This window comes from Microlunatus sp. GCM10028923 (genome assembly GCF_042666975.1).
Taxonomy (GTDB): Bacteria; Actinomycetota; Actinomycetes; order Propionibacteriales; family Propionibacteriaceae; genus Microlunatus.
Genome location: NZ_JBHTFF010000017.1, coordinates 54,967 through 167,792 on the forward strand (window position 1 = coordinate 54,967; position 112,826 = coordinate 167,792).

103 protein-coding genes and 1 pseudogene (2 of these 104 only partly in view) are annotated in these 112,826 nt (G+C 69.8%); 49 read left to right on the forward strand and 55 right to left on the reverse strand.

All coding sequences use genetic code 11. From position 1 onward, the window contains the following. A protein-coding gene (locus ACFQU4_RS31485) for a hypothetical protein (protein WP_377499809.1) crosses the window boundary here: on the reverse strand, window positions 1–314 show its start. The gene continues 358 nt to the left of window position 1, outside the view; the window shows 314 of its 672 coding nt (coding positions 1–314); the start codon lies at window positions 312–314; its stop codon lies off the left edge, out of view. A gap of 138 nt (window positions 315–452) precedes the next feature. Between ACFQU4_RS31485 and ybaK the strand changes: the two genes are divergently transcribed. Beyond that, window positions 453–929: a Cys-tRNA(Pro) deacylase gene (ybaK, locus tag ACFQU4_RS31490; protein WP_377499811.1), complete on the forward strand. Its 477-nt coding sequence runs from the start codon at window positions 453–455 to the stop codon at window positions 927–929. 47 nt (window positions 930–976) lie between these two features. Further along, a complete protein-coding gene (locus ACFQU4_RS31495; RefSeq protein ID WP_377499813.1) occupies window positions 977–3,415 on the forward strand; it encodes an ATP-dependent DNA ligase in 2,439 nt (812 codons plus the stop codon). Window positions 3,416–3,423: 8 nt separating this feature from the next. Here ACFQU4_RS31495 and ACFQU4_RS31500 read toward each other — a convergent pair whose 3' ends face one another. Together ACFQU4_RS31500 and ACFQU4_RS31505 are read right to left on the reverse strand one after the other, a co-directional pair. Then, window positions 3,424–3,990: a hypothetical protein gene (locus tag ACFQU4_RS31500; RefSeq protein WP_377499815.1), complete on the reverse strand. Its 567-nt coding sequence runs from the start codon at window positions 3,988–3,990 to the stop codon at window positions 3,424–3,426. A gap of 78 nt (window positions 3,991–4,068) precedes the next feature. Continuing rightward, a complete protein-coding gene (locus ACFQU4_RS31505; protein ID WP_377499817.1) occupies window positions 4,069–5,853 on the reverse strand; it encodes a glycoside hydrolase family 3 protein in 1,785 nt (594 codons plus the stop codon). 203 nt (window positions 5,854–6,056) lie between these two features. On the opposite strand from ACFQU4_RS31505, the gene ACFQU4_RS31510 reads away from it, so the two are divergent. Together ACFQU4_RS31510 and ACFQU4_RS31515 are read left to right on the forward strand one after the other, a co-directional pair. Next, complete coding sequence (locus ACFQU4_RS31510) at window positions 6,057–6,629, forward strand: TetR/AcrR family transcriptional regulator (protein ID WP_377499819.1); 573 nt, start codon at window positions 6,057–6,059, stop codon at window positions 6,627–6,629. Between the two features lie 63 nt (window positions 6,630–6,692). Next, window positions 6,693–7,190, forward strand: coding sequence for a hypothetical protein (locus ACFQU4_RS31515; protein ID WP_377499821.1), 498 nt, complete (start codon window positions 6,693–6,695; stop codon window positions 7,188–7,190). A 7-nt stretch (window positions 7,191–7,197) separates the two neighbouring features. On the opposite strand, the gene dnaE is transcribed toward ACFQU4_RS31515, so the two are convergent. The 5 genes from dnaE to ACFQU4_RS31540 form a co-directional block, all read right to left on the reverse strand. Beyond that, entirely contained in the window at window positions 7,198–10,734 is a 3,537-nt protein-coding gene (dnaE, locus tag ACFQU4_RS31520; RefSeq protein ID WP_377499823.1) for a DNA polymerase III subunit alpha, read from the reverse strand. Window positions 10,735–10,986: 252 nt separating this feature from the next. Further along, window positions 10,987–11,844, reverse strand: a complete 858-nt coding sequence (locus ACFQU4_RS31525) for an SDR family oxidoreductase (protein WP_377499825.1) — start codon at window positions 11,842–11,844, stop codon at window positions 10,987–10,989. Between the two features lie 69 nt (window positions 11,845–11,913). Beyond that, the gene (locus ACFQU4_RS31530) at window positions 11,914–12,207 is read right to left on the reverse strand and encodes a SelT/SelW/SelH family protein (RefSeq protein WP_377499827.1); all 294 of its coding nucleotides are present in this window, start codon (window positions 12,205–12,207) and stop codon (window positions 11,914–11,916) included. Window positions 12,208–12,314: 107 nt separating this feature from the next. Beyond that, complete coding sequence (locus ACFQU4_RS31535) at window positions 12,315–13,328, reverse strand: TAXI family TRAP transporter solute-binding subunit (RefSeq protein ID WP_377499829.1); 1,014 nt, start codon at window positions 13,326–13,328, stop codon at window positions 12,315–12,317. Beyond that, window positions 13,321–15,435 carry a TRAP transporter permease gene (locus tag ACFQU4_RS31540; protein WP_377499830.1) on the reverse strand — a complete coding sequence of 705 codons (2,115 nt, stop codon included), beginning with the start codon at window positions 15,433–15,435 and terminating at the stop codon, window positions 13,321–13,323. Before ACFQU4_RS31540 ends, ACFQU4_RS31535 begins: the two co-directional genes overlap by 8 nt. A 49-nt stretch (window positions 15,436–15,484) precedes the next feature. On the opposite strand from ACFQU4_RS31540, the gene ACFQU4_RS31545 reads away from it, so the two are divergent. Beyond that, on the forward strand, window positions 15,485–16,057 hold the full coding sequence (locus tag ACFQU4_RS31545; RefSeq protein WP_377499832.1) for a TetR/AcrR family transcriptional regulator: 573 nt from the start codon (window positions 15,485–15,487) through the stop codon (window positions 16,055–16,057). A 10-nt stretch (window positions 16,058–16,067) separates the two neighbouring features. Here the strand turns inward: ACFQU4_RS31545 and ACFQU4_RS31550 are convergent, their stop codons facing one another. Then, window positions 16,068–17,234: a cytochrome P450 gene (locus ACFQU4_RS31550; RefSeq protein ID WP_377499834.1), complete on the reverse strand. Its 1,167-nt coding sequence runs from the start codon at window positions 17,232–17,234 to the stop codon at window positions 16,068–16,070. Window positions 17,235–17,291: 57 nt separating this feature from the next. Here ACFQU4_RS31550 and ACFQU4_RS31555 point away from each other — a divergent pair, with 57 nt between their 5' ends. Then, complete coding sequence (locus ACFQU4_RS31555; RefSeq protein WP_377499836.1) at window positions 17,292–17,513, forward strand: ferredoxin; 222 nt, start codon at window positions 17,292–17,294, stop codon at window positions 17,511–17,513. 3 nt (window positions 17,514–17,516) lie between these two features. Here ACFQU4_RS31555 and ACFQU4_RS31560 read toward each other — a convergent pair whose 3' ends face one another. Beyond that, window positions 17,517–18,296, reverse strand: a complete 780-nt coding sequence (locus tag ACFQU4_RS31560) for a helix-turn-helix transcriptional regulator (protein ID WP_377499838.1) — start codon at window positions 18,294–18,296, stop codon at window positions 17,517–17,519. Window positions 18,297–18,423: 127 nt separating this feature from the next. On the opposite strand from ACFQU4_RS31560, the gene ACFQU4_RS31565 reads away from it, so the two are divergent. The 3 genes from ACFQU4_RS31565 to ACFQU4_RS31575 all read left to right on the forward strand — a co-directional run bounded on the left by ACFQU4_RS31565 (window position 18,424) and on the right by ACFQU4_RS31575 (window position 21,410). Continuing rightward, window positions 18,424–19,206, forward strand: coding sequence for a phytanoyl-CoA dioxygenase family protein (locus ACFQU4_RS31565; protein ID WP_377499840.1), 783 nt, complete (start codon window positions 18,424–18,426; stop codon window positions 19,204–19,206). A gap of 81 nt (window positions 19,207–19,287) precedes the next feature. Next, entirely contained in the window at window positions 19,288–20,121 is an 834-nt protein-coding gene (locus ACFQU4_RS31570; protein WP_377499842.1) for a MarR family transcriptional regulator, read from the forward strand. 143 nt (window positions 20,122–20,264) lie between these two features. Continuing rightward, entirely contained in the window at window positions 20,265–21,410 is a 1,146-nt protein-coding gene (locus tag ACFQU4_RS31575) for a winged helix DNA-binding domain-containing protein (RefSeq protein WP_377499843.1), read from the forward strand. 146 nt (window positions 21,411–21,556) lie between these two features. Here the strand turns inward: ACFQU4_RS31575 and ACFQU4_RS31580 are convergent, their stop codons facing one another. Next, window positions 21,557–23,017 (reverse strand): glutamate synthase subunit beta, encoded by a 1,461-nt coding sequence (locus ACFQU4_RS31580; RefSeq protein WP_377499845.1) that lies wholly within the window; start codon window positions 23,015–23,017, stop codon window positions 21,557–21,559. Then, a complete protein-coding gene (gene gltB / locus ACFQU4_RS31585; protein ID WP_377499847.1) occupies window positions 23,010–27,578 on the reverse strand; it encodes a glutamate synthase large subunit in 4,569 nt (1,522 codons plus the stop codon). Before gltB ends, ACFQU4_RS31580 begins: the two co-directional genes overlap by 8 nt. A 492-nt stretch (window positions 27,579–28,070) precedes the next feature. Between gltB and ACFQU4_RS31590 the strand changes: the two genes are divergently transcribed. The 3 genes from ACFQU4_RS31590 to ACFQU4_RS31600 are packed head-to-tail and all read left to right on the forward strand — an operon-like array spanning window position 28,071 to window position 30,607. After that, entirely contained in the window at window positions 28,071–29,219 is a 1,149-nt protein-coding gene (locus tag ACFQU4_RS31590; RefSeq protein WP_377499849.1) for a VOC family protein, read from the forward strand. Between the two features lie 24 nt (window positions 29,220–29,243). Continuing rightward, entirely contained in the window at window positions 29,244–30,053 is an 810-nt protein-coding gene (locus ACFQU4_RS31595; RefSeq protein ID WP_377499850.1) for an MBL fold metallo-hydrolase, read from the forward strand. A gap of 35 nt (window positions 30,054–30,088) precedes the next feature. Then, complete coding sequence (locus ACFQU4_RS31600; protein ID WP_377499852.1) at window positions 30,089–30,607, forward strand: hypothetical protein; 519 nt, start codon at window positions 30,089–30,091, stop codon at window positions 30,605–30,607. Between the two features lie 22 nt (window positions 30,608–30,629). Here the strand turns inward: ACFQU4_RS31600 and ACFQU4_RS31605 are convergent, their stop codons facing one another. Further along, window positions 30,630–31,271 (reverse strand): LysE family translocator, encoded by a 642-nt coding sequence (locus tag ACFQU4_RS31605; RefSeq protein ID WP_377499853.1) that lies wholly within the window; start codon window positions 31,269–31,271, stop codon window positions 30,630–30,632. 26 nt (window positions 31,272–31,297) lie between these two features. Next, complete coding sequence (locus ACFQU4_RS31610) at window positions 31,298–31,693, reverse strand: hypothetical protein (protein ID WP_377499855.1); 396 nt, start codon at window positions 31,691–31,693, stop codon at window positions 31,298–31,300. 400 nt (window positions 31,694–32,093) lie between these two features. Here ACFQU4_RS31610 and ACFQU4_RS31615 point away from each other — a divergent pair, with 400 nt between their 5' ends. The 5 genes from ACFQU4_RS31615 to ACFQU4_RS31635 are packed head-to-tail and all read left to right on the forward strand — an operon-like array spanning window position 32,094 to window position 37,381. Next, window positions 32,094–32,762, forward strand: coding sequence for an RraA family protein (locus tag ACFQU4_RS31615; RefSeq protein WP_377499856.1), 669 nt, complete (start codon window positions 32,094–32,096; stop codon window positions 32,760–32,762). Further along, on the forward strand, window positions 32,746–33,813 hold the full coding sequence (locus tag ACFQU4_RS31620) for a glycoside hydrolase family 88 protein (RefSeq protein WP_377499858.1): 1,068 nt from the start codon (window positions 32,746–32,748) through the stop codon (window positions 33,811–33,813). The genes ACFQU4_RS31615 and ACFQU4_RS31620 overlap by 17 nt, the downstream gene beginning before the upstream one ends. Next, window positions 33,810–34,805, forward strand: coding sequence for an ABC transporter permease (locus ACFQU4_RS31625; RefSeq protein WP_377499859.1), 996 nt, complete (start codon window positions 33,810–33,812; stop codon window positions 34,803–34,805). The genes ACFQU4_RS31620 and ACFQU4_RS31625 overlap by 4 nt, the downstream gene beginning before the upstream one ends. Then, window positions 34,802–35,722 carry a carbohydrate ABC transporter permease gene (locus ACFQU4_RS31630; protein ID WP_377499861.1) on the forward strand — a complete coding sequence of 307 codons (921 nt, stop codon included), beginning with the start codon at window positions 34,802–34,804 and terminating at the stop codon, window positions 35,720–35,722. Before ACFQU4_RS31625 ends, ACFQU4_RS31630 begins: the two co-directional genes overlap by 4 nt. 36 nt (window positions 35,723–35,758) lie before the next feature. After that, window positions 35,759–37,381, forward strand: coding sequence for an extracellular solute-binding protein (locus ACFQU4_RS31635; RefSeq protein ID WP_377499863.1), 1,623 nt, complete (start codon window positions 35,759–35,761; stop codon window positions 37,379–37,381). Here ACFQU4_RS31635 and ACFQU4_RS31640 read toward each other — a convergent pair. Next, window positions 37,367–39,268 (reverse strand): heparinase II/III family protein, encoded by a 1,902-nt coding sequence (locus ACFQU4_RS31640; RefSeq protein ID WP_377499864.1) that lies wholly within the window; start codon window positions 39,266–39,268, stop codon window positions 37,367–37,369. The two genes, ACFQU4_RS31635 and ACFQU4_RS31640, sit on opposite strands and share 15 nt — an antisense overlap. A gap of 182 nt (window positions 39,269–39,450) precedes the next feature. Here ACFQU4_RS31640 and ACFQU4_RS31645 point away from each other — a divergent pair, with 182 nt between their 5' ends. Continuing rightward, entirely contained in the window at window positions 39,451–40,146 is a 696-nt protein-coding gene (locus tag ACFQU4_RS31645; protein ID WP_377499866.1) for an SDR family oxidoreductase, read from the forward strand. A gap of 20 nt (window positions 40,147–40,166) precedes the next feature. Here the strand turns inward: ACFQU4_RS31645 and ACFQU4_RS31650 are convergent, their stop codons facing one another. Then, window positions 40,167–40,952, reverse strand: a complete 786-nt coding sequence (locus ACFQU4_RS31650) for a helix-turn-helix domain-containing protein (RefSeq protein WP_377499868.1) — start codon at window positions 40,950–40,952, stop codon at window positions 40,167–40,169. 29 nt (window positions 40,953–40,981) lie between these two features. On the opposite strand from ACFQU4_RS31650, the gene ACFQU4_RS31655 reads away from it, so the two are divergent. Continuing rightward, window positions 40,982–42,172, forward strand: a complete 1,191-nt coding sequence (locus ACFQU4_RS31655) for a hypothetical protein (RefSeq protein ID WP_377499870.1) — start codon at window positions 40,982–40,984, stop codon at window positions 42,170–42,172. Next, on the forward strand, window positions 42,169–42,741 hold the full coding sequence (locus ACFQU4_RS31660; RefSeq protein ID WP_377499872.1) for an acyltransferase: 573 nt from the start codon (window positions 42,169–42,171) through the stop codon (window positions 42,739–42,741). Before ACFQU4_RS31655 ends, ACFQU4_RS31660 begins: the two co-directional genes overlap by 4 nt. Here ACFQU4_RS31660 and ACFQU4_RS31665 read toward each other — a convergent pair. Beyond that, window positions 42,728–43,375: a TetR/AcrR family transcriptional regulator gene (locus tag ACFQU4_RS31665; protein WP_377499874.1), complete on the reverse strand. Its 648-nt coding sequence runs from the start codon at window positions 43,373–43,375 to the stop codon at window positions 42,728–42,730. The genes ACFQU4_RS31660 and ACFQU4_RS31665 overlap by 14 nt on opposite strands. Window positions 43,376–43,517: 142 nt before the next feature. Here ACFQU4_RS31665 and ACFQU4_RS31670 point away from each other — a divergent pair, with 142 nt between their 5' ends. Beyond that, complete coding sequence (locus tag ACFQU4_RS31670) at window positions 43,518–44,297, forward strand: SDR family oxidoreductase (RefSeq protein ID WP_377499876.1); 780 nt, start codon at window positions 43,518–43,520, stop codon at window positions 44,295–44,297. Then, window positions 44,294–44,761 (forward strand): nitroreductase/quinone reductase family protein, encoded by a 468-nt coding sequence (locus ACFQU4_RS31675; protein ID WP_377499878.1) that lies wholly within the window; start codon window positions 44,294–44,296, stop codon window positions 44,759–44,761. The genes ACFQU4_RS31670 and ACFQU4_RS31675 overlap by 4 nt, the downstream gene beginning before the upstream one ends. 69 nt (window positions 44,762–44,830) lie before the next feature. On the opposite strand, the gene ACFQU4_RS31680 is transcribed toward ACFQU4_RS31675, so the two are convergent. The 11 genes and pseudogenes from ACFQU4_RS31680 to hisI form a co-directional block, all read right to left on the reverse strand. Continuing rightward, a complete protein-coding gene (locus tag ACFQU4_RS31680) occupies window positions 44,831–45,763 on the reverse strand; it encodes a phosphotransferase enzyme family protein (protein ID WP_377499880.1) in 933 nt (310 codons plus the stop codon). Between the two features lie 20 nt (window positions 45,764–45,783). Further along, complete coding sequence (gene lgt / locus ACFQU4_RS31685) at window positions 45,784–46,788, reverse strand: prolipoprotein diacylglyceryl transferase (RefSeq protein WP_377499882.1); 1,005 nt, start codon at window positions 46,786–46,788, stop codon at window positions 45,784–45,786. Beyond that, entirely contained in the window at window positions 46,785–47,519 is a 735-nt protein-coding gene (locus ACFQU4_RS31690; protein WP_377499884.1) for a thioredoxin domain-containing protein, read from the reverse strand. The genes lgt and ACFQU4_RS31690 overlap by 4 nt, the downstream gene beginning before the upstream one ends. Continuing rightward, window positions 47,516–48,019 carry a MauE/DoxX family redox-associated membrane protein gene (locus tag ACFQU4_RS31695; protein WP_377499887.1) on the reverse strand — a complete coding sequence of 168 codons (504 nt, stop codon included), beginning with the start codon at window positions 48,017–48,019 and terminating at the stop codon, window positions 47,516–47,518. The genes ACFQU4_RS31690 and ACFQU4_RS31695 overlap by 4 nt, the downstream gene beginning before the upstream one ends. Window positions 48,020–48,051: 32 nt before the next feature. Continuing rightward, window positions 48,052–48,927, reverse strand: a complete 876-nt coding sequence (gene trpA, locus ACFQU4_RS31700; RefSeq protein WP_377500014.1) for a tryptophan synthase subunit alpha — start codon at window positions 48,925–48,927, stop codon at window positions 48,052–48,054. 19 nt (window positions 48,928–48,946) lie between these two features. Next, window positions 48,947–50,200 (reverse strand): tryptophan synthase subunit beta, encoded by a 1,254-nt coding sequence (gene trpB / locus ACFQU4_RS31705; RefSeq protein ID WP_377499889.1) that lies wholly within the window; start codon window positions 50,198–50,200, stop codon window positions 48,947–48,949. Window positions 50,201–50,271: 71 nt separating this feature from the next. Further along, a complete protein-coding gene (trpC, locus tag ACFQU4_RS31710; protein WP_377499892.1) occupies window positions 50,272–51,075 on the reverse strand; it encodes an indole-3-glycerol phosphate synthase TrpC in 804 nt (267 codons plus the stop codon). Window positions 51,076–51,109: 34 nt separating this feature from the next. Then, window positions 51,110–51,352, reverse strand: coding sequence for an HGxxPAAW family protein (locus tag ACFQU4_RS31715; protein ID WP_377499894.1), 243 nt, complete (start codon window positions 51,350–51,352; stop codon window positions 51,110–51,112). Between the two features lie 89 nt (window positions 51,353–51,441). After that, on the reverse strand, window positions 51,442–52,062 hold the full coding sequence (locus tag ACFQU4_RS31720; RefSeq protein WP_377499896.1) for a Trp biosynthesis-associated membrane protein: 621 nt from the start codon (window positions 52,060–52,062) through the stop codon (window positions 51,442–51,444). 10 nt (window positions 52,063–52,072) lie between these two features. Beyond that, window positions 52,073–53,611 carry an anthranilate synthase component I gene (locus ACFQU4_RS31725; protein WP_377500016.1) on the reverse strand — a complete coding sequence of 513 codons (1,539 nt, stop codon included), beginning with the start codon at window positions 53,609–53,611 and terminating at the stop codon, window positions 52,073–52,075. Between the two features lie 18 nt (window positions 53,612–53,629). Beyond that, window positions 53,630–53,986: pseudogene (hisI, locus tag ACFQU4_RS31730) on the reverse strand (phosphoribosyl-AMP cyclohydrolase); the annotation flags it as partial. 73 nt (window positions 53,987–54,059) lie between these two features. Between hisI and ACFQU4_RS31735 the strand changes: the two are divergent. Together ACFQU4_RS31735 and ACFQU4_RS31740 are read left to right on the forward strand one after the other, a co-directional pair. Further along, complete coding sequence (locus ACFQU4_RS31735) at window positions 54,060–54,716, forward strand: TIGR03085 family metal-binding protein (RefSeq protein WP_377499898.1); 657 nt, start codon at window positions 54,060–54,062, stop codon at window positions 54,714–54,716. A 2-nt stretch (window positions 54,717–54,718) separates the two neighbouring features. After that, entirely contained in the window at window positions 54,719–55,675 is a 957-nt protein-coding gene (locus ACFQU4_RS31740) for a GNAT family N-acetyltransferase (RefSeq protein ID WP_377499900.1), read from the forward strand. On the opposite strand, the gene ACFQU4_RS31745 is transcribed toward ACFQU4_RS31740, so the two are convergent. Further along, window positions 55,663–56,760 (reverse strand): winged helix DNA-binding domain-containing protein, encoded by a 1,098-nt coding sequence (locus tag ACFQU4_RS31745; RefSeq protein WP_377499902.1) that lies wholly within the window; start codon window positions 56,758–56,760, stop codon window positions 55,663–55,665. The genes ACFQU4_RS31740 and ACFQU4_RS31745 overlap by 13 nt on opposite strands. 88 nt (window positions 56,761–56,848) lie before the next feature. Between ACFQU4_RS31745 and ACFQU4_RS31750 the strand changes: the two genes are divergently transcribed. From ACFQU4_RS31750 to ACFQU4_RS31760, 3 genes are read left to right on the forward strand one after another with little or no spacing between them, the layout of a single operon-like run. Next, window positions 56,849–57,982: a PQQ-dependent sugar dehydrogenase gene (locus tag ACFQU4_RS31750; protein WP_377499904.1), complete on the forward strand. Its 1,134-nt coding sequence runs from the start codon at window positions 56,849–56,851 to the stop codon at window positions 57,980–57,982. Window positions 57,983–57,998: 16 nt separating this feature from the next. Then, entirely contained in the window at window positions 57,999–58,226 is a 228-nt protein-coding gene (locus ACFQU4_RS31755; RefSeq protein ID WP_377499906.1) for a hypothetical protein, read from the forward strand. Continuing rightward, entirely contained in the window at window positions 58,226–58,726 is a 501-nt protein-coding gene (locus tag ACFQU4_RS31760) for a hypothetical protein (RefSeq protein WP_377499908.1), read from the forward strand. Before ACFQU4_RS31755 ends, ACFQU4_RS31760 begins: the two co-directional genes overlap by 1 nt. A 641-nt stretch (window positions 58,727–59,367) precedes the next feature. On the opposite strand, the gene gatB is transcribed toward ACFQU4_RS31760, so the two are convergent. From gatB to gatC, 3 genes are read right to left on the reverse strand one after another with little or no spacing between them, the layout of a single operon-like run. Continuing rightward, window positions 59,368–60,855: an Asp-tRNA(Asn)/Glu-tRNA(Gln) amidotransferase subunit GatB gene (gatB, locus tag ACFQU4_RS31765; RefSeq protein ID WP_377499910.1), complete on the reverse strand. Its 1,488-nt coding sequence runs from the start codon at window positions 60,853–60,855 to the stop codon at window positions 59,368–59,370. Beyond that, on the reverse strand, window positions 60,852–62,360 hold the full coding sequence (gene gatA, locus ACFQU4_RS31770; protein WP_377499912.1) for an Asp-tRNA(Asn)/Glu-tRNA(Gln) amidotransferase subunit GatA: 1,509 nt from the start codon (window positions 62,358–62,360) through the stop codon (window positions 60,852–60,854). Before gatA ends, gatB begins: the two co-directional genes overlap by 4 nt. Further along, on the reverse strand, window positions 62,360–62,656 hold the full coding sequence (gene gatC / locus ACFQU4_RS31775; RefSeq protein ID WP_377499914.1) for an Asp-tRNA(Asn)/Glu-tRNA(Gln) amidotransferase subunit GatC: 297 nt from the start codon (window positions 62,654–62,656) through the stop codon (window positions 62,360–62,362). The genes gatA and gatC overlap by 1 nt, the downstream gene beginning before the upstream one ends. A 154-nt stretch (window positions 62,657–62,810) precedes the next feature. On the opposite strand from gatC, the gene ACFQU4_RS31780 reads away from it, so the two are divergent. The 3 genes from ACFQU4_RS31780 to ACFQU4_RS31790 all read left to right on the forward strand — a co-directional run bounded on the left by ACFQU4_RS31780 (window position 62,811) and on the right by ACFQU4_RS31790 (window position 64,803). Beyond that, window positions 62,811–63,140 carry a hypothetical protein gene (locus tag ACFQU4_RS31780; RefSeq protein ID WP_377499916.1) on the forward strand — a complete coding sequence of 110 codons (330 nt, stop codon included), beginning with the start codon at window positions 62,811–62,813 and terminating at the stop codon, window positions 63,138–63,140. Between the two features lie 95 nt (window positions 63,141–63,235). After that, on the forward strand, window positions 63,236–64,150 hold the full coding sequence (locus ACFQU4_RS31785) for a CPBP family intramembrane glutamic endopeptidase (protein WP_377499918.1): 915 nt from the start codon (window positions 63,236–63,238) through the stop codon (window positions 64,148–64,150). Window positions 64,151–64,221: 71 nt separating this feature from the next. Continuing rightward, on the forward strand, window positions 64,222–64,803 hold the full coding sequence (locus tag ACFQU4_RS31790; RefSeq protein WP_377499920.1) for a hypothetical protein: 582 nt from the start codon (window positions 64,222–64,224) through the stop codon (window positions 64,801–64,803). A 36-nt stretch (window positions 64,804–64,839) separates the two neighbouring features. Here ACFQU4_RS31790 and ACFQU4_RS31795 read toward each other — a convergent pair whose 3' ends face one another. Further along, a complete protein-coding gene (locus tag ACFQU4_RS31795; protein ID WP_377499922.1) occupies window positions 64,840–65,739 on the reverse strand; it encodes a cation diffusion facilitator family transporter in 900 nt (299 codons plus the stop codon). 1 nt (window position 65,740) lies between these two features. Continuing rightward, entirely contained in the window at window positions 65,741–66,118 is a 378-nt protein-coding gene (locus ACFQU4_RS31800; protein WP_377499924.1) for an ArsR/SmtB family transcription factor, read from the reverse strand. A 743-nt stretch (window positions 66,119–66,861) separates the two neighbouring features. On the opposite strand from ACFQU4_RS31800, the gene dgoD reads away from it, so the two are divergent. Continuing rightward, window positions 66,862–68,064 carry a galactonate dehydratase gene (gene dgoD / locus ACFQU4_RS31805; protein ID WP_377499927.1) on the forward strand — a complete coding sequence of 401 codons (1,203 nt, stop codon included), beginning with the start codon at window positions 66,862–66,864 and terminating at the stop codon, window positions 68,062–68,064. A 128-nt stretch (window positions 68,065–68,192) separates the two neighbouring features. Here dgoD and ACFQU4_RS31810 read toward each other — a convergent pair whose 3' ends face one another. Further along, window positions 68,193–69,365, reverse strand: coding sequence for a DUF1015 family protein (locus ACFQU4_RS31810; RefSeq protein ID WP_377499929.1), 1,173 nt, complete (start codon window positions 69,363–69,365; stop codon window positions 68,193–68,195). Window positions 69,366–69,438: 73 nt separating this feature from the next. Between ACFQU4_RS31810 and ACFQU4_RS31815 the strand changes: the two genes are divergently transcribed. From ACFQU4_RS31815 to ACFQU4_RS31845, 7 genes are all read left to right on the forward strand, one after another. Then, on the forward strand, window positions 69,439–70,056 hold the full coding sequence (locus tag ACFQU4_RS31815; protein WP_377500018.1) for an amino acid-binding protein: 618 nt from the start codon (window positions 69,439–69,441) through the stop codon (window positions 70,054–70,056). Window positions 70,057–70,084: 28 nt separating this feature from the next. Next, a complete protein-coding gene (locus tag ACFQU4_RS31820) occupies window positions 70,085–70,585 on the forward strand; it encodes a hypothetical protein (RefSeq protein ID WP_377499931.1) in 501 nt (166 codons plus the stop codon). Between the two features lie 2 nt (window positions 70,586–70,587). Then, complete coding sequence (locus tag ACFQU4_RS31825) at window positions 70,588–71,058, forward strand: helix-turn-helix transcriptional regulator (protein ID WP_377500020.1); 471 nt, start codon at window positions 70,588–70,590, stop codon at window positions 71,056–71,058. Window positions 71,059–71,085: 27 nt separating this feature from the next. Continuing rightward, window positions 71,086–71,553: a VOC family protein gene (locus tag ACFQU4_RS31830; protein ID WP_377499933.1), complete on the forward strand. Its 468-nt coding sequence runs from the start codon at window positions 71,086–71,088 to the stop codon at window positions 71,551–71,553. Between the two features lie 325 nt (window positions 71,554–71,878). Further along, window positions 71,879–72,814, forward strand: a complete 936-nt coding sequence (locus ACFQU4_RS31835) for a carbohydrate ABC transporter permease (RefSeq protein ID WP_377499935.1) — start codon at window positions 71,879–71,881, stop codon at window positions 72,812–72,814. Window positions 72,815–72,821: 7 nt separating this feature from the next. Beyond that, a complete protein-coding gene (locus ACFQU4_RS31840; RefSeq protein ID WP_377499937.1) occupies window positions 72,822–73,790 on the forward strand; it encodes an ABC transporter permease in 969 nt (322 codons plus the stop codon). 35 nt (window positions 73,791–73,825) lie between these two features. After that, on the forward strand, window positions 73,826–75,586 hold the full coding sequence (locus ACFQU4_RS31845) for a hypothetical protein (protein ID WP_377499939.1): 1,761 nt from the start codon (window positions 73,826–73,828) through the stop codon (window positions 75,584–75,586). A gap of 37 nt (window positions 75,587–75,623) precedes the next feature. On the opposite strand, the gene ACFQU4_RS31850 is transcribed toward ACFQU4_RS31845, so the two are convergent. From ACFQU4_RS31850 to ligA, 5 genes are all read right to left on the reverse strand, one after another. Further along, on the reverse strand, window positions 75,624–75,863 hold the full coding sequence (locus tag ACFQU4_RS31850) for a hypothetical protein (protein ID WP_377499941.1): 240 nt from the start codon (window positions 75,861–75,863) through the stop codon (window positions 75,624–75,626). A 245-nt stretch (window positions 75,864–76,108) separates the two neighbouring features. Next, the gene (locus ACFQU4_RS31855; protein ID WP_377499943.1) at window positions 76,109–76,771 is read right to left on the reverse strand and encodes an Ltp family lipoprotein; all 663 of its coding nucleotides are present in this window, start codon (window positions 76,769–76,771) and stop codon (window positions 76,109–76,111) included. Window positions 76,772–77,181: 410 nt separating this feature from the next. Continuing rightward, on the reverse strand, window positions 77,182–77,865 hold the full coding sequence (locus tag ACFQU4_RS31860; RefSeq protein WP_377499945.1) for a potassium channel family protein: 684 nt from the start codon (window positions 77,863–77,865) through the stop codon (window positions 77,182–77,184). Between the two features lie 182 nt (window positions 77,866–78,047). Beyond that, entirely contained in the window at window positions 78,048–78,671 is a 624-nt protein-coding gene (locus ACFQU4_RS31865) for a class I SAM-dependent methyltransferase (RefSeq protein WP_377499947.1), read from the reverse strand. A gap of 4 nt (window positions 78,672–78,675) precedes the next feature. Next, window positions 78,676–80,808 carry an NAD-dependent DNA ligase LigA gene (ligA, locus tag ACFQU4_RS31870; RefSeq protein WP_377500022.1) on the reverse strand — a complete coding sequence of 711 codons (2,133 nt, stop codon included), beginning with the start codon at window positions 80,806–80,808 and terminating at the stop codon, window positions 78,676–78,678. A 109-nt stretch (window positions 80,809–80,917) separates the two neighbouring features. Between ligA and ACFQU4_RS31875 the strand changes: the two genes are divergently transcribed. Genes ACFQU4_RS31875 through ACFQU4_RS31885 form a run of 3 tightly spaced genes read left to right on the forward strand, consistent with a single transcriptional unit; the run spans window position 80,918 to window position 84,464 of the window. After that, window positions 80,918–82,429 carry a hypothetical protein gene (locus ACFQU4_RS31875; RefSeq protein WP_377499949.1) on the forward strand — a complete coding sequence of 504 codons (1,512 nt, stop codon included), beginning with the start codon at window positions 80,918–80,920 and terminating at the stop codon, window positions 82,427–82,429. A 46-nt stretch (window positions 82,430–82,475) separates the two neighbouring features. Next, window positions 82,476–83,996, forward strand: a complete 1,521-nt coding sequence (locus ACFQU4_RS31880) for a hypothetical protein (RefSeq protein ID WP_377499951.1) — start codon at window positions 82,476–82,478, stop codon at window positions 83,994–83,996. 21 nt (window positions 83,997–84,017) lie between these two features. Beyond that, entirely contained in the window at window positions 84,018–84,464 is a 447-nt protein-coding gene (locus ACFQU4_RS31885) for an AAA family ATPase (protein WP_377499953.1), read from the forward strand. Here ACFQU4_RS31885 and ACFQU4_RS31890 read toward each other — a convergent pair whose 3' ends face one another. The 7 genes from ACFQU4_RS31890 to ACFQU4_RS31920 form a co-directional block, all read right to left on the reverse strand. Next, complete coding sequence (locus tag ACFQU4_RS31890) at window positions 84,465–85,454, reverse strand: methionine synthase (protein WP_377499955.1); 990 nt, start codon at window positions 85,452–85,454, stop codon at window positions 84,465–84,467. It abuts the gene before it with no gap. Beyond that, window positions 85,451–86,569: a tRNA 2-thiouridine(34) synthase MnmA gene (mnmA, locus tag ACFQU4_RS31895; protein ID WP_377499957.1), complete on the reverse strand. Its 1,119-nt coding sequence runs from the start codon at window positions 86,567–86,569 to the stop codon at window positions 85,451–85,453. Before mnmA ends, ACFQU4_RS31890 begins: the two co-directional genes overlap by 4 nt. Window positions 86,570–86,623: 54 nt before the next feature. Next, window positions 86,624–87,784 (reverse strand): cysteine desulfurase family protein, encoded by a 1,161-nt coding sequence (locus ACFQU4_RS31900; RefSeq protein WP_377500024.1) that lies wholly within the window; start codon window positions 87,782–87,784, stop codon window positions 86,624–86,626. Between the two features lie 191 nt (window positions 87,785–87,975). Beyond that, entirely contained in the window at window positions 87,976–88,929 is a 954-nt protein-coding gene (locus tag ACFQU4_RS31905; protein ID WP_377499959.1) for an electron transfer flavoprotein subunit alpha/FixB family protein, read from the reverse strand. Window positions 88,930–88,942: 13 nt separating this feature from the next. After that, window positions 88,943–89,722, reverse strand: a complete 780-nt coding sequence (locus tag ACFQU4_RS31910) for an electron transfer flavoprotein subunit beta/FixA family protein (protein ID WP_377499961.1) — start codon at window positions 89,720–89,722, stop codon at window positions 88,943–88,945. Window positions 89,723–89,772: 50 nt separating this feature from the next. Beyond that, entirely contained in the window at window positions 89,773–90,453 is a 681-nt protein-coding gene (locus tag ACFQU4_RS31915) for an acyltransferase (protein WP_377499963.1), read from the reverse strand. Then, on the reverse strand, window positions 90,450–91,388 hold the full coding sequence (locus tag ACFQU4_RS31920; RefSeq protein ID WP_377499965.1) for a class I SAM-dependent methyltransferase: 939 nt from the start codon (window positions 91,386–91,388) through the stop codon (window positions 90,450–90,452). The genes ACFQU4_RS31915 and ACFQU4_RS31920 overlap by 4 nt, the downstream gene beginning before the upstream one ends. Before the next feature lie 119 nt (window positions 91,389–91,507). On the opposite strand from ACFQU4_RS31920, the gene glgX reads away from it, so the two are divergent. The 3 genes from glgX (at window position 91,508) to ACFQU4_RS31935 (ending at window position 95,546) form a co-directional block, all read left to right on the forward strand. Further along, complete coding sequence (glgX, locus tag ACFQU4_RS31925) at window positions 91,508–93,610, forward strand: glycogen debranching protein GlgX (protein WP_377499967.1); 2,103 nt, start codon at window positions 91,508–91,510, stop codon at window positions 93,608–93,610. 12 nt (window positions 93,611–93,622) lie between these two features. Then, window positions 93,623–94,579, forward strand: a complete 957-nt coding sequence (locus ACFQU4_RS31930) for an alpha/beta hydrolase (protein ID WP_377499969.1) — start codon at window positions 93,623–93,625, stop codon at window positions 94,577–94,579. A 79-nt stretch (window positions 94,580–94,658) separates the two neighbouring features. After that, the gene (locus ACFQU4_RS31935; protein WP_377499971.1) at window positions 94,659–95,546 is read left to right on the forward strand and encodes an endonuclease domain-containing protein; all 888 of its coding nucleotides are present in this window, start codon (window positions 94,659–94,661) and stop codon (window positions 95,544–95,546) included. A 50-nt stretch (window positions 95,547–95,596) separates the two neighbouring features. Here the strand turns inward: ACFQU4_RS31935 and ACFQU4_RS31940 are convergent, their stop codons facing one another. The 4 genes from ACFQU4_RS31940 to glgP form a co-directional block, all read right to left on the reverse strand. Beyond that, on the reverse strand, window positions 95,597–96,487 hold the full coding sequence (locus ACFQU4_RS31940; RefSeq protein ID WP_377499973.1) for a carbohydrate ABC transporter permease: 891 nt from the start codon (window positions 96,485–96,487) through the stop codon (window positions 95,597–95,599). Next, window positions 96,484–97,452, reverse strand: coding sequence for a carbohydrate ABC transporter permease (locus ACFQU4_RS31945; protein WP_377499975.1), 969 nt, complete (start codon window positions 97,450–97,452; stop codon window positions 96,484–96,486). The genes ACFQU4_RS31940 and ACFQU4_RS31945 overlap by 4 nt, the downstream gene beginning before the upstream one ends. Further along, entirely contained in the window at window positions 97,449–98,777 is a 1,329-nt protein-coding gene (locus tag ACFQU4_RS31950; RefSeq protein ID WP_377499977.1) for an ABC transporter substrate-binding protein, read from the reverse strand. Before ACFQU4_RS31950 ends, ACFQU4_RS31945 begins: the two co-directional genes overlap by 4 nt. A 138-nt stretch (window positions 98,778–98,915) precedes the next feature. After that, window positions 98,916–101,453 carry an alpha-glucan family phosphorylase gene (gene glgP, locus ACFQU4_RS31955; RefSeq protein WP_377499979.1) on the reverse strand — a complete coding sequence of 846 codons (2,538 nt, stop codon included), beginning with the start codon at window positions 101,451–101,453 and terminating at the stop codon, window positions 98,916–98,918. A 252-nt stretch (window positions 101,454–101,705) separates the two neighbouring features. Here glgP and ACFQU4_RS31960 point away from each other — a divergent pair, with 252 nt between their 5' ends. The 5 genes from ACFQU4_RS31960 to ACFQU4_RS31980 all read left to right on the forward strand — a co-directional run bounded on the left by ACFQU4_RS31960 (window position 101,706) and on the right by ACFQU4_RS31980 (window position 108,758). Beyond that, window positions 101,706–103,688, forward strand: a complete 1,983-nt coding sequence (locus ACFQU4_RS31960) for a maltotransferase domain-containing protein (RefSeq protein WP_377499981.1) — start codon at window positions 101,706–101,708, stop codon at window positions 103,686–103,688. Then, window positions 103,685–105,052 carry a phosphotransferase gene (locus tag ACFQU4_RS31965; RefSeq protein ID WP_377499983.1) on the forward strand — a complete coding sequence of 456 codons (1,368 nt, stop codon included), beginning with the start codon at window positions 103,685–103,687 and terminating at the stop codon, window positions 105,050–105,052. The genes ACFQU4_RS31960 and ACFQU4_RS31965 overlap by 4 nt, the downstream gene beginning before the upstream one ends. Beyond that, window positions 105,045–107,012: a 1,4-alpha-glucan branching protein GlgB gene (glgB, locus tag ACFQU4_RS31970; RefSeq protein ID WP_377499985.1), complete on the forward strand. Its 1,968-nt coding sequence runs from the start codon at window positions 105,045–105,047 to the stop codon at window positions 107,010–107,012. The genes ACFQU4_RS31965 and glgB overlap by 8 nt, the downstream gene beginning before the upstream one ends. A gap of 11 nt (window positions 107,013–107,023) precedes the next feature. Further along, window positions 107,024–107,800 carry an NUDIX domain-containing protein gene (locus ACFQU4_RS31975; RefSeq protein ID WP_377499987.1) on the forward strand — a complete coding sequence of 259 codons (777 nt, stop codon included), beginning with the start codon at window positions 107,024–107,026 and terminating at the stop codon, window positions 107,798–107,800. Window positions 107,801–107,924: 124 nt separating this feature from the next. After that, a complete protein-coding gene (locus tag ACFQU4_RS31980) occupies window positions 107,925–108,758 on the forward strand; it encodes a PT domain-containing protein (RefSeq protein WP_377499989.1) in 834 nt (277 codons plus the stop codon). 15 nt (window positions 108,759–108,773) lie between these two features. Here ACFQU4_RS31980 and ACFQU4_RS31985 read toward each other — a convergent pair whose 3' ends face one another. The 4 genes in view from ACFQU4_RS31985 to ACFQU4_RS32000 are tightly spaced (at most 34 nt apart) and all read right to left on the reverse strand, a layout consistent with a single transcriptional unit that may run on beyond the window. Beyond that, window positions 108,774–109,421, reverse strand: coding sequence for a hypothetical protein (locus ACFQU4_RS31985; protein WP_377499991.1), 648 nt, complete (start codon window positions 109,419–109,421; stop codon window positions 108,774–108,776). Then, window positions 109,418–111,178, reverse strand: coding sequence for a heparinase II/III family protein (locus tag ACFQU4_RS31990; protein ID WP_377499993.1), 1,761 nt, complete (start codon window positions 111,176–111,178; stop codon window positions 109,418–109,420). Before ACFQU4_RS31990 ends, ACFQU4_RS31985 begins: the two co-directional genes overlap by 4 nt. Then, on the reverse strand, window positions 111,175–111,936 hold the full coding sequence (locus ACFQU4_RS31995; RefSeq protein ID WP_377499995.1) for an SDR family NAD(P)-dependent oxidoreductase: 762 nt from the start codon (window positions 111,934–111,936) through the stop codon (window positions 111,175–111,177). The genes ACFQU4_RS31990 and ACFQU4_RS31995 overlap by 4 nt, the downstream gene beginning before the upstream one ends. Before the next feature lie 34 nt (window positions 111,937–111,970). After that, window positions 111,971–112,826: the 3' portion of a carbohydrate ABC transporter permease gene (locus ACFQU4_RS32000; RefSeq protein ID WP_377499998.1), read on the reverse strand. Its footprint extends 47 nt past the window's final position; only the last 856 of its 903 coding nucleotides appear in the window; its start codon lies beyond the right edge, outside the window — the gene reads right to left on this strand; the stop codon is at window positions 111,971–111,973.

Sequence of the window (112,826 nt, forward strand, 5' to 3'; positions counted from 1 at the left end):
GGCGACGGGGAGGCACTCGGCGACCGGCAGCCCTCGGGCAACGGCTCGCGACCGCCGGGTTCCGTCACCACCGGCCCGGGCCGGGTCGAGGCCGTGGCCGACGCCGGCGGAACCGTCTCCTCGGCACCGTCAGAGCTGGTCAGATCCCGGACCACGACGAAGCCGCCGACCGCGATCAGGACCGCCGCGACCAGGCCGAGTACCAGTGCCACCTGCCCGCGCGGCGGGTCCGGGTCGGCCTCCGGATCGAGGTCCGGCTCGGCGGTCCGGCCCGGGCCGATGCTGAGGCCTGGTTCGGGGTCGGAGTCGGACACCCGCCGAGGCTACCCGGACCGGGGCCCGCCGATGCGAGACCCGGCGACGGCAGCGAACACGCCGCCGGATTTGGCTTCGGCCGACCGGGTGGACAAAGGTGTGGTCGGCGAACCCGGTGTCGGAACGAGGAGGCGCGGATGGCGAGCGGCGGCACCCCGGCGACCGCCCTGCTGACCAGGGCCAAGATCAACTTCACGCTGCACCCGTACGACCACGACCCGGCCACGACCGGGTACGGCGACGAGGCCGCGGCCGCGCTCGGCGTCGACCCGCAGCGGATCTTCAAGACGCTGGTCGCCGACGTGGCCGGCACCTCGGTGATGGCCGTGGTCCCGGTCGCGCGGCAGCTGGACCTGAAGGCGCTGGCCGCGGCCCGGGGCGCGAAGAAGGCCATGATGGCCGATCCCGAGGCCGCGGCCCGGCTGACCGGGTCGGTGGTCGGCGGCATCTCGCCGCTCGGGTCCCGCCGGCCGCTGCCGGTGGTGATCGACGCCTCCGCGGAGACGTACCCGACGATCTTCGTGTCGGCCGGCAAGCGCGGCCTGCAGCTGGAACTCGCCCCGGGCGACCTCCGGACCGCCGCGAAGGGCGCCTTCGCGGCCATCGCTCACTGACCGCTTCATCTTCGACCCGGGCCGGGCCCGTCGGCAAGAATGGCGGGATGGTGGTGATCGACGGGCAGCAGGTCCGGCTGACCAACCTCGACAAGGTGCTGTATCCCGAGACCGGGACGACCAAGGGCGAGGTGCTGCTCTATTACACCGAGATCGCCGACCGGATCCTGCCCCAGCTGGCCGGCCGGCCGGCCACCCGGAAGCGCTGGCCCAACGGCGTCGGCACCGAGCGGGATCCCGAGATCGTCTTCTTCACCAAGAATCTCGACTCCGGCACGCCGGACTGGATCACCCGCCAGGGCATCACCCACAGCGACGGCGTGAACAACTATCCGATCATCGACTCGCTCGCCTCGCTGACCCAGATGGCGCAGTACGCGGCGCTGGAGCTGCACGTCCCGCAGTGGCGGTTCGACGCCGACGGGAACCCCGGGCATCCCGACCGGCTGGTCCTCGACCTCGACCCCGGACCCGGCGTCGGGCTGGCCGAGTGCGCCGAGGTGGCCCGGCAGCTCCGGGACCTGCTGACCGGCATCGGCCTCACCGCTGTGCCGGTGACCAGCGGCAGCAAGGGCCTCCACCTGTACGCAACCCTGGCCGGCGACGTCACCTCGGACGGCGCCAGCACGCTGGCCCGCGAGCTCGCCCGGGCCCTGGAGTCGGCCAACCCCGACCTGGTCACCAGCCAGATGAAGAAGTCGCTCCGGCCGGGCAAGGTGTTCGTCGACTGGAGCCAGAACAACGCGGCCAAGACGACCATCTGCCCGTACTCGCTGCGCGGGCGTTCCCGGCCGATGGTCGCGGCACCCCGTACCTGGGCCGAGCTGGACGATCCGGACCTTGATCATCTCGACTATCACGAGGTGCTGGCCCGGCTTGATCAACCCGACCCGCTGGCCGAGCTGGTCCCGGCCGAAGAACGGACGGACCGGCTCAGCACCTACCGCAGCATGCGAGACGCCGCCAAGACGCCGGAGCCGGTGCCCGCCACTCCCCCGGCCGAGTCCGACGGCCGCTCCTTCGTGATCCAGGAGCACCACGCCCGGCGGCTGCACTGGGACTTCCGGCTGGAGCACGACGGCGTCCTGGTCAGCTGGGCCCTGCCCAAGGGGGTGCCGACCGACCCGGACACCAACCACCTCGCCGTCCAGACCGAAGATCATCCGTTGGAGTACGGCAGCTTCGAGGGCTCCATCCCGGCCGGCGAGTACGGCGGCGGCAACGTGACGATCTGGGACTCCGGCAGCTACGTCGAGCACAAGTGGCGCGACGGCAAGGAGGTGATCGCGACGCTGACCGGGCGGGACGACGGCGGGCTGGACGGTCCGCGGACGTACGCGCTGATCCACACCGGCGGCGGCAACCGGCCGGACAACCAGTGGCTGATCCACCTGATGAAGCCCGAGTCGGCGGCCAAGCTGCAGGACGAACCGGCAGAGACAGCGCGTGTCCGTCCGCGGAGCGGGGCGGGGGATCTGAAGGGGGTCGCCCCCCTTCACCCGTCTAGCAGCCCGGTGCCCGAACCGGTGATCCCGATGACGGCCGGGCTGGCCGCGGTCGGCGACTTCGGCAGCGCCGATGACTGGTCGTTCGAGATGAAGTGGGACGGGGTACGGGTGATCGCCTGCCTGGGCGGCGGCCAGGTGAAGCTGTACAGCCGGCGCGGGCTCGAGGTCACCGCGACGTACCCGGAGATCGCCGAGGCCTGCGCCAAGCTCGACACCGACCAGACCATCCTGGACGGCGAGATCGTCGCGCTGGACGCCGATGGCCGGCCGAGCTTCAGCCGGCTGCAGCACCGGATCAACGTGAGCAAGCCCGGCGACGTGGCCCGGTTGCGGTCCAGCATCCCGGTCCAGCTGGTCGCCTTCGATCTGATCATGGTCGGTGACCGGTCCCTGCTGCGCACCCCGTACACGGAACGGCGGGAACAGCTCACCGAACTGCTCGACGGAGCGGACCCGCGGATCCAGGTGCCGCCGGCGTTCGATGGTGATCTTGAAACGGCGCTCGAGGTGAGCGAGGCGATGGGCCTGGAGGGCGTCGTCGCGAAGCGCCGTACCTCGATGTATCTCAAGGGCCGCCGGGCCAGCACCTGGCTCAAGATCAAACACCGCCGGCACCAGGAAGTGATCGTCATCGGCTGGCGGGAAGGACAGGGCCGCCGGGACGGCAGCATCGGCGCCCTGGTGCTCGCCGTGCCGGACGGCGACGGGCTGCGGTACGTCGGCGCCGCCGGCAGCGGCCTCGGCGACGCCGATCTTGATCTTGCGATGGAACTGCTCACCCCGCTCGAACTGGCCAAGACCCCGTTGCCCGCGGTGCCGGCCGAGGAACCGCGCAGCGTGCACTGGGTGGAACCGGTGCTGGTCGGCGAGGTGGAGTACGCCGGCTGGACCGAACCCGGCCTGCTCTGGCACCCGGTCTGGCGGGGCTGGCGGCCGGACAAGACCCCCGACGACGTCGTGGTCGAGGACCCTTCCTGACCTGCGACCTAACGGCCTGACCGGGCCGCCCGGCGCGGCAGCAGCGGCCTCGGCTCCTCCGGGTCCCGGACCAGCGAGGACGCCAGCAGCAGCGGGATGACGCCCCCGAACGCCCAGGCCAGGAACGCCATCGGGGTCCGCAGGGTGAGGTCGATCGGCACCCGGTCACCGGGACGGGCCGAGGCGAGCCGGCCCTCGAAGTCGTGCGGCCCGAGGATCCCACCGACCACGAAGCACATCAGGGCGGTCAGCGAGACCCCGACCACCGTGATCAGGACCGAGGACCAGCCGAGGCGGCCCAGCCAGCGCCAGGCGATCACCCCGAGCCCGAGGCCGACCACGAAGCCGATCATGACGAAGTACGCATCGCCGGCGACGATCTCCACCAGCTGCCGCTCCGGCATCGTGGCCGAAGCGTCCGACGCCACCTGGTAGGTCGCCAGCGGCGTGATCCGGGCCCACAGCACTCCGGTCAACAGTCCCAGGGCAACACAAAGCGCGGCGTAACCGAGGATCCAGCGCAGGGCCCGGCGCCGTCGATCCCGCCGCGTTTCCATCGCCCGACGTGCTGGCACGCGGGAGAGTCTATGCCGCCGACCCGGCCCGGCCGCCCAGCACCCGCCGGAGCGCCGCGCCAGGCTGCCCCGTGCAGTTCAGCGGTAGCCCAGGCCGTGGCCGAACCGGAAGATCGGGTCCTTCGTGTCGAAGGGCGCGTCCGCGGCACTCGCCTCGACGGCAGCCATCGATCGGGGCAGGTCGAAGGGCAGCCGGCCCTTCGGTTCGGATCCGCCGAAGATCACGTCGAGCACGGCCTCGTCGGAGGCCCCGAAGTCGGCCAGGACCGCGGCCGCGGCGTCGATGATCTCCGGGAACACCGCCGGCCGTTCCAGGTAGATGTCGATCACCGTCGGCATGGCGTCGCAGAGCGCGACGATCCGGTCCCGCTCGGCGTCGGGAAACGTCAGCGACCCGGCATGGAACATCGCCTCGAAGCCGCTGGTCCGCGGTTCGTACGGGGTGCGCAGGCGGACCAAAGCAAGATCGGCTTCGGCCGGATCGTCCACGACGGTGCCGAAGGCGGCGGCCGCCGACGGATCGATGCCCTCGAGATAGAGGCGAAGCGCCAACGGGGCCGGCAGCGTCGGCTCCCCGCTCGGCTCCGTGTTGGTCACCAGGGTCATCGCATCCCGCTGCGCCTGTTCCCCGGCGGCGCGGAAGTCGGACCGGCCGACGATCTCGCCCGCCGCGACCGCGTCGACGTAACGGGCGTCGTCGAACAGACCCAGCACGAACTTCTCGGTCAGCAGGCGGCGCACCGACTCGTCGATCCGCCGTTCCGGCACCCGTCCGGCCTTGACCAGATCGATGATCAACTGCGGGCATGCCTCGCCGCCGAACTGGTCGACGCCCGCCTCGATGATCTTGATCGCGCGCTCCTCCCGGGACAGCTCCTCCACGCCCCAGGCCCGGGCCGGCATCCATTGGCCGAGGACCTCGACGTCGGTCAGCAGTCCCCAGTCGGTGCAGACGATGCCCTGGAACCCGAGTTGATCACGGAGCAGTCCGCTGATGATCTGTTGGCTGAACGCGAAGCCGACCTCCTCGTACTCGGTGCCGACCGGCATCCCGTAGTACGGCATGATCTGCGACCCGCCGGCCTCGATCGCCGCACGGAACGGAGCCAGATGGTGATCGAAGCGGCCCGCCGGATACACCTGTTCACGCCCGTACTCGAAGTGCGGATCCTCGCCGTCGAGCTGCGGGCCGCCGCCCGGGAAGTGCTTGACCATCGCGGCGACCGACGTGGTGCCGAGCTCGGCGCCCTGGAACCCGCGCAGGTACGCCACGACGAGCCTGGCGGTCAGGTCGGCATCCTCACCGAAGGTTCCCGAGATCCGGGACCAGCGAGGTTCGGTCGCCAGGTCGATCTGCGGGTGCAGCGCGACCCGGAGACCGACCGCGACGTACTCCTGGCGGGCGATGTCGGCGAACCGCTCGACCGTCGCCGGGTCGCCGATCGCGGCGAGCCCGAGCGGTTCCGGCCACTGGCTGAACAGGCCGCTCATCATCGCCGTGCCCGGGTTGTCGGTGAACGCGTGCCGGGGATCGGTCGAGAAGGTGATCGGGATCCCGAGGCCGGTGCCGGCCGCGAGCTGCTGGGCGGCGTTGTGCCACTGGGCCAGTTCGCGGACCGTGGCTGCCGCACCGAGCAGGTTGAAGTGGTTCATCCGCCGCTTGGTGACCATCGTCTGCAACGACGGCAGGCCGAAACGCTGATCCGAGTCGGCCACTCCCCCGTCCCGGCCGACCGTCACCATCGTGTGGAACATCAGGCCCGCCTTGTCGGCGAGCGGCAGCCGCTCGGTCAGGTCGGCCACCCGCTGCGAGATCGGCAACGAGCGATCGGTGTACGGGTAGCCGCTGGTTGTCATGCTCATCGATACCCCTTGGTCAGCCACGTCCCCGATGTCGCGGCGATCGTTCGGATCCTAACATCGATACCGACCAGGTGGTAACCATGACGATTGCCACCCAGAGCCGGAGATCATCGTTAACTGACAGCGGTCACTGAAGATCGAAATAATTCATCCGATAGAATTACCAACCACACGGTAACCACGAAACAGCCAAGGGGGCCAGCTTGCCGGCGCGCACGAACAAACGGGAGCAGATCCTCCAGGCCGCCGTCCTCAGCTTCGGCGAGGTCGGCTTCAACTCCTCCTCGCTGCGCGAGATCGCGGCCCGCTGCGGCGTCTCCCATCCCGGGCTCCTGCATCACTTCCCCAGCAAGGAGGCGCTGCTCACCGCGGTGCTGGAGCATCGTGACACCGACGAGCGCCGCTGGTTCCCGCGGTCGGAGTCCGGGCTCGACGTGCTGCGGAACCTGATCAAGCTCGTCGAGCACAACGTGACCGTGCCCGGCCTGATCGGCCTCTACGTCCTCACCGCCGCCGAGGCCACCAACCCGGCCCATCCGGCGCACGACTACTTCCAGCGCCGCTACGCCCGGCTGCGGAGAGACACCCGGCGCGCCCTGCACCGGATCCGTGACGAGGGCGACCTGCATGCCGGCGTCGACGTGGAGGACGCCGCGACCATGATCAACGCCCTGGTCGACGGGCTTCAGGTGCAATGGCTGCTCGCGCCAGCGGAGGTGGACATGCCGACGATCCTGCGCCGGCACCTCCAGTCACTGGTCACTCGGAAGCTCTGAACCGCGGGCCGAACGGGCTCAGCGCGGGCGCGGAATCGGCGCCGATCCGTCAGAATGATGATCATGGCCGACAGCTACGAACTCCTGCTCGATGTCGATCTCGGACCGGGGCTGACCTCCGACGAGCTGGCGGAGCTGCGGTGGCACCTCGGCCAGACACCACTGCCGGAGCGGCTGGTACTGGGCACCGACGCGTTCCGGGCCGCCTACCCGCTCGGCGACCCGAGCGATCCCGACTGCGAGTGGGACATCGCCGACCCCGATCCACTGTTCGCCGGCCGCGGCGCCGCGCACAGCATCGGCGGCGAGCTGTCGGCCGGCCTGGTGGCGCGGGAACCCGCCGGTTGGACCCTGACCGCCCGGCAGGAGCTGCACCCGGATCTCTTCGATCCGCTGCGCGCGTTTCTCGGCTGGCTCGGTCCGCGAGCGATCGGCGCGGACGAGGCCGTCGGATCCCTGCGCTGGTACGAGGACACCGCCGCAGAGCCCCTGGTGATCAACGGAGGAGTGATCACCATCCCGCCGTCGATCGCCGAGCACACCGAAGATCAGGAAGGCTGACGGCGGCTCAGGAGGCCAGGCAGGAGGGCCCGAGGAGGGCCTTCAGGTCCGCCATCAGCGGACCGGACGGGTTCACCCGGAGCTGTTGATCAAGCCGCATCAGCGTCGTCTTGCCCGATGACACCAGCTTGAGCCGTACCTCTGTGCCGCCCGGATGCGAGGAGAGCACCGCTCGGAGCTGCTCGACCACCGGCGGCGTGCAGCGCACGGCGGGCAGCGAGATCACCACCGGGCCGGACGGCGCGTCGGTGACGTCGGGCAGCGACAGCTCCTGCCCGGTCAGGGCGATGCTGTCGTCGTCCACCTTCATCCGGCCCTTGACCTTGACCACCGTGTCGGTGGCCAGGACCGTCGACACCAGGTCGTACGCCTTCGGGAAGAGCAGCACCTCGATCGAGGCTTCCAGGTCCTCGACCGTGATCACGGCCCAGATGTCGCCCCGCTTGGTCGTCTTCCGGGTGATGTTCGTGATCATGCCGCAGATCGTGATCATGCCCTCCCGCGGGCCGTCGTCGGCCAGCAGGCCGGCGATGCTGAGATCACGTTCGGCGGACAGGATGTGTTCCAGTCCCTGCAGCGGATGGTCGCTGACGTACAACCCGAGCATCTCGCGCTCGAACGCCAGCTTGGTGGTCTTGTCCCAGTCCTCCAGCTCCGGCACCGTGCCGCCAAGGACCGGGTCGTCGCCGCCGAGATCGCCGAACAGGTCGTCCTGCCCGTGCGCCGAGTTCCGCTTGATGTCGATCACGCTGTCGACCGCGTTCTCGTAGATCGACATCAGCGCCCGCCGGCTGTGCCCCATCGAGTCGAACGCCCCGGCCTTGATCAACGACTCGGTGACCCGCTTGTTGCAGGCGATCTGGCCGATGTGGTCCAGGTAGTCGTAGAAGGTGGCAGCCTTCCCCTTGCCGTCCCGCGAGGCCACGATGTCGTCGACCACGTTCGAGCCGACGTTGCGGATGGCGGTCAGGCCGAAGCGGATGTCGGATCCGACCGGGGTGAAGTTGTGCTCCGACTCGTTCACGTCCGGCGGCAGCACCTTGATCCCCATCCGCCGGCACTCGGCCAGGTAGATGGCCATCTTGTCCTTGTCGTCCTTGACCGAGGTCAGCACGGCGGCCATGTATTCGGCCGGATAGTTGGCCTTCAGGTACGCGGTCCAGTAGGACACCTGGCCGTACGCGGCGGCGTGCGCCTTGCCGAAGCCGTAGTCGGCGAACGGCATCAGCGCGTCCCAGACCGCCTTGACCGCGTCGTCGGAGAAGCCGCGCTCCTTCATGCCGGCGGCGAACGGCGCGTACTCCGCGTCGAGGACTTCCTTCTTCTTCTTGCCCATCGCGCGCCGCAGCATGTCGGCGCGGCCCAGCGTGTACCCGGCCAGCTGCCGGGCGACCTCGATCACGTCCTCCTGATAGACGATCAGGCCGAAGTTGTCCGCGATCACCGGCTCCAGGGCCTGGATCACTTCCGGGTGCGGATAGACGACCTCCTGCTGTCCGCTGCGCCGCAGGGCGTAGTTGACGTGGGAGTTGATGCCCATCGGACCAGGCCGATACAGGGCGATCGTCGCCATGATGTCCTGGATCCGCTTCGGCCGCATCAGCCGCAGCAGCGACCGGGTGCCACCACTGTCCAACTGGAACACGCCGAGCGTGTCGCCCCGGCTGAGCAGTTCGTACGCGGCCTCGTCGGTCGGCTCGGCCCCGAGCGCGTCGAGGTCGAGGGTGACCCCGCGGTTGAGCTTCACGTTCTCCACCGCGTCGCCCAGCACGGTCAGGTTCCGCAGGCCCAGGAAGTCCATCTTGACCAGGCCGAGCGCCTCGCAGGACGGGTAGTCGAACTGGGTGATGATCGCCCCGTCGGCGTCCCGCTTCATGATCGGGATGATGTCCAGCAGCGGATCCGAGGACATGATCACGCCGGCCGCGTGCACGCCGGACTGCCGGATCAGGCCCTCCAGCCCCTGGGCCGTGTCGACCACCCGCTGGATGTCGTTGTCCTGCTGGTAGAGCTGGCGGAACTCGCCGCCCTCCGCGTACCGCGGGTGCGTGTCGTCGAACAGCTTCGTCAGCGGCACGTCCTTGCCCATCACGGGCGGCGGCATCGCCTTGGTGATCCGGTCACCCATCGCGAACGGGTAGCCGAGCACCCGGGACGCGTCCTTGACCGCCTGCTTCGCCTTGATCGTGCCGTAGGTGGCGATCTGGGCCACCCGGTCGTCGCCGTACTTCTCGGTGACGTACCGGATCACCTCGCCCCGCCGACGCTCGTCGAAGTCCACGTCGAAGTCGGGCGGCGAGTCGCGCTCCGGGTTCAGGAAGCGCTCGAAGGTCAGCTTGTACTCCAGCGGATCCAGGTCGGTGATCCGCATCGCATAGGCCGTCAGCGATCCCGCACCCGACCCGCGCACACCGGTCCGGATGCCCCGGTCCTTGGCCCACTGCATGAAGTCGGCGACCACCAGGTAGTAGCCCGGGTAGCCCTTCTGGATGATCACCTCGTTCTCGTAGTCCGCGCGCTTGCGGATCTCGTCGGTGATCCCGCCCGGGTAGCGGTACGCCAGGCCCTTCTCGACCTCCTTGAGATACCAGGAGATCTCGTCCTCGCCGGGCGGGCAGGGGTAGCGCGGCATGAACCGGCCCTCGCCCTCGGTGAAGGCGATCTCGCACCGCTCGGCGATCGCCAGCGTGTTGTCGCAGGCCTCCGGCAGTTCCTTGAACACCTGGCGCATCTCGGCCGGCGACTTCAGGTAGTAGCCGTTGCCGTCCAGCTTGAACCGGTTCGCGTCGGCCATGGTGGCGCCGGTCTGGACGCAGAGCAGCACCTCGTGCGCGGCGGCGGCGTCCGGCGTCGAGTAGTGCAGGTCGTTGGTCGCGACCAGCGGCAGGTTCAGGTCCCGGGAGATCTTGAGCAGGTCCTCCCGGACCCGCTTCTCCAGGTTCAGACCGTGGTCCATGATCTCGACGAAGTAGTTGCCGGCGCCGAAGATGTCGCGGAACTCGGCGGCGCTGGCGACCGCCTCGTCGTACTTGCCCAGCCGGAGGTACGTCTGCACCTCGCCGGACGGGCAGCCGGTGGTGGCGATCAGGCCCTTGGAGTACTGGGAGAGCAGCTCGCGGTCCATCCGCGGCTTGTAGAAGAAGCCCTCCAGCGAGGCCCGGGAGCCCAGCCGGAACAGGTTGTGCATGCCCTCGTTGGTCTCGGACAGGATCGTCATGTGGGTGAACGCGCCACCGCCGGAGACGTCGTCCCCGCCGCCGTCGCCCCAGCGGACCCGCTTGCGTTCACTGCGGTGGGTCTTCGGCGTCACGTACGCCTCGATGCCGATGATCGGCTTCACCGGGTACTTCTTCGACTGCTTGTAGAACTCGTACGCCCCGTGCAGGAATCCGTGGTCGGTGACCGCCAGCGCCGGCATCCCCATCCGCTCCGCACCGGCGAACAGATCGCCGATCCGGGCGGCCCCGTCCAGCATCGAGAACTCGGTGTGTACGTGGAGGTGAACGAAGCTGTCCTGACCCGCTGCCGCCGTGGTTCCCGCCATGACCTGAAACCTTCCTCCAATACTCGAAGTACGCGGCGCCGGCCGTGGGGAAGTTCGGCTCGGACACACACCTTATGCCCTCTCGGAACGCCCCATCATTAGGCACGCCGCCGACAGTCCACAGCACGCCACTGACAGTCCACTGCGAGGCGTCCCCCAGCCCCACTTCCCCACACTTCTTGGCACTTCCCGCGAGATACATCTCGCGGGAAGCGACAGTTTTTCACGTACCGTGAAAACCGACGGCCCGGGTCAGGACAGCGCGCGGAGGCCCTCCAGGAGCGGCGTGGTGGGGCGGCCGAGGAGGCGGCTCAGGGTGCGGTCGCCGGTGTCGTCGAGGGCGCCGGCGGCGATGTTGGCGTCGAGCGCCGCGACGAACCCGGCGGTGGGCTCGTCGAGTCCGGCGGTGATCAACTTCTGGGTCAGGTCGGCCGGCGCGACGGGCCGGTAGACCACCTCGCGGCCGACCACCTCGCCGAGGGCGGCGGCCAGGTCGGCGTAGGTCCAGGCGGTGTCGCCGGCGAGCTCGTACACCTTGCCGGCATGATCATCACCGGTCAGTACGGCGGCCGCCGCGGCGGCGAAGTCGGCCCGGGACGCCGAGGCCACCCGGCCCTCCCCCGCGGCCGCCGTGATCGCCCCGGTGTTGCGCGCCTCGTCCAGCTGGGCGGCGTAGTTCTCGGTGTACCAGTTGTTCCGCAGGATGGTCGCCGGCAACCCCGATTCCTTGATCAACTCCTCGGTCGCCTTGTGGTCGGGCGCCAGCACCAGGTCCGAACTGTCGGCGTGCGGCGCACTGGTGTAGACGAGGTGACCGACGCCGGCCGCGACGGCTGCTTCGACGACGTTGCGGTGCTGCTCCAGCCGCCGACCTGGTTCGCTGGCGGACACGAAGAGCAGCCGCTCGACGCCCTGGAACGCCTTCAGCAGGGCGTCCGGATCGTCGTAGTCGGCGGTCCGCACCTCGATCCCCCGCTCGGCGAGCGCCGTCGCCCGGGCCGGATCGCGGACCACCGCGACCAGATCTGCGGGCCGCTGCCCGCTCGCCGTCAGCGCCTCGAGCGCCAGCCCACCCAGTTGTCCGGTCGCACCGGTCACCGCGATCGCCATCTGTCCGTCTCCTCAGTTCGTCGGGTACTTGACGTCTCAACAAACCTTGGGAGGCGGTCCACTATTCCGTCAATCGCCGGCCCGATCGACATGACCCAGCGCGCGCCCGGGGGCGACCAGGTCGCGAACGCGGCGTTTGAGCTCCGCGATCTCCGGAAAGCCACCGTCGGCGGCGCGGTCCCAGACCCGCACGTCGTCGACCTCGATGACGAAGGCACCGCCGGTGGTCGGCACCAGCGCAACCTCGCCGAGTTCCCGCGGGAACGTGCTCAGCAACTCCTGCGCGATCCAGCCGGCCCGGAGCAGCCAGCGGCATTGCGTGCAGTAACTGATCGCGACGCGCGGTCGCCGTGTCTCGGACATCGGCCCATTGTCCGCGATCCGCCCCGGACCGGCCGGATCTCCGACGGCGGCCCCATCTCCAACGGGTCCCTGGGCCCCGAAGGCAACACGTCCTGAGCTGCTGAGCGTCAGCCCCCGGCGAGTTCGGTGAGCGCCTCCTTCGACCCCGCGGCCAGCTCGATCGGCGCGGTCTCCTGACCGAGCTTCGGGTCCAGTTCCTTGGCCGACGGGTGCACCTGGGCCAGCTTGTCCTTGCTGCTCCAGAGCAGCTTGGTGATCGCGCAGGCGTTGTTGGCCGGGAAGTCGTCGCGGACCAGCAGGACGTTCGGCACCACGATCGTCTTCACGTCGCTCTTCAGGTTGTACGTCGCCGCCGGGATGGTGCCCTCCGCGTAGACGGGGTTGATCTCCTGCAGCTTCGCCAGCTGTGGGGTGATGTCGACGAACGCGGCCAGGTCGGGCTGCGAGGTGAACAGGTCGGTCAGGTTCGGCGTCGGCAGGCCGCCGGACCAGAAGAACGCGTCGATCGAGCCGTCCTTGAGGCCGTCCACGGTCTTGGCCAGATCCAGTCGCTGCGCCTTCACGTCCTTCGCCGGGTCCAGGCCGCCGGCCTGCAGCAGCCGGTTCGCGATCACCTCGGTGCCGGACTTCGGCGAGCCGGTGGAGACGGTCTTGCCGCGCAGGTCCTCGATCGAGTCGATCCCGGCGTCCTTGCGGGCCACCACCTGGGTGTAGTTGGAATGGATCCGGCCCAGCGCCCGGATCGCCTGCGGCTGGTCGAACGCGCTCTTCCCGGCCACGGCATCGGCCGCCGTGTCGGCCAGCGAGAACGCGATGTCGTAGGTGCCGTCGACCAACTGCTGGATGTTCTGCACCGAGGCGCCGGTCTCCGCCGCCGTGGTACGGATCGGCGTCTCGGAGCTGATCAGGCCGGCCATCCCGCCGCCGAGCACGTAGTAGACGCCGGTGCTGTTGCCGGTGGCCATGGTCAGCTGGGCCGCGGTCGGTTCGCAGGCGCCGGCCGACCCGCCGCCGGTCGGTTCGCTGCTGCGGTCCTGGCGGCCGCCGCAGCCGCTCAACACCAGCGCCAGTACGGACAGCGTCGCGACGATCATGGTCGCCGGACGGAGCTGATCACGCATCGGAAACTCCTTGCATCGTTGGAGATTGTCGTCGGGAGGAGAGCAGGTTCAAGATCACCGCGACCGCGGCGCAGGCCAGGCCGATCGCGATCGAGACCGGGTGCAGGTAGAGCAACAGCAGGGCCGCGGGCAGGCAGAGCAGCCGCTGCAGCCAGTTCGCCTCACGGACGATCCAGCCGCCGGTCAGCGCGGCCAGCGCCGCGATCGCGATCATGCTCACCACGGTCGTCCAGAGGACGTCGAACGGCGACCCCTGCAGCAGCAGGTGCGACCCGTTGTCGGTGATCACGAACGCCAGCGGGGCCAGGAAGGCCGGCAGCGCGTACTTGGTCGCCTGCCACATGGTCGGGATCGTCATGCCGCCGGTGATCGCCGAGGACGCGACCGCGGCCAGCGCGGTCGGCGGCGACACCTCCGACAGCACGGCGTAGTAGAAGATGAACATGGCCGCCTCGGGCGGGCTCACCCCGAGCGCCTGCAGCGCCGGCCCGATCACCACCCAGGCGATGATGAACGAGGCCGTCACCGGCACCGCGAGGCCGAGCAGCAGCACCGCGACCGCGGCCAGCACCGCGGTCAAGATCAACACGACGGTCGGGTTGTCGGTCAGGGCCCGGGCCGCCGCGACCAGGATGTCGGCCAGGTTCTGGCCCAGGCCGGTCTTGACGATCACCGACGTGATCACGCCGGCGGACGCGCAGACGGTGACCACGCCGAGCGCGGACCGGATGCCGCTGCTCAGGGCGCGGGCCACGTCCTTGCCGTACGTGATCATGGCCTGGCCGCGCTGCTGCGGCTCGGTGTCCGGGTCGAGCGGGTCGTGCCGGGAGACCAGGCGCTCCACCAGTCCGAACAGGGCCGCGACGGCGGTGGCGTACACGACGGCGCGGAACGGCGGGATGCCGACGGCCAGGAAGACGACGATGATCGCCAGCGACAGCAGGTGGTAGCCGTACCGGAGCAGCAGCCGGACCGGGTTGCGCCGCGGCAGCTCGACCGCCTGCGCCCCGAACCGCCGCGAGTCGATCTCGACCGCCAGGATGATGCCGAGGTAGAACAAGATCGTCGGCACCACGGCCCAGAGCAACACCTGCAGGTACGGGACGCGCAGATACTCCGCGATGATGAACGCGGCCGCACCCAACGTCGGTGGCGACAGGATCGCCCCGATCCCGGCCGCGGCCAGCATCCCGCCCGCGTTCTCCCGCGGGTAGCCGGCCCGGCGCAGGATCGGCCAGGTCACCGCACCCAGGCTGACCGCCGTCGCGGTACCCGAGCCGGACACGGTGCCGAGCAGGAACCCGGACAGCGTCACGGTCCGGCCGGGCGCCGAGCGGGACTTGCGGAACAGGGCGAAGGACAGCTCGATGAAGAACCGGCCGGCCCCGGTCGCGTCCAGTACGGCGCCGTAGATCGTGAACAGCACGATGTAGGAGGCGGCGACATCGAGTGGCGTGCCGTAGAAGCCGGACTGGTCGTTGTAGAAGCCGTTGATGATCTGGTCGAAGTCGACGCCGGCGTGGCTGATCGGCCAGGAGATCGGCAGGAAGCCGCCGTAGTAGGCGTACAGGAAGAAGATCACGCAGACGATCGGCAGCACCAGCCCGGTGGTCCGCCGGCACGCCTCCAACAGCAGGACGGTGAGCAGCGCGCCGGCGATCACGTCGAGCGTGCTCAACTGCCCTTGTCGATCAAGGAACGCGTTGAAGCCGCCGCCCGGCGCCGGCAGGACCGGATAGAGACAGACCAGCAGCGCGGCCACGGCGAGCAGCCAGTCGATCACTCCCGGGTTGTCGCCGCGGGCGCCGGCCCGGCGTCGCTTGCGGAACCGGAAGGTGAGGAAGACCAGCGGCAGCGTCGCGCCGAGGAAGATGATCAAGGAGTACTGGTTGCCCTGCGGCAGCGGGAAGAACACCTGCCAGAGCACCCAGACCGCGATCACGAAGCAGAGCGCACCGAGGACCAGGTCGAGCCGCGGGCCGAGCCGACGAGCCGGGCGTTCCTCGTCGTAGGTGGCGATCAGTTCGTCGACCTGCTCCTTGCCGACCGGCCGGGTCATCTCGCGACGTTGATCAGCTGCCTGAGCATCCACCGCGTCGGGACCCATGCGGTGACTATACGGCGCAAGCCCCGGCGTTCGGCATAGGCTTCCCACCATGACCCGAGGCAGCGCACCGCGCGGCGAGCGGGTCCTGCTCGGCCGGGCCGAACGCCGCGACCAGATCATCGCCGCGGCGGCGCGCGCCTTCCTGCGGCGTGGGTTCGCCGGCACGACGGTGGACGAGATCGCCGAGGCGGCCGGGGTGACCAAGGTGTTGATCTACCGGCACTTCTCGACCAAGCGCGAGATCTACCTGGCCGTGCTGGGCCAGGCCTGGGACCGGCTGTCCGCCTCGTCGACAGGCCCCGAGGCGGATCGCCTGTCCCGGCTGGTGCAGGCCGCCGACCAGGATCCGGACGGGTTCCGGATCCTGTTCCGGCACGTCCGCCGGGAGCCCGAGTTCGCCGATTACGTACGTGAGCTGGACGCGACCCAGCGGGCCACCTCGAACGACCTGCTGGCCGTCCGGGTCCGGGATCGCCGGCGGCGGACCTGGCTCGCCGCGATGGTGCCGGAGCTGGCGATCCAGTCGATCCTGGCCTGGCTGGACACGGACCGGCCGATCGCCGCGAACGACCTGACCGAAGCAATCCGGTCGATGGCGGCCGCGGCGATCGCCGGTCGCTGAACCCGCGCCGCTACCAGGCCACCGGCAGGGCCGCGAGTCCCCCACCGATCGCGTCGTCGCGGAGTTCCAGCCGGTCGGTCGCCAGCCGGAGCTCCGGATAGCGCTCGAACAGCCGCGCGAACACGGCCCGCAGCTCGATCCGGGCCAGGCTGTTGCCGATGCAGTAGTGCGGGCCGTGGCCGAAGGCGACGTGCGGGTTGGGATCGCGACCGATGTCGAAGGCGTCCGGCCGGTCGAACACGCCGGGATCCCGGTTGGCCACGCCGAAGCCGAGCAGTACCGCGTCACCGATGTTGATCACGGTCGAGTCGATCTTGAGCTCCGTACCCGCATAGCGGAGCAGGGTGCCCGCGGACTCGCCGGTCCCGATGGTGAGCCGGAGGATCTCCTCCACCGCGCCGTTGATCAAGGACGGGTCCTCGTGCAGCCGGCGACGCTGGTCGGGATGACGGAGGAACAGCAGGGTGCCCAGGTCGATCCGGGTCATCGTCGTCTCGTGGCCGGCGAACAGCAGGCCCTTGGCCAGCCGGGCCGCCTCGGCCGCCGCCAGCCCGTCCACCGTGGCCAGGTCCGAGAAGACGTCCTCGCCCGGCTCGGCCCGCTTGCGGTCCAGCAGCCCGGCCGCGTACTCGTTGAACTCCTGGTCGGCGGCGTGCGAGTCCGCGGCGTCGGTGATCTTGGCCAGCCGGTTCGAGAAGGTACGGAGCAGGTCGGCGTCCTCGACCGGCGCGCCGAGCAGATCGCAGATCACCATCACGGGAAGCGGCGCCGACAGGGCCTCGTGAAGATCAATCGGAGGAGGGCCGAAGGCCTCCAGCAGTGCGTCCACCTGCTGCTCGATCGACGCCTGCAGCAGCCGCATCCGGCGGGCCGAGAACGCGGAGCCGAGCAGCCGGCGCATCTGGACGTGGTTCTCCTGCTCGGTCTCGAAGTCGCCGCTCGGCCCGCCGAGCAGGGCGGCCTTGTGGCTCCGCGCGGCACGTTCCGGCTCGGGATGGCCGCGGCCCAGGGTCGGCTCCGAGGCGAGCTGCCGGACCACCTCGTAGCCGGTGGCCAGCCAGGCCTCGTCGCCGACCGAGGTCAGCACCCGGGTCAGCGGTTCGGTCCGCTGCAGCTCGGCGTACCGCGGCGCGATCGCGAGCGGATCGCCGGTGGACGGGAAGGGAAGTTGATCCATCAGACCCCCTGGGGCACGGTGATTGACGGGAGAGTGTTTACTCTCAAGTTAACAGTCGTGACCAAGGCGAACAAGGAGGCTGCCGTGCAGGTGGAGATCGATCAGGACCGGTGCATCGGCTCCGGCCAGTGCGTGTTGATCACCGAGGAGGTGTTCGACCAGCGCGAGGAGGACGACAAGGGGTACGTGCTCGACGCCGAGCCGGCGGCCGCCCTGGAGTCGGCGGTGCACCGGGCCGCGCTCGGCTGCCCCGGCCAGGCGATCACGATCCTGGACTGAGCGTCAGCCCTGGCGGCTGCGGCGGTAGGCGGCCGGCGACGTGCCGGCCAGCTGCCGGAACTGGCGACTGAAGTAGAAGACGTCGCGGTAGCCGAGTCGCTGGGCGATCAGCTTGATCGGCTCGTCGGAGTCGCTCAGCCGTCGCTTGGCCTCGGTGACCCGGCAGGCCAGGTGGTGCTGGTGCAGCGTCTGCCCGGTGGCCTCACGGAACCGGCGGCGCAACGTGGTCAGCGACATCCCGACGGCGGCGGCCAGCCGGGCATAGTCCGGCGGCTGGTCCGCCCCGGCCAGCTCCCGGAGCACCCGGTCCAGCCAGGCCGGCCGGCCGAGACTCGGCCGGGCGGTGCCCTCGGCCAGTTCCAGCAGCAGCCGCTCGAGCAGGTTCACGGCGCGGCGCTGGGACCAGGAGTCGGACCGGTGGGCGAGCTCGGTCGCGGCGTCCAGCAGGCCGGAGGCGGAAGCGGCGTGCTCCGGCGACAGGGCGACCGGGTGCCGCGGCCACAACCCGTCGGCCTGCCAGGAGACCGCCCGCGGGCCGGTGAACGAGAGATAGCGGTGATTCCAGGGCCGGCCGCGCGGCCATTCGTGGAAGCGGATCCACGGTCCGGGGTGGCAGGGCCAGACCCAGGCGCCACCGGCGAGCTCGTACCGCTGGTCGTCGTAGAACAGCTCGACCGCACCGCCGGTCAGCAACTGCACCGTGTGGTAATCGAAGTGCTTGTCCACCGTCGCGATGCAGGACGGCGTGTGCTTGCCGTGCAGGAAGATCAGATCGTCCAGCACCCGACCACCTCAATCCTCGGTCGAAAAATGCAAATCATCGACGTCAACCTCCATGGCCTGATGATCATGAACCGGCCAGGATGGATCACATCCATCCGGCGTTCGCGATCAACAAAGGGACATCTCCATGATCGAATCGGTCCAGAGCGGCATCGTCACACCGATCTCACTCACCGACAGCGAGGTCGAATTCTACAAGCGGGAAGGCTATCTGAGCCTGCCCGGACTGGTCGACAGCCGGGCCGTCGAACGGTTGCGGAACGAGGTGTTCGCCGTCCTGGAGGCCAACGGGGTGCCGCGGGCCGGGCTGAACCGGGCCACCGAGACCGCGGACAAGCTGCGCCAGTGCCCGCAGTACCTGGCCGGGTCGGCGCTGGACGAGTTGATCAACGGCGACGCGACGCTGGCCGTCGCGGCCCGGCTGATCGGCGGTACGGCGCACCGCTATCTGCCCTTCACGGCGGTGAAGGCCGGCGGCGGTGGCGGCACCATGCACTTCCACCAGGACAACAACTACACCCGGCACGACCCGGCGCTCGGCTCGATCAACCTCTGGGTGGCGCTCGGCGACATGACGCCGGAGAACGGCTGTCTGCAGATCGTGCCGCGGTCGCACCGCGCACAACTCGACTCCCGGTCCAGCGATGACGGCGACACCCATCGCCAGGTGGACGTCGACCCGTTGCAGTGCCTGCCGATCCGGATGCGGCCGGGCGATGCCGTCGCGTTCAGCCGGTGGACCGTGCATGGCTCCGGGCCGAACGTCACCGAGGAACCGCGGGTCGCGTACGCGCTGCAATATCATCGCGACGACGTCCGCTGGCTGGACACCGAGACCGACAGCTGGCGGCTGCTGATCGAGACGCCTCGGATGGCCACGCCGCCGGTGACCACCCTCGGCCCCGGTTAGGCCACGCAGCCCGGTGTCCGATCCGGCGCATCCCGTTCGTGGCAGGAGTGCAGGGACCGCATCGCGACGCAGGAGTTGATCATGACCGGACAGCCGGAGCCCGTGACCCGCCGGATGAAGCGGCTGGTGGACCCGATCCACCTCGTCGCGTACGAGAGCCACGAGCCGACCGAGGCGCTGGAGGCGCTCGGGCTCCGGCACAACTACTGGGACGGGTACTTCGCCGGCCGGGCAGCCCCGCTCGGCCTGGCCCCGGCCGAGGTGGTGCACGCCGTCTTCTACAACTTCGCCGAGGGCGAGGTCGCCCGGCACATTCCGCGGGTCTGGGACGTCACGACGCCCGAGGCCGCCCTGGCCGCGCGGGAACGTGGTTGTGCCGCGGCGCTGCGGCGGCGCCTGGGCGACCTCGCCGACCATCCCTGCGTCGGCCGGGCCGCCGAGCTCCTGGTCCGGGCGGCGGCCGGTGCGCCGACCGAATCCCGGCCCCTGTTCGCCGGGCTCCGTTCGCTGCCCGTACCGGAGGAACCGGTGGCCCGGCTCTGGCACGGCGCCACCCTGCTCCGCGAGTACCGCGGCGACTGCCACAACCTCGCCCTGGCCGTCGCCGGCATCGGCGGCACCGAGTCCCACGTGCTGCGCGCCCTCGCGGACGGCGCCCCTCCGCTGGCCGACGGCCGGGTCAGTCACCTCCCCGCCGAGAAGCTCGCCGCGGTCCTGGACGGCCTCCGCGCCCGCGGCCTGGTCGATGCCGACGACCGGTTCACCGACGCCGGCCGGGCGCTGCGGGAACGGATCGAGCAGCTGACCGACGACCTGGACGCTCCCGCGTACGCCCACCTGGAGCCGGCCGACCTCGACGAACTGATCACCGCCCTCGAACCCCTCGCCACCGCCCTCACCAACCACCGCCACTGACCGCCCGCCGGCTCCGCTCACGGATCCGCGACCGTTGCACCGATCCGCGACCGTTGCAGCGGTCGCGGTTGCGACGAACGGTCGCGGATCCGAACTCGGGGGCGAGGCGCGCGACGCCGGGTTGTGATTGGCAGACTCGGGGCATGAGCTCTCGGCCCAGGCTGGCGCTGCAGGATCTGAACCGCGCCACGTTGCACCGCCAGCAGTTGCTCGAGCGGGCCGACGGTGCCGTGGCGGACGTCGTCGGGCGGGTCGCCGGGCTCCAGGCGCAGCATGCGACCTGGCCCTACGTCGCGCTCTGGACCCGCCGGCACACCGCCGACGTGACCGAACTCGAGGACGCGCTGGCCGAGGCACGCGTGGTCAAGGCGACGGTGATGCGGACGACGCTGCATCTGGTCGACGCCGCGGACGTCCGGGCCTTCGATCTGTTGTCGGCCCAGCCGCGGCTGGCGACCTGGCAGCCGAGCGCGACCCGGGCCGGCCTCGACCTGACCGAGCTCAACGCCGAGGTACGGGACTTCTGCCGCGAGCCGCGCACCGTCGCCGAGATCGAGCGACGGCTGAGCTCGCTCCACCCGGGGATCGACCCGGCCGACCACATTCCGGGCGGCGTCCGCAACGGCTGGTTCCGGCTGGGTACGGCCGGCGGCGGACTGGTGCACGTACCGCCGAGCGGCTTCTGGAACGAACACGGCAAACCCAGCTACGTCGCGGCCACCGGCTGGCTGCCCGCGACCGTGGCGGATCCGACGCCCGAGGAGGCGTTGCGGACCGGCATCGAGCGGTTCCTCGCCGCGTACGGGCCGGCCACGGCGGGCGACTTCATGCCGTGGTCAGGGCAGCGCCGGGTCGGGATCGTCCGCAGCGCACTGCGGGCCCTCGGCGACCGGATCGTCGAGTTCGACGGCCCGGGCGGCGAGCCGTGGCTCGACCTGGCCGACCTCGACCAGGTGCCGGCCGACGTACCCGCCCCGCCGCGCTTCCTGGCCCGCTGGGACAGCGCCCTGATCGCGTACGCCCCGAAGGCCCGGGCCCGCCTGGTCGACCCGGCTCACGTCGCCGCGGTCTACAAGAAGAACGGCGACGTCCTGCCGACCTTCCTGATCGACGGCACGGTCGCCGGCCTCTGGTCCTGGGAGGCAACGGCCGACCTGGCCACCCTGACCCTGGACCCGTTCGCGCCGCTTCGCCGCCAGGACCGGACTGCCCTCACCGACGAGGCCGAGCGACTGCTGCGGTACGTCGCCCCCGACAGCCGCGACCACCGGGTCGGCTGGGCCGACTGACCACCCCCGTACCGACAAGCTGCCGAGATGGGCCGCACCCGGAGCCCACCCGCCCCTGATCGACCGGGCAGTTCAGCAGCGACACGCCGCCAGAACGCCTGCTTTTGTGCCCGGTCAGCGAAGGATTTTGGGGGCCGGTGGGTTGGTCAGACGGCCATCTGGCGGGCGGTGGAGGGAATGGGTCTCGGCAGTTTGGTGGAGCCGGAGAGGAACTCGTCGACGGTGGCGGCGCAGGCGCGACCCTCGGCGATCGCCCAGACGACCAGCGACTGTCCGCGGCCCGCGTCGCCGCAGACGAAGACGCCCGGTGCCTGGGTGCTGTAGTCCTCGCCGCGCACGGCCAGGCCGCGCTCGGTCGTCACGCCGAGTTGATCAAGGACGTCCGGCTCCGGGCCGGTGTAGCCCATCGACAGCAGGACCAGGTCGGCAGGGAACTCCCGGTCGGTCCCCTCGACCGGCGTGTTGACCCGGTTCTCCCGGACCACCTCGACGATCCGCAGCGCCGTCAGGTTGCCGTTCTCGTCACCGACGAGTTCGGTGGTGGCGGCCTTGAACAGCCGCTCGCCGCCCTCCTCGTTGGCCGCCGACGACCGGAAGATCCGCGGATAGGTCGGCCAGGGCTCGTGGGCTTCCCGCTGCTCGGGCGGGATGATGTTGTGCTCCAGCTGCAAGATCGACTTCGCGCCCTGCCGGATCGCCGTACCGAGACAGTCGGCACCGGTGTCGCCGCCACCGATGATGATCACGTTCTTGCCCTCGGCGGTGATCTGGCCCGGCACCTCCTCGCCGAGCGAGGAACGGTTCGCCTGGGTCAGGTAGTCCATCGCGTAGTGGACACCGTTCAGCTCCGGGTTCTTCGCCTCGAGCTCACGCGGTACGGTCGCGCCGGTGGCCACGATCACTGCGTCGTAGCGCTGCCGCAACTGCTGCCCGGTGACGTCGACACCGACCCGGACGTTGCAGCGGAAGTTGGTGCCTTCATCGCGCATCTGCCGGATCCGCCGGTCGACGACCTTCTTCTCCATCTTGAACTCGGGGATGCCGTACCGGAGCAGGCCGCCCGGCTTGTCGTCCCGCTCGAACACGGCGACCGTGTGCCCGGCCCGGGTCAGCTGCTGCGCGGCGGCCAGCCCGGCCGGCCCGGAGCCGATCACGGCGACCGTGCTGCCGGTGTGCCACTCGGGCGGCTGCGGCTCGACCCGGCGCTCGTCCCACGCCTTGTCGATGATCGCGACCTCGACGTTCTTGATCGTCACCGGCTCGTCGGCGATCGCCACCACGCAGGCGTCCTCGCACGGTGCCGGGCAGACCCGGCCGGTGAACTCCGGGAAGTTATTGGTCGCGTGCAGCCGCTCCAGGGCCTCGGCCCAGTCGTCGCGCCAGACCAGGTCGTTCCACTCCGGGATCAGGTTGCCCAGCGGGCAACCCGTGTGACAGAAGGGGATGCCGCAGTCCATGCAGCGGCCGGCCTGGTCGCTGATGATCGGCAGCAGGGCCCGGCCGGGCGAGCCCGGATAGACCTCGTTCCAGTCCTTCACACGTTCGGCGACCGGGCGGCGCTCCGCCACCCGGCGGGGGTGCTTGAGGAATCCACGCGGATCAGCCATGAGCGGCCTCCATCATTCTCGTCGTGGTCGTCGCGTCGTCGAGTCCGTCCCGTTCCGCCTGCTCCCGGGCGGCGACCACCCGGGCGTAGTCGCGCGGCAGCACCTTGGTGAACCGCGCACCGGTGGCGGACCAGTCGACCAGCAGGCCCTCGGCCACCGTGGACCCGGTGTTCTCGGCGTGCTTGGCGATCAGCCCGCGCAGCACCTCGAGGTCGGCCTCGGTCGGTGCGCCGGCGTCGACCAGCTCGGCGTTCAGCCGACCAAGATCAAGATCGAGGAAGTACCCGATCCCGCCGGACATGCCCGCGGCGACGTTGCGGCCGGTCGGGCCGAGGACCACGACGATGCCGCCGGTCATGTACTCCAGCGCATGATCACCGACGCCCTCGACGACGGCGGTCGCGCCGGAGTTGCGGACGCAGAACCGTTCGCCGACCACGCCGCGCAGGAACAACTCGCCGGACGTCGCGCCGTAGGCGATCACGTTGCCGGCGATGATGTTCTCCTCGGCGGTGAGCACGGCGTCCCGGTCCGGCCGGACCACGATCCGGCCGCCGGACAGTCCCTTGCCCAGGTAGTCGTTGCTGTCCCCCTCCAGCCGCAGCGTGACGCCGGCCGGCAGGAACGCACCGAAGCTCTGCCCGCCGCTGCCGGTCAGGGTGATGTCGATCGTGCCGTCGGGCAGCCCCACCCCGTCGGTCGCCTTGGTCACCTCGTGGCCGAGCCGGGTGCCGACGGTCCGGTTGATGTTGCGTACGTCGACCTGGGCGCGGACCGGCGCACCATGATCAAGAGCCGGTCGGCAGATCTCGATCAACTCGGTGTCCAGCGAGGCCTCCAGCGCGTGGTCCTGAGTGATCACCTGGCGCCGGTGCGCGTCGGCCGGCAGCTCCGGCAGGTGCAGGATCGGCGACAGGTCGAGGCCGTGTGCCTTCCAGTGATCGACGGCCTGGGTCGAGTCCAGCAGTTCGACGTGGCCGATCGCCTCGTCCAACGTACGGAATCCCAGCTCGGCCAGGTATTCCCGGACCTCCTCGGCGATGTACTCGAAGAAGTTGATCACGAACTCGGGCTTGCCGGTGTAGCGCTTGCGCAGCGTCTCGTTCTGGGTCGCCACGCCGACCGGGCAGGTGTCCAGGTGACACACCCGCATCAGCACACAGCCGCTGACCACCAGCGGCGCCGTGGCGAAGCCGAACTCCTCGGCGCCGAGCAGCGCGCCGATGATCACGTCCCGGCCGGTCTTCAGCTGGCCGTCGACCTGGACCACGATCCGGTCCCGCAGCCCGTTGATCAACAACGTCTGCTGGGTCTCGGCCAGGCCGAGCTCCCACGGGCCGCCGGCATGCTTCAGCGAGGTCAGCGGCGCCGCTCCGGTGCCGCCGTCATGGCCGGAGATCAGCACCACGTCGGCCTTGGCCTTGCTGACGCCGGCCGCGACCGTACCGACGCCGACCTCGGCGACCAGCTTGACGTGGATCCGGGCCGCCGGGTTGGCGCACTTCAGATCGTGGATCAGCTGCTTCAGGTCCTCGATCGAATAGATGTCGTGGTGCGGCGGCGGCGAGATCAGCCCGACGCCCGGCGTCGAGTGCCGGGTCTTCGCGACCCACGGATAGACCTTGGGGCCGGGCAGCTGACCACCCTCCCCCGGCTTGGCGCCCTGGGCCACCTTGATCTGGATGTCGTCGGCGTTGGTCAGGTAGTCCGACGTGACGCCGAACCGGCCGGACGCGACCTGCTTGATCGCGCTGCGCCGGACCGGGTCGTGCAGGCGGTCCGTGTCCTCGCCGCCCTCGCCCGTGTTGGACTTGCCGCCGAGCCGGTTCATCGCGATCGCCAGCGTCTCGTGCGCTTCCTTGGAGATCGAGCCGTACGACATCGCCCCGGTGGAGAACCGCTTGACGATCTCGGAGACGGGCTCGACCTCGTCGATCGGGATCGACGGCCGATCGGACTTGAATCTGAGCAGCCCGCGCAGCGTCATCAGCCGCTCGGACTGGTCGTCGACCTGCCGGGTGTAGGTCTTGAAGATGTCGTACCGACCGGCCCGGGTCGAGTGCTGCAGCCGGAACACGGTCTCGGGGTCGAACAGGTGCGGCTCACCCTCACGGCGCCACTGGTACTCGCCGCCGACCTCGAGCCGCCGGTGCGCCAGCGGAATGCCATCGGACGGGTAGGCACCCAGGTGCCGCTGCCGTACCTCCTCGCTGAGCTCGCCCAGCCCGATCCCGCCCAGCTTCGAGGTGGTGCCGGTGAAGTAGCGGTCCACCAGGTCCTGGGACAGGCCGAGCGCCTCGAAGATCTGCGCGCCGGTGTACGAGGCGACGGTGGAGACGCCCATCTTGCTCATCACCTTGAGCACGCCCTTGCCGAGCGCCTTGATCACGTTCTTGACCGCGTCCTCGGGCTCGAGGTCGACGAAGTCGCCCTGCCGGGCCAGGTCCTCCACCGACTCGATCGCCAGGTACGGGTTCACCGCGGCGGCGCCGTACCCGATCAGCAGCGCGACATGGTGCACCTCGCGCACGTCGCCGGCCTCGACCACCAGCCCGACCTGGGTCCGGGTCTTCTCCCGGACCAGGTGGTGGTGGATCGCCGAGGTCAGCAGCAGCGACGGGATCGGCGCCAGCTCAGCGGTCGAGTGCCGGTCGGACAGCACGATGATCCGAGCCCCGTCGGCGATCGCCGCGGACGTCTCGGCGCAGAGTTCCTCCAGCTTGGCCGCCAGCGCCTCGGCCCCGCCCGGCCCGCCGGAGGTGCCGTGCACGTCGTACAGGCCGCGGATCACGTGCGTCGCATAGCCCGGCATGTCGCCGTCGCGGTTGATGTGCCTGACCTTGACCAGGTCGTCGGAGTCGATCACCGGGAACGGCAGCACCACCCGTCGGCAGGACCGCGGACCCGGCTCGAGCAGATTGTGCTCCGGTCCGATCGTGTTGTAGAGCGAGGTGACCAGTTCCTCGCGGATCGCGTCCAGCGGCGGGTTGGTCACCTGGGCGAACAGCTGGGAGAAGTAGTCGAACAGCAGCCGCGGCCGCTCGCTGAGCACGGCCACCGGCGTGTCCGTACCCATCGATCCGATCGGCTCGGTGCCCGAGTTCGCCATCGGGGCGAGGATCCGGCGCAGCTCCTCCTCGGTATAGCCGAAGATCTGCTGGCGCCGGGTGACCGATGCATGGCTGTGCCGGACGTGCTCGCGCTCGGGCAGGTCGGACAGGGCGATCCGGCCGCCGACCAGCCACTCGCCGTACGGCGCGGCCGTGGCCAGCGAACCCTTCACCTCGTCGTCGGAGATGATCCGGTGCTCGGCCAGATCGGCCAGGAACATCTTGCCCGGCTGCAACCGGCCCTTCTTGATCACCTTCTCGGCCGGCAGGTCGAGCACGCCCGACTCCGACGCGAGCACGACCAGGCCGTCGTCGGTGACCCAGAACCGCCCCGGCCGCAGCCCGTTGCGGTCCAGTACGGCGCCGACCTGGGTGCCGTCGGTGAAGACGACGCAGGCCGGGCCGTCCCACGGCTCCATCAGGCAGGAGTGGAAGGCGTAGAAGTCCTTCTGGGCCCGGTCCATCTCGGCGTTGTTCTCCCACGCCTCCGGGATCATCATCAGCACGGCGTGCGGCAGCGACCGGCCGCCGAGGTGGAGCAGCTCGACCACCTGGTCGAACGACGCCGAGTCGGACTCGCCCGGGGTGATGATCGGGAACAGCCGCTCCAGGTCGCCGGGCAGCAGGTTGCTCCGCAGCAGTGCCTCGCGGGCCCGCATCCAGTTCCGGTTGCCCATCACGGTGTTGATCTCGCCGTTGTGCGCGATCATCCGGAACGGGTGGGCCAGCTCCCAGGCCGGGAAGGTGTTGGTGGAGAACCGGGAGTGCACGATCGCCAGCGCGCTGGCCAGCCGCTCGTCGTGCAGCTCGGGGAACACCAGCTCCAGCTGCTCGGTGGTCAGCATTCCCTTGTAGACAAGGGTTCGGCAGGACAGCGACGACATGTAGACGCCGACCTCGTTCTGCACCCGGCGGCGCAGGCAGTACGCGAGCCGCTCCAGCGCGATGCCCATCAGCGGGGTCGGCCGGGCCGCCACGAACAGCTGCTCGAACCGCGGCATCGCATCCCGGGAGACGTTGCTCAGCGAGGTCGTGTCGGTCGGCACCACGCGCCAGCCGAGGACCGCGAGACTCTCCTCCTCGGCCAGCCGCTCGATCTGGGCGCGCGCCTTGGCCGCGTCCTCCTCGTCGGTCGGCAGGAAGGCGTGGCCGACCGCGTACCCGCCGGGCCTCGGCAGCTCGAACCCCGCCTCGGCGCGGAGGAACTCGTCCGGGACCTGGATCAGGATGCCGGCGCCGTCGCCGGTGCCCGGGTCGGCGCCGGTCGCGCCGCGGTGATCGAGATTACGGAGCGCCTCCAGGCCCTGCTCGACGATCGTGTGGTTCGCCTCGCCGGACAGCGTGGCGACGAACGCGACACCGCAGGCGTCGTGCTCGTACGCGGGGTCGTAGAGGCCCTCCGCCGGGCGACCCGGAAGGGCTCGGGACAGCCGTACAGGCGCATTCTTCATCGTCGGTACTCCCGTCGTCGAGGCCGGTGGCGGAGCCCAGGAGACGGGGGCTCTGCCGAGCGAAGCGAGCGAACCCCCTTCGTATCCCCCGTCGTTGCGCTTCGCGAACGGACCGGTTGCCTTGCGGCTCTTGCCTTGCGGCGTCGGTGCACCCCGGAGGCAGCGCTGGCCAGGAGTGGTCCGGGCGATGCTAACCCAGCCCCTTGGGCATCCTGGAACGGTATTGCCCCGTGATCAGTGCGCTCACACCGCATCACGTGCAACAACCTCGCGCCCAGGTCGGCACGCCCCCGAAGATTCCCGACCCGATCAGGTCCGGTTGCAGCACATCTTTCACGCTGGGACGCCCTGGTGTGACACCCCTCACCCGCCCGCGGGATGCTGCGAACGGCACCCACGATCCTATCGCGCGGTACCTGGGCCACTTCTTACCTCAAGGCCGACTGGTACGGCCCGCCGGGTGCTGTCGGCGCTCGTCAGTAGCGTGCAGCCATGCATCGAAGTCGAGTCGGCGTCATCCTGATCGATCATCCGCGGCCAGGGTCCGAGGCGGCGCAGCGGTTCTGGGCGGCGGCGGTCGGGGTGCCGGGCGATGATCCCGCGAAGACGTACGGGAGCCTCGGCTGGTTGGACGGGGTCGAGTTCGCGTTCCAGCATCTCAACGACGGCGCGCCGGGGATGCACCTGGACGTGGAGTCCGACGACGTACCGGCCGAGGTCGGGCGGCTGGTCGGGCTCGGCGCCTCGGTCCGGGTCGATCACGGGGAGTACGTGGAGCTCGCGGATCCGGACGGGCTGGTGTTCTGCGTGGTGCCGGTGCAGACCGGTCCGGCGCGGTTCCGTTCCGGCGCCGTCGGCCGGTCCGGCCCGGGCGAGGACGGCGTGGACTGGTGGACCTGGCAGCGGAGCTGGGACCGGCAGCAGGAGGCGTTCCTGCCGGACCGGGAGGAACGCCTCGGCGCCCTGTTCGACGCGGTGGAAGCGACGGTCGGCCCGGAGCCGCGGGTGCTCGATCTGGCCGGCGGCACCGGGTCGATCACGATCCGGCTGCTGGAGCGGTTCGCCGGCGCCACCGCCGTCCTGGTGGATGCCGATCCGGCGCTGCTGCGGATCGCCGAGCACACGATCGGCCGCGACGACCGGGTCCGGATCGTGCGTACCGATCTGCGCGAACCCGGGTGGATCGCCGTTCTGCCCGACGCCGCGGCGCCGTTCGACGCCGTCCTGACCGCGACGGCGCTGCACTGGTTCACCCGGGAGCGGATCGTCGGGCTGTACGCCGAGTTGGCCGGGCTGCTCCGGCCCGGCGGCCTGTTCGGCAACGCGGACCACATGCCCGACCCCGGGCTGCCCGCACTGTCGGCACGGCTGGCCGAGCTCGCCGAACGGCGCCGCGAGCAGGCCTACCGGGACGGGACCGCGGAGACCTGGCCCGGCTGGTGGCAACGGGCCCGGGAGTCGGCCGAACTGGGCGATGCGGTCGCCGAACGGGACGTGATCTTCCCCGCACCGGACCAGGATCGCTGGCAGCCCAGCCATGATCACCAGGTCGAGGTGCTGCGCACCGCCGGATTCGGCGAGGCCGGGTTAGTCTGGCGCGGCGGATCGGACGCGGCCTTCGTCGCCGTCCGGCCGGAGTGATCGTCACCACGAGGGGAAACGCCGATGTTGATCTGTGCCACCTGCGCCGTCGAGTACGACGAGCCGACGCCCGAGGTCTGCCCGATCTGCGCCGACGAGCGGCAGTGGGTTCCGGCCGACGGGCAGCACTGGACCGACCTGGCGAAGCTGGCCGGTGAGGGCCGCACGATCAGCTGGACCGAACGTGAGCCCGACCTGGTCGCGCTGGCCGCGGACCCCGGCGTCGGCATCGGGCAGACCGCCGAGTTGATCACCACACCCGCCGGTTCGCTGCTCTGGGATCCGCTCGGCTTCATCGACGACGAGACCGTGGCGAAGGTCCGCGCCAACGGCCCGGTGCTGGCGATCGCCGCCAGCCACCCGCACATGTTCGGCGTCCAGCTCGAATGGGCCGCCGCCCTCGACGCGCCGGTGCTCGTCTGCGAGGCCGACCGGGAGTGGCTCGGCCGGACCGGGTCCGCGGTCGAGTTCTGGTCCGACCGGCACGACCTCACCGACGGGCTGTCCCTGCACCAGGTCGGCGGCCACTTCCCGGGCAGCTGCGTCGCGGTCTGGGCGGCCGGAGCCGAGGGCCGCGGCATCCTGTTCGCCGGCGACACCGTCTTCCCGAACCCGGACCGGACCTCGCTCGGCTTCCTGCGCAGCTACCCGAACAAGATCCCGCTCTCCGCCGCAGTCGTCGACCGCGTCGCCACCCGGCTGGGCGGGTTCACCTTCGACCGGATCATCGGCAACTTCGGCAACACCGTCACCACCGGCGGCCAGGAGATCCTGCGCCGCTCCGCCGACCGCCACATCGGCTGGGTCCGCGGCGACTTCGATCACCTGACCTGACGTACCTTCGTCGGCCGCCGTGCGAGACTGCCGCCGTGACCGGCCACACCATCAGCGCGCCGCTGGAGGTCGCGATCGGCGGATGGGCTCGAGCCGAGCTGATCGAAGCGCTGACCGCAGCCGGGGTCGCCCTGAATCCCTCCGCCGAGACGCTGCTCGGCGGGCCGGAATTCGACCGACCGCACCCTCACACCGTGCGAGTGGTCGAACGATCGGTGGCCGAGCTGGGGCTCGCGGACGGCGCGACGCTGCCGATGATCTTGACTGCGGCAGCCGAGGACGGGCTGCTGGTCTGCCCGGCCGTCACCGGCCCGTACCTCAGACTCGCGGTCCTGGACCAGCCCAATGCCCCCGACACGATCATGTCCAAACAGGCGCCCCCATCGGCCGCGCTGACCGTAGCGACGGCTCGGACCAGCGCCGAGTTCGACCACCCGCGGGGCTTTTACCTGCGGGTCGTCGACTCGCAACCGTGGCTACGCGGGTATCGCTGCACCGACGATGCGCCGTGGCAGGCCCAGGACCGCTTCGTCTTCCGGGTTGGCCAGCCGTAGGGTCCGGCCAGAGTCCCGGAGGTCAGGCGCGTTCCACGGCGAGGCGCACGCCGAGCGCGACCAGGACGGTCCCCGTGACGGCGTCCAGGATCCGCTTCACCTTCGGGGTGCGCAGCAGCCGCCCGGCCCGGCCGACCACGACCGCGTACAGGCTGAGCCAGCCGAACGTCAGCGCACAGGACACGGCCCCGAGCAGCACCGACCAGGCGAAGGCCCCGCCGCCGGTCGGGACGAACTGCGGCAGCAGTGCCATGAAGTAGACCGCCATCTTCGGGTTGGCCAGGTTCGACAGCAGACCCTGGCGGAAGCCCTTCCGCGAAGGCAGCCGAGGCCCGGCCGGAGCCGACTCCCCCGGCTCTCCAGTGGCGCTGCGCGACCGCCACGCGGTGAGCAGCGCATGCAGGCCGAGCAAGATCAAATAGGCCGCGCCGACCAGCCGTACCGCAAGGAAGACCGGCTCGGACGCCACCAGGATCGCCGCGATCCCGGCACTCGCCGCCAGCGTCCAGACGAGTTGCCCCATCGACACCCCGAACCCGGTCGCGATCCCGGCCTGCCGCCCGCCGAGCAACGTGTTCCGGATCGTGATGGCGGTGTCCGGGCCGGGCGTCGCGATCACGACCGCGGCCACCCCGAGAAACGCGACGAACGCCGTCAGCTCCATGACCCCTCCTGCCCTTGACCCTCCGGTCACCCCGAGTGTGACACCTCCCCGCCAGTCGGCGGCTCTTCGGTCCTGGTGGCAACCACACCGGCGCACAAACAGATCCGGGCGATGATGGACCGCAGGGGATCAGTGGCCGCGTCGTTCGCTGCAGCCCATGAGTCGCCGCGCCAAGCGGCGACGACTTCGGCAGCGACCGCTCCGATCTCGTCACCGAAGCGGGATCTGGTCCAGTCCAGCGCCGGACCAAGATCGACTTCGGACTGTTCGGCTTTCAGCAGCCGCCCGGCGAGTTCGATGCACATCATGACAGTGAGGAACAGTCGGACCCGGTCGGACGCCTTCCCGGTCTGGCGGACCAGTTCGTCGAGCAATCCGTACGCGGGGCCGGAGTCACCGCCCGAGACCAGGCCGGCGATCACCCGGTCCAGGGCCGCTGCGCCGCCCGCCGCACGACCGCGGCCCTGCCCTCCCGGCCGCGAACGGCACGTGCCCTAGCGATCTCTCGGCGACTCCGGTTCTTCGTCCGTCTGGATCGACTCCGTGTGTCATGCTTCCTCCTTCGCCAATCTGAATTCGAACACTAGTGCGAATGTCTGACACTCTGTCGCCGCGGCCGAGGCGGCTAGGTCAGGCCTGGTCCGACAGCCCGACAGATCGGCCAACCAGCGGGTAGGGATCCGCCGATTGCACACCGGCCGACGCCGTCGGATCGTGCAAACAATCGACACTCAGCCGATGGGATCCGTGGTGATCAACTTCCTAGACTCACGCTCGGCGGGCCGTACCGGAGTCCGCACAACGACGTGAGGATGACCCGACGTGGACGAACCGTGGCCGATCAGCGCGACCGAGTTGTGTGATCGTTTCGCAGCCGTGCCGACAGCGGCCGTCAACGATGTGCTGCGCGCCGACGGCTTGATCAGTCAGGTGCTGCCGCCAACGCTGGCACCGCTCGACCCGGCCATGCGCACGGCAGGGCTGGCCTTCACGATCAAGGGCAGCAAAAGTCTGGAGTTATCCGGCGAGATGGCCGAGCGCGCCGCCATGTTGGAGGCCATTCAGCCGGACACGGTCTGCATCTGGGACACCTCGGGCGACGACGAGTCGGCCCAGTGGGGCGAGGTGATGACCATGGCGGCACAACGACGAGGCAGCCGCGGCGCGGTCGTCGACGGTGGAGTCCGCGACACCAAGGCTGTGCTCGGCCTCGGCTTCCCCCTGTTCTGCCGCTACCGCACCTCCAACGGCATGCTCGGCCGCTTCCGGATGACCGCCTTCCAGGTGCCCATCCGCGTAGGCGGGGTGATCATCAGGCCCGGTGACCTCGTCGTCGGCGACCTGGACGGGGTGATCATCGTGCCCCAGGAACGCGCCTACGCGGTCCTGCTGGCCGCCGAGAAAATCAAGGATGCCGAGGTCGAACTCAAACAGATGATCATCGACGGCGTGCCCCCGAAGGAGGTGATCGATCGTGGCGGCTACTTCTGATCCGCAGACTCCGTTCGAGGTGGCGGTGCGGCTCTACGATCATTACGAGAGCATCACCGAGGTCAAGCACTACTACGGGGTGCTGGCCGTGTATGCCCTGGCGCGGACCGCCGAAGCGGCCGGCGACGAGGAGCTCTGGCGACGGGTCGAGGCCATTCTGCGCCGCTTCCCGGAGGAGATCGAGCACCCGCGGTACAACTTCCCCAGCTACCGGATCGGCGGCATCGCCCAGGCGTTTGCCGTGGCCGCGGGCCGGATGAACGATCGCCGGGAGCTCGTACGGACGTACGCCGAGGAGCTGATGACCGCGCCCCGCGATGCCGCAGGCATCCTTACCATGATCAACCAGCCGGGCGACAAGATCTGGATCGATGTGGCGATGGCCGCGACGCCGTATCTGATCTTCGCGGGGCTGGCGTTGAACGAGGAGCGCTACGTGGCCGAGGCCGTCCATCAGGCCGTCGCCATGCATGACGCCTTCCTCGATCCCGAGAACGGTCTGCTTCATCAGTGCCGAAACTTCGTAGGCCCTGGCCTGTTGTCCCAAGATCATTGGAGCCGCGGGAACGGCTGGGGATTTCTCGCGCTGACCGAGCTCGTCCGCCACCTGCCGGCGGAGTCCCCGCACCGCCCGGGGGTCGAGCAGCGGTTCACTGCTCTGGCCGAGGCACTGCTGCCCCACCAGACCGAACGCGGGCTGTGGCGGCAGGAGATCCCCCAGGCCGACGCCTGGGAGGAGTCTTCCGGCTCGGGCCTGATCGGGTACGGCTTCGGGGTCGGGGTGGCGGCCGGCCTGCTGGACGCCGAACGTTTCCTGGCCAGCACCCGGCGCGCCATAGCCGGGCTGACCTGCTGGGCGATCAACCCGGATTTCTCGACCGAACTGAGCTGCCCCGGCACTCTCTGTCCCGGCGACGGTGCGGCCAAGGGAACGGTGGCTGCCTACGTGGCACGGGTGCCAGTAACCGACGAACCGCACAGCTTCGCCCCGATCATGCTCGCGCTCAGCCAGTCTCCGGCGGCCGACGTCACCACGATCCCGCAGCCATGAGTGCGTTGACTCGCGCCCGTACCGTCGAAGCTGCGGCGAGCGCACAGCCGGCACCTTCCGCGCGGCCATCGCGCCGGCAGGAAGCCCGCCGTGACCGCCGGCGGCGGTTCCGGCGCGACTGGACGTTGTTGCTCCTACTGCTGCCCGGGTTGCTGTACTTCCTGATCTTCCACTACGGGGCACTGGCCGGCTACCTGATCGCGTTCCAGGACTACGTCCCGTTCCTCGGCGTCGACGGCTCGGAGTGGGTCGGATTGGCCAACTTCGCCAAGATCTTCGCCGATCCGGCGATCTGGCAGGCCTTCGCGAACACGCTGCAGATCTCCGCCCTGCAGTTGACCTTCTTCTTCCCGGCACCGATCGCGCTGGCGATCTTCCTGCACAGCATCCAGTTCGAGTTCATCCGCAAGTTCGTGCAGAACGTCGTCTACCTGCCGCACTTCATCTCCTGGGTCATCGTCGTGGCCCTGTTCCAGCAGGTGCTGGGCGCGACCGGCATCCTGAACAACTGGCTGGCCGACGGCGGCCTGGGAATCATCGATGTGATCGGCAACCCGGCGGCTTTCAAACCGCTGGTCGTGGCCCAGATCATCTGGAAGGACTGCGGCTGGGGGACGATCATCTTCCTGGCCGCTCTGGCCCGCGTGGATGAGCAACTTCTGGAGGCCTCCGCGATCGACGGAGCCGGGTGGTGGCGGCGCCTGTGGCACGTCACACTGCCTTCGCTGCGGCCGATCATCCTGTTGCTGTTCATCCTGAAGCTCGGCGACATCCTGACCGTCGGGTTCGAACAGCTCTTCCTGCAACGGGATTCGGTCGGGCCGGAAACGGCCGAGGTGCTGGATACCTTCGTCTACTTCTCCGGAGTGATCGGCGGCAACTGGGGTTACGCGACGGCGGTCGGTCTGATCAAGGGCCTGTTGGCCGCGATCTTGGTCTACGCCGCCAACAAGACCGCCCACCGGCTGGGCGAGCAAGGACTCTTCCGATGACCGACCTGATCCAGCGCACGATCTTGAGGCGTACACCGCGGCCGGCCTGGATGCCCGCGCCAAGTCCCTTCGTGGTGGCGTTGAAGGCCGTCTCGTTGGTGATCATCCTGGCGCTGGTGATCTTCCCCTTCCTGGTCGTGGTCGGCACCAGCCTGGCCAGCCAGCAGGAGGTAATCGACAGCGGCGGCTGGGTGCTGTGGCCCTCAGTGATCGACCTCTCTGCCTACCAGCAGATCCTCAGCGGAGGCGTGGTGACCCGGGCCAGCCTGGTCAGCGCCGGCGTCACCGTCACCGGCACGGTCTGCTCACTGGTCACGACCGTCGCGATGGCGTACGCGCTGGCCCGGCCGGGGTTGTTCGGCGGGAGACCCATCCTGGTCCTGGTGCTGCTGACATTCCTGTTCTCGCCGGGCATGATCCCGACCTACCTTGTGGTCCAATCGCTGGGCCTGCTCGGCTCGTACGCGGCCTTGATCTTGCCGGTGCTGGTCAGCGGGTTCAACCTGCTGGTCCTCCGCGGCTTCTTCCAGGGCATCCCGGAGGAACTGTACGAAGCCGCCCGGATCGACGGGGCCAGCGAATGGCGGATCATGATCAAGATCGCCCTGCCGCTGTCCAAGGCCGCCATCGCCGTGGTCGGACTGTTCTATGCCGTCGCGTACTGGAACTCGTTCTTCTCCGCGATCCTCTACCTCCAGGACTCCACGATGTGGCCACTGCAGGTCGTGCTGCGGCAGTACGTCCTCGAAGGCTCGCCCCTGGCCGGATCCATCGCCACTGCCGAGTCCCGGCTCAGCGCCCCGACCTCCATCCAGATGGCCGTTGTGGTGCTGGCCATGATCCCGATCGTCTGTGTCTATCCCTTCGTCCAACGGCATTTCGCCAAGGGCGTCCTGACCGGCGCCATCAAGTCCTGATCATCGTTGGACCCAGTCCTCAAGGAAGAGTGAATCATGAACGAGGTATCCCGTCGTTCCGTTCTGCGCCTGCTTGGTGCCGGCACGGCCACGGCCACGCTCGGTCCGTACCTGGCCGGGTGTTCTGCCGCCGGTGGAGCGGCCGGCACCGGAAACAGCGGCCGGGAGGCCGCACCCTGGCCGACCTTCGTCAAGGCGGTTGGCCCGACGCCGGACCTGCCGGCCACTCTGGCTGACAGCGCGGTCAACGGTTACTACACGTACCCGTCGGAGCTAATGCAGTCGGTCGCGGAGCCTCCCGGCGACGGGTCCAAGATCAGCGCTCAGATCCTGACCTACAGCCCGCCACCGAATCCCGCCTCGGCGAACAAGCTGTGGGCGGCGATCAACCAGGCGCTCAACGTCGATCTTCAGTTGAACCTCGTACCAGCTGCCGAATACGCCCAGAAACTAGCAGCGGTGACCGCGACGAACGATCTTCCCGACACGATGTTGATCACTTCGATGCCGCGGGCCAAGCAGTTCGTCGCTGCGAAGTGTGCCGACCTGACCGAGTACCTGAGCGGTGACGCGATCAAGGAATACCCCAACCTGGCCGCGATCCCCCAGTACGCCTGGGAGGCGATGGGGCACGTCGACGGCGGCATATACGGCATCCCCCTGCCCCGCGCCCGCGCCGCCAGCGTGTTCCATGTCAATCGTGATCAACTCGACGGTGTCGGCGCCACCGACGACTGGACTCGTGATCAGTTCGTGGCGGCAATGAAGGCCTGCAGCGCCGGCGGCAGGTACGGACTCGGTACCTGGGCCGGCGGCGGCTATGCCGTCGAAGTATTCGCCGGAGCCTTCGGTGCCCCGAACGGCTGGCGGGTCGACGGCGGCACGTTCACCCCGGCCTACGCGGCACCGGAATACAAGGAGGCCATCGCCTTCGCCCGAGACCTGGTCAAGTCCGGGACGTTCCATCCGAACTCGAACACGGCATCGCAGAACGACATCATGACCCAGTACTACGCGGCCACCCTGGCCGCCGTGCCGGGCAACTTCATGAACTACGCCAACGGCGTCTACTTCGACCGGGTCGGCGGCCGGTTCACCACCGACGTTTCGCTGCCGATCGGCGGACAGCACTCGTACCTCGGTTCCGGCATCTTCGGCTACACCGTCTTCAAGAAGGCCGATCCGGAACGTATCAAGATGTTGCTCCGGATCTGCAATTATCTCGCCGCACCCTACGGAACGGTCGAGTACGAGACCGTCTCCCTCGGCCTCGAGGGAGAGCACTTCACCCGGACCTCGGACGGACTGACCAAGACCGCGCTCGCCGAGACCGAGAACGAGAACACGGTGCCGGTGAAGTACATCGCCGACGCGATGGAGTTCATCCAGGTGCCCGGCAACCGAAAGGCGACCCAGCGCGGTTTCGAGGTGTACGAGAAGGTCGTTGCCCTGGGCACCCCGAACCCCAGTCTGGGCCTGGATTCCGAGACGGCGGACAAGGACAGCGTCGCCCTCGGTCAGAAGCTCAGTGATCTTGCCAATGGCATCATCGCCGGGCGGAACGACCTCGCGGAATGGGACGCCGCCGTACAGACCTATCTGCGCGACGGCGGACAGAAGATGGCCGACGAGTTCGCGGCGGCCTCAGCCGCGCGCTGAGGCCGGCGGGAGCTTGATCAACTCCTTCAGGCCGTCTGGGTGGCCGAGCACGATCCCGTCGCCGACCCAGGCCACGTGCCAGGACCGGATCCTCGGCTCGATGTCGAGGACCACCGAGTACACGGCCCGGTGCCGGCGGCCTGCCGGGGCCTCGAAGACGAGATCCGCGCCGCTTCCCTCCTGGCCCTGGCCGGGCGCGTCCGGATGAGGGTCGTAGACATCGTGCAGGGTCGAGTGATGCTGCTCCAGCGGCCAGTCGGCCGGGCAATCGTCGGTGCGGGCATCCAGCAGGAAGAACTTGGCCGCAGCACCGTTCCGTCGCAGCACGGTGCGCCGATCGGTCGCCCGGTTGATCGACAACAGCCCGTCCCGGTTGTTGATCACGAACCGGCTGGCGAGCCGCACCGGCTCGTCGGCGACGACCTCGTCCATGATCAGCAACAGGTGCGGTGGACGGAACAGCCAGGTACGGCGGGCCGTGCGGAGCGGCGGTCCGTAGGCCGCGGCGACATCGGTGCCGACCAGCCAGCCCGGGTTCACCAGGTCGGTGTCCCACGGGGCCGGACCAGTGAGGCTGCCGGTCCGGCGGCCGTCGGTTCGCTGTGGCAGCACGACGCCGTCCGCGCCGGTGACGGTCCAGGTGCTGTGGGCGGTCTCGGCGACGGCGGCCCGGTAGGCAGGCAGCCGGTAGCAGCAGTGCCCGGGGTCGCTGAAGATCACTTCGCCGCCGTGTCCCAGGACGAAGCTGCCGGCGTCCCCGTGCCGGTGGCTGTTGACCCGCAGGGCGTCGTGGCCGCCCTGGATCGCCAGCACGGTCTTCTCTCGTTCGGGTCCGCGCAAGATGACGGTGCCGACCGCGAACCGTTGCGCAGCGTCGAGTCCGGCTGCAGCAGGGTCGAGCGGTTCCGCGCATCCGGGGAGGTTGCGCAGGCTACGCCAGGTTGGCTGGTGGAAGAATCCGAAGGTCGACAGGTCGGTGGGCGCCAGCTCGGCCTCGGCGTATCCGAGGTCGTACAACCATCGGGCCAGCCCGGCCTCACGACCTGTGGCCTCTCGGGCCAGGAAGAGCAGGACGTCGGCCGGCGGCCGAGCGGTCACCGCCGAGTCGCCGAAGTTGATCATGCTCAGGTAGCCACCGCCACCCCACCGGCTGGCGACGTCCGCGAACATGATCGACTGAGCCACCCACGGCAGGCAGCGGCTCAACGACTCCACCAATCGCCCGTGCAGCTCGGCCGGCCAGACCAGCCCGTGGTCCGCCGCCAACTCGGCGACATGGGACAGGTGGACGGCCGCGTAGCTCCAGTACTGGACCGACTCCCCGTAGCTGTCGCCCTCAGTCAGTGCGACCGCCCGGTCCACCCGCTCGGCCAGGCTCGCAACCCGGCGTTCGTCGCCGATGATCAACGCACAGGCGGAGTAGCCGTCGAGCAGCACGTGATACCAATTGTTCATCGCGACTCCGCCGGACTCGCGGAGTTCGAGAGCTCGCTCGCACGGCTCCAGGCAACGCAGAGTGAGCGCCTCGGCCACCTCCGCCCGATCGATCAGGGTCGGGCACAACCGGAGCACGGTGGCGACGGCCAGTCCCAGATGGGCCGTCTCCAGGCTCCCGATCGACGGCAGGGTGCGCGATCGGAATTCCGGCCCGATCCACAGATCCGGATCGAGCCCGCACAACCGCCTCACCTCCGAGCGGAGCCAAGCCGCCCGTACGGCGGACGGCTCGATCGACTGCAGATAGGCGACATCACCCAGGCGTTCCCAGGCCACGTGCCACCAGTCGGCCCGGTCGTTCGGATCGTCCAGGGTCGGCAGCCGGACCCATCGGTCAGCCCGGCGCCGGATCACGTCGAGCAGGCGTTCCTGGACCACGTTGTCGGTCATGAGCGCCGATTCTGCCCACCGCCACTGATGGCACGCCATGAGCAGACCGGCGACTCCTTGCACGATCCGCTGTTCCTGGATACCAGCGCATCGTGCAAATCTTCGACGGCACGACAATGGCGCTGACCGCGAAGTCCAGCCAGGGTTGACGTCATCACACACTCGACCCGAGGGGCACCACCTTGATCGACTTGGCCGGCCGCCGGATCGCCGTGACCGGAGCCACCGGCGGCATCGGATCGTCACTGTCCGAAGCGTTGTCGGCGACCGGGGCGCGCCTGGCGATCACGGGGCGATCACCCGGCGCGCTCGGCCAGCTGACCCGCCTGCCCGGCGTGGAGGTCGCCCGGACCGCCTCGATCACCGACGAGCCGGCTGTGGCTTCCTTCCTCGCCTCGGCCGCCGATGCCTTCGGCGGCCTGGACGCTCTGATCACCCTCGCCGGGCGTTCCATCCCGGGCCAAGTCGCCGAGACGACGATCGACCAGTTCACCGAGATCATGGACAGCAACCTGCTGGGTACCTTCTTGGCCTGCAAACACGCCGTCGACAAGATCGTTCCAGGTGGCTTGATCATCTCCGTCGGCTCGATGGCGGCCCTGCGGCCGAATGCGACCGCGCCGCTCTACTGCACGGCCAAGGCCGCAGTCGCAATGTTCGGTCAGGCCCTGAACCTGCAACTCGCGGACCGGCGGATCAGGGTCACCACAATCAACCCTGGCGGCGTCGACACGGGCTTCTGGGGTGACCGGCCGGTCGATCGCAGCACCTTGCTGAGCCCGGGCGATGTGGCGGAATCGATCATGTTCACGCTGCGGCTACCCAGCCACGTCGCGGTCCGAGAGCTCACCCTCGAGTCGACCGGCCGGCGCGGGTGATCATGACGCCGACCCGGCGATCAGCGCTTCGTCAAGGCGGACGGCGGTGTCCCGGTGACCTTCTTGAACAGTCGGCTGAAGTAGTACACGTCGCGAAAGCCGGACAGCCGGGCGGTCTCGGTGACATTGAACTCGCCGCTGGTCAGGAACTCGATCGCCTTGGTGATCTTGACGTGCTGCTGGTACGCGGTCGCCGTCATCCCGGTGACCTCTTTGAATGTCAGCCGGAAGTGAGAGGGGCTCAGTCCGCAGCCGTCCGCCAACTCGTCGACCGAGTACGTGTGCGCGAAGTTCTCCCGGAGCATGGCGGTGATCTCGGAGATCCGCCGGGTGTGCGGACGCCGCAACTCGGGAAGGAGGTGTTCGTGGATGATCTGGTTCAGCACGATCGAGGTCTGCCCCCTGATGTTGAGCTGGAATCCCGGCGACCGTGCCGACCAGGAGCCGTACATGCCGTGGAAAATCCCGGAGAGATCCTGCGGCACGTCGTAGCTCACGGCCGGCAATTCCGTGAGCGCGGCCAGGTCGTCCGCACCGCCGGAGAGATCGAAAGCCACCGACATGAAGTGCCAGGGGTCGCCCGGATCACTGGCCGCGGTGTGATCGACGCCCTTCGGCATGAAGATCAACGCCCCCGTCCGGATCGAATGGGCGACGCCCGCGATCCGGTAAAAGGCCCGGCCGGAGACCGCGTACGCGAGGATGTGCGAACGACTGTTGACGAAATCCGCGATCCGCCAGCCCGGATTCGGCGGGCGGTCGATGACGTAGTCGATCTCGGTCACCGTCAGATCCCAGTCCTGCATGAGGCACCTTCCCGAAAGCGTCAGTGACGATGATCATCCGAACCCACGCCGTGCCCGGCCGCTGGCTCGTCCACGCCTACTACACGGTGTCACCCTTCGCTCCCGACGGCAGCGGCAGAATCCTCACCGGCGGGGCCGACCTCCAGCACAACGTCGGGGAAGTCCTTATCCTATCCGCCGACGGTGAGGTCCTTGATCGTTTCGGCGATGGACCGTCCGAGGCCTCCTTCTTCCACACCGGCCGATGGCAGACCTGGTCGCCGAGCGCCGAATTCGCCTACTACACGCAGGGCATGCTGAGCCGCCCACAGGTGGTCCGGCGGGAGGTCGCCACCGGTTCTGAGCTGGTCGTCGACGGCGATCTCGAAGGGGCGCCGCCCGCGGACGCGCCGCTGCTGTCCGGGCTGCTCGGCATGCTCCATGCTGCCGGTGCCGGCGACGGCAGCTACGACGCGGACCGGTCACCGGTGCCGTTCGCCGACCGGTCGGCTCACGGACTGTTCCGATACCGGTTCTCCCCGCCGTCGGCCACCCTGGTCCGCAGCGTCGCCGAGGTCCTGGCTGACCATCCCGCGGTAGATCGACTGCTGGCCGCCGATCGGGAGACACTGGCCCGGTTGGGCACGCCCCTGTCGCTGATGATCTACTGCGTGCGATGGAGCCCCAATGGCCGACGGCTGCTGTTCTACTTCGGCAATCATTTGGCTGCACACAGCCGTGGCGAGCCCAAGATCGGTTATGTGATGACCGCATCCGCCGACCTGACCGACGTACGTCTGGCCGTGGATCTGAGCTTCGGCGTACCGGGCGTGCACTGGTCCTGGCAACCCGACAACGAACGCCTGATCGGCTACGGCCCAGATCCGGAGGCACCGGAGCAGCTGTGCCTGGCCGAAGTGATCTTCGACGGCTCGGGATACCGCAAGCTCAGTGATCACGCCAGCGGCGGCCATCCGTCCGCCAGCCCGACCGATCCGGACCTGCTCGTCAGCGATGCCGTGACCAGCACCGGCGGCGAGGTGATCTTCTTGTCCCGTCGGACCGGAACGGTGATCGCCACGGAGCCGCTGCCGAAGTTCCGCGGCGCCAAGCCCCCGCGCGGCCGGACTCCGCTCAGCACGGACCATCATCCGGTCTTCCATCCCAGTGGTGACCGGGTACTGGCAAACGCGCTGCCGGATGACCACGCCGTGCTGGTCGAGATCGCGGTGCCGCGATGAGCCTGTGGTCGTGGCTGGACGGCGGCCTCAGCCAGCCAGGCCGCGCCGGCCTCGGTCAGCGCCTGGTCAGCCGGGTCGGTCTGTTCAAAGCTCGCCGGCACGCCCGGGTGCACGCACCGGAGGACTGCCTGCTGCATCCAGATGCCTTGATCCACCCCCGCGGTGACGTGATCAGCTTCGGAGCGAGCTGCGTAGTCTCCCCCGGTGCGATCGTGCAGGGCCGCGTGACCTTCGGTGATCACTGTTCGATCCAGTCCTACGCCGTCGTCGTCGGCTACCCGGGGGCCGGCATCATGATCGGCAACGACGTCCGGATCGCACCACACGCCATGCTGATCGGCGCCGACCATGTGTTCGCCGACCCTGGCGTGCCGATCCGTACCCAGGGATTGCGGCCCGGCCCGATCGTGATCGAGGACGACGTCTGGGTGGCCGGCCGGGTCATGATCACCGCCGGAGTCCGGGTCGGTACCGGCAGCGTCATCGCTGCCGGCGCGGTCGTCACCAGGGACGTGCCGCCGATGAGCGTGGTCGCCGGAGTACCCGCGCGGGTCATCAAGTCCCGGTGACCGCCGCATCGGCTGGGTCCGCGGCGTACCGGGCGGCGAGGGTGCGGACGGCCTCGTCGACGACCTGAGCGACGCGTTCGGCGCTCACCTCCCAGCCCGGCACGAGGAGGGTTGGCCAGAAGACGTAGTTGGAGATCATGCCCAGGAACTGGGTGGCGGCGAGGTCGGCGTCCTCGATCCGTACCGTCCCCGCCTCGTGCTCGGCCAGGAGATAGCTGCGGACGGACTCGAAGTAGGGCAGCTTGCCGTGCGAGAACTGCGCCTGGGCCAGCTCCGGGAACCGCGGCAGCTCGGCGATGACGATCCGGAACAGGTCGGTCATCTGGGGCCGGCTCAACAGCTCGGCGTACCGGCGGCCGATGATGCCGAGGCCCTCGACGACGTCGCCGACCTGCGGCGGATCCTCCTCCTCGGCGGTCGACCAGGACTCGGTCACGATCGCGTCGAACAGGGCGGCCTTGGTCGGGAACTGCTTGAACAGGGTGGCCCGCGAGACACCCGAGCGCTCGGCGATCCGCGCCAGCGACGTCCGGTCGTAGCCCAGCTCGAGAAACAGTGCGGTCGCGGCCATCACGATCAGCGCGCGCTTCTCCTGGGCGACGCGCTGGTGGTACGTCGTCACGGCGCGGTTCATGCGCCGAGCATACGAGGTGAGTGGCTTGACTCACCACTAGCGTCGACCTAGCATCCAGGAGTGGTGAGTCGATCGACTCACCACTGGGTGGCCGCTCATCGGTGGCCCCTTTCAGTCACCCACGTCGCGAAGGACCAGCTGAATGAATCGCTTCGACAAGCAAACCGTGCTCGTGACCGGTGGGACCGGCGGCCAGGGCTCGAGTCACGTACATGCCTTCCACGCGGAAGGAGCGAACGTGGTGATCGGCGGCCTCGACGCGGAACGCGGCGTCGCTCTCGCCGACGAGCTCGGGCCCCGCGCCCGCTTCGTCCGCCTTGACGTGACCGACGAGAGCTCGTGGTCCGCCGCCGTGCTCGCCGCCGAGAGCGCCTTCGGTGCCCTGAACGTGCTCGTCAACAACGCGGGCGTGCAGAACCCGCCGGCGACGATCGACAACACGGACCAGGCCACCTGGGCGCACATCCTCGACGTCAACCTCACCGGGACCTTCCTCGGCATCAAGGCCGCAGCCCCGGCGCTGCGCCGCGCGGAAGGCGGAGCCATCGTCAACATCGCCTCGACCATGGGTCTGGGCGGCACGGCCCACTACGCGCCGTACGTCGCCAGCAAGTGGGCGGTGCGCGGCCTGACCCGGACGGCAGCTCTCGAGCTCGGCCGGGACCAGATCCGGGTGAACACCATCCACCCCGGCGTGATCGCGACCCCCTTCATCCAGGAACCAGCGGCCGGCGCCACCGCGGCCATCGCCGACTTCTACTCCCCCGACCCGTTCGCCATCCCCCGGCTCGGAGAGCCGACCGACGTCACCCGGCTGCTCCTGTTCCTCACCTCGTCGGACGCGTCGTTCATCACGGGATCGGAGTACGTCATCGACGGCGGGCTCCTCCTCGGCCCCGCCCTCCAGTCCGAGGCCGCATGATCAGCCCGGGCCCGACCGGCTGGCGCGACTCCGCGCCGTTGTCGCAGCTGCCCGATCAGCTCCGACGAGCCATCGAGATCACCCCGGCCGCGGGCACCCGCGAACGGATCATCGACATCACGACGCTGGGCCGCCGCACCGGCCGGCCACGCCGGATCGAGATCTTCTTCTACCGAGCGGCGGGCCGCACCTACCTGTGCAGCGGCGCCGGCGGTGCGGCCACGGACTGGCATGCGAACCTGCTCGCCCATCCCGAGTTCACCTTCCACCTCAAGAACGGGATCCGTGCCGATCTCCCGGCCCGGGCCACGCCGGTCACCGATCCGGCCGAACGCCAGGCCGTGCTGACGGAGATCGTCGCGGACCTCAATCAGCCGCACGACCCCGGCACCATCCGGCCCACCCGGCTCGAAGACTGGGCCGCCAGCCGCCTGATGCGCATCAGCTTCGACGACCGGCCGTGATCGCGGCGAGTGGACGGAAAGACCCGCTCGTGATCGATTTCAGGCGGTCAAGCAGTCCACTCGATGACGTCAGTCCCAGGGGCCGAAGGGATCGCGTAGGAGTCGGGCGAGCTTGGTTGCAGGCAGGCCGTGGCCGACTTCCGTACCCTCGTGGATCCAGGCCGCCTGACCGAGAGTGGGCAGCAACTCCTGCTCGGCGTCGGTGAGCGGACGCACGGAGGTGTAGCCGCCGATCACCGCCGCGCGGAGCGTTTCGCCCTGCCGGTCGTCGTCGGCACTGGTGTGGCGCAGGCAGTACGCGAGGTCGTAGGCGCGCCAGCCGAAGGCGCAGTGATCGAAGTCGAAGAATCGAACCGAGCCGTCGTCGGTGAAGTGGATGTTCAGGGCCTGCGGATCGCCGTGGATGAGGCCCCAACCGCCCGGCCCCGGTTCGAACGCACCCAACCGTTCGCGGATCCGGACCGCGCAGTCCTCGATGAACCGGACGTCGCGGGGATCCGCCTCCTGCAGGGTCGGGCGCAGCCGCTGCAGTGACCGGTCGAGCAGGGTCGCCAGGTCGAGCGAGTAGCGGCTGTGCTCGGACACGAAGTCGTCGGCAGCCGCGTGAATGAGGGCGAGCGCCGTCCCCAGCCGTTCGGCTTGCGGAAGGGTCAGGTCGTTCGCGCTGACGGGTTGTCCGGGACACCAGGAGAACAGGGCGTAGTGGCGGGTCCCGGTCGGCGCCGGCCGGCTGCCGAGGGTGCCGCCGGAACGCCGTTCGATCGGGTACGAGATCGGTGCCCGCCTGGACTTCAGGTGAGTCAGCAGGTCGAGTTCGCACCGGAGATCACTCGTGTCCCTGATCCAGGACTTACCTTCCCCGTAGACCCGGAACGCGAAGGTCGCACCAGCCGCCTCGACGAGGTAGGTGTCGTTGTGGCCGTTCGCGATCAGGTCGATCCGGGTCGGTTCACGTGCGTAGTCACCTTCGATCAGCCGACGCACTTCCTCGGTGCTCAGCACGTCGGTCCCCCGCCGGAAGATCAGCGGGTCTTCGCCTCGTCCGACTCAGCCTCGTCCGACTCAACCTCATCCGGCTCGGCCTCAGCTGACTCAGCCCGCGCGGGTTTCTCGTCGGCATCCTCAGCCTGCTCGTCGTCCGCCTTCGCGTCGGTCTGGTCGGCGTCGTCCGAGTGATCATCTTCGGCCGCCGGCGGGTCGCCCTCGACGAGCTCCTCCCGGCCGGGCCGGAACTTGATCAGCAAGATCAAGACGATCACGGCGGCAACGAAGACGATCAAGGACGTGTAGTTGTTCAGCCGGAAGCCGCCGACCTCGTTCACCGGGTCGATCCGGAGTGCCTCGATCCAGAACCGGCCGGCGGTGTAGAGCGCGACGTACAGCGCGAAGACCTTGCCGTGGCCGAGCTTCAGCCGGCGGTCCAGCACGATCAGCACGACGAAGACGCCGAGGTTCCAGAGGAGTTCGTACAGGAAGGTCGGGTGGAAGGTCTCGAACTGCTCGTAGCCGGCCGGGCGGTACTGAGGATCGATGGCGAGGCCCCACGGCAGCGTGGTCGGGGCGCCGAACAGCTCCTGGTTGAACCAGTTGCCGAGCCGGCCGATCGCCTGCGCGACGATGATCCCGGGCGCCATGGCGTCGGCCAGGGCGGCGAACTTGATCTTGCGCTTGCGGGCCACCAGCCAGGCGCCCAGCGCACCGAGCGCGACGCCGCCCCAGATGCCGAGTCCGCCCTGCCAGATCTTGAACGCGTCCAGCGGATCACGGCCCGGGCCGAAGTAGAGCTGGTAGTCGGTGATCACGTGATAGAGCCGGGCACCGACGATGCCGAACGGTACGGCGGCGGCGACCACCAGCTCCATCGAGTCCGCCCGGCCGCCGCGCTCCTTCCAGCGCCGGTTGGCGATGAGGTAGGCGACGACGATGCCGATGATGATGCAGACGGCGTACGCGCGCAGCTGGAAGCCGAAGATGTTCCAGGACGACACGGGCGGGCTCGGAATGGCGAGCACCGTGAATTCGGTCATCGGGCGGCCGGCGCCTTCTCGATCATGGCGACGAGCATCTCAGGTGTCGTGGTGTTGAGGTCAACCGGGTTGCCGTCGAACGCGACGGTCGGGGTCTGCTGCACCCCGGCCCGGTCGGCGGCAGCGTTGATCGAGTCGACCCAGGCGCCATGCTTCCCGTTCGCGACGCAGTCGCCGAAGCCTGCCGGCACCTCGGTCGAGACCTTGCCGGCCAGGTCGGTCAGCTGGGCGGTGCTCCAGTCCAGGTCGCGGTTGGCGAAGAGCGCTCGGTAGTACGCGGTGCCGAAGCCGGCCTCCGCCGCGCAGGCGAAACCGTTCGCGGCGGCGGTCGAGCCGGCGTCGTGGAAGGACATCGGGTAGACATCGATCGCCACCGAGCCCTGCTGGACGGCCGCGAACAGGCCCGGCCCGTAGTCCTGCTCGAAGCCGGCGCAGCCCGGGCAGTGGAAGTCGACCCAGGCGGTCAGCACGTGCGGGGCGTCGGCGGTGCCGAGCCGGATCGGCTTCCCGTCCGCGATCTGCACCGGCGCCAGCGTCTCGACCTGCTCCGGTACGGCGCTCGGCGTCCGGTTCACCCGCCACACCTGGTAGCCGACTCCGGCGCCGATGACGAGGACGAGCAGCACGGCCCCGGCGATGATCAAGGTCCGCAGGTCTTTCCGCCGCTGGGCCCGCTGCCTTTCCTGCTCCGCCGCCTTGCCGCCCGGGCCGCCCTTCTTCGGCGCGCTCACCGGCGCCCGCCGATCAGGGACGTCTCGCGATCGGGGTCGTCGGCGGGATCCTCCTCCGGCACCGCCCGGTCGAAGCTGAACCGGCTCCGCGGCCGGACGATCAGCCAGCCGGCGCAGGCCAGCAGCCCGAGCGTGCGGATCACCTCGATGCCGTACTCCGCCTGGCCCGGCGCCACTTCACCGCCGCCGCCGAAGCAGCCGCAGTCGACGCTCAGCCCGCGGGCCGCCGCCGAGGCGACGACGGCGAGGAACAGGATCATCAGCACCGCCGACACGATCGCCGCGATCCGGGTGACGGCCCCGGCGAGCAGCACCAGGCCGAGCAGGATCGAGAAGAACGGGATCGTCCAGCCGACGGCGCCGGCCATGGCGTCCGGCAGCAGTTGGTACGCCCGCACCCCGGCCGCGGAATCGGCCAGGTTGACCATCTTGATGGCGCCCGCGGCGATCAGCACCCCACCCAGCAGCCACCGGGCCAGCGTGGAGATCCACGAACTCACCGGATGCGCGGCTGCGTAGGGGTGCTGGAGACTCACTGAGGGACTAACCCGACATCTCCCGCAATGGTTCCTGCCGTGTCCGACTTGTGACCCGGACTGTGATCACGAACACCTGCGGCCAGGTCGGCGACCAGGCTGCGCAGCCCGGACAGGTCGTCCGGCCGGCCCGCCTCGTCGGCCTCGATCAGCTTCGACACCAGGGCCGAGCCGACCACCACCGCGTCGGCGTACCCGCCGATGTCCGTGGCCTGCGCTCCGGTGGAGACGCCGAGGCCGACCCCGACGAACGCCTCCGGCACCGCGGTACGGATCCGGCCGACCAGCTCCGGCGCCGCGGAGGACACGGTGGCCCGGGCCCCGGTCACGCCCATCACGGCGGTCGCGTACACCCAGCCGCGGCACTCGTTCACGGTCCGGGCGAGCCGTTCGTCGGTCGACGACGGCGAGACCAGGAAGACCTTGTCCAGCCCGCGCGCGTCCGCGACCTCGATCCACTCGGCGCCCTCGTCGGGGGTCAGGTCGGGCGTGATCAGCCCGGCACCGCCGGCCGCGGCCAGGTCCCGGGCGAAGGCGTCGACGCCGTACCGGTCGACCAGATTCCAGTACGTCATCACGACGGCGGGTGTCCCGGTCGACGCGACGGCCTCGACCGCCGCGAACACGTCCCGGGTCCGGACCCCGCGCTCCAGCGCCGCCGTCCCGGCCCGCTGCACGGTCACGCCGTCCATCACCGGATCGCTGTACGGAATGCCGACCTCGACCAGGTCGACGCCCGGCGAGTCGCCGTCACCGGTCAGCGCGCGCATTGCCGCCAGCGACCCGGGTACGGACGGGAAGCCGACCGGGAGGTAGCCGACCAGCGCGGCCCGCCCGCTCTGCCGGATCCCGGCCAGCGCGGCCCCGGTGATTCCCTGCTCGAACCCCATGTCAGCCCAACTCCTTGCCGGCATCGACGTCGAGCTTGAACCAGTCGATCGCGGTCGCCACGTCCTTGTCGCCGCGCCCGGACAGGCTGACCAGGATCAACGGCGCTTCGCCGTCCTCGCGGCGCAGTCGTTCGCCCAGCTTGAGCGCGCCGGCCAGCGCATGCGCCGACTCGATCGCCGGCATGATCCCCTCGGTCCGGGACAGCCGCCCGAAGGCGTCCATCGCCTCGGCGTCGGTGATCGCCTCGTAGCTGGCCCGGCCGGTGCTGGCCAGCCAGGAGTGCTCGGGCCCGACGCCCGGATAGTCCAGGCCGGCCGAGATCGAGTGTGAGTCCTTGGTCTGGCCGTCCTCGTCCTGGAGCACGTACGTCCGCATCCCGTGCAGCACGCCGACCTCGCCGCCGGTGATCGCCGCCGCGTGCTTCCCGGTCTCGACGCCGTCACCGCCGGCCTCGAACCCGTACAGCGCAACGCCTTCGTCGGGGATGAAGTCGGCGAAGATGCCGAGCGCGTTCGAGCCGCCGCCGACACAGGCGGCGACGGCGTCCGGCAGCCGGCCGTAGCGGTCCAACAGCTGCGCCCGGGCCTCGGTGCTGATCACGCGCTGGAACTCGCGGACGATCATCGGGAACGGGTGCGGGCCGGCCACGGACCCGATCAGGTAATGGGTGCTGTCGACGGAGGCGACCCAGTCGCGCATTGCGTCGTTCATCGCGTCCTTGAGCGTCCGGGTGCCCGACTTCACGGGGACCACGGTGGCGCCGAGCAGCTGCATCCGGGCCACGTTGAGCGCCTGCCGCTCGGTGTCCACCTCGCCCATGTAGACCGTGCAGTCGAGGCCGAAGAGCGCCGCGGCGGTGGCGGTGGCGACGCCGTGCTGGCCGGCCCCGGTCTCGGCGATCACCCGGGTCTTGCCCATCCGGCGGGTCAGCAGCGCCTGGCCGAGCACGTTGTTGATCTTGTGCGAGCCGGTGTGGTTGAGGTCCTCGCGCTTCAGCACGATCCGGGCGCCGGAACCCTCGGCGAACCGGGGCACCTCGGTGATCGGGCTCGGGCGGCCGGTGTAGTCGGCACGCAGCGCGGCCAGTTCGGCCACGAACTCCGGATCCGCGATCGCCTTCTCGAACTCGGCGTTCAGCTGGTCCAGCGCCGCATACAGCGCCTCGGGGACGTACTTGCCGCCGAACGCGTCGAAGTGCCCGCGCTCGTCGGGCAGCCGTCGGTCGGTTGAATTCGGCGTGGATGTGCTCGACACAGTAGGAAGCTTTCCTGGAAACGGCCCCGGCACGAAACCGGGACACGGAAGATCATCGAATTGTTGCCTGATCAGGACTTGTAGAGCGCCGGATGCGCACCGGCGGCGACCAGGTCGGCCACTCCGGCCCGCGGGTCGCGACCGGTGACCAGCGCCTCACCCACCAGCACCACGTCGGCGCCGGCCCGGGCCAGCTCGATCACGTCGTGCGGGCCGCGGACTCCCGACTCGGCGATCCGGATGATCCCGCTCGGGATCGACGGTGCCAGCCGGGCGAAGGTGCTCTGGTCGACCTCGAGGGTCTGCAGGTTCCGCGCGTTGACGCCGATGATCTTGGCTCCGGCGTCGACCGCGCGCTTGATCTCGGTCGCCGTGTGCACCTCGACCAGCGGGGTCAGGCCGATCGACTCGGCCCGCTCGATCAGGCTGACCAGCTCGTTGTCGTCGAGCGCCGCCACGATCAGCAGGGCCAGATCGGCCCCGGCCGCGCGGGCCTCGAACAGCTGGTACGCCGTGACGATGAAGTCCTTGCGCAGCACCGGGATGTCGACCGCGCAGCGGACCTTGACCAGGTCTTCCAGGGAGCCGCCGAACCGGCGCCGCTCGGTCAGCACCGAGATCGCCGCGGCGCCGCCCGCCTCGTACTCACCGGCCAGGGCGGCCGGGTCCGCGATCTCGGCGAGCGCGCCCTTGCTCGGGCTGGACCGCTTCACCTCGGCGATCACGGCCACACCCGGCCCGGACAGCACCGGGCGTGGATCGATGGCCGGGTTGGCGTGCTGGACCCGCTCCTTCAGCCGGTCCAGCGACACCTCCTGCTGGCGTACCTCGAGGTCGGCCCGGACCCCGGCGATGATGTCGTCTAGTGCTCCCATAGCTGGCTCACCCGATCAGCTCGTACGGCCGGCTTCAGTCAGCGCCGAAGCCGAGTTTGCGCAGGATTTGGGTCACGATCATGGCCACGACCAGGATCGCGACCCCGATCCAGAACAGCGGCCAGTTGGGTCCGATGACCATGGCGATGCCGCCCACGACGAAGCCGATCATCGCGATCGTCACGCCGATCCAGGCAGCCGGGGTCCGTCCGTGGTGGACGTGCTTCACCCGGGTAGGAGCGGAGTTCTCCTCCGCCACCTTCGATGTGTCAGTCATGGTTCCCTCGCCTCGCCATGTTTCCCCCATTGTGGCCTCTCAGCACCCCCGAATGCACATCGGGGCCGTGAGCAGGGCCGCGACCCGGCTCAGTTGTCCGTACCAGAGCGGTCCGGGCCGTCCGCCTCGTCGGTCGGGTCGGCGCCGGCGTCCATCGCCTTCCAGAGGTCGATCGGTTCCGCGTCCGCCGTCGCGGCACCGTCGGTGTTCCGGCGGAACCGGTCGGACCGGGTCGGCCAGGACGGCGCGGTGATCATGATCAGGACCGCGGCCGCCAGCAGCAGGACGCCGGCGATCACGTACCCGATCGGCCAGGGGGTGCCGGTCAGCGCGAACTCCTGGCTCAGGCTGACCTGCTGCAGCTTGGCCCGGACAGCGGCGGTGTCCGGCTGGAACCGGAACCCGCCGACCACGACGACCGCGATCCCGACCAGCCCGAGCAGACCGGCCAGCACCTGCCGGCCGCGGCCGCGCAGCGTCAGCGCCAGCAGGAACCCGGCCAGGGCCACCGCACCGAGCGCCTGGCTCAGCCCGGCCGTCACGTCCGACCCGGTGAACGCGACGCCGGCATCGCTCCCCTGCGCCCGCCACCACGGCTGCCCGGACACGATCAGCGCCAGCAGGCCGGCCAGCGCGACCCCGGCCAGCGCGACGAACCGGGCCCGGCCCAGACTCAGCCCGGCCACCTTGTTGATCTTGGTCTCGATCATCGGTCGATGATCAACTCTGGGCGGGCACCGGCTCGGCGAACGACTCCGCCACGGAGATCGCCCGGATCACCGCGGCCGCCTTGTTCTGGCTCTCCTGATCTTCGCTGGCCGGTACCGAGTCGGCGACGATGCCGCCGCCGGCCTGGACGTACGCGACGCCGTCCTTGATCAACGCGGTCCGGATCGCGATCGCGGCGTCCGCGTCGCCGGCGAAGTCGAAGTAGCCGACCACACCGCCGTACAGGGCCCGCCGGGACACCTCCAGCTTGTCGATGATCTCCATCGCGCGCACCTTCGGCGCCCCGGACAGGGTGCCGGCCGGGAACGCCGCCAGCACCACGTCGAGGGCGCTCCGGCCGTCCGCGATGGTCCCGGTGACGGTGGACTCCAGGTGCATGATGTGGCTGTACCGGCGCACCTCGGCGAACTCGATCACCTCGACCGTGCCCGGCTGGCAGACCCGGCCGAGATCGTTGCGGCCGAGGTCGACCAGCATCACGTGCTCGGCCCGCTCCTTCGGATCGGACTCCAGCTCCGCCTCGTACGCGGCGTCCTCGGCCGGTGTCGCTCCGCGCGGCTTGGAGCCGGCGATCGGGTGCGTGATCGCGGTCCCCTCCTTGACCGTGACCAGGGCCTCCGGCGAGCAGCCGACGATGTCGAAGCCGTCCATCCGGAGCAGATACATGTACGGGCTCGGGTTGGTCAGCCGGAGCACCCGGTAGATGTCCAGCGCGTCCGCCGAGGTCTCCACCTCGAACCGCTGGCTCACCACGATCTGGAACGCCTCGCCGGCCTTGATCTCCTCGATCGCGGCCCGTACCGAATCCTGGTACTCGTCGGCGGTCCGCTGCCGCCGGATCGGCAGCTGGTGATCCCGGTCGGCGGCGACCACGGCGGACGGGGTCGGCCGGCGCAGCGCCTCGGTCATCGCGTCGACCCGCGCCACCGCGTCCGCGTAGGCCTCGTCGACCCGCTCGTCGGTCGCGTCGTAGTTGATCGCGTTGGCGATCAGCCACACCTCGCCGGTGTGCTGGTCCAGCACCGCCAGGTCGCTGGCCAGCAGGAACGCCAGTTCGGGGATCGCGATGTCGCCCGGGTTGGTGTCCGGCAGCACCTCGACCCGGCGGACCGCGTCGTAGCTGAGGTAGCCGACCAGGCCCGACGTGAACGGCGGCAGCCCCTCGGCGCGCGGCGTGTGCAGCAGCCGGAGCGTCTCCTGGACGGCCTGGATCGGGTCGCCACCGGTGGGCAGCCCGACCGGCGCGTGGCCGGTCCAGTGGGCCTCGCCGTCCCGCTCGGTCAGGGTGGCGACGGTCTTCACGCCGACGAACGAGTAGCGGGACCAGACGCCCTGCTCGGCGGATTCCAGCAGGTAGCTGCCGGGCAGGCCACGGCTCAGCTTGGCGTACAGGCCGACCGCGGTCTCGGTGTCGGCCAGCAGCCGCCGGTAGACGCTGATCACCCGGCGGTCCTTGGCCTGGACCCGGAACTCGTCCAGCGTCGGCGTGACCGGCGCCGCGTCCCGTACCTCCGGATCGCGGTCGAGCACGACGGCCGGCAGCTCGCGGGCGTCGAAGCAGGTGTGGGTGCCGGTGTGACAGGCCGGGCCCTCCTGGTGGACCTTGATCAACAACGCGTCGCCGTCGCAGTCCAGCCGGACCTCGCGGACCCACTGCCGGTTCCCGCTGGTCTCCCCCTTGACCCAGTGCTCCTGCCGGCTCCGCGACCAGAAGGTGGAGCGGCCGGTGGTCAACGTACGCCGCAGGGCCTCGTCGTCCATCCAACCGAGCATCAGCACGTCGCCGGTGCTCTCCTCCTGGACGACGGCGGCGATCAGGCCGTCGGGGTCGCGTTTCAGCGCTGCGGCGATGTCGGCCGGCAGCGGCTCGGGGTTGGCGGTGGTGGTCTCGGACACGGGGTCCATTGTTGCGGTTGTCACCAGGGAGTCCCGCACCGGATAGCCAGGCAATCGTTCGGGTGTCCTAGCATTTCTGCACATGACCTTCGCGAAGTCGGAACGCGCCGCGTTGTGTGACCTCTTCGACGAGGCCGGCCCGGACGCGCCGACGCTCTGCGAGGGATGGTCCACCCACGACCTGGCGGCCCATCTCTGGATCCGGGAGACCGACCCGCTCGGCGCCCCCGGCATGTTGGCCAAGCCGCTGGCCGGGCTGACCGAACGGCGGATGGCCGAGACCAAGCACCGGTGGGAGTACGGCGAGCTGGTGGACCGGCTCCGGCACGGCCCGGCCCGGTTCTCCGTGTTCGCGCTGCCCGGGGTCGACGACGCCGCGAACACGACCGAGTTCTTCATCCACCACGAGGACGTACGGCGAGCCGGCGCGGTCCCGCAGCCGCACCGGGACCTGGACGCCGAGGTCGAGGAGTGGATGTGGCGCCGGCTCAAGCTGCTCGGCCGGGCCTTCTTCCGCCGGGCTCCGCTCGGTGTGGTGCTGGAACGGGCCGGGTCGGTCGGCGACGACGGCGACCCGGAGGCGATCCGGGCCAGCACCGGCGCCTCGATCGTCACCGTTGTCGGCGTACCGAGCGAGCTGATGCTGTTCGCCAACGGCCGGACCGCGACCGCCGAGGTGAAGCTGGTCGGCGAGCCGGGCGCGATCGACCTGCTCAACTCCACCGACCTGAGCGTCTGACCGTGGAGCTGCGGACGCGGCCGCTGAGCGCCGACGACCTGCCGGCCTGGGTCGAGCTGCTGGCGGCCTGCGCACTGGTCCACCGGACCGGCGAGCACTACGCGGTGGAGGATCTGGCCGAGGATCTCGAGACGCCCGGCCTCGACCTCGACCGGGACACGCTGGCGGTGATCGGCGACGGTCGGCTGGCCGGTTTCGCGACGCTCGCCGTACGGGAGACGACGGAGCCGGTGTTCCGGATCGGACTGGACGCCGCGGTCCACCCGGAACTGCGCGGGCGCGGCATCGGAACGACGCTGCTCACCTGGGCGATCCGTACCGCCGAGGCGCGGCATGCGGCGGACGGGACCGAGCTTCCGCTGAACCTGCGCACCGGGCTGCCCGAGCTCGACCTGTACGGCGAGCGACTGCTGGCGCGGCACGGCTCCGCTGCGGTCCGCTGGTTCACCGAGCTGACCTGGGACCTGGCCGAGAACCCGCCGGGACCGGGGCCCGAGCCGGACGGGCTGACCCTGCGGACGTACCGGGACGAGGACGAGGAGCCGCTCCGGCTGCTCCGCAACGCCGCCTTCGCCGACCACTGGGGCGCCGGCCAGTGGACCCTCGAGCAGTGGCGGCACTACAAGACGCGCAGCCGCAGTTTCCGGCCGGACCTGACCTGGCTCGCCGTCGCGGCCGACGGGACTCCGGTCGGGCTGGCGCTGACCCAGTATTTCGAGGCCGACACGGCGGCGACCGGTGAGCGGGACGCCTGGATCGACACCGTCGGCACGGCCGCGAGCCACCGCAAGCGCGGCGTCGCGTCGGCCCTGATCCGCCGGGTCGCCCGGACGGCCGCCGACCTCGGTTTCCGGACCGCGTCGCTCGGCGTCGATACGGCCAGCCCGACCGGCGCCGACTCGCTGTACCGCTCGCTGGGCTTCGAGCCGCTCCGCGGCTTCGTCAGCTACGACCGCTGAGTCTCGACCCTGGCGCCCGGCAGGAGCCGTTGCAGGCGGCGCTCGATCTCGGGCAGCAGGCTCCGGCTCGGCGACACGAACAGGTCGAGCGTGACGACCCGGCCGGACCCGCTCTTGCGGTCCCGCCAGGTGCCGATCACCTCGCCGCCGCGTAGCACCACCCCGGGGTTGCGAACCGCGCGCCAGACCTGGGATCGCCGGGCCGGGTCGGCGACCAGGAATTTCCGCTCCGCCACCTCCAGGTACGGGTCGTACGGCGGCACCACGCTGATCTCGGGTTCGGCCGGCTCGGGCAGCGCGGCGAGGTCGCCGGCGAGCAGCCAGCAGCGCAGGCCGTCCAGCCGGACCGGCTCCAGCTCGTCGGCCAGTAGGTCCCACCAGGCGCGGGCGGCCGCCGTGCCGAGGCCGAGCCAGGTGCCGAACGCCGCCGGGGTCGCGGGACCGGCCAGGTGCAGGTAGCGGCGCAGCAGTTCGCGCCGGGCCTCGGTCGGCTCGACCACCTCGACCACGCTGTCGTACGGGTGCAGCCGGAAGGATCCGGCCGGCTCCGGGACGACGACCAGCCGGGCCTGCAGGGTGGCCTGCCGGAACAGGCCGTCATTCACATGGTGGGCCTTGCAGCTCGCGCACCACGGCGAGAGGTCCGGGTCGAGCCGGGCCGTCACCGCGCCGCTCAGCTCGCCCTTCGTCCGCGGCTCGCCGTCGCCCGTGATCTTGCTCATCGCGGCGGCGACCTGGGCGACGGCGGCCGCCGGGTCCGGCACCGCCAGGTCGCCGAAGTTGCCCCGGGCGGCCTCGCCGGATCCCTGCCAGCGCAGGGCGGCGATCAGCAGCGGCAGGTCGGCCCGCCGGTGCAGGTGGACCGCACTCCGTACCGAATAGGCGCGGATCAGGCCGTCCTCGGCATCGCCCGTGGGCTCGGTCCGGGCGCGCAACGCCAGCGCCGCCGTGCCGCCGACCGGGTTGTCCCGCACCCCGACTCCGAGGACCGTGCAGTCGGCCGGAGCGGCCGCCGGCCCGGTGAGCTGGTGGGCGCGGCGCCGATGGGCCAGCAGGCGGCTCCGGTCCGGCTCGGTGCTGATCATGAACCCACGCTACGGGCCGATCCCGACAGTCGGGCGCTCGTACGACAAGGCTGTGGTGCTGTTTGGCCGTTCGGTGGAGACTGGCCCGATGATGTTGCCCCGCCGCCGCTTTCTTGGACTCGCGGCCGCGGCCGGCGTCGCCGGTTGCTCGCAGCCGGGACCCGTGGAGCCATCCCCCAGCCCGGCCCCGTCCTCACCCGGCCCGTCGCCCCTGGTCGGGTCGAGGAGCCCGTCCGCGACACCGAGTCCGACCCCGACCGCGACCGAGCTCGGTGAGCCGCAGGCCACCGACCTGATCACCGGGCTCACCTCGCCGTGGGGGCTGATCCCGCTCCAGGACGGCAGCTTCCTGGTGTCCGAGCGGGACACCCGGGAGATCAAGCGGATCGTCGGCAAGGAGGCCGAGGTCGTGGCCACCGTGGCCGAGGCCGAGCCCAATGTCGAGGGCGGGTTGCTCGGGATCGCCGCCAGCGCCGACGAGCGCGTCATCTTCGCCTACTTCACCACCGGTACCGACAACCGGGTGGCCCGGTTCAGCTGGAACGGCAACCAGCTGGGCCAACCCGACGTGATCCTGCAGGGCATTCCGCACGGCGCCCGGCACGATGGCGGCCGGCTCCGCGTAGGCCCCGACGATCTGCTGTACGTCAGCACCGGCGAGACCGGCGATCCCGACCTGGCCCAGGATCGCGACTCGCTGGCCGGGAAGATCCTCCGGATCCGGCTCGACGGTACGCCGGCGCCGGGCAACCCGTTCGACAGCGAGGTGTACAGCTACGGCCACCGCAACGTCCAGGGACTCGCCTTCGACCCCCAGGGCAGGCTCTGGGCCAGCGAGTTCGGCGACCAGACCTGGGACGAGCTGAACCTGATCGAGGCCGGCGGCAACTACGGCTGGCCGCTGGTCGAGGGCGAGGGCGGCGGCACCGATCTGATCGATCCGCAGGCGGTCTGGTCCACCTCGGACGCGTCGCCGTCCGGGCTGACGTACTGGAAGGGATCGCTCTATCTCGCCGCCCTGCGCGGCGAACGGCTCTGGGAGATCCCGCTGAACGGCGACCGGGCCGGCGAGCCGATCGCCCACTTCACCGAGACGTACGGCCGGCTCCGTTCGGTCGAGGTCGCCGCCGACGGCGAGTCGCTGCTGATGCTCACCAACAACACCGACGGCCGGACCCAGCCGCGGGACGGGGACGACCGGCTGCTGCGGATCACGCGGTGACTGCGAGGATGAGCCGGTGACTTCGCGAACTCGGGCCCGGCTGTTCACCGTGGTCGGCGTGCTGGCCCTCGTCATCGGCCTGGTCTGGATCGGTCAGGGGGCGAACCTGATCGGCGGCAGCTCGATGACCGGCCAGTCGATGTGGTTGATCATCGGACTCGTGGTCGCGGCCGGCGGCGCGGTGCTGTTGATCTTGGCGGCCCGTGCCGGGCGGGACCCGAACGGTCCGCCCGGGCAGCACTGATGGCCGAGCAACGGATCGACGTCCTCCGGGTCGAGCGACGACACTGGACGCCGCTGATCATCGTGCTGCTGGTCGCCGGCGTCGGCCTCGGCGTCCTGGGCTTCCTGGTTCAGCCGGGCGTCTCCCTGTTCACCCTGGTCGCGATCACGTCGATCGTCGCGTCACTGACGATCTACGTAGGCGAGGCCAAGCCGACCCCGGTGATCACCGCCGGCCCGGGCGGCATCGCGCAGGGCCACCAGGCCTTCATCCCCTGGGAACGCGTGCGGACGTTGTTGATCAAGGAGGTCGACGAGTCCGACGGCTCGGGAACGTACCTGACCCTGCTCGGCGAACCCTTCGCTGCGGACGACCCGGTGCCGGCCGACGGCGACCCGAGGGTGACCGCGGAGTTCCGGTTGCCGGACCTGATCGGCAACTTCCCGGTCGAGCAGCTCGCCAACCCACTCCGCCGATTCCGCCCCGACCTCGACGTGATCGACCTGCGCCCGCGGCCCTGACCCACCATCCTGTCGCCAGAACTCTTCAGCTCGACCGCTGGAGCCGATTCCAACGTTGAATCATCCGAGTTGAAGAGCTTTCGCGACACCGGACACCCCGGCGCTCCCCGCATCGACCGAGCTAAGCGTCCCGATCGACACCACGGTTCGCCACCCGCAACGCGCGTTGCTCCACGCCGTTCGGCTTCCGCAAACCCGGGCCGCGATCCCCCAGGCCGACAACCGCAGATCCAGCGCGCATCAACTCGACCCGGCCGACTCTCACACCGGCCCCACTCCCGCTCGACCAGGCTCGGCGTTCCCGTAAACCCGGCTCGGAAGACCCGTGCCCTTCAGCCGCGACCGTTCCACCCATCCGCGACCACTGCAACAGTCGCCGATGCGAGTAACGGTCGCGGATCCGATCAAGGAAGCCACAGGGAGGCAGCGGCTAGGGAGGGCACGCCCGCCCGCGGCTCAGCGCCGCGCGCCAGCCTCCCCGCCCAACCCGCCGCGCCGACCGAACACCCGGCCCCGAGCAGCCGCGACCGTTCCACTCATCCGCGACCGATGCAACAGTCGCGGACGCGATTAACGGTCGCGCCTGCGAAGTGGAGCGGGCAGCGCGGCGGCTACTGGCCCGGCAGTGCGGTGGTGCCGGTTCAGCCGAGCTTTTCCAAGATCAACTCGCGGACTCGGCCGGCGTCGGCCTGGCCGCGCATCTCCTTCATCACTGCACCGATCAGGGCACCGGCGGCCTGCACCTTGCCGGACTTGATCTTGTCGGCGACGTCCGGGTTGGCCTGGATCGCGGCGTCGACGGCGGCGCCGAGGGCGCCCTCGTCGGACACCACGGCGAGGCCGCGGGCCTTGACCACCTCGGCCGGCGACCCCTCACCGGCGAAGACGCCGTCGAAGACCTGCCGGGCCAGCTTGTCGTTGATCGTCCTGTCGTCGACCAGGGCCTGGATCTCGGCCACCTGCTCCGGGCTGATGCCCGCGTCGGCGAGCTCGACGCCGGTCTCGTTGGCTCGCCGGGCGACCTCGCTGAGCCACCACTTCCGGGCCGCCTGCGGCGTCGTGCCGGCCGCGACCGTACGGTCGATCAGGTCCACCGCACCGGCCGCGACGACGTCGCGCAGTTCCAGGTCGGTGAAGCCCCACTCGGCGCTGACCCGCTTCAGCCGGGCGGTCGGCGGCTCGGGCAGGGTGGCACGGAGCTCCTCCACCCAGGCGGCGTCAGGGGCGACCGGGACCAGATCCGGCTCGGGGAAGTAGCGGTAGTCCTCCGCCGTCTCCTTGCTCCGGCCCGGCGTGGTCTCGCCGGTGTCCTCGTGCCAGTGCCGGGTCTCCTGCTTGATCGTCCCGCCATCGGTCAGCACGGCGGCCTGCCGGGTGATCTCGTACCGGATCGAACGTTCGACGCTGCGCAGCGAGTTCACGTTCTTGGTCTCGGTCCGGGTCCCGAACTCGGCGTCCGGGGACGGCCGCAGGGAGACGTTGGCGTCGCAGCGGAGCGAGCCCTGCTCCATCCGGACGTCGGACACGTCGAGCGCCCGGAGCAGGTCGCGCAGCATGGTGACGTACGCGCGCGCCACCTCGGGCGCCTTCGCGCCGGTCCCCTCGATCGGCTTGGTGACGATCTCGATCAAGGGCACGCCGGACCGGTTGTAGTCCAGCAGCGAGTAGTCGGCGCCGTGGATCCGGCCGGTGGCGCCGCCGACGTGCAGCGACTTCCCGGTGTCCTCCTCCATGTGCGCCCGCTCGATGTCGATCCGGTACGTCTCGCCGTCGACCTCCACCTCGGTCCAGCCGTCGAACGCGATCGGCTCGTCGTACTGGGAGATCTGGTAGTTCTTCGGCATGTCCGGGTAGAAGTAGTTCTTCCGGGCGAACCGGCACCACGGCGCAATCGAGCAGTTCAGCGCCAGCCCGATCCGGATGGCCGACTCGACGGCCCGTGCGTTGACCACCGGCAGCGAGCCCGGCAGGCCGAGACAGGTCGGGCAGGTCTGCGTGTTGGGCGGCGCACCGAACTCGGTCGAGCAGCCGCAGAACATCTTCGAGGCGGTGTTCAGCTCGACGTGCACCTCGAGCCCCAGTACGGGGTCGAAGGCGGCGAGTGCCTCTTCGTACGGCAGGACGGTCATCGTGCCGCCACCTCCAGTTCCGGAATCCGGTCGAGCAACGGGCCGCCCCAGTCCTTGATCAACGAGCGCTCGAGGGCGGCGCCGACGCGGTACAGCCGATCGTCGGCCAGCGGCGGTGCCATCACCTGCAGGCCGACCGGCAGCCCGTCCTCGGGCGCCAGCCCGATCGGGAACGAGGCGCTGGCGTTGCCGGCCAGGCTGGACGGGATGGTGCACAGATCGTTCGCGTACATGGCGAGCGGGTCGTCGACCTTCTCGCCGATCTTGAACGCGGTCACCGGAGTGGCCGGCGAGACCAGCGCGTCGACCTTCTGGAACGCGGCGTCGAAGTCGCGGATGATCATGGTCCGGACCTTCTGCGCCTGGCCGTAGTAGGCGTCGTAGTACCCGGCCGAGAGGGCGTAGGTGCCGATGATGATCCGGCGCTTCACCTCCGGGCCGAAGCCGGCCTCGCGGGTCGCCGCCATCACCTGCTCGGCCGAGTGCGCGCCGTCGTCGCCGACCCGCAGCCCGAACCGCATCGCGTCGAACTTGGCCAGGTTGGAGCTGCACTCGCTGGGCAGGATCAGGTAGTAGGCGGCGAGGCCGTACTGGAAGTGCGGGCAGGACACCTCGACGATCTCCGCACCAAGATCAGCAAGCTTCGCGACCGCCTCGTCGAACCGCTGCATGACGCCCGGTGCGTAACCCTCGCCGCGCAGGTCGGTGATCACGCCGATCTTCATGCCCTTGACGTCGCCGGACCGGGCCGCCTCGACGACCGGCGGGACCGGCGCGTCGATCGAGGTGGAGTCGCGCGGGTCGTACCCGGCGATCACCTGGTGCAGCAGGGCCGCGTCCTCGACGTTGCGGGCACACGGGCCGGGCTGGTCAAGGCTGGATGCCAGCGCGACCAGGCCGTACCGGGAACTGGCGCCGTAGGTCGGCTTGATGCCCACCGTCCCGGTCACCGAGGCCGGCTGCCGGATCGAGCCGCCGGTGTCGGTGCCGATCGCCAGCGGAGCCTCGTACGCGGCGAGGGCCGCCGCCGATCCGCCACCGGAGCCGCCGGGGATCCGGTCCAGGTCCCACGGGTTGCGGGTCGGGCCGTAGGCCGAGTTCTCGGTCGACGAACCCATCGCGAACTCGTCCATGTTGGTCTTGCCGAGGATCACCACGTCGGCGTCCAGCAGCCGCTGGGTGATCGTCGCGTTGTACGGCGGCAGCCAGCCCTCGAGCACCTTGGACCCGCAGGTGGTCGGCGCGCCGACATAGGTGAGCACGTCCTTCAGGGCCAGCGGGACACCGGCCAGCGGACCGACCGGCTCGCCGGCCGCGACCTTGGCGTCGACCGCGGCAGCTTGCTGCAGCGCCCGCTCGCCGTCGACGTGCAGGAACGCGCCGACCCGCTCGTCGACGGCAGCCACCCGGTCCAGATGGGCCTGGGCGACCTCGACCGCGCTGACCTCCTGGGCCGCAATCTTGCCGGCCAATTCCGCCGCGGTGGCGGTGATCAGGTCGCTCATCACGCCTCCTCGTCGAGAATCCGGGGCACCCGGAACCGGTCCTGCTCGGCGGCCGGGGCACCGGCCAGCACCTGGTCGACCGGAAGCGAATCCCGCACCTCGTCGGCCCGGAACACGTTGGTCAGCGGCAGTGCGTGCGAGGTCGGCGGTACGTCCTCGGCGGCGACCTCGGACACCCGCGCCACGGACTCCAAGATCACGTCAAGCTGCGGAGCCAGCTGCTGCTGCTCGTCCGGGGTCAGGTCGATCCTGGCCAGCCGGGCCAGGGCGGCAACGTCGTCGGCGGTCAGTGCCACGTCTCTCCTCGTCGGGTGGTGCTTCGAGTTTCGGCCCAATCCTAGGGACGCGCCGCCGAAACGTTGAACCGGCGCCCCGAACGGCGTGCAGCGGCGCGGGACACGATCCTCACCGACGGGACTCGAGGTTGAGGCCGACGCTAGGTTGGGCGGCATGAAGCGGATCTTGTCGTTGCTCGTCGCCGGGGTCGCGACGCTGTCCTTCGCCGGCTGCGCCGAGGCCGGAATCTCCGCCAACGATGCGTACGCGATCGGCTGCCCGGCGGTCGACTCGGCCGCCGCGACCGGTTCGGTGGCCAACAAGGCGACCCTGGCCGGGCTGCGCGCACTGCGCGACGCCAAGCAGCTCGACGCCGACGGCCAGGCCTGGGTCGAGGCGACGATCACGCTGCTGGAGAATCCCAAGGAGGTGCCGGCCGAGGCCCGGAAGTTGATCATCGACGGCTGCGCGGAAAACGGTCACCCGATCAGCAACCTCGGCTGACCCGCCCGGTAGTCTCTCCGCGGACCACGCCGGACGAACTGGGCGACGTCCAGGAAGGCGGTCTCGGAGTGCACAGCACCACTTTGCGATGGTCCTTGGCGATCTTCGGTCTGGTCAGCTTCGGCGGCGCCTGGCTGGTCTGCATCCCGCTCTGGGAGAACGGCGGCGGCATCACCTCGCCGCTGCTCGGTGCGACCGCCTCGGCGATGATGTTCACCCCGACGCTGGCGGTGTTGATCACCTGGCTGGTGACCCGGCCACGCGGCCAGCGGAGCCTGCGTGAACTGGCCTGGACCGCCGGCCTCAGCTTCGGCCCGAGCCGGCGCCGGACCTTGGCCGTGAGCGCGGCCGTCTGGATCGGCATTCCGTTGTTCGTGGTGGTCACCACCCTGATCTGCGCCCTGTTCGGCCTGTACCGCCTCGACCTGGAGACCTTCTCGCTGCTCGGCGACGAGTACCGGATGAAGACCGGGAAGGCACCGAACCCGCAGGCGATGTTGATCACGTCGATCGGAGCGGTCGCCCTCACCCCGCTGCTCAACGCGCTGCCGTCCTTCGGCGAGGAGGTCGGCTGGCGCGGCTGGCTGTTCCCGAACCTGCTCCGGTACGGACCCTGGGCGGCGATCCTGATCACCGGCGTGGTGTGGGGCGCCTGGCACGCACCGCTGACGCTGCTCGGCTACAACTACGCGATGCTCGGGCCCTGGTCGGCGCTGATGTTCATCCCGTTCTGCATCGCCTTCGGCGCCGTACTGGCCTGGACCCGCTGGTTCACCGGGAGCGTCTGGCCGGCCGTGGTCGGCCACGGCGTGTTCAACGGGTCGACCGGCCTGGTGCTGCTGCTCGGCGCCTCCGGCCAGCAGGTCAACTTCGCCCTGGTCGGGCCGATCAGCGTCGTCGGCATCGTCCTGTTCGCGATCATCGCCGCGTTGCTCTTCGCGGTCACCCGAACCGGCCCCGAGGATGATCAACCGGCCGAGCCGGTGCAGACCACCGACTCCGCCTCCTGAGAAGGTTCGGCGCACTAGCCGGACCAGGCGAACCGGCCTGGTGCAGATCCGAGGCGCAGGAGGATAGCCCGGTGACCATGATCGAAGAGGCACTTCCGCACGTGGCTGATGATCTTGACGACCTTGGTGCGCCTTGGGCGCTGGTCGGAGGTCTCGCCGTATGCGCCCGGGCGGTGCCGCGACCCACCGCGGATATCGATGTGGCCATCGCGGTGCCCGACGACGCGACGGCGCAGGCTCAGGTCGACGCCTTGCTCGCGGCCGGCTACCGGTGGAGGGAGTCGGTCGTGCACGACGAGACCGGTCGTCTTGCGACCGTAAGGCTGGAATCGACCGCCGTTCGCGAGGGTGTGGCTCTCGACCTGTTCTTCGCGAGTTCCGGCGTCGAGGACGAGGTGGTGGGGGCAGCGGAGCCCTTGGAGGTTCTGCCAGGCCTCACGATCTCCGTCGCTCGCCTCGGGCACCTGATCGCGGTCAAGTTCCTCTGGCGGCCAAGCGAGAAGAGAGACCGCGACCTACGTACCTTGATCGAGCGGGCGGACGCCGAGGATCTGGAGGACGCCCGTCGCCTCATCGGCTCGATCACCCAGCGCGGCTACCACCGTGGACGAGATCTCCGGGCGGCCCTGGAAAGCCGACTGGGCACTGCCTGAAAGGCCACGCGAACCCGCAATCTCCGCGGCCTACTGCTACCAGCCGACTTCGTCGCAGCCGCGATGTTCACGCGGCTCGACCTGCAGGGTGGCGTGCGCGACGCCGTGCCGTTCCCGGAGCAGGGCGCGGGCCCGGTCGAGCACCGCGTGCGGATCCGCCGACTCGGCGGTGACCAGGTGGGCGGTGGCCACGTTCATGCCCGAGGTGAGTGTCCACAGATGCAGGTCGTGCACGTCGCCGACGCCGTCGATGGCAGCAAGATCACCGGCGACCTCCCCCGCATCCATTCCCTCCGGTACGTGCTGGCCGAGCACCGCGAACACCTGCCGGCCCAGCATCACGGCGCGGACCGCGACGAAGATCCCGATCGCGATGGCGATCACCGTGTCCCAGAGCGGGCTGCCGGTCACCATGATCAGGATCCCGGCCGCGATCACGCCGACCGAGCCGGCGGTGTCGGCCAGCACCTCGAGGTACGCACCGCGGACGTTCAGGCTCTCGGCCGATCCGTCCCGCAGCAGCATCAGGGCGATCAGGTTGATCACCAGGCCGATCCCGCCGACCACCAGCATCGGCCCGGTCTGGATCGGCGTAGCCTCGCCGATCCGGGTGATCGCCTCCACGGTGACGTACACCGAGAGACCGAGCATGATCACCACGGCCAGCAGCGAGGCGAACACCTCCGCCCGGTACGAGCCGTAACTGCGCCGCCCCGTCCGGTCGGGCCGGGTCGCGATCCGAGTCGCGACCAGCGCGGCGCCGAGCGTGACCACGTCCGCCGCCATGTGACCGGCATCGGACAGCAGGGCCAGCGAACCGGACAGCAGGCCCGCGACCAGTTCGACGACGAAGAACGTCGCGATCAGGACGAACGACACCGCCAGCCGCCACCGGTGCCGACCGCCCGCGTGCCCGTGATCATGTCCGTGTCCCATCTCAGTGCTCCCGTTCCGGGTGAATGGCCTCGGTGTGCTCGCTGTGCGCGATGGCGACGTCGAGCAGCATCCGTACGTGAGCGTCGGCGAGCCGGTAGTACGCCAGCCGACCCGCCCGCCGGGCCGTCACCACCCGGTGCGCCCGGAGCAGCCGCAGCGCGTGCGACGCCGCCGACTCGCTCTGCCCGGTGACCGCGGCCAGATCGGAGACGCACAGTTCGCCGTCGAGCAGCGCAATCAGCAGCCGCAGCCGGCTCGGGTCCGACAACAGCCCGAAGATCTCGGCGGTGTCCGCAATGTCCTCCGCCTCCGGCATCCGCTCCCGCACCTCCGCGACATGAGCCTCGTCCACCAGATGCACACCTGAAGACTTGTTCATATGTCGAACCCTACCCCAAACCCACGCCGACCACCGATTCCGCCGACCGGGCACAAAAGCAGGCGTTCTGGCGGCGTGTCGCTGCGCAGGTGCCCAGTCGACGGGAGGTGGGGCGGTCCGAGGTGCGGGCCATGCGGGGCAACTCACGAGGGACGACTCAGAGGTCAGGTCACGAGGGGCTGGGACCGTCGGGAGATGCGGACCCTGTCAGGAGATGCCGAGCCCATCACGAGACGCCGAACCTGTCATGAGATGCGCCAGGTAAGAGAAGCGGGACCAGACACGAGAAGCGGACCACTCACGGGGTGCAGGGCGACGACGGGCGCCGTCGTCGGGTTGGCCCGCATCCGGCAGCCAGGAGTCGGCGCTCCGCTGGACCCGGCCTCCCCCACCGCCTCTGCGAAGGCTCGCCGCCCACTGCCACAGCCGCGACCTCTCCTCGCATCCGCGACCGATGCATCAGTCGCGGACGAGAGCAACAGTCGCGGACACCGCCAACCCGGGAGGCCCCGCCACGGCGGCAACTGCGACCGCGCCTCCATCCAGCGCCTGTGACAACGGTCGCGAAGGGTGCGGGGACCCAGGGCCAACCACCGGAACCCGGCGCCCGGATCCACGGGCCGAGGTTTTGCCCCCAGGATCGGGATCGCCCATCCCGTCCCATCGGGTCGACCGACAGGTCCCGGGGTGAGCGATCCGGCCTACGATGTTGATCATTGCGCTGCCCCGGCCGGACCGGGAGGGTGCGTCGCCGTACCGCCAACTCCATCGAACCGCAGAGGACCCGACCGATGAAGATCACCTCCGTCGAGACGTTCGTGATCACCAACCGCCGCATCCTGCTCAAGATCAGTACCGACACCGGGCACTACGGCTGGGGTGAGCCGACGCTCGAGGGCTGGGCCCGCCCGATCGAGGCGATCGTCGAGCAGATGGCCAACTATCTGGTCGGACAGGATCCGCGCCGGATCACCCACCACTGGCAGGTACTGGCCCGGGGCGGCTTCTACCGGGGCGGGCCGCTGTTCGGCTCCGCGCTGGCCGGGATCGACCAGGCACTCTGGGATCTAAAGGGCCGGGCCCTCGGGGTGCCGATCCACGAACTGCTCGGCGGCGCCGTCCGGTCCAAGATCAGGATCTACGCGCACGCCGGTGGTCGGTCCGGTCACACCGGCAGCCCGGAGCGGGCCCGCATGCTGGTCGAGGCCGGCTACACGATGATCAAGGTGGCGCCGGACGGCCAGGTCGGGTTCGTCGACAATGCCGACTACCTGGACCGGTTCGTCGCCGACGTCACCGAACTGAGGGAAGCGATCGGCGGCTCGGTCGATTTCGGGATCGACCTGCACGGCCGGTTCTCGGTCCCGATGTCGCGCCGGGCGCTGCCGCTGATCGAGCACCTGGCACCCGCGTTCGTCGAGGAACCGCTCCGGCCCGAGCATTCGGAGCTGATCGGTTCGGTCGTGGACAGCACGTCGATCCCGATCGCGACCGGTGAACGGCTCTACACCCGGACCGAGTTTCGCGCCGTGCTGGAGGCCGGCGTCGCGGTGGTCCAGCCGGACCTCTCGCACGCCGGCGGGATCTCCGAATCCTTCCGGATCGCCACCCAGGCGGAGATCTACGACGCGCAGCTGGCGCCGCACTGCCCGCTGGGCCCGGTCGCCCTGGCCGCCTGCCTGCAGGTCGACGCCGCGGTGCCGAACTTCCTGGCCCAGGAGACCGTGATCGAACTCCATGATCAACAACCCGGCCGCGGGCTGGAGCTACTGACCAACCCGGAGGTGCTCGCCCCGGTCGACGGCTACCTGCCGGTGCTCACCGGCCCCGGCCTCGGCATCGAGCTCGACGAGGACGTGATCCGTTCCCAGGTCGCCACCGAACCGCTGGCGCCGGGCTCGCCGACCTGGTTCTACCCGGCCGACGACAGCTTCGCCGAGTGGTGAGTTCCACGGCCACCCCTCCGTACGCCGCCGGTCACCACTTCCGCTGACTCGGCAGTCGTGCAGCGACACGCCGTCAAAAGGGCTGCTTTTGTGCCCGGTCGGCGGGGTCTTTGGGGGTGTGGGACGGGTTAGAGGGGGCGGAGGACGAAGCCGGTCTTGAGCTTGGGGGTGAAGAAGGTCGACTTCGGGGGCATCAGCAGGTGCTCGCGGGCGGTGCGCTCGATCTCCGCGACGGAGACCGGGCGGATCAGGACTCCTGCCTCGGCCCGACCGTCCTGGACCGCTGCGGTCACCTCGGCCAGCCCGTGCTGGTACGTCACCTCGTGCGGCACGTCGGCCAGTGCCGCCTCCAGCCAGGCGCCGTCCAGTGCCCGTACGTCCTCGAAGGCACCGGGCAGCGGGTCCAGTCGCCAGGCCGCGTCCCGGGCGACCAGCACCAGGTAGCCGTCGGACTCCATCGCGGCCAGGGTCTCCGGGGTCGGCGCCCCGATCTCGGCGGTACGGAAGCGCCGGCTCAACGCGGCCAGCAGGTCGGCGGCGGCGATCCCCTGGTAGAGCCGGTGGATCGCGGCGACGCTGAGCTGGTCGGCCACCAGCTCGCCCACGTACGCCAGCGTCTGCTCGGCCGCCGTGTCGGTACGCCCCGTCGCCGTCCGTACCTCGTCGCGATAGATCCGGCTCACCCCGTAACGGTGGTGCCCGTCGGCGATCAGCACGTCGTCGGAGCCGACCAGGTCGGCGATCGCGGCCACCCGGGCCGGGTCGGCGACCCGCTCCACGACGTGCTCCACGCCCTCGTCGATCACCCGGCCGACCGGCTCGCCGGGCTCGGCCAGCAGAGCGGTCAGGCCGGAGGCGAGCGCGAGGCCCCAGACCGGGGACAGGTTGGCCCGGGTGGCCCGGGTCAGGTCGAGCCGGTCGGTGGACGCCTTCGGCGTGGTCCGCTCGTGCGGCAGCACCCCACCGGCGCCCTCGTCGACGACCTCGAGGCCGCCGATCACGCCGGCCAGATCGCGCGGCACGCCCGCGGCGTCGGTGAACCGGAGCCGATAGATGGTGAACGTCGGCACGGCATCGGCGACCAGGGTGCCATCGGCCTGCCACTCCTCCAGCAGCCGGCCGGACCGGTCGTAGCCGTCGGGCCCGGTCGGCACGTCCAGGTGCACGATGTTGTGCTCCGAACGCCGCCGAAAGGCCTCGGCATCGGCCTCCGAGAGCACGTCGTACGGCGGCGCGACGAGCGCGTCCAGGGCGTCGGTGGCGGCGTAGCGCAGGGCCGCGAAGGGCACGAATCCGGGCACCGCCCCAGCCTGCCAGACGGGACCGAAACACCACGGTAATCGTGCGTAGTCCATGATGGTGTGCGTGTTCCTGATGCGCGTGTCCCTGCCCGACCGACCCGGTTCGCTGGGTGCCGTCGCGTCGGCGCTGGGCACGGTCGGCGCCGACATCAATGCCGTGGAGATCGTCGAGAAGACCAGTGACGTGGTCATCGACGACTTCATCGTCGACCTGCCGAACGGGCAACTGCCGGAGATCCTGGTGACCGCCTGCGAGGTGCTGGACGGGGTCCGGGTGGAGTGGATCTCCCGCTACCCGGAGGGCGGCGGGCTGCAGTCCGACCTCGAGGCACTGGAGCGGATGACCGCCGACCCGAAGCAGGCCGCCGAGACGCTGGCGTCGATGTGCCCGGTGGTGTTCCGCTCGCACTGGGCCACGCTGCTGGACGTCGCCGCCGACCCGCCGCGGGCCGTCTACTCGACCACGCTGGCCCCGGACTTCGGCGACCGGCCGCCGGATTCGCTGGCGCCGTTCACCGAGACCCGCCGGATCGATCTGCCGGCCGACTGGCTGCCCGGCTGGGGCGAGTCGACGGTCGTGCTCACCCCGGTCGCGGACGATCGGGTGATCATCATCGGCCGCCTCGGCGGGCCGCCGTTCCTGGATTCGGAGATCGCCCGGCTGAATCACCTGGCCGCTCTCGTCAAATAGTCCCGGTTCCGGCGCTACCGTACGCTTCGTGCTCCTCGGCTGGCCGGAACTCCTCGCGCTGCTGACCTCGCTCGCGTTCGGGGTCGTCTCGGCCATCGTCCCGATCGCCAACGCCGAGGCGTACGTGATCGCCTCGCAGGTGGCCGCGGTCGCCGGCCCGATCCCGGTCGCGGTCGGCGTCGGCCTCGGCCAGTCGGCCGGCAAGCTGCTGCTGTTCGTCGCCGTACGGCGCGGTCGCGACTTCTGGTTCGTCCGCCGCCATCACCGGCCGGAGCGTCCGGTGGGGCCGGTCCGGACCAGGATCCGGGCGTTCCTGGCCCGGCTGCTCGAGCTGGTCGGCACCAACCACTGGGGGCTGCCGATCGTCGCACTGGCGGCGGTGATCGGAATTCCGCCGCTCTACGCTGTCGCCCTGGTCGCCGGGGCCAGCCGGATGCGCGCGCTCTGGTTCTGGCTGGTCGTCGCCACCGGCCGGGTGACCCGGTTCGTCCTGGTCGCGCTGGGCGTGGCCTGGCTACCGTTCTGGTGATCATGACCGACGACGATCCGGTACGAGAGCCCTGGCGGCTCCGCGACGCCGCCCAGCTGGCCGCGCTGCGGCGGGCCCGGGACCTGGTGGACCGCTACTACGCGGAACCGCTGAACCTGGACGACCTGGCCGCGGCGGCCGGCTACTCCCGGTTCCATTTCGCCCGGGCCTTCCGCGCGGCGTACGGCGAGACCCCGGCCCGCTATCTCACCCGGCGCCGGATCGAACGCGCCGCCGAGCTGCTCCGCTGGGTGAACCTCACCGTGACCGAGGTGTGCCACCTGGTCGGTTTCAGCAGCCTCGGCTCGTTCAGCAGCGCCTTCTCGGAGTTCGTCGGATCTTCTCCGGCCCGTTTCCAAGCCGACGCCCACCGGACCGGTCGACCGCCCATTCCGGGCTGCTACGTGCTCATGTACGGGCGGCCGCAGCGCAGAGCAAGCTCGGAGAAGCCCGGACCCGGGTCGGCTCAGTAGCGTCGGGCACAACCCGAGAGGAGCACCATGATCACGAAACTGGGTGTCGCGAGCATCTACGTCACCGACTACGACCAGGCCAAGGAATTCTTCGTCGACAAGCTCGGCTTCACCGAGCGGTTCGACGTCAAGCTGGAGAACGGCTACCGCTGGTGCACCGTGGCGCCGCCCGGAGCACCCGATTTCCAGCTCAACCTGACCGTGCCCGGGGCGCCGATGCACGACGAGGAGACGACCGCCGCGATCCGGATGCTGCTGGCCAAGGGCGCGTTGAGCGGTGGCGCCTGGAACACCGACGACTGCCGGGCCACCCACCGGGCGTACACCGCCCGCGGCGTCGAATTCCTGCAGGAACCGCAGGACCGCCCGTACGGCGTCGAGGCGGTGTTCCGGGACCCGTTCGGCAACTGGTACAGCCTCAACGAGACGAACGACATCGCCGGCGACAGCGATGAGATCAGCCGGCACTACGAGCCGGGTGACAGCACCGATTGACCTGCTCCCCTGTGAACCCGCCACGGCGCGGATCCGCGAGAAAGCGGATTCGCGCCGTTTCGCTGTCCACGTAGCGAAACGACGACCGCGCACGGTCGCTGCGATTTCGCATCGATCCGGTGTCGCCGTTGACAAACATCAGATCATTTGCCCATGATGAGCCCAGCCACCGCAGGCTTGCTGGGAGGAATGACCTGGTTCATCGGATGCATCGTCGCTCACCGAACGAAGCGACGGCCCAACCACAGACACAGATCCCTCCACCGACCTCGAGGGACGCGAGCCGTCGACCGAAATCAATCAGGACGCAGGAGGGGGAAATCCGATGAGTGTCCTCGCGACCCGCCGGCCCAGGGAACGCATTCAGTCGCGACGGATCAAGGAGCCCAAGTCCGACCACGCGTTCCTGATCATCAACTACGGGGTGCTGGCGCTGTTCTGCCTCACCGTGCTCTACCCGTTGATCTTCGTACTGAGCGCGTCGGTCAGCTCGGCGACGGCGATCAACTCGGGCCAGGTCGTGCTCTGGCCGGTCGGCTTCAACGTGGACGCGTACGTCGACATCTTCCGCTCCCCAGAACTGTTCGGTGGTCTGCTGAACTCGCTGTTCTACGCTGTCGCCGGCGCCCTGATCGGCACCGCGATCACGATCTTGGCGGCGTATCCCTTGTCCCGCGAGGATCTGCCGTTCCGCCGGCCGCTGACGTTCTTCTTCCTGATCCCCACGATGTTCAGCGCCGGGATCATCCCGAACTACATCGTGGTCCGGCAGCTCGGGCTGCTGGACACCCGGTGGGCGATCATCCTCCCGGGCGCGATGGCGATCTTCAACATGATCGTCACCCGCACCTTCTACCAGATCAACATCCCGAAGGAACTGCTCGAAGCCTCTCGGGTCGACGGCGCCAGCGACTTCCGGTTCTTCTTCCGGGTGGCGCTGCCGCTGAGCAAGCCGATCATCGCGGTGAACCTCTTGTTCTACGGCGTGACCCAGTGGAACAGCTGGTTCAGCGCGTTCCTCTACCTGACCAACTCCGATCTCTATCCATTGCAGTTGGTGTTGCGCAACATCCTGGCCAAGAGCGCACCGGACCCGGCCCAGCTGTCCGGCGTGGATGTCCAGGAGCTGATCCGGAACCGGGAGCTGTTCGACAAGCTCAAGTACGCGGTGATCGTGGTCGCCATGCTGCCGCCGCTGATCATCTATCCGTTCGTCCAGAAGCACTTCGTCAAGGGTGCCCTCATCGGATCGCTGAAGTGAGGCCGCGATGACCGCAACGACGACCCCCACCACCCGGGCGGCCTCGAGCCAGGAACGGACCGAGAAGCCGAAGACCAAGCTGTCGCTCCGGCTCCGCCGGTCCTGGCAGCTGTACGTCCTGCTGATCCCGCCGACGATCTATGCGCTGGTGTTCCTCTGGTGGCCGTTGTACGGCCTGCAGATGGCGTTCAAGAACTTCAGCGTGGTCAAGGGCATCGAAGGCAGCCCGTGGGTCGGGCTGAAATACATCGAGCAGTTCGTCACCTCGTACCAGTTCTGGCCGATCCTCGGCAACACGTTGATCTTGAACTTCTACCAGCTGATCGCCTTGTTCCCGCTGCCGGTGATCTTGGCCCTGCTGGTGAACACGGTGCGCAGCGTCAAGTACCAGCGGGTCGTGCAGATGATCACGTACGCACCGCACTTCATCTCCACCGTCGTCGTGGTCGGCATCATCATCATGCTGTTCGACCCGTCCGGCGGTGTGGTCAACCAGGCCATCGCGACCTTCGGCGGCCAGCCGGTCGACTTCCTCAGCTCGGGCGCGTTCCGGCACACCTACGTCTGGTCCGACGCCTGGCAGACACTCGGCTTCTCGGCGATCATCTACCTCGCCGCACTGACCGGGGTCGACCCGGAGCTGCACGAGGCGGCCAAGGTGGACGGGGCCAACCTGCTCCGACGGATCTGGCACATCGATCTGCCGGCCGTCGTGCCGGTCATGATCACCTTGCTGATCCTCAACATGGGCAACATGCTCAACACCGGATTCGAGAAGGTGCTGCTGATGCAGAACCCCTTGAACCAGTCGGTCTCGGAGGTGATCGACACCTATTCGTACCGGATCGGTTTCGCGACCATTCCGCAGTTCTCGTACGCGACCGCGATCGGACTGTTCAAGTCCGTGATCGGCGTGATCTTGCTCGTCCTCGCCAACTGGCTCGCCCGACGGGTCGCGAAGCAGAGCCTCTTCTAGTCCGTCCGCACATCGTCAACACAGGGGTGTCGATCATGCAATCCAAGGAATTCAAGCCACTTCAGCTGGATCGGCGCGCGTTCGTCCGAGCCGCCGGGATCGGCGCCGCCGGGCTCGCCGTGCCGGGGGCGCTGGCCGCCTGCTCCACCGAGGGCAGCGGACCGGAGAAGCCCGGCGGGATCGAGAACGTCGAGCAGAAGCAGCTCGGCGCCGACACGCCAGGAGTCGTCTACCCGGACGGCTACGTCGGGCCGAAGGCCAGCCAGAAGGAGCCGTTCTCCGACGGCTCAAAGACGTTCAAGGTGGTAGTCCAGGTCGACGCCGAGGACGTCGGCGACTGGTCCACCAACAAGTTCTCCGCCTGGTTGGAGAAGCGGACCGGGGTCAAGATCGAGTACGTCCAGGTGCTGGTCACCGGAAGCGACGGCTCGGTCGATATGACCAAGATCAACGCCATGCTCGCCTCGAACGAGCTGCCGGACGCGTTCCTCAACATCCCGTTCACCAGTGATCAGGTTTCGCTGTACGGCCAGCAGGGGCTGTTCGTGGCGCTGCAGGACTACATCGAGACCTACGCGCCCGAGGCCCGCCGGATGCGCGATGAGTATCCGGACTTCCCTGCGCTGAACCTGGCCCAGGACGGCAACACGTACTGGTTCCGCGGGATCAACGACTGCTTCCACTGCCGGGTGTCCCCCGGCCGGGCCTTCGTCAACCAGAAGTACCTCGACGCCGTCGGCGCCAAGATCCCGACGACGACCGAAGAGCTCCGGACGGTGCTGAAGGCGTTGAAGGACAACGACCCGTCGCCGGGCAAGAACATCATCCCGTTCGGCGCCTCGCTGACCAACCCGCTCGACCGGTTCGTCATGAACGCGTTCCTCTACAACCCCGGCGGCGACCGCAACGGCGGCTGGCTGCGGCTGAACGAGGGCAAGGTCGAGTTCGTCGCGGACAAGCCGGAGTGGCGCGAGGGCCTGCGCTTCCTGCGCACCCTGTTCGACGACGGCACCCTGCCGAAGACGTCCTTCACGATGCCCCAGGAAGCGCTGCTCAAGGCGGGCAACACGGGCCGGTTCGGCGTCATGCGCGGCTACTGGTGGGGCTCCTTCATGGACCTCGAGTACAAGGAGGACGCGCTCTGGCATGACTACGTCCCGGTGCCGCCGCTGAAGGGACCGGGCGGCGTCCAGTACGCGGCCTGGGACCACTACGGCTACGCGGCCGGCAACCTCGTGATCACCAGCAAGTGCAGCAACCCGGAGTTGCTGGTCCAGTGGGCCGACGCCCAGATGGAGCTGGAGGCGGTCATGGGCGGCTACGGCGGCATCAAGGACGACAACTGGGGCTGGGCCAAGGAGGGCGACGAGGCGATCAACGGCAAGCAGGCCACCTGGTACTCCGTCGAGTTCCCGGCGCCGCAGGGCACCTCGTGGGACCAGCACTCGGTGATGTACCGCTCGAACGACTTCCGGCTCGGCCAGTGGGTGGACCCGAAGCAGCCGACGTTCGAGAAGGACCTCTACGAGGCGAGCCTGGTCTACGAGCCGCACCAGCAGCCGAAGGACTTCCAGCTGCCGCCGCTGCTGTTCGACGAGTCCAGCGCCGCGCAGAAGGCCGAGACGGCGGCCGCGATCGAGCTGGCCGTCAAGGAGGCCCTGGCCAAGTTCAGCACCGGTGAGCTGGACGTCAACGACGACGCCGCCTGGGACACGTACGTGAAGAAGTTCGAGACGATGGGGATGCCCGCCTACCTCGAGCTCTACCAGCAGGCGTACGACAACCGCCCGAAGTAAGCCGATCCGTCCCTGACCGGCGGCCTGGGGCCGAAGGCTATTCGCCCTCGCGGCGACCGAGCCCGAAGCCCAGGTCGCCGGTCATCACGTAGTAGACGTACCAACCCAGCAGGAAGCAGGCCAGCATCGCGCCGAACAGGGCGAGGCTGACCCAGATCCGCATCCGCTTCTTCGACTTCGTGCTGGGTACCTTCTCCGGCCCCCACTCGCCGACACTCGGCTGCACCCGGGGCGGAGCCTGTCCGTTGAGGTTCAGGTTGGAGAAGATCTTCGGCACGACGCCACTCTAGCCAACGGTGGTTCGGAAGAGGCCGGCACGCCGGGAACCCTGATGTTGCGTCTGGCGGGGTCGCCAGACATCTGCACAACCAGACTCCGCATCCTTCAGCGACGAATCCACCGCCAGTCTCGAGCACGGTGATCTTGACGCCGTTGGGCGCGAAGGACACGAACTCGTTCGACCTGACATTGCCGCGATCATCCACCGGACACTTCCCGGACCGCCCGCCGGGATTCTCGCCGTCACCGCTTGTAGGCCTCGCGGGCACCGTGCCGAGCCTGCTTCGCCGTGAAGCCCTCGAACTCCAACTGCTCGGCCAACTCCGACTCAGAGAACGCCGAATACTCCATGTAGTTGATCGCCTTCTTGACGGCCTGCTCCATCCAGTCAACGGTCACGTGCTCCGCTGCCCACTCGGCGTCCGAGTTGCTGAACCCCTCATACTCCAGCTGCTCGATCAAGCCCTTCTTGCTGAACGCTGAGTAGTCGAGGTACGACTCGGCCTGTCGTAGTGCCTGCTCCTGCCCCTGCGTCGCGTCGGGCTTCTCGGTGTCCTCGGGTTCCTCGGTCTCCCTGGGTTCCTCGGTCTCCTTCGGCTCCTCGGTCTCCCTGGGTTCCTCGGTCTCCTTCGGCTCCTCGGTCTCCTTCGGCTCCTCGGGGTCAGCCGTCACCGTCACGGTCACGGTCGGCGCCGGGGCCGGCTTCCCGCCCTTCGCCGCCTCGGTCATGGTGACTGTGGGCGCCGGAACGGCCGCCGTGCTGCCACCGCCACGGGCCATCGCTCCGGAGCACGACCCGACGACCAGCGCCGACGCAATCGCGATCGTCAGCGCGAGCCACCCGAACCGCTTACTTTTCGGCGGGGCGGGCTGCTCGTGTTGCGGGAACTGTTGTGCGGTTGACATCTTTGTCCTCTCAGAATGTGGTGTTGATCATGATCACCACGCGTAGCGGTCGGCAGGTTCAAACATGTGAAGCAGAAGACGAATGAACACTGGCCATCAAGAAATCGGCCCGGATCGACCTACGCCGCGAGGTCCCGGAGTCAGCGATACGGTTGCACCGGCCTCGATCTTGGTCGGTATGCAGTCGGCAATCGGACTGGCCGACAGCGCGAACCTGAACTCGCCGACGGCTTTGGCCGGTCCGCAAAGGAGGGCACGCCCGGGGATCGACGTCAACATCCGTCTCCCACGAACACGCAAGAGGTGATCGGAATGAGACTATTCATGATCGTCTTCCCGGGCCGGCCGAAGCGGGTTCAGATCCGCGCGGGCTGCCAGCACCAAGGCGAACAACACGAATCCCAGATAGATCAGTTCGGCCATGACGCGTCCTCGCGACGCTCAATCAGCAGTCGGTCGAGCTTCTCGTTCAGCGCTGAGATCTCCGCCCGAAGTTCAATGGTCTGCTTGTGATCCGTCAGGGTGATCTTCTCCACCAACCAGGAAGCCAGAGTTGCCGTTACGACACCCAGCAGCGTTATTCCGCCGATCATGATTGCAGCCGCGGCCAAGCGTCCCGTGCCCGTCGTCGGATACCGGTCGCCGTAACCGACTGTGGACATGGTTGTGAGTGCCCACCACATCGCGTCCGCGAATGTGGTGATGTTGGCATCGACGCTCTCCCGTTCAGCGTCCAGGACTGCCAGCGCCCCACAGAACGCCATCAACGCCGACCCACCGGCGACATACAACCCGACGCGACCACGCAGACCAGTGGATGCCCTGCGGTTGAGGATCTCCAGAAGTGAAACCAGCCGGAGAAGACGGAGCGGACGGAGCAGCGGCAGCACGATGATCAACAAGTCGTACCAATGCTTGGCCGCATAGCGCTTCCAATCGTCGGCCAGGATCAATCGAGCGAGGTAGTCGACAGCGAAAAGTGTCCAGGTTCCCCACGTGACCCACTGGAACAGCTCAAAGGCGAATGGCCCGATCTCTGGGTCGATGATCGGCACCGCGTACGCGATGAGAAACGCCATCGCGGCGATCGTCAACGGCCATTCCGTGATCCGTTCCCACCGTCCTGTCGGACTGAGTGAATCAGCCCGTGCACGCTTCCGCATCTCGCCCCCCGAGTTACCGCGTGAGCGGATCGTATGACCGCTTTTCGGGTTTCGTGCGAAATCACCGGAACTCGTCGGACAAAACCCGGCTTTCCCGTGACAGAGATCGCGCTTCAGCCAACGGCGGGCCGGCGGAACTCCGCGAGCCAGGGGTCGGTGCCGAAGCGGTCCTTCGGGCCGACCCGGTCGATGCTCACCGCCTCCAGGCCGTGGTCGCCGAACCGGTCGATGTCGGCCCGGTACAGCGGCCAGGGCGGCCCGTCGAACTCGCCCTCGTCCAGGGCGGATGCGACCACCACCAGCGTCCCGCCGGGCGCGACCAGGCTCGCGACGGCGGCGGTCGCCTCGGCCCGCAGGTCCGGCGGGATCGACTGGACGGTCAGGCTCTCGAAGACGAGCTCGAACGCGCCGGACCACTCGGGCGGCAGGGCGAACAGGTCGGCCACCCGGAGGTCGAGGCCGGCGTCGGCGTGGCGGCGCCGGGCCTCGTCGACCGCCTCGGCCGTGAAGTCGAAGCCGGTGGTCCGGAAACCGAGCGAGGCCAGGTGGGCCGCGTCGCCGCCGTACCCACAACCGACCACGATCGCCGGCCTGCCGTCACCCCGGACGGCGCTCCGTTCGACCCAGTGCCGCAGGTGCGAGTGCGGGCCCTCCCGGTCCCACGGCGCGGCACGGCCGCCTTGATTGGCCTCCGTGTAGATCGCCTTGAAGTGGGTCTTCAGCTCCGCTTCGTCCATCACGTCACTCTTCCTCACCGATCCGGGCGACCTCGCCGGCCGCCTCGGGACCGTTGTGCAGCAGCACCTCGAAGCCCTCCGCGTCCAGGATCGGCACCTTGAGTGTGACCGCCTTGTCGTACTTGGAACCGGGCGATTCCCCGACCACGACGAAGGACGTCTTCTTCGACACCGAGCCGCTCACCTTGCCGCCCCGGCTGGTGATCGCCTCGGCCGCCGAGTCCCGGGTGTAGCCCGGAATCGAGCCGGTCACGACGAACGCGTGCCCGGCCAGCGACTGGTCCCGTTCCTCCCCCGGTTCGTCGGCCATCACGCAGCCGGCGGCCAGCCACTTGTCGACGATCTCCCGCCGCCACGGCTCGGCGAAGTGTTCCCGGATCGCGGTGACCAGGGTCGGGCCGATGCCCTCGACGTCGGCGAGCTGCTCCTCGGTCGCCTCTATCAGGGCCTGGATGCTGCCGAAGGCCGCGGCCAGGTCGGGTGCGACGCCGGGGCCGACGTGCCGGATCGACAGCGCCACCAGGAACTTCGCCAGCGGCCGGGTCTTGGCCTCCTCGAGGTTGGCCAGCAGCTTGCGCCCGTTCGCCGACAGCGCTCCGGCCTTGGTGGTGAAGAACTCGCTCTGCAGCAGGCCGTCCTCGGTCAGGCCGAACAGGTCGCCCTCGTCGTCGATCAGGCCCGCGTCCAGCAGCGCCTGGCCGGACTGGTAGCCGAGCACCTCGATGTCCAGGGCGGCGCGGCCGGACAGGTGGAACAGCCGCTCCCGGAGCTGGGCCGGGCAGGCCCGGGTGTTCGGGCAGCGGATGTCCGCGTCGCCCTCCTTCTCGTACGCCAGCGCAGTGCCGCACTCCGGGCAGTCGGTCGGCATCTCGAACGCCTGCTCGTCGCCGGTCCGCAGGTCGACCACCGGCCCGACGATCTCGGGGATCACGTCGCCGGCCTTGCGCAGCACCACCGTGTCGCCGATCAGCACGCCCTTGCGGACCACCTCGGACGCGTTGTGCAGGGTCGCCATCGCCACCGTCGAGCCGGCGACCTTGACCGGCTCCATCACCCCGTACGGCGTGACCCGGCCGGTCCGGCCGACGTTGACCCGGATGTCGATCAACTTCGTGTTGACCTCCTCCGGCGGATATTTGAACGCGATCGCCCAGCGCGGCGCCCGCGACGTCGACCCGAGTTGATCTTGGACCGAGCGCAGGTCGAGCTTGATCACGATGCCGTCGATCTCGTGCTCGACCGAGTGCCGGTGCTCGCCGAAGTAGTTGATCACCTGCCAGACCCCGTCCAGGTCGTGGCAGAGCTTGGCGTGCTCGCTCACCTTCAGGCCCCAGGCCTTCAGCGCCGGATAGACCTCGGACAGCCGCGGCACCGAGAATCCTTCGGCAGCCCCGAGGCCGTGCGCCACGAAGCCGAGCCGGCGGGAGGCGGTGATCTTGGGATCCTTCTGCCGCAGCGAACCGGCCGCCGCGTTGCGCGGGTTGGCGAACGGCGCCTTGCCGTCGGCGACCAGGTGCTCGTTCAGCGCGGCGAAGTCCTCCACCGCGAAGAACACCTCGCCGCGTACCTCTAGCAGGTCCGGCACGTCCTTGCCGGACAGCCGGTCGGGCACGGCGTCGATGGTCCGGACGTTGGCGGTGACGTCCTCGCCGACCCGGCCGTCGCCGCGGGTGGCGGCCCGGACCAACCGGCCCCTCTCGTACACCAGGTCGATGGCCAGCCCGTCCACCTTCAGCTCGCACAGGAAGCCGGACGTGGTGATCTGCTGCTCGCCCAGCTCCCGGATCGCCCGCTGCGCCCACCGCTCCAGTTCCTCGGCGGAGAACGCGTTGTCCAGGCTCATCAGCGGCTGCAGGTGCTGCACCGCCGTGAACGTCGTCGACGGCGGACCGCCGACCTGCTGACTCGGCGAGTCCGGCGTCCGCAGCGACGGGAACCGGTCCTCCAGCCCGTTCAGCTCCCGCATCATCGCGTCGAACTCCGCATCGGCGATCGTCGGCGCGTCCAGCACGTGATAGCGCCAGCGCGCCTCGTTCAGCGCCTCCGCGAGGTCGGCGTGCCGTTCCCGGGACTTCGGGTCCGGGTCGGCCAGGTCGACATCGATCTTGGCGGTGTCCGGCAGATCCTCTTCATTCATCCGTGCCACGAGCGAAACAGTAGTGTGCCGGGCCGACATCGTCCGTGGTTCCGCCGCCATACTGGCGTAGAGGGTGGCACTGCGCCGGCACCCGGAAAGCGACCTGACCATGTCCGCGAAGGATGTCCTCGGGCAGGACGAGCTGAACGAAGCCTCCGACGAGGGCGGGCCCGGGCGTGCCGCGGCTCGCGGGCCCTGGCTCATGGTCGGGCTCGCCCTGCTGCTCGGTGCGTTCCTCGTCCTGGCGGCTCAGGACTGGTCGGCCCGCACCCTCGAGTTGCGCCTGGTCACGGCTGCGGTGCCGGCCGGGCTGGTGGTGGCCCTGGTGTGGCTGGCCGCCCGGACCGCGGCACCGGAGCTCAGGTCGCGGGTCACCCTGGTCACGGCGTTCCTGGTCGGCGGCGCGACGCTGCTGCTGGTGATCGCGCCGCTGGCCCTGCCCCAGCTCGGACCGCGCGGGTCCGGCCTGCGCTGGGTCGGCGCCGCGAGCCCGGCCGGGTCGGTGCCGTTGACGGTCGTCGGCGACACCGCGGTGCTTGCCGGCGCGGACCGGCTGACGTTCCTGCGCGTCGGGGACGGTTCCGTCATCGCCGACGTACCCCTCGACCCGTCGGCCGTGGCCACCGCGGCCGGCGACGGGATCCTGGTCCGCACCACCGAAGGATTCCTGCGGTACGACCTCGCCGGCCGGCCCACCTGGCCGAAGCCGATCGACAGCCATCGGGTCCTCGCCTACGAGGACGGGATCGTCGCCCTCGCCTACTGCGCCGGCGGCACCTGCCGGGTCGAGGGCCGGATCGCCGACGGGACCCGGGTCTGGCAGCTCGAGGTGCCGTTCGTCGCGCTGTTCCGGCCCGACCCGGCCGAGTACGCCTCGACCGGGCTGCCCACCCAGTTCGCGACCCGGATCCTGGACGGGCACGCCGAGTCGCCGCACTGGGAGCTTCGGTCGGCAACCGGCAATCCCACCGGAACCCTTGAGGGCAAGGCGATCCGGCTGATCGACATCCGTGCGGTCAGCCTGTCCGGCGACGATCTCGGGCCGTGCATCGTCCGGCTGCAGAACGGTCCGACCGAGGCCGTCGACTGCGTCAGTCCGTGGTCGATCCGGGTCCGGAACGGGCTGCTGCTGGTCGAGCAACCGCACGGGTACGTCTCCGTCGTCCGGCCCGGCCCGATCCTCGGCGGCGGCGAACCGTTCGAGACCTCGACGGCGCTTGGCCGGACGCCGGACAGCGACCTCGGCCAGCACGGCCGGGCGGGGCTGACCGGCGACGTACTCGAGGGCTGGCCCTGGACCCCGTTCGTCCGGACCGGCGCCCCGCCGGCCTGGCGGTCCGAACCGCTGCCGCTGGCGATCGGCCCGAACCGGCCCGTGGTCACCGTCGCCGGCTCGACCGTGATCGTCCTCGGCGACGCCCCGCCCGGCCCGTTCGGCACCCTCGGCGAGGAGTCCGCCCTGCTCGCGTACGACCTCGCGAACGGCGCCGAGCTGGCCCGGATCAGGCTGCCCCGGATCCCGTCGACCGAGCTGCCCGGCCGCGTCGTCCCGGCCGGCGACGGACGAGTGCTGGTCGCCCTGCCCGGCCGGCCGCCGCTGCTGATCGGTCGCGGCTCGTGACGCACGACACTAGGCCCCATCGGGGACTCCCCGGCACGATCACGCCATGTCCCCGGTTCCGCCACCCCAGCGCCCGAGCACCCTCCTGATCGCCCTCCGCTGCCTCGGCGCGGTCCTGCTGCTGCTCCTGTCCGCCGCGGCGCTCTGGGCGTTCACCTTCGGGTCGAAGCAGCTGCCGCTCTACGCCTTCGGCGTCGTCGCCGGCGTGGCCGCACTGATCATGCTGACCACCACCCTGGCCGCGGGTCGGCGCGGCACCGTACGCCGGGTGATCTTCGGGATCGGGGCGGCCGCCGTCGTGGCCGGGCTGGTCGGGACGGTCGCGGTTCCGGCCGTACAGCGGCGGGTCGAGACGCAGGGCGACGGGGTGCGGTGGCGGAGCCCGTTGGGCGGGTCCTCGTACCAGCCGGTGGCGAAGGTCGGCGACGCGCTGTTGATCCTGGGGAGCGGCACCCTCCTGTTCGTCGCGCTGGCCGACGGCACCGTACGCCGGCGGGTCTCGACCGGGAGCAACCCCGAGATCATTCCGGCCGGCGACCAGGTCGTCGTCGAGACGAACAACCGCTACCAGCTGTACGACGCCGCCGGCACCGCGCGCTGGCCGGACGCCCTGCCCGCCGAGGGTCTGCTCGCTCGACGCGACGGCGTCACGGTCCTCCGGCAGTGTGACGGCGAGCCGTGCACACTGACCGGGTACGACGACGCCGGGCGCAAGGTCTGGCAGCGGCCCGGCCCGCGCAGCGACGGCGGGCTGCACCACCCGGACCTCGGGCCGTTCGCGCCGCACGGCCTGGCCGTGCCGCCGGATCGGCTGGCGCTGCGGGAACGCTCCGGCTACGGATGGCGGGTCCTGGACGCCGCCACCGGGAAGGAACTCGGGTTCGAGGTCGGCCACGCGGCGCATCTGACCGCCGGCGCGACGATCGTGCTCCGGGCCGGGTCCCGGCCCGGCACCTGTCAGCTGACCATCGATGCCGAGGCGCTCGGCGGCCGGACGGTACGCACCGTCGACTGCCGGGACACCGATTCGTCGTTCGTCGTCGGCCGGATGCTGGTCGTCCCGGTCGGCGCTGGAGCGGCCCAGCTGCACCGCCTCGACCGGGACGCCGAGCCCGTACCCGTCGCCGTGTTGGGCGACCTGCTCCGGGAGCGGCCGCCGTATCTCGCCGACGAGGTCGGCATCGCCGCCCTGACCGGCGACCGGATCGAGGCGCGCGTCTGGCCGGCGGCCGGTCCGGCACCGGATCGGCCGACCTGGACCTCGGATCGGCTCCGCCTGGTGTCCGACCCCGACCTCGACCCGGAACTCGCGATCCACTTCGGCCCGGTGGTGGGTGCCGGCACCATCGTCATCGCCGGGACTGCCGAGGTCCGCGGGCTGTTCGACGACGAGGAAGACTCCATGATCACGGTCTTCGACCTGGCCTCCGGAACCAGGACGGCACGGGTCCGGATCCCCCAGGAGCTCAACTCCGTGATCTTCGCCTCCGCGGTCCTCCCGGTCTCCCCGGGTTGCGCCGCGGCCATCCTCCGCGAGGGTGAGGTGCTGTTACTGGGCCGCTGCTGACCCGACCAGTACGCTGCCGAGATGGCGCGCGTGCTGGTGACGGGGATGTCCGGTGCGGGGAAGACCACGGTGCTCGAAGCCGTCGCCGACCGCGGCTTTCACACCGTCGACACCGACTACGGCGGTTGGGTGCTGCCCGACGGCCGCTGGGACGAGCCGCGGATGGCCGAGCTCCTGGCGGTCCACGACACGGTGGCCGTCAGCGGGACCGTGGAGAACCAGGGCCGGTTCTACGACCGGTTCGAGCAGGTGATCTACCTGCACGCCCCGCTGGAGGTGCTGCTCGACCGGGTCCGTACCCGGACGAACAATCCGTACGGCAGGACGGCGGAGCAGCAGGCCGACATCGCGCGCTACGTCACCGAGGTCGAACCGCTGATCCTGGCCGGTGCCTCGCTCGAGCTGGACGGCCGGCTGCCGGTCGCCGAGCTGGCCGACCGGGTCGAGCAGTGCCTGCGCTCCGACTGATCAGCGGGGCAGTTCGTCGGCGACGATGCCGGCGGCGGTACGGACCGAGCGCAGGATCGCCAGCGCATCGGCCGGGGTGGAACCGGCCAGGCCACAGGCCGGGGTGATCGCGAGCCGAGTCGTGGCCGGGTCCAGGGCAAGATCACGGACCGGCCGGAGCACCCGTTCGGCGACCGCGTCCGGGCCGAGCACCCGGTCGGTCGGCGCCGCGCCGAGGCCGAGCCAGAGGCCCTGCTCCAGCGCCGGGCCGATGCCGTCCCAGTCGGCCGGCCGGAGCTGGTCGAGATCGAGGCCGAGGCCGCGCAGGCCGGTGCCGGCCAGCAACGGGATCGGCGCGCCGGCAGCACAGCAGTGCAGCACCACCGGGGTCGGGTCGAGCCGGCGTACGACGTGGGTCAGGGCCTCGCTCAGTTCGGGATCGTCAATCGGCCGGTGGGTGGCGTACCCACTCGCGGTCGGTACCCGGCCCTGGTGCACGGACGGCAGCAGCGGCTCGTCCAGCTGGATGATCAGTCGCAGGTCGGGCAGCCGCCGGCTCAGCTCGCTGATCAACTCGGCCAGCCCCTCGGCGAGCGACTGGCCGAGATCGCGCCGGGCACCGCGGTCGGACAGCGCGAGCCCGCCGCGCTGGCGTTCGATCGAGGCCGCCAGCGTCCAGGGACCGGCGAAGCCGATCTTGAACCAGCCGGCATAGCCCTGCGCCTGCTCCTCCAGCAGATCAAGATCATCGCGGAACAGCGCCGCCGCCCGGCGATGATCAAGACCGAGACCGTCGGTCAGCCGCCAACCCGAGGGCTGCAGGTCGACCGTCAGGTCGGCCAGTCGGCCGGCGCTGCGCCCGATCAGTCCGGCCGGTGCACCGCGGGCCGGAAGCTCAGGCAGATAAGGGAGTTCCGGGCTCTCGTCGAAGGTGATCTTGATCGCCTCGACGATGTCGGTGCCGGGCCAGGAGCCGATCCCGGTGTGCACGACGGTCCGGTCGAGGGTCATGCCGGACCTGCGGCGTCGCCGAGCCCGGCCGACACCGTCGCGCCGTCGGCCGCCGACCGGTCGATGGTGGCGCTGGCGATCACCCGGCTGCCGTCGTAGATCACCAGGGCCTGGCCCGGGGCGATCCCGGTCGCGGGCCCGTCCAGCACGGCCCGGCAGCCGTCCTCGTCCATGATCACCTCGGCCGGCATCGGTGCGCCGTGAGCCCGTACCTGCACCTCGGCGCGGCGCCGCTCGCCGGTCCAACCCAGCCGGTTCGTCCGGATCCCGACGATCTCGCCGACCTCCAGCGACTCCCGCGGGCCGACGGTGACCGTGTTGGTGACCGGCGAGATGTCCAGCACGTAACGAGGCTTGCCGTCCCCGGCCGGATCGCCCAGCTTCAGGCCGCGCCGTTGTCCGATGGTGAACCGGTGGCTGCCGGAGTGGCCGCCGAGCCGGGCTCCGGACTCGTCGACGATCTCGCCGGGCCGCTCGCCGAGCCGACGCTCGAGGAACCCGGCGGTGTCGCCGTCCGGGATGAAGCAGATGTCGTGGCTGTCCGGCTTGTCCGCGACGGCCAGCCCGCGGCGCGCCGCCTCGGCCCGGACCTCGGTCTTCACCGAGCTACCGAGCGGGAAGTACGACCGGGCGAGCTGATCCGGCGTCAGCACCCCGAGCACGTAGCTCTGGTCCTTCTCCGCGTCCGCCGCCCGATGCAGCTCGACGGTGTCATCGGTCCGCACCAGCCGCGCGTAGTGCCCGGTGCAGACGGCGTCGTAGCCGAGCGCGATCCCCCGGTCCAGCACGGCCGAGAACTTGATCTTCTCGTTGCAGCGCAGGCACGGGTTCGGCGTCCGGCCCGCCGCGTACTCGGCGACGAAGTCGTCCACCACGTCGGCCGCGAACCGGTCCGAGAGATCCCAGACGTAGAAGGGAATCCCGAGCACGTCGGCGGCCCGGCGGGCATCGTGCGAGTCCTCCCGGGAGCAGCACCCGCGGGCTCCGGAGCGGAACGACTGCGGGTTCTTGGACAGCGCGAGGTGCACACCGGTCACGTCGTGCCCGGCTTCGACCGCACGCGCCGCGGCGACCGCCGAATCGACGCCACCGGACATCGCGGCCAAGACCTTCATGATCGACTTCCTCGGGTCGGGAGTGCTGGACCGAGCAAGTCTAACGGGGTGGCTCTAGCCGGCGAGACTTCCGGCGGCCCGGGCCCGCTCGACCACCTCCGGGAGGACCGCCAGCAGGGCGTCCACGTCGGCCGCCGTGCTGCCGTGGCCGAACGAGAACCGGACCGCCGACCGCGCCTCCGCCGGGCTCCGGCCAATCGCCAGCAGCACGTGGCTGGGTTCGGTGACCCCGGCGGAGCAGGCGGCTCCGGCGGACGCGTCGATGCCGGCCTGGTCGAGCAGCAGCACGATCGCGTCGGCGTCGCAGCCGTCGAAGGAGGCGTTGACGATGCCGGGCAGCACCTGGTCGGGGGCGGTCGGCCCGTTCACCCGGACGCCGGGCAGGGTCGCGAGCGCGGCGGCCAGCCGGTCCCGCAGCGCGCGCAGCCGTACCGCGTAATCGGCCCGGTCGGCGACCGCGGCCTGGACGGCTGCGGCGAAGCCCGCGGCGGAGGGTACGTCGAGCGTCCCGGAACGTACGTCACGCTCCTGACCGCCACCGTGCAACAGCGGCGTCAGAGTGACCTCGCGGCGGACCAGGAGCGCGCCGACTCCGACCGGTCCGCCCAGCTTGTGGCCGGTGACGGTGAGCAGGTCGAGCCCGCTGGCGGCGAAGTCGACGGGCAGCTGACCGGCCGCCTGCACGGCATCCGCATGGGCCAGCGCGCCGAGCCGGTGGGCAGCCTCGGCTATCCCCGGAATCCCTTGCACGGTGCCGATCTCGTTGTTCGCCCAGATCACCGACACCAGCGCAGTGCCCGGCGTCGCGATCGAGCCGGGATCGACCCGGCCCTCGCCGTCCACCGGCAGGGTGTCGACGACGGCACCCTGCTCTCGGGCCAGCCAGTCGGCCGACTCCAGCACGGCGTGGTGCTCGATCGCGCTGATCGCGACCCGGTTCCGACTCGAGTCGGCCGCCCGGGCCGCCCAGTAGCCGCCCTTGATCGCCAGATTGTCCGCCTCGGTCCCACCGGCGGTGAAGATCACCTCGGTCGGATGCGCCCCGAACGCCGCGGCCACCGCCTCCCGGCTCTCCTCGACCACCCGCCGCGCATCCCGCCCGGAACCGTGCAGCGACGACGGATTGCCCAGCCGGGCCAGCTCCCGCGTGATCGCCTCGATCGCGGCCGGCACCAGGGCCGTGGTCGCCGCATGATCGAGATAAACCCGGTTCATCACGGGCCAAGACTAGTGCTGCTGCTCGTCGTCACTCTGGCCCCAAGTTTTTCACGTTACGTGAAAAACTGGCGCTTCCCGCGAGAAGTAACTCGCGTAAAGCGCCAAGAAGTGTGGGGAAGTTGGACCGCCGCGCGTCGATACGTCCGGACACGACCCCGGCGACGTCGCCGCCGAGGTCGCGCACAAGATCATTTCCGCGACTTCACCTCGGCGGTGACCGCCGGCAGCACAGCGTGCAGGTCGCCGACGACGCCAAGATCGGCAAGGGCGAAGATCGGTGCCTCCGGATCCTTGTTGATCACCACGATCGACTTCGAGGTCTGCATCCCGGCCCGGTGCTGGATGGCGCCGGAGATGCCGGCCGCGACGTAGAGCTGCGGCGACACGGTCTTGCCTGTCTGCCCGACCTGGTACGCATGCGGATACCAGCCGGAGTCGACGGCGGCCCGGGACGCACCGACGGCCGCGCCGAGCACGTCGGCCAACTCCTCGACCGGACCGAAGTTGCCGCCGGTGCCGCGGCCGCCGGCGACGACGATCGCCGCCTCGGTCAGCTCGGGGCGCCCGCTGGCCTGCTTCGGTTCCACCTTGACGATCCGGGCCTTCCGGGCCGCGTCGCCGATGGTGACCGAACCGGCCTCGACGGCGGCCTCGACCGGCGCCGGCTCCGGCGCGACCGCGTTGGCCTTCACGGTGATCACGGGAGCGCCGCGGGTGATCTTGGACCGGACGCTCCAGTTGCCGGCGAAGACGGACTGGGTGGTGATCACCTCGCCGTCGACGACCTCGAGGTCGACCGCATCGGTGATCAATCCGGACTCGAGCTTGAAGGCCACCCGGGCGGCGAGCTCCTTGCCGTCCAGGGTGGAGCTGATCAGGATCGCAGCCGGCTGCAGGGGCCCGGCGACCTGGGCCAGCGCGTCCGCCTTCGGCGCGATCAGGAACTCGTCCAGGGCCGGGTCGTCCACGGAGATGATCTTGGTGGCACCGTACTCGCCGAGCTTGGCCGCGGCGGTCTCGGCACCGGCGCCGAGGACCACGGCGACCGGCTCGCCGATCCGGCGGGCCAGGGTGAGCAGTTCCAGGGCCGGCTTGGCCACCTGGCCGTCGGTGTGCTCGACCAGGACAACGACTGTCGACATCAGGGTCTCCCTCTCAGACGTACTTGCCGGCGGACAGGAACTCGACGAAGGCGGCGGCACCGCTGCCGTCGGCGTCGGTGACGACCTGGCCGGCCTGCTTCGGCGGCCGTGGCTGGGTCGCGTCGACGGCGGTCCAGGCGCCGTCGAAGCCCAGCTGGGCCGGATCGAGGCCGAGGTCGGCGACGGTCCACTCCTCCACCGGCTTCTTCTTCGCCGCCAGGATCCCCTTCATCGAGGGATAGCGGGCCTCGCCCGACTGGTCGGTGACGCTGACGATCGCCGGCAGGTCGGCCTCGACGGTCTGGCTGGCCACGTCGCCGTCGCGCCGGATCGAGACCGTGCTGCCCTCGACGGCGACGGTCGCGCCGAAGCTGAGGGCCGGCCAGCCGAGCCGCTCCGAGAGCAGCGCGGCCATCACGCCCATGGTGCCGTCGGTCGACGACATCCCGGTGATCACCAGGTCCGGCTCCAGCCGCGTGATCGCCGCGGCGAGGATCGCGCTGGTCCCGATCACGTCGGTGCCGTGTACGGCGTCGTCGCAGACGTGAACGCCGGACGACGCCCCCATCTGGAGCGCCCGCTTGATCGCGTCCGCGGCGTCGTCCGGGCCGACGGTCAGCGCCACCACCTCGACGTCGTCGCCGTCGTCGGCCAGTTGCAGCGCCTGCTCGACGGCGTATTCGTCGAGTTCCGACAACAGGCCGTCGACGCTCCGGTCGACCGTCCCGTCCTCGGTGAACGTTCGGTCGCCGGTGGCATCCGGCACGTACTTGACCAGCGTCACGATCTTCATCGCAGCTCCCTCGGGTTCGCCTTCAGCTCAGCATATTACTGACGAGTAACTTACGCGACATCGACCCCGCCCTCCAGGATCCGGCGGACGGCCGCCTCGGCCTGATCACCGAGCGCCTTCACGTAGGCCCGTTCCTGCTCGGCGTCGGCGAAGCGCTGGACCCGGTCGGCCACCACTCGGGCCGGCACCCCGGCGCAGATCGACTGCGGCGGGATGGTGCCACGGACCACGGCATGGGCGGCGGCCACCGAGCCCTCACCAAGATCAGCTCCGCGGACCACGGTCACACCGGTGCCGAGCCAGCAGTCCGGACCGATCCGGACCGGCGACTTGATCAGGCCCTGGTCCTTGATCGGCACCGCCGGATCGTCGGTCCGGTGATCGAAATCGCACACGTAGACGCGGTCGCCGATGATCGTGGCCGCGCCGATCTCGATGTCGAGATAGCAGTTCACCGTGCTGTCGTACCCGATCACGCATTTGGGCCCGATCCGCAGCACACCCTCGTGGGCGCGCAGTTTCACCCGCTCGCCGAGATGGGTCCAGGCGCCGATGATCAACCGGCCGTAACCGCGCCGCACCTCGAACCGGACCCCGGGCCCGATGAACGCGTACCCCTCGAACTCGACCTCCGGGTGCCGCAGCCGTACCCAGAGATAGCGCAGCGCACTGCGCAGGTGCCCCGGGGTCAGAAAGCCGCGATTGAACAGCCAGGCCAGGGTCTTGATCATCCGCGGGGCTTCAGCCCGGTGACCGACACGTTGTAGTAGAGCCCGGCCGGCACCACCCGGGACAGCAGCCGGTCGACGGCGCTCAGCCCGAGCCAGGTCCGGTACGCGAACATCCGCCAGCCCCAGCCGAGCCGCTCCGGCCGGATCGCCGCCTCGAAGGTACGGATCGGCCAGCCAGCCCAGGCCGCGGTGAGTTCCTCGGTGACCGTGGACACGTCGATCAGCCCGGCCGACCGGACCGTGTCGGCCAGTTCGTCCGGATCGAACGTGTGCAGGTCGACCACCGCCTCCAGCGCGGCCGCCCGGGACGACTCGTCCAGCTCCTGCTTCGGCCTGGACCAGGACCGGAACGGCCCGCGGCTGGTCAGCGCCGTGGTCGCGGCCCAGGTGGCCCGGGACAGCCGGCGGGCGATCGCGTCGCCGAGCCGGGTCGGCTCGCCGCAGATCACCACCCGGCCGCCGGGCTTCAGCACCCGCCGGATCTCGGCGAACGCCTGCCGCACGTCGGGCAGGTGATGGATCACCGCGTGCCCGATGACCAGATCGAAGCTGTCGTCGTCGTACGGCAGCGACTCGGCGTCGCCGACCCGGCCGCCGAGCGCGAACCCGAGCCGTTCCGCGTTGCGCTGGGCCGCGGCCACCATGCCGGCTGAGATGTCGCTCACCTCGCCGTCCACGATGACGCCGGCCTGCATCAGGTTGAGCGTGAAGAAGCCGGTGCCGGCGCCGATCTCCAGCGACCTGGCGTACGGCCAGCTCTCGGTGCCCGCGACGGCGGAGAACCGGTCCCGGGCGTAGTCGATGCAGCGCTCGTCGAACGAGATCGACCATTTGTCGTCATAGCTGTCCGCCTCCCAGTCGTGATACAGCACCTGGGCGAGCTTGTTGTCCGACCAAGCGGCTTCCACCTGATCCGGTGAGGGCGACTGCGACATGCCAGAAGACTACCGGCCTGGTTACTGACGGGTAACCTGCAGAATGGACTGTCCGGCCAAAGTCGACCGAACACTTCGGGACGACCGGCAGGAGAGGTGACACCTTGGGGGTACGAGAGATGACGACGGCCAGCATCGCGCCCAGTGCGACGACGGTGCTCGGCGCTCGCGTACGCGACGGCGGGGTCAGCTTCGCCCTCTGGGCGCCACGCGCCAGCCGGGTCGAACTGGTCCTGGTCGCAGAGGACCGGACGCAGGCCAATCGCGACCTGACCAGGGGCGACGACGGCGTGTGGACCGGACACGTTGCCGGCATCGGGGCCGGCCAGCGGTACGGCTACCGGGTGCACGGCGAGTGGGATCCGAAGCAGGGGGCCCGGTTCAACCCGGCCCGGCTGCTGCTGGACCCGTACGCCCGCGCCATCACCGGCGGCGTCGACTACAACGGCCCGATCCTGGACCACGCGCCGGGCTCGCCGGAGGTGCCGGACCGGACCGACTCCCTGCTCGCCGTACCACTCAGCGTGGTGGTCGCCGACACTCCCCCGCCCGAGCCGATCGCCGCTCCGGTGCCGCAGGACCGCACCAGCGTGTACGAGGTGCACGTCGGCGGCTACACCCGGCTGCATCCGCTGGTGCCGGAGCACCTGCGCGGCACGTTCGCCGGGCTCGGCTATCCGGCCGTCACCGACCACCTGCGCTCGCTCGGGGTGACCTCGGTCGAGCTGCTGCCGGTCCAGCACTTCATCTCGGAGCCGTTCCTGGTCGGCCGCGGCCTGACCAACTACTGGGGCTACAACACCCTCGGCTTCTTCGCGCCGCACGCCGCGTACTGCTCGGTCGGGACGCAGGGCGAGCAGGTGACCGAGTTCAAGGAGATGGTGACGGCGCTGCACCGGGCCGGCATCGAGGTGATCCTGGACGTCGTCTACAACCACACCGGCGAGGGCGGCCACACCGGCCCGACGCTGGCGTTCCGCGGCATCGATCACCGCGGCTACTACCGGCTCACCGATGATCAGGTCGACGACTACGACGTGACCGGCTGCGGCAACTCGCTGGACACCTCGAACCCGGGCGTGCTCCGGCTGGTGCTGGACTCGCTGCGCTACTGGGTCACCGAGCTCGGCGTCGACGGGTTCCGGTTCGATCTCGCGACGACCTTGATCAGGGACCACCGGCACCACGTCGACCATGATCATCCGCTGCTGGCGGCGATCGCCGAGGATCCGGTGCTGGCCGGTGCCAAGATCATCGCGGAGCCGTGGGACGTCGGTCCGTACGGCTACCAGGTGGGCGCGTTCGGCGCCGGCTGGAGCGAGTGGAACGACGCGTTCCGCAACACGGTCAGGGATTTCTGGCGCGGCCACACCCATGGGGTACGTGAGCTGGCGACCCGGCTGACCGGCTCGGCGGACCTGTTCGAGGCCTCCGGCCGGGACGCGTCGGCGTCGATCAACTTCATCACGGCGCACGACGGGTTCACGCTGCGTGACCTGGTCAGCTACGACGGCAAGCACAACGAGGCCAACGGCGAGCACAACGCCGACGGAGCCGACGACAACCGGTCCTGGAACTGTGGCCACGAGGGCGAGACGGACGATCCGGGGGTCAAGGCGCTGCGGCACCGGCAGGCCAGGAACCTGATGGCCACCCTGCTGCTCGCGGCCGGCACGCCGATGATCACCGCCGGCGACGAGCTGGGCCGGACCCAGCAGGGCAACAACAACGCCTACTGCCAGGACTCCCCGCTCTCCTGGGTGCACTGGGACACCGCGGAGGACTGGGCCGACCTGAGTTCGCTGACCACGCAACTGCTCGCCCTGCGGGCCGACTCGCCGCTGTTCCGGGCCACCCGGTTCCGGCACTCCGAACCGATCCTGGACGCGCGCGGTACGCCGAGCGGCCGGAAGAACCTGGCCTGGTTCGGCGGCGGTCCGGATGAGCTGGCCGAGGCCGACTGGAGCGACGGCGGCCGCCGCACGCTGGGGCTCTACCTGGCCGACGACACGCCCGATCGTGATCATGACGAGGCGTACCTGGTCTGGTTCCACGCCGGCCCCGACCCGGTCGAGGTGGAGCTGCCGGGCGGCCCCTGGGCGAAGAGCTACACCGTGCAGGCGCACACCGGCGAGCTCGGCGAACTTCCGGACGAACAGCTCGACGCCGGCCGCCGGCTCACCCTGCCCGGCCGCATCGTCGTCCTGCTCCGGGTGGGCTGAACCGGCAGCGAGATGATCATGACTCCGGAGCGGCGCAATCGGCTGATCGGCCTTGCTGCACGGCTGATTCCGCACCAGGACCCGCCGTCGCCGACCGTGCTCCGGCTGCTCCGGGCCGAGCCGGTCCGGCCGCTGGCCCGGGTCGTCTACGGGCCGGTCCCGCGCCGGATCGAGGTGACCGACCTGGCCGTCTTCAGCTCGGAGAACCCGAACCCGCGGATGCGGGTCTACCGGCCGCGCGACGTCGAACCGGGCCGGCCGTTGTTGATCAACTTCCCCGGCGGCGGCTTCGTGCTGGGCAACCTGGCCCAGACCGACTGGCTCTGCGGCCAGCTGGCTGACCGGGGCAACCTGACCGTCGTGTCGGCCACCTATCGGCTGGCGCCCGAGCATCCGGCTCCGGCCGCCGTCGACGACGCGTGGCTGATGGCGCAGCACGCGATCGCCCTGATCCGCCGCTTCGACGCCGATCCGGCCAGGGTCGGCGTGATCGGCAACAGCGCCGGCGGCACCCTGGCGGCGCTGATCTCGCTGCGGGCCCGGCACGAGCCGCTCGCCGTGCCGCTGTGGCGGCAGATCCTGCTCTACCCCGCGCTCGATCTGACCCTGTCGTCGGCGTCGGTCGCCGAGTTCCACGACGCACCGCTGGCCGGACGCCGGGTGCTCGACTGGTACGGCCGGCAGTATCTGCCGCAGGGCCGCCCGGACAGCCTCCACGGTGCCGATCCCTCGATCAGCCCGATCCACGCCACCGATCACGCCGGACTGCCCCGCACCCTGCTGATCGCCGCCGGCCAGGACCCGCTCCGCGACGACGCGCCCCGGTACGGCGACGTGCTCACCGCCGCCGGCGTGCCGAACCGAGTGATCATCTACCCCGACGCGGTGCACGGGTTCCTGTCCATGCCCCGGATCGCCCCGGACGCCCTCCCCGCGATCAACGAGATCCTCAGCGAACTCGACGCCTGACGACACGTCGGCCGAACGGACAACACCTTGGCCTGTGGACAACCGGGCCTGCGCCGCCGACTCGTCCGACGCTGCTGCGGTGAAGGCAGCCAGGGAGATTCAGCAGGCGCTCCGCGACGGCGGAGGGGTGATCAGGATTCGTGATCATCCTGGCTCGGCCCGTGCCATCCAGCGGCTCGCGAAGAGCGCGGCGATCAAGGCCTTGCTCCCCGGAATCTATTGCGCGGCGGAGGACGCTACCGACGTCGACGTCCGGATCCGTGCCGCGGCCCAATGGGTCCCGGGCTGCGTGATCACCGGACCCGCAGCCGCCCGCCTGACCTTTTGGCCCGAGGTTCAGGTGCCGATCGTCACCCTCGCCTGGCGCCACCGGCTCCGGGCCCGGCCCGGCTATCGGGTCTCCCGGGAACGGCTGCCCGCCGAACTCGTTCGCGATCTCGGCGGCACCCTGGTCACGGTTCCGGCCCTCACCGCCCTCGATCTTGTCCCCTGGGCCGGCGCACGAGGACTCGACGAGGCATTGCGCAGAAAGGCGGCGACGCTCGGCGAGCTCCGGGAGGCGCTCCGGCTCACCAGCGGCAGGGTCGGGAACCAGCTCCGGCGGGCGGTTCTGCACGGCTCCCGCCGCGAGCCGTGGTCCGTGGCAGAGCGGCTACTGCACGACATCCTGCACGACGCCGGCCTTCGCGGCTGGGCGGGAAATGTGACGATCCGTTGCGCCGGTCAGTCCTACCCGGTCGATGTCGTGTTCCGGCACCGCCGAGTGATCATCGAGGTCGACGGCTACGCGTTTCATCGGGCCGAGAACCGCGACCAGTTCCACCGGGATCGCCGCAAGTGGACCGAGCTGACCGCCGCCGGTTGGACGGTGCTGCACTTCACCTGGGACCACCTGGTCTACGAGCCGGCGTGGGTGCTGGGGACGGTCCGGCGGGCGTTGTCGCGGAAGTCCCCCGCTGTGGGGTAACCGGGCCGAATCCGGCCGCTATGGGCCACAGCGAGGGACATTCGCGACAGCTACGTCTTCGACCCCGACAGCGCGATGCCCTCGACGATCTGGCGCTGGGCCAGCACGAACGCGACCAGCAGGGGCGCGGCGGCGATGGTGACGGCGGCCATCAGGGCGCCCCAGTCGGAGCTGTAGGCGCCCTTGAACTGGTTCACCAGCAGCGGCAGCGTGTAGTTGCTCTCCGTGTTCAGGAAGATCAACGGGTAGAAGAACGAGTTCCACTGGCCGAGGAAGATGAAGATGCCCAGGGCGACCATCGGGGTCCGCAGCAGCGGCAGCACGATGGTGGCGAAGATGCGGATCCGGCCGGCGCCGTCGATCGCGGCCGCCTCCTCCAGCTCCAGCGGGATGCCGCGGACGTACTGCCGCATCAGGAACACACCGAACGCGTTGAACAGGGCGGCTGGCAGGATCAGCGCCCACAGGGTGTCCACCAGCCGCAACTGGCCCATGATCACGTAGAGCGGGATGATCGTCAGCTGCTGCGGCACCATCATCGTGGCCAGGAAGACCAGGAACAGGAACTCGCGGCCGGGGAACCGCAGCCGGGCGAAGGCGTACGCGGCCATGCAGCAGGTCAGCAGCGACACGACGGTCACGGTGATCGAGACCAGCACGCTGTTGCCGAAGCCCTGCAGGAAGTTGGCCCCCTCGACGGCGGCGACGTAGTTCTCCGACGTCCAGTTCTCCGGGAACAGGGCCGGCGGCACCTTGAAGATCTCCTCGAGCGGCTTGAACGAGGACAGCAGCATCCAGATGAACGGCATCGCCATCAGCAGGCCGAAGAAGATCAACAGGACGTGCAGGACGATCATGCTCGGCCGGAACGGGCGCCGGTTCGCGCCGGTGCCCTCGTCGATCGCCGAGACGGCTCTGATGCTCAGGTCGGTGGCAGTCATTCTGCGTAGTACACCCATCTGCGCTGGGCCAGCAGCTGCAGGCCGGTCAGGATCAACAGGGACAGGAACAGACACACCGCGATCGCGGAGGCCTTGCCGTACGCGAACTGCCGGAATCCGATCTGGACGATCTCGTACACGATCGTCCGGGAGCCCGAGGGCGCGGTCGTGTCGAGCATGACGTAGACGATGTCGAAGATCTGGAACGAGGCGATGATCGACGTGATCGAGAGGAACAGGATCGTCGGCGACAGGATCGGCAGCGTGACGTTGCGCAGCTTCTGCCAGCCGTTCGCGCCGTCGATGTCGGCCGCCTCGATCAACGCCCGCGGTACGTTCGCCAGGCCGGCCATGAACATCACCACCTGGTAACCGATGCCCTGCCAGACGCCGACCAGGGCGAACGACAAGATCACCGTGTTCGGGTCCTGCAACCAGTCCGGGCCGGTGATCCCGACCGCGGCCAGCGAGTTGTTGATCGGCGAGATCTCCGGGTTGAACAGCCACAGCCAGATCGCCGCGATGGCGACCCAGGAGGTGACCTGGGGCGCGAAGAAGAGCACCCGGTAGACGCCGGTCATCCGGCCGGCCTTCTGCAGGAAGAATGCCGCGATGAAGCCGGACAGCAGCAGTCCGGGCACCTGCAGCACGGTCAGCCAGACCGTGTTCCGGGCCGAGATGGCGATCTGCGGATCGGTGAAGATGTAGGCGTAGTTGCCGAACCCGGCCCAGGTCCGCTCGCCGAAGCCGGTCCAGTTGGTGAAGGACAGGTAGAGCGCGAAGATCAGCGGGCCGATCATGAAGACCAGCAACCCGATCAGCTGCGGCCCGAGGAATCCCAACGCCCACACGGATTCCCGCCGTCGGCTCGCCCGCAGGGCGTCCCGTGGCGGAGGTTCCTTCCGCGGTTCTGCGGCCGTGGTGGCGGCGTCGACGGACTCGGCCTGTTTCGTGGCCTCGGTCATACCGCCTCCCCGTTCATGTAGCCGGCAGCCTTCTGGGCGAAGGTCCGGAAGTCGGTCTTGGCGCGCATCAACGAGTCGAGGTTGGTGCTCAGGTTCACCGATCGCTCGGGGTAGTTGACCAGGATCTGCGGCGTGGTGAAGCCGCGGGCGGCGATCTCGGTGAACCAGTGCCCGTGCTCCGGCACCCCGCCCTCGGTCACCAGGTCGTCCAGGCCTTCGATCGCCGGCACCGCGTTGCCGCCGCCGGCCAGCCGGAACCGCTGCCCCTCGGGGTTGCAGAAACGGGCCGCGAACTGGTTCGCCTCGACGGGGTTGTTGGTCTTGACGTTCACGCACATCGCCGCGCAGTAGACCGCCGTGGTGGAGATGTCCCGGCCGGACTCCGACGGCAGCGGGGCGATGTCGTACGTGAAGCTGTCGATCTTGCGCAGGTTGGGCAGGATCCACCGCCCGTACTGGATCGTCGCCAGCTGACCGCCGTAGAACAGGGCGTCGACGCCCTGGCCGCGCGGCAGGGTGCCGCCGTAGCTGACGTTCCCGTCCGCCAGCTGATCCCACAGCCATTCCAGGACGGCCAGCGCCTTCGGGTCCTCGTGGAAGATCGCCCGACCTTGATCATCGAGGGTCGCGCCGCCGAAGGTGGAGATCCAGCCGAGCAGGTCGAACCAGTTCGCCTCGAACACCATGCCCCGCTTGCCGGTGCTCTTGATCTTGGTCAGCAGCTCGGTCAGGGCGTTCTGGTCCCACCGGCCGGCCTCCTGCAGCTGGGCCGGATTCTCGGTGACGCCCGCCTCGGTGAGCAGGTTCTGGTTGAACCAGAACACCTTCGGATTGCAGTCGACCGGGATGCCGTACAGGCCGCTGCCGTCGGGACCGCGGCACCAGTTCATCAACCCGGGAAAGAACTGATCCAGGTCGATCTCGGCATCGCCCTGCGCCGCGTACGGTTCGAAGTCCGTCACCAGCTTGGCCTTGACCAACTGGCCCATGATGATCTCGTTGACGTAGAAGGCGTCCGGCGCGGTGTCGCCGACGATCCGGGTCAGCAGCTTCTGGGTGTAGTCGCCGACGACGATCTGGAACAGCGGATCGATCCCCGTCCGCTGCTGGTAATCGGTGCTGAACTGACGGAACCGCTCGGCCTCACCGGGGTTGGCCCAGCTGGACCAGGTGAGCGACTTCGATCCGGCCGGCGTCGGTCCCCCGGTCTGCGCCGCACATCCGGCCAACGCCGGTCCGCTGACTGCGCCGGCGACACCGGCGGCCCCGAGGGCCAGCGCGCGCCGCCGCGTCAGGATGGGATGATCACCGATAACTCCCGGCATGGTGCCTCCTCGCCGAGGCCGGGCCGCGAAGCCCGGTTCCGCTAGCTGGACGATACGCCAGCAGAGGCAGCCGGGGAAGCCTTGATTTCCTGGCGTTCCGGGGTTATGTCCGAATGATCATGATCATCGCCAGTACGGTCACGGATAGCGGACCAGGTTAAGTTCCGCGCTGTTGGCCAGATACCGGTTCCGGGGCAGGATCCGTACCGTGTAGCCGATCGCGCCGGCCCGCTCGACGGCGACCGTGCCGCTGTAGCGCAGCAGCCCGGCGGACGGTCCCGGCTCGGCCTGCAGCGGCACCGGACGCAGGTCCCGGAGTTCGTCGTCGCCGTCCAGCCGGCCGGCCACCAGCTGCACCTCGACGTCGTCCGGTTCAAGATCACCGAGCCGGATCAGCGCGGTCACCTCGATCCGGTCGCCGACCTGAACGGAGTCACCGGTCCGGGTCGCCACATGATCGACAAGCACCGCCGGCCAGCCGGCCCGGACCCGGCCGGCCCACGCGGCCAGTTCCTCGGCGGCCGCCGCGTCCAGCGCCTTCGACGACGCCGCGGCCGGCGCGTACAACTCGCTGACGTACCCACGGACCATCCGGGTCGCCGTCACCTTCGGGCCGAGACCGGCCACCGCGTCGCGCATCAGCCGGGCCCAGCGGCGCGGCACGCCGTCGGCATCGGCGTCGTAGAACCGCGGCACGATCTCGTTCTCGATCACGTCGTAGAGCGCCGCCGCCTCGACGGCGTCTCGATGATCTTGGTCGGCCGCGCCCTCGGCGGACGGGATCTCCCAGCCGAAGTGCGGGTCGTACCACTCGTCCCACCAGCCGTCCCGGATGGACAGGTTGGCGGCGCCGTTCAGCGCGGCCTTCATGCCCGAGGTGCCGCACGCCTCGTACGGGCGCAGCGGGTTGTTCAGCCACACATCACAGCCGGGATACAACGGCTTGGCCAGCGCGATGTCGTAGTCGGGCAGGAAGACGATCCGGCGCCGCACCCGCTCCTCGTCGGCGAACTGGACCAGCTGCTGGATCAGCCGTTTGCCGCCCTCGTCGGCGGGATGGGACTTGCCGGCGATCACCAGCTGGATCGGCCGGGTCGGGTGGGTGAGCAGCTTGGCCAGCCGCTCCGGGTCCCGCAACATCAGGGTCAGTCGCTTGTACGACGGCACCCGACGTGCGAAGCCGATCGTGATCACGTCGTCGTCCAGCACGGAACCGGTCCACTCGGCCGGCCGGCCGCGCTGCGCGGCGCTGGCCGCCAGTCGCTCCCGGCAGACGGTGATCAACTCGCCACGGAAGCGTCGCTTCAAGGCCCACAGCGCGCCGTCGTCCAGCCCGGACAGCGCGTCCCACGGTTCCGCATCCGGGTCGTCGCCGGTGCCCCGGGCGCCGTCGAGCAGGGCGACCAGCTCCGGGTGCATCCAGGTCCGGTGGTGCACCCCGTTGGTGATCGAGCCGATCGGCACCTCGGCCTCGTCGAATTCGCGCCAGAGCCCGCGGAACATCCGGCGGGACACCTCGCCGTGCAGCCGGGACACGCCGTTGGCCCGCTGGGCCAGCCGGAGACCCATCACGGCCATGTTGAAGGTGCCCGGGTCGCCGCCCTCGTAGTCCTCCGCCCCGAGCGCCAGCACCCGGTCCAGTTCAAGATCACCGAAGCCCGCGAACTGGGCCCGGATCAGGTCCCGCGGGAACCGGTCTATCCCGGCCGGCACGGGCGTGTGGGTGGTGAAGACGGTTCCGGCCCGGGTCCGTTCCACGGCCGCGTCGAAGCCGGAGCCCTCGGCCAGATACTCCCGGATCCGTTCCAGGCCGAGGAATCCGGCATGACCCTCGTTGGTGTGGAACACCTCCGGCGACGGGTGGCCGGTGGCCGCGCAGTAGGCGCGGATCGCCCGCACGCCGCCGATGCCGAGCAGCACCTCCTGGGCCAGCCGGTGATCGGAGCCGCCACCGTACAGCCGATCGGTGATCATGCGTTCCGGGCCGTCGTTGTCCTCCAGGTCCGAGTCGAGCAGCAGCAACGGCACCCGGCCGACATGGGCCAGCCAGACCTGGGCGAGCAGCCGGCGCCCGGCCAGCGGCACCTCGATCCGGACCGGACCGTCCCCGTCGCGGAGCAGGCTCAGCGGCAGCGCGTTCGGGTCCAGCAGCGGATACTGCTCCTGCTGCCAGCCGGACGCGTCCAGGGACTGGCGGAAGTAGCCCTGCCGGTAGAGCAGGCCGACCCCGATGATCGGCACGCCGAGATCGCTCGCGGTCTTGAGATGATCACCGGCGAGAATGCCCAGGCCACCGGAATACTGCGGCAACACCTCGGTGATCCCGAACTCCGGCGAGAAGTAGCCGATCGCGGCAGGTGCGTCGGGCGTACCGGCGGCATACCGCTGGTACCAGCGCTCACCGGTCAGGTAGTCCGCCAGGTCGACCCGGACCCGATCAAGATCACCGAGGAACGACGGGTCCGCGGCCAGGGCGGCCATCCGCTCGGGAGCCACCTCGGCGAGCAGCCGGACCGGGTCGCCACCGGTCCGTCGCCAGAGCTCCGGATCGATCTTCTGGAACAGCCCGCTGGTGTCGGCATGCCAACTCCAGCGGAGGTTCAGAGCAAGATCGCCGAGCGGTGCCAGCGGCTCGGGAAGGACCGGCCGGACGGTGAATCGTTGGATCGCGCGCACGGACAACGGTAACCCCGATCATGTGAACGCGAGGTAACTCCGGATCTATCGACGGGCGCACTGAGACTGCGGTGGAACGGACCCCTCCCGGACCACTAGGTTGGCTGTGTGACACGCGCCCCTCGCTCCCCGATCAGGAAAGAATCGACCCGGAAAGATCCGGCGAAGAAGGATGTTGCCAAGAAGGAACCTCGGCGACGGCGATCTTCGGCCAGGGTCGACGAGCCGGCCAGCCCGGCCACGCCCGTTCCGGTGCTGGGCAATCCGATCGGACGGATCCCGATCACCAACGTGTCGCCGGTGATCGAGGGCGGCGCCTATCCGGCGAAGGCCGTGGTGGGCGAGGCATTCCCCATCCGGGCGACCGTTTTCCGGGAGGGTCACGACGCCGTCAGCGCCACCGCCGTGCTGATCGCGCCGGACGGCACGGAACATCGTTACCCGATGGCGGAGAGCACGCCGGCCGGCTTCTGCTGGCGGGAGGCGACCGTCGCACTGGACGCCGAAGGGTGGTGGTCGTTCCGGATCGAGGGCTGGAGCGATCCGTGGGCGACCTGGGTGCACACCGCGGAGATCAAGATCCCGGCCGGGATCGACATCGGTCTCGTCTGCGCCGAGGGCAAGCAGTTGTACGCGGAGGCGGCGCAGCGGGCCGAGGCGGCCGGCGACGAGACCGCGGCGCTGGTGCTGCGGCACGGCGCGGTGTCGCTGTCGGCCGGCCAGCAGGCCGAGGACCGGCTCACCATCGTGCTCGCCCCGGACGCCCGGGCCGCGATCGCGCAGTACGGTCCGCGCGAATTGATCACCGTCTCGCCTGACTACCCGATCTTCTGCGACCGCAAACGGGCCCTCTTCTCGGCCTGGTACGAATTCTTCCCGCGGTCTCAGGGCGCGACCTACGACGAGAAGACCAAGACCTGGACGTCGGGCACCTTCGACTCGTCCCACGAGCGGCTCGAAGCGGCCGCCGCGATGGGATTCGACGTCGTCTACATGCCGCCGATCCACCCGATCGGCAAGACCTTCCGCAAGGGCCCGAACAACACACTGAACGCCGGCCCGAATGATCCGGGATCGGTGTACGCGATCGGCGGCGTCGAGGGCGGCCACGACACCATTCATCCCGATCTCGGGGATTTCGCGTCCTTCGACCGATTCGTCGCGAAGGCCAAGTCACTCGGCCTCGAGGTCGCGCTCGATTTCGCCGTCACCTGCTCACCCGATCACCCTTGGGTGGAATCCCACCCGGAATGGTTCACGGTCCGCCCGGACGGCACGATCGCCTATGCGGAGAACCCGCCGAAGAAGTACCAGGACATCTATCCGGTCAATTTCGACCGCGATCCGGCCGGCGTCGCGAGCGAGTGCCTGCGCATCGTCCGGCTCTGGATGTCCCACGGAGTAAGGATCTTCCGGGTCGACAACCCGCACACGAAGCCGGTCAGCTTCTGGGCCTGGCTGCTCGCCGAGGTCCGCCGGACGGACCCGGACGTGATCTTCCTGGCCGAGGCATTCACCAAGCCGCCAATGATGCACCTGCTCGGCAAGGTCGGCTTCCAGCAGTCCTACACGTACTTCACCTGGCGCAACCAGAAATGGGAGCTCGAGGAATATCTGACCGAGCTGAGCCGGGAGTCCGCGCCGTTCTTCCGGCCGAACTTCTTCGTCAACACCCCGGACATCCTGCCCGGCTATCTGCAGCACGGCGGCCGGCCGGCCTTCACGATCCGCGCCGTCCTGGCCGCGACGATGTCGCCGTCCTGGGGCGTCTATTCCGGTTATGAACTCTTCGAGAACGCGGCGGTACGTCCGGGTAGCGAGGAATACCTCGATTCCGAGAAGTACGAATATCGTCCGCGGGACTGGAAGGCCGCCGAGGCGAGCGGCGAACATCTCGGATTGCTGCTGGGCCGGCTGAACCAGATCCGGCGGGAACATCCGGCGCTGCAGCAACTGCGCGACATCGATTTCCACCACGCCTCCCATTCGGACGTGATCGCGTATTCGAAGCGGTCCGGCGACGACGTGATCATCGTCATCTGCAGCCTGGATCCGCACAACGTCGTCGAGTCCGAGATCCGGATCGACATGGAGGCACTCGGTCTGACCCCGGGAGAGGTCTACCAGGTGCACGACGAGCTGACCGGGCAGACCTGGCGCTGGGGTCAGCGCGCGTTCGTCCGGCTCACCCACGACGACCCGGCACACATCCTGACCGTCTCCCGGCGATCATGAGCGATCCCGCTGCCGATCCGGACGCCGATCGGCTGCTCGGCTTCCTGACCGCGTCCCGCTGGTTCGCCGGCAAGGGCCGTTCGGCGACCCTGCGGTCGGTCACCCCCCTGCCCTGGCTGCGAGGCCCGGGCGACTGGCCCGCGGTCCGGATCGAGATCGTCGAGGTCGGCTATCCGGACGCGCCGGCCGAGTACTACCAGGTTCCACTCGCCTACCGGCCCGCGGAGTCCGCCGACGCTGCCGTACGGGTGATCGAGGACCAAGATCACGGACGACTGGCCGGCACCGACGCCACCGGCGACCCGGCCGCCGGCACGGTGATCATGAACACCCTGCTGGCCGGGACCACGCTGGAAGATGATCATGGCCGGGTCGAGTTCCGGACCGAACCGGCGACGGACCTGTCCGCCGAGCTGGCACCGAGCCGGTTGACCGCGGAACAGAGCAACACCTCGGTCCGGTACGGCGACGAGGCGCTGCTCAAGCTCTTCCGGCGGCTGGAGTTCGGCGACAACCTGGACATCACCGTGCACCGCGCCCTCAATCGGGCCGAGACGGCCGGCACTGCGCGGCTGTACGGACAGTTCACCGCGGAGTGGCCGTCCCACGGGACCCGGCTGCGGGCCGATCTGGCGATGCTGACCGAGTTGTTCGCGGAGGCCGAGGACGGTTGGCGGCTCGCCGTCGCCGCGGCCGAGACCGGCACCGACTTCGCCGACCAGGCCCGGCTGCTGGGGGTTGCACTGGCCGAGGTGCACCGTGCCCTCGGCTCGGCCTTCCCCGCCGCGACCCGGTCCGGCGACGAGATCGCGGCCGGCATGATCGACCGGCTGGACCGTACCCGGGAGTTCGCCGCGCCGCTGGATGATCATGCCGACGCGCTGCGGTCCCGGTTCGAGCAGCTGACCGGACGGACCCTGGACACCCAGCGGGTGCACGGCGACTTCCACCTCGGCCAGACCCTGCACACCCCGGACGGCTGGAAGATCATCGACTTCGAGGGCGAGCCGGCCAAGGCGATGGCAGAGCGGCTGCTGCCGGACAGTCCGTGGCGCGACGTCGCCGGCATGCTGCGCTCGTTCGACTACGCGGTCGCCGACTCGCCCGAGGCGGAGGCCGACGGCTGGGCGACGACGGCCCGGGAGGCGTTCCTGGCCGGATACACCGGCCATGATCAACTCGCCGACGACGACCTGGTGATCATCGACGCCTACGTTGCGGACAAGGCGGTGTACGAGCTCGGCTACGAGATCCGGAACCGCCCGGACTGGGTCCGCATCCCGCTCTCGGCGATCGCCAGGATCGCCGGCAGCTCCCGCACGCACCAACCCGGCAAGGACAGCGAGGACGAAGATCATGGCTGACGCGGAAACCCTTGGCCTGACCGGGACGGACCTGAGCGGCTTCCACGGTGGGCACGACACCGAGTGCTGGCGCCGGCTCGGGGCGATCGAACTTTCGGTCGACGGCCCCGACGGGCCGGTGTCCGGGACCCGGTTCTCGGTCTGGGCGCCGAACGCCCAGCAGGTCCGGCTGGTCGGCGACTTCAACGGCTGGTCCGGCGACGAAACCTCGTTGCGCCGGGTGCCCGACACGGGCGTGTGGGTCACCTTCCTGCCCGGCGTCGGCACCGGAGCGCTGTACAAATTCGAGATCCTCGGGGCCGACGGCGTCTGGCGACTGAAGGCGGACCCGATGGCCCGGTTCTGCGAGGCCGCCCCGCACACCGCCTCGATCGTGTACAGCAGCGGGTACGCCTGGAACGACGACGCCTGGCTGGACCGGCGGCGGGACTACCAGCCGCACGCCGAGCCGATGAGCGTGTACGAGGTCCATCTCGGCTCCTGGCGGCGCGGGCTGACGTACCTGCAGCTGGCCAAGGAACTCGTCGAGTACGTCACCTGGCAGGGCTACACCCACGTCGAGTTACTGCCGGTCGCCGAGCACCCGTACGAGGGCTCCTGGGGCTACCACGTCACCGGCTACTTCGCTCCGGTGTCCCGGTTCGGCTCCCCCGACGAGTTCCGCTATCTCGTTGATCAACTTCACCAGGCCGGGATCGGCGTGATCGTGGACTGGGTGCCCGGGCACTTCGCCACCGACCCGTGGGCGCTGCAGCGGTTCGACGGCACGGCGCTCTACGAGCACGAGGATCCGCGGCTCGGTTGGCATCCCGACTGGGGCTCGTACATCTTCAACTTCGGGCGCAACGAGGTGCGCAGCTTCCTGATCTCCAACGCCTACTACTGGCTGGAGGAGTACCACATCGATGCGCTGCGGATCGACGCGGTGGCTTCGATGCTCTACCTCGACTACTCCCGCGGACCGGGCGAGTGGGTGCCGAACGTCCATGGTGGCAATGAGAATCTCGAGGCGATCTCGCTGCTCCAGGAGGTGAACGCGCACGCGTACCGGCGCAAGCCGGGTGTCTTCCTGGTCGCCGAGGAGTCGACCTCGTGGCCGGGGGTCACCGCTCCCGTTGATCATGACGGGCTGGGCTTCGGCTTCAAGTGGAACATGGGCTGGATGAACGATTCGCTGAGCTACTTCGGCCGCGATCCGATCCACCGCCAGCATCATCACCACGAGCTGACCTTCGCCATGTCGTACGCGTACTCGGAGAACTTCATCCTGCCGATCAGTCACGACGAGGTGGTGCACGGCAAGGGGTCGATGTTCGAACGGGCGGCCGGCGACGAGTGGCGCAAGTTCGGCACGTTGCGGGCGTTCTACGCCTTCATGTGGTCCCATCCGGGCAAGAACCTGTTGTTCATGGGCACCGAGTTCGGGCAGCGGCGGGAGTTCTCCGAGCAGCGCAGCATCGACTGGGACCTGACCCAGCAGTGGGGTCATCGTGGCGTGCAGTTGTTGATCAAGGAGATGAACCGGCTCTACCGGGCCCATCCCGCGCTGTGGAAGCTGGACAACGATCCGGCCGGGTTCCGCTGGATCAACGCCGACGACTCCGGCTCCAACGTGTTCTCCTTCCTCCGGGTCGACGGCGACGGTCAGCTGATCGCCAGCGTGATCAACTTCTCCGCCGATCCGCGGCCGGACTACCGGATCGGCCTGCCCGCGGACGGGATCTGGACCGAGATCCTGAACACGGACTCGACGATCTACGACGGCAGCGGCACGGTCGGCAACCTGGGCCAGGTGATCGCCACCGAGGTCGGGCTGAACGGATTCCCGGCTTCGGCCACGATCTCGATCCCGCCGCTCGGCGCGGTCTGGTTCCGCTACGAGCCGCACGTCGTCGATGATCAGCCGGACCAGGCGAAGGCCGACGCCGCTGCCCACGAGGCCGCCCGACTGGCGTCCTGATGGCGGGGTTCATGATCGACATCGCGGCCGGCCCGGACGGCACCGCGCTGCTGCACTGGCCGGTGGATCCGGCCGGTCCGACGGTCGATGCACTCCAGCAGGCCGTGACCGCGGCCGCGGACGAGGTCCTGGCCGAGGGCCGGCACCGGGTCGAAGTTCGCCGGCCGGCCACGGACCCGGTCGGCCGCCGGGCGCTGCTGCTGTCGGGGTTCCGGCAGGAGGGTGTCCTGCGCCAGGCCGCACCGCTGCCGGACGGCGGCCACGGCGACCTGATCATCTATGCGCGGCTGGCTTCGGACACCGTGCACGGGCCGAACGGCTTCTCCGGCGTGATGAACTCGGCGCTGCCCCGGAAGCGGCTGATCGCGCACGTCGTGATGCGGGATCCGGCCGGCCGGGTGCTGCTCTGCCAGACGACGTTCAAGCCGGACTGGGAGTTGCCCGGCGGCATCGTCGAACCGGGTGAGCCGCCCCGGCAGGGCGCGGTCCGCGAGGTCAAGGAGGAGCTCGGCGTCGACCGGGCGATCGGCCGGCTGCTGGTGGTCGACTGGCTGCCGCCGTACCTGGGCTGGGAGGACGCCTGCGAGTTGATCTTCGACGGCGGCGTCGTCACCGAGGACGACCTGGCCGGCTTCGAACTGGACCAGCGCGAGATCGTCGCCGTCCGCCTGTGCACCCTTGAGGAGGCCGCCGAACTGGTCATCGAGGGAGCGCACCGTCGGCTCACCGCCGCGTGTACGGTCGCCGACGGCGAGACGGCGTACACCGAGCACGGCCGCCGGGTCTGACACCGCCCACCCGCGGTCTGCCACGCGGAAACGCCTGCAGACAAGAGAAATCCCGGTACGTGTGTTCCGTCACCCTCGGCCGTTCCGGGGCACGATCCCCCGTCCCGCCCCGTTGTGCCGGAACGTGGAAGAACCCGACCAACGACCCAAGCTCGAGATCTCGCCTGCCCAGGTGATCGGCGGCGGCCTTGCCGCGGCGACCGCGGCGGCGGTGGGCTCGACCCTGGGCACCGCCGGGACGATCATCGGCGCCGCCCTGATCAGCGTGACCGCCGCCGTGGCGGGCGCCCTCTACACGCACACCATGCGCCGGACCGGGCACGTGGCCCGCTCCGTCCTGCGGCGTCGCGGCGGTGCCGAGGCGACACCGGCCCCGACCCCGGACGAGCCGGTCGCACCCGCCGAAGCCCCAGCAGCAGGGACCGGTAGGCGCGGGCGGTTCCCGGTCCGTTCGGTGGTGGTCGGCACGCTGGCCGCCTTCGCAGTCGCGGCCGTAGTGGTGGTCGGAATGGAGCTGGTCAGCGGTTCCTCACTGGCCGGCGGCCAGGGCCGGACGACGGTCGGCGAGTTGGTCGAGGGCGACGCCGGGCGCGGCGACAAGGGAGGGAAGGACCAGGACGGCAAGCCGACGCCGCCGTCCGAATCAACCGGGCCAGCGCGGGAAGACGCGTCCCCGGAGCCAACCGAACAGCCATCGGAGGAACTCACCGATGAGCCCAGTGAGCAGCCCACCGAAGACCCCACCGACGAGCCGACCGAGCAGCCCTCCGATGAGTCCGACCAGCCGTCCGACGACCCAACCGATCAGCCAACCGAGGAACCATCCGAAGAACCGTCCGAACAGCCATCCGCCCAGTCGGGTGATCAGGGCGAAGGTCCCTCCGATGGTCCGACCGAGGAGCCGACCGAGCAGTCGAGTCAGGGCTCCCATGACGACTCCTCTTCCTCGGGTTCGTAGTCGGCTCCGCCCAGATTACGCTGCCGAGGTTTTCGCGGTCTGATCGGCGATGATCAGCCCGACCAGCAGCGGCACGGTGGTGCCCAGCAACAGCGGTCCGGCCGGGACCACGATCGACAGGATCGGGGCGGCGACGGCGGCACCGAGCAACGCGGTTCCGCGGGCCGCGGAGCCGAAGGCGAACCAGCCGGCGCCGCGGAGCCAGTCACCGGTGGTCCGTTCCGGGTCGCGGGCCGCCACGACGGCGACGGCCAGCAGGTACGGGGCGGCCACCGCGACCAGACCGAGCTGGGCCAGTAGCAGGACCGGGGCGGGGCCGCCGCGCCCGTACAGGAAACTCAGGTTGGCGATGAGCAGGACGGTGCCGGCCGCGGCGGCGATGCCGAGCGGCCATAGCCGGCGCCAGTAGCGTGGGAAGGCACGGAAGGTCCCGGCGAAGCAGGACTGGTCGCCGTCGGTACGCCATCGGTGCAGCGCATGGGCGGCCGCCGCGGCGGCGGGCAGCCAAGTGATCACGCCGAGGCCGAGCAGCAGCAGCGCGGCGCCGGCCTGGACCGGATGGGCCAGGTAGCCGAGGCCGCCGAGCAGCGCCGACGACCAGGACCTGCCGCCGCCCGGACGGACCGTGGCCGCGGTCATCCGATCCTCGGTCAAGATCATCATCGGAACCCCTCCTCGAAGTCGATCACGACCTCACCCGCCGACAGCGCCACCCCGGCGATCCGCCGGCTCGCCGCACCGGTCTGGTAGACCGAGCAGAACACCGCCTCCCGGCCGGTCGTCTCGAAGTCGAGCCAGGTCCGCTGCCGGGCCGGGTCGTCGGCCGGCCCGAAGCCCGGGTACGCGATCAGCGGGGCGCCCAGATGCCAACCGGACAAGGACTCCCGGCCGGACCACTCGGTGCGGACATACGGCCCGTGATCGACCACGCTCACGTCGACGCCGGCGCGCAGTCCGAGCCGGATCCGATGCTCCTCGGCGCAGCGTACGGTGACCAGGTCGATCAGGTGATCATCGTCGAGGGTCACCCGCCGGGTCGCGGACACCCCCGGATACCAGGCCGGATCGTCGATCGCGACGGTGAGCGATCGGTCCGTCCGCTCGATCAGCCGGCCCGCCGCCTCGCCCGGTTCCCGATCATCGATCCGGATCGTCGGATGCGCCGCCGCGGCGGCGTACCGGTCCCGCCAGGCCCGGTTGCCGTACGGGACCTGGCCGTAGTCCGGCTGCCACGGATCCTCGCTGCCGTACAGATAGAGCGCGAGCTTGTCGTGGTGCCCGTGGCTGCCGCCGGGCGGCCCATAGTCCAGCACGGCATGGATCCCGGCGCCCTTGAGGACGGCCAGGCCGACCCGCTCGGCCACGGTGATCACCGCCGGCTCGTCCCGGTACGGCAGAGGCGGACCGGCGAACCAGCCGGCCAGCCCGTCGGCAAGATCATCGGCCAGCCGGCCGGACTCGGCCTTCGCATGATCGGTCACCGCGCGCAACGGATCACCGGCGAACGCGCCCCGGGCCAGGACGCCGAGCTCCTGCCACTCCAGGCCCAGCGCCTCCCGCAGGTACGGGCCGTCGTGCACAGCGGGCAGCGTCCCGCCCGGCATGGCCAGCCGGGCCAGCGCGGTGATCATGCCACCCAGCCGCTCGGCGGCGACCGCCGGCCAACCGGCTGGATCGCTGCCCCGCAAGGAAAGCAGGTAGGCCCGGAGCACGAAGCCGTGGTAGTACGTGCTGCCCTCCCACTCCCAGCCGTCCTCGCCGGTCGACGCCGCCAGATGGGCGAACTGACCGTGATCACCGGTCAGCCAGCCGTCCCGGTCGGCCCATGCGTCGCCGCGGATCTGCGCGGCGGCGCGGGCACTGGCCAGGCCGGCCGCGTTGAGCCAGGCGACATAGTTGGAGTCGAACCTATTCTCCGCGACCAGCACCCCTCGTGCGCGCAGGGCGGCCCCGGCCAGGTCGTCGAGCAGCGGCAGCAGCGGACGGAGCTCTGCCCGGTCCCCTGCCGTGGCGAGCGACCACGCCGCATGCCCGATGTTGACGCCCCAGACCGCGTCGGTCAGCGCCTGGTGGAACAGCCGGCCGCGCAGCATCCAGCCCTGCGCCTGATCATGATCGGCGACGGCCAGCCGGGCGTAGATCCCGGCATAGGCGGTGAGCAGCCGCAGCGCCTCCGCCCGGTCGGCGGGATCGGTGTGACCGGCCAGCCGGCGCGCCCGGCGGGCCCAGGCCTGGTGCGACAACACCAGCCAGGCGGCCCGGATCCGTTCGGTGTCGAGGCGGCAGCCGTGCCGGCATGACACTCCGGCGGCCGGGAACGTACCCAACAGGTCGCCGGGTTCCAGCTCGACCCCGTGCACGCCGCAGACGTAGTCGTGCCACCAGCCGCCCCGCTCCTCGGGCGGACCGCTCATGATCATCGGGGCCAGGTCCCGCCGTCGAGGTCCAGCGTGGTGCCGGTCAGATAGCCGGCCTCGGCCGAGGCCAGGAAGACCACCGCGGCGGCGACGTCCTCGACCTGGCCGGGCCGGCCGATCGGGGTGTTCTTGATCATGTTCTGCTGCGCCTCGGCGGTGCTGAACGTGTTGTGGAACGCGGTGTCGGCGATGTAGCCCGGTGCGACCGCGTTCACGGTGATCTTGTCCGGCCCGAGTTCCTTGGCCAGACCCTTGGTAAAGCCGCGGATGCCCGCCTTCGCCGCCGCGTAGATCACCGAACCCGGCCCGCCGCCGTTGTGCGCGGCCAGCGACGACATCGTGATGATCCGCGGCCGGGCCGACTCGCGGAGCGGCTCGATCGCCGCCCGGCAGGTACGGAAGGTCGCCCCGAGGTTGACGTCGACGACCTGCGCGTAGTGCTCCTCCGACATCTCGGCGACCGGGACCCGCCCGATCAGGTGACCGGCGTTGCAGACCAGGATGTCCAGCCCGCCGAGGAACGCGACCGCCTCGCCGACCGCCCGGTCGACCTGCTCGGCCGAGGTCACGTCGGCCTGCACCGCGGTCGCCTTCCGGCCCAGCTTCTCGATCATGGACACGGTCTCCGCGGCGGCGTCGGCCGAGCTGCCGTAGTGCACCGCGACATCGGCGCCGGCCGCCGCCAGGCCCAGGGCGATCCCCCGGCCGATGCCGTGTCCCGCGCCGGTGACCAGCGCCCGCGCGCCGCTGAGATCAGTCATCGTTCGTTTCTCCTCGTGATCGTTTCTCGGTTGATCATTTGATGCCCGCCGTGGCGAAGCCCTGGACGAAGTAGCGCTGGCCGATGATGAACAGCAGCACCATGGGTACGGTGGCGAGGGTGGTCCCGGCCATCAAGAAGGCCCACTGGGTGGCGTTCTCGGTCCGGAACACGGACAACCCGACCTGGATCACCCGCAGGCTGTCGGACCGGGTGACCAGCAGCGGCCAGAGGAAGTTGTTCCACGAGCTCTCGAAGGTGAGCAGCGCGACCGTGATGAACGCCGGCTTGATCAACGGGCTCATGATCCGGGCGTAGATGCCGAACTCGCCGAGCGCGTCCAGCCGGGCCGCCTCCTCCAGTTCCACCGGCAGGTCGACGTAGAACTGCCGGAACAGGAAGACCGCGAACGGTGTCACCGCGCCCGGGATGATCAACGCCCACCAGGTGTCCAGCCAGCCCGTACCACCCTGGCCGAGGATGTCGTTGCCCCCGAACAGCGGCATGAACCGGACGATCAGGAACTCCGGGATGATCTTGGTGTAGGTCGGGATCATCAGGCAGGCGATGAACCCGAAGAAGATCAGCCCGCTGCCGCGGAACCGCAACCGGGCCAACGCGTAGCCGGCCATCGAGGCGAACGCGAGATTGATCACCGTGTGGCTGAGCGCGATCACGAACGAGTTCCGGGCGTAGGTCGGGAACGGCGCCGCACGCATCGCGTCGACGTAGTTGCTCCAGGCCCACTCACCGGGCAGCACCTGCGGCGGTACGGCGGCGATCTCGGCCGGTGTCTTCAGCGAGGTCAGCACCATCCAGGCGAACGGCACGATCATGATCACGCCGATCAGGATCAGGGCCAGGTAGAGCCCGGCCCGGGCCGGCGCCGGC

What these genes read in the sequence shown, in the direction of transcription:
- ybaK (WP_377499811.1), top strand. Translation starts at nt 453, where the DNA reads ATGGCGAGCGGCGGCACCCCGGCGACCGCCCTGCTGACCAGGGCCAAG.
- ACFQU4_RS31495 (WP_377499813.1), top strand. Translation starts at nt 977, where the DNA reads ATGGTGGTGATCGACGGGCAGCAGGTCCGGCTGACCAACCTCGACAAG.
- ACFQU4_RS31505 (WP_377499817.1), bottom strand. Translation starts at nt 5,853, where the DNA reads ATGAGCATGACAACCAGCGGCTACCCGTACACCGATCGCTCGTTGCCG.
- ACFQU4_RS31515 (WP_377499821.1), top strand. Translation starts at nt 6,693, where the DNA reads ATGGCCGACAGCTACGAACTCCTGCTCGATGTCGATCTCGGACCGGGG.
- dnaE (WP_377499823.1), bottom strand. Translation starts at nt 10,734, where the DNA reads ATGGCGGGAACCACGGCGGCAGCGGGTCAGGACAGCTTCGTTCACCTC.
- ACFQU4_RS31525 (WP_377499825.1), bottom strand. Translation starts at nt 11,844, where the DNA reads ATGGCGATCGCGGTGACCGGTGCGACCGGACAACTGGGTGGGCTGGCG.
- ACFQU4_RS31530 (WP_377499827.1), bottom strand. Translation starts at nt 12,207, where the DNA reads ATGTCCGAGACACGGCGACCGCGCGTCGCGATCAGTTACTGCACGCAA.
- ACFQU4_RS31535 (WP_377499829.1), bottom strand. Translation starts at nt 13,328, where the DNA reads ATGCGTGATCAGCTCCGTCCGGCGACCATGATCGTCGCGACGCTGTCC.
- ACFQU4_RS31540 (WP_377499830.1), bottom strand. Translation starts at nt 15,435, where the DNA reads ATGGGTCCCGACGCGGTGGATGCTCAGGCAGCTGATCAACGTCGCGAG.
- ACFQU4_RS31545 (WP_377499832.1), top strand. Translation starts at nt 15,485, where the DNA reads ATGACCCGAGGCAGCGCACCGCGCGGCGAGCGGGTCCTGCTCGGCCGG.
- ACFQU4_RS31550 (WP_377499834.1), bottom strand. Translation starts at nt 17,234, where the DNA reads ATGGATCAACTTCCCTTCCCGTCCACCGGCGATCCGCTCGCGATCGCG.
- ACFQU4_RS31565 (WP_377499840.1), top strand. Translation starts at nt 18,424, where the DNA reads ATGATCGAATCGGTCCAGAGCGGCATCGTCACACCGATCTCACTCACC.
- ACFQU4_RS31570 (WP_377499842.1), top strand. Translation starts at nt 19,288, where the DNA reads ATGACCGGACAGCCGGAGCCCGTGACCCGCCGGATGAAGCGGCTGGTG.
- ACFQU4_RS31575 (WP_377499843.1), top strand. Translation starts at nt 20,265, where the DNA reads ATGAGCTCTCGGCCCAGGCTGGCGCTGCAGGATCTGAACCGCGCCACG.
- ACFQU4_RS31580 (WP_377499845.1), bottom strand. Translation starts at nt 23,017, where the DNA reads ATGGCTGATCCGCGTGGATTCCTCAAGCACCCCCGCCGGGTGGCGGAG.
- gltB (WP_377499847.1), bottom strand. Translation starts at nt 27,578, where the DNA reads ATGAAGAATGCGCCTGTACGGCTGTCCCGAGCCCTTCCGGGTCGCCCG.
- ACFQU4_RS31590 (WP_377499849.1), top strand. Translation starts at nt 28,071, where the DNA reads ATGCATCGAAGTCGAGTCGGCGTCATCCTGATCGATCATCCGCGGCCA.
- ACFQU4_RS31595 (WP_377499850.1), top strand. Translation starts at nt 29,244, where the DNA reads ATGTTGATCTGTGCCACCTGCGCCGTCGAGTACGACGAGCCGACGCCC.
- ACFQU4_RS31605 (WP_377499853.1), bottom strand. Translation starts at nt 31,271, where the DNA reads ATGGAGCTGACGGCGTTCGTCGCGTTTCTCGGGGTGGCCGCGGTCGTG.
- ACFQU4_RS31625 (WP_377499859.1), top strand. Translation starts at nt 33,810, where the DNA reads ATGAGTGCGTTGACTCGCGCCCGTACCGTCGAAGCTGCGGCGAGCGCA.
- ACFQU4_RS31630 (WP_377499861.1), top strand. Translation starts at nt 34,802, where the DNA reads ATGACCGACCTGATCCAGCGCACGATCTTGAGGCGTACACCGCGGCCG.
- ACFQU4_RS31635 (WP_377499863.1), top strand. Translation starts at nt 35,759, where the DNA reads ATGAACGAGGTATCCCGTCGTTCCGTTCTGCGCCTGCTTGGTGCCGGC.
- ACFQU4_RS31640 (WP_377499864.1), bottom strand. Translation starts at nt 39,268, where the DNA reads ATGACCGACAACGTGGTCCAGGAACGCCTGCTCGACGTGATCCGGCGC.
- ACFQU4_RS31650 (WP_377499868.1), bottom strand. Translation starts at nt 40,952, where the DNA reads ATGCAGGACTGGGATCTGACGGTGACCGAGATCGACTACGTCATCGAC.
- ACFQU4_RS31655 (WP_377499870.1), top strand. Translation starts at nt 40,982, where the DNA reads ATGATCATCCGAACCCACGCCGTGCCCGGCCGCTGGCTCGTCCACGCC.
- ACFQU4_RS31660 (WP_377499872.1), top strand. Translation starts at nt 42,169, where the DNA reads ATGAGCCTGTGGTCGTGGCTGGACGGCGGCCTCAGCCAGCCAGGCCGC.
- ACFQU4_RS31665 (WP_377499874.1), bottom strand. Translation starts at nt 43,375, where the DNA reads ATGAACCGCGCCGTGACGACGTACCACCAGCGCGTCGCCCAGGAGAAG.
- ACFQU4_RS31670 (WP_377499876.1), top strand. Translation starts at nt 43,518, where the DNA reads ATGAATCGCTTCGACAAGCAAACCGTGCTCGTGACCGGTGGGACCGGC.
- ACFQU4_RS31675 (WP_377499878.1), top strand. Translation starts at nt 44,294, where the DNA reads ATGATCAGCCCGGGCCCGACCGGCTGGCGCGACTCCGCGCCGTTGTCG.
- lgt (WP_377499882.1), bottom strand. Translation starts at nt 46,788, where the DNA reads ATGACCGAATTCACGGTGCTCGCCATTCCGAGCCCGCCCGTGTCGTCC.
- trpC (WP_377499892.1), bottom strand. Translation starts at nt 51,075, where the DNA reads ATGGGAGCACTAGACGACATCATCGCCGGGGTCCGGGCCGACCTCGAG.
- ACFQU4_RS31715 (WP_377499894.1), bottom strand. Translation starts at nt 51,352, where the DNA reads ATGACTGACACATCGAAGGTGGCGGAGGAGAACTCCGCTCCTACCCGG.
- ACFQU4_RS31720 (WP_377499896.1), bottom strand. Translation starts at nt 52,062, where the DNA reads ATGATCGAGACCAAGATCAACAAGGTGGCCGGGCTGAGTCTGGGCCGG.
- ACFQU4_RS31735 (WP_377499898.1), top strand. Translation starts at nt 54,060, where the DNA reads ATGACCTTCGCGAAGTCGGAACGCGCCGCGTTGTGTGACCTCTTCGAC.
- ACFQU4_RS31745 (WP_377499902.1), bottom strand. Translation starts at nt 56,760, where the DNA reads ATGATCAGCACCGAGCCGGACCGGAGCCGCCTGCTGGCCCATCGGCGC.
- ACFQU4_RS31750 (WP_377499904.1), top strand. Translation starts at nt 56,849, where the DNA reads ATGATGTTGCCCCGCCGCCGCTTTCTTGGACTCGCGGCCGCGGCCGGC.
- ACFQU4_RS31760 (WP_377499908.1), top strand. Translation starts at nt 58,226, where the DNA reads ATGGCCGAGCAACGGATCGACGTCCTCCGGGTCGAGCGACGACACTGG.
- gatB (WP_377499910.1), bottom strand. Translation starts at nt 60,855, where the DNA reads ATGACCGTCCTGCCGTACGAAGAGGCACTCGCCGCCTTCGACCCCGTA.
- gatA (WP_377499912.1), bottom strand. Translation starts at nt 62,360, where the DNA reads ATGAGCGACCTGATCACCGCCACCGCGGCGGAATTGGCCGGCAAGATT.
- ACFQU4_RS31780 (WP_377499916.1), top strand. Translation starts at nt 62,811, where the DNA reads ATGAAGCGGATCTTGTCGTTGCTCGTCGCCGGGGTCGCGACGCTGTCC.
- ACFQU4_RS31795 (WP_377499922.1), bottom strand. Translation starts at nt 65,739, where the DNA reads ATGGGACACGGACATGATCACGGGCACGCGGGCGGTCGGCACCGGTGG.
- ACFQU4_RS31800 (WP_377499924.1), bottom strand. Translation starts at nt 66,118, where the DNA reads ATGAACAAGTCTTCAGGTGTGCATCTGGTGGACGAGGCTCATGTCGCG.
- ACFQU4_RS31815 (WP_377500018.1), top strand. Translation starts at nt 69,439, where the DNA reads ATGCGCGTGTCCCTGCCCGACCGACCCGGTTCGCTGGGTGCCGTCGCG.
- ACFQU4_RS31825 (WP_377500020.1), top strand. Translation starts at nt 70,588, where the DNA reads ATGACCGACGACGATCCGGTACGAGAGCCCTGGCGGCTCCGCGACGCC.
- ACFQU4_RS31830 (WP_377499933.1), top strand. Translation starts at nt 71,086, where the DNA reads ATGATCACGAAACTGGGTGTCGCGAGCATCTACGTCACCGACTACGAC.
- ACFQU4_RS31835 (WP_377499935.1), top strand. Translation starts at nt 71,879, where the DNA reads ATGAGTGTCCTCGCGACCCGCCGGCCCAGGGAACGCATTCAGTCGCGA.
- ACFQU4_RS31840 (WP_377499937.1), top strand. Translation starts at nt 72,822, where the DNA reads ATGACCGCAACGACGACCCCCACCACCCGGGCGGCCTCGAGCCAGGAA.
- ACFQU4_RS31845 (WP_377499939.1), top strand. Translation starts at nt 73,826, where the DNA reads ATGCAATCCAAGGAATTCAAGCCACTTCAGCTGGATCGGCGCGCGTTC.
- ACFQU4_RS31855 (WP_377499943.1), bottom strand. Translation starts at nt 76,771, where the DNA reads ATGTCAACCGCACAACAGTTCCCGCAACACGAGCAGCCCGCCCCGCCG.
- ACFQU4_RS31865 (WP_377499947.1), bottom strand. Translation starts at nt 78,671, where the DNA reads ATGGACGAAGCGGAGCTGAAGACCCACTTCAAGGCGATCTACACGGAG.
- ligA (WP_377500022.1), bottom strand. Translation starts at nt 80,808, where the DNA reads ATGAATGAAGAGGATCTGCCGGACACCGCCAAGATCGATGTCGACCTG.
- ACFQU4_RS31875 (WP_377499949.1), top strand. Translation starts at nt 80,918, where the DNA reads ATGTCCGCGAAGGATGTCCTCGGGCAGGACGAGCTGAACGAAGCCTCC.
- ACFQU4_RS31880 (WP_377499951.1), top strand. Translation starts at nt 82,476, where the DNA reads ATGTCCCCGGTTCCGCCACCCCAGCGCCCGAGCACCCTCCTGATCGCC.
- ACFQU4_RS31885 (WP_377499953.1), top strand. Translation starts at nt 84,018, where the DNA reads ATGGCGCGCGTGCTGGTGACGGGGATGTCCGGTGCGGGGAAGACCACG.
- ACFQU4_RS31890 (WP_377499955.1), bottom strand. Translation starts at nt 85,454, where the DNA reads ATGACCCTCGACCGGACCGTCGTGCACACCGGGATCGGCTCCTGGCCC.
- mnmA (WP_377499957.1), bottom strand. Translation starts at nt 86,569, where the DNA reads ATGAAGGTCTTGGCCGCGATGTCCGGTGGCGTCGATTCGGCGGTCGCC.
- ACFQU4_RS31900 (WP_377500024.1), bottom strand. Translation starts at nt 87,784, where the DNA reads ATGAACCGGGTTTATCTCGATCATGCGGCGACCACGGCCCTGGTGCCG.
- ACFQU4_RS31905 (WP_377499959.1), bottom strand. Translation starts at nt 88,929, where the DNA reads ATGTCGACAGTCGTTGTCCTGGTCGAGCACACCGACGGCCAGGTGGCC.
- ACFQU4_RS31910 (WP_377499961.1), bottom strand. Translation starts at nt 89,722, where the DNA reads ATGAAGATCGTGACGCTGGTCAAGTACGTGCCGGATGCCACCGGCGAC.
- ACFQU4_RS31915 (WP_377499963.1), bottom strand. Translation starts at nt 90,453, where the DNA reads ATGATCAAGACCCTGGCCTGGCTGTTCAATCGCGGCTTTCTGACCCCG.
- ACFQU4_RS31920 (WP_377499965.1), bottom strand. Translation starts at nt 91,388, where the DNA reads ATGTCGCAGTCGCCCTCACCGGATCAGGTGGAAGCCGCTTGGTCGGAC.
- glgX (WP_377499967.1), top strand. Translation starts at nt 91,508, where the DNA reads ATGACGACGGCCAGCATCGCGCCCAGTGCGACGACGGTGCTCGGCGCT.
- ACFQU4_RS31930 (WP_377499969.1), top strand. Translation starts at nt 93,623, where the DNA reads ATGATCATGACTCCGGAGCGGCGCAATCGGCTGATCGGCCTTGCTGCA.
- ACFQU4_RS31940 (WP_377499973.1), bottom strand. Translation starts at nt 96,487, where the DNA reads ATGACTGCCACCGACCTGAGCATCAGAGCCGTCTCGGCGATCGACGAG.
- ACFQU4_RS31945 (WP_377499975.1), bottom strand. Translation starts at nt 97,452, where the DNA reads ATGACCGAGGCCACGAAACAGGCCGAGTCCGTCGACGCCGCCACCACG.
- ACFQU4_RS31950 (WP_377499977.1), bottom strand. Translation starts at nt 98,777, where the DNA reads ATGCCGGGAGTTATCGGTGATCATCCCATCCTGACGCGGCGGCGCGCG.
- ACFQU4_RS31965 (WP_377499983.1), top strand. Translation starts at nt 103,685, where the DNA reads ATGAGCGATCCCGCTGCCGATCCGGACGCCGATCGGCTGCTCGGCTTC.
- glgB (WP_377499985.1), top strand. Translation starts at nt 105,045, where the DNA reads ATGGCTGACGCGGAAACCCTTGGCCTGACCGGGACGGACCTGAGCGGC.
- ACFQU4_RS31975 (WP_377499987.1), top strand. Translation starts at nt 107,024, where the DNA reads ATGATCGACATCGCGGCCGGCCCGGACGGCACCGCGCTGCTGCACTGG.
- ACFQU4_RS31985 (WP_377499991.1), bottom strand. Translation starts at nt 109,421, where the DNA reads ATGATGATCTTGACCGAGGATCGGATGACCGCGGCCACGGTCCGTCCG.
- ACFQU4_RS31990 (WP_377499993.1), bottom strand. Translation starts at nt 111,178, where the DNA reads ATGATCATGAGCGGTCCGCCCGAGGAGCGGGGCGGCTGGTGGCACGAC.
- ACFQU4_RS31995 (WP_377499995.1), bottom strand. Translation starts at nt 111,936, where the DNA reads ATGACTGATCTCAGCGGCGCGCGGGCGCTGGTCACCGGCGCGGGACAC.